Raw genomic sequence first — 112211 nt, forward strand, 5'->3', positions numbered from 1 at the left:
ACGCAACGCGGCCATCGATGTGTCTGCCCGATATTCTGTACTTCAACCTATTCCCGACGCAAAACCATGGCATGTCTGTGTCGGAATTGCTTGACGTGGTGGCTTCTTACGGGCCAATGACCCTCTGCCGCCCGCCAATCTCCATAAAATATCGTACAAACCAGCCCTTGGCGATACGATATAAAGGATTAGGGACCGGTTAAACACTCCCGTCCAAGAGATCAAAATGAAACGGAAATGTTAACGATGAATGACGCGCCGTTCTGGAAAACCAAATCACTCACGGAGATGACCGGCGAGGAATGGGAAAGCCTGTGCGACGGCTGCGGCCTCTGTTGTCTGAACAAGCTGGAGGACTGGGACACCGGCGAAGTGGTGTTCACCTCGGTCCGCTGCGTGCTGCTCGACGGCGAGAGCTGTCGATGCTCCGACTACGAAAACCGCCGCGCCACCGTGCCGGACTGTATCCAGCTCGACCTGAAGAAGGTGCATGAGATCGGCTGGCTGCCGCCCACCTGCGCCTATGCGCTGGTGCGCGACGGCAAGGATCTCTACTGGTGGCATTATCTCGTCTCCGGCGATACCGAGACGGTGCATCAGGCCGGCATTTCCGCACGCGGCCGCACCGTCAGCGAGGTCGATGTGGATGTTGACGACTTCGAGGATTATGTGGTCGACTGGCCGCTCACGGTGGGTGAGACGGTCGGCGCGAGGGCGGGCGAAAAGGAACGGACTTGATGGAGAGAGTCAATTTTCGGTTTGGTCCTATTCCTGCCCCATCGTTCCCTTAAGGCAGTGTCGCCCGAAAGCGTGTCACGGTTTCGGGGTACGACTTGTCTGAAATCAAAGACAGCTTCCGGCCATTCCGGCAAATGATCCGCAAAAGCGGACGAGGGACATCAAAACGCATGCGCTACCGGCTGCCCGCCATCGTTCTTTCATGCCTTGCCCTTCCGGGGCTCCTGCCGTTTTCCGCTGATGCCCAGCAACAGCCCCAGGCCTTTGAATGCACGCTGGTCACGTCCATCGAGACCGGCGCCATCATCAACCAGCAGGGCGCCTGCGACCAGCGCGTGGCGCCGGCCTCCACCTTCAAGGTGCCGCTGGCGCTGATCGGCTACGACGCCGGCATTCTTCAGGATGAAAAGACGCCCGCCTGGGACTGGAAACCCGGCACCGAGGCGCGCGCTTCCGACCGCAAGACGGTCGATCCGACGATCTGGGAGCAGGATTCGGTGCTGTGGTATTCGCGCGAAATCACCCGCCGCCTCGGCCCGGAAAAATTCGCCGCCTATGTGAAGCGCCTCGGTTACGGCAATGCCGATGTTTCCGGTGAGCCGGGCAAGAATAACGGGCTCACCCATTCCTGGCTCGGATCGTCGCTGACGGTCTCGCCGGTGGAACAGGTGGGCTTTCTCCGCCGCCTTCTGGCCGGCAATCTGCCGGTCTCGCGCGATGCGCAGGCCAAGACCAGGGCAATCGTGCCGGTCTTCGATGCGCCGGAAAGCTGGGCCGTGCACGGCAAGACCGGCACCGGCTACATGCGTGACGAAAAGGGCAATCCCGACCGCAACCGCCCCTTCGGCTGGTTCGTCGGCTGGGCGGAGCGTGAAGGCCAGCACATCGTCTTTGCGAGACTGCGCGTTTCCGACAAACCATCCAACGAGCCGCTCGGCCCCGCCGTGCGCGATGCCTTCCTGCGCGATATTCCCCGGCTGGCCGTGCACCGGTAGTTGCGCAGCCGGTATGACCTTTGCCCGAAAAGGAAAAGCATATGCCGGATGCCTCTCGTGACGTCATCACGATCTACAATGAACACGGGGCCGATTTCGACAGGCAGCGTGGCCGCTCCCTTGCCGAAAAACCCTGGCTCGACAGGTTCATCTCGCTCTTGCCGAAGGGTGCGTCCATTCTCGATATTGGCTGCGGTTCCGGTGAGCCGATCGCCGGCTACTTCATCGCCAGCGGTTATGACGTCACGGGCATCGATGCGTCCCTGCCGCTGGTCGAGCTTTGCCGGAGGAGATTTCCCGGAAACCTCTGGGCGGTTGCGGATATGCGAAAGCTGGCGCTCGGCCGCCGCTTCGACGGGTTGATCGCGTGGCACAGTTTTTTCCATCTGACGGTGGACGATCAGCGCCGCATGTTCGGCATTTTCCACCAGCATGCCAATGACGGCGCGGCGTTGATGTTCACGGCCGGACCGGATCACGGGGAAGCGATCGGCACCTTTCAGGGTAGGCCGCTTTATCATGCGAGCCTCGCACGCGATGAATATGAAAGCCTGCTCGCCGCGCATGGTTTCCGGCTTCTCGATCATGCCGTCAACGATCCCGAATGCGGCGGCGCCACGGTTTATCTGGCGAGACGCGTCGCCCTCTGAACGCGCTTGGGAGGCCTCACCCGGTAGCGGGTCAACGGGCCGCATGATCGCTGCGAACGCGATGTTTTGCGGCGGGGGCGGCACTCACGATTGTGTGTTCAACAAAAACTTTGCGCCTCCCTTGACCTTCCCATCATGGGAATCTCTACATAGGGTCTCGAAAGGGGATTTCCCATGAACGAGACAGTCAAACACGCCCATCGACATGAACCGGTTTCCATTCCCGTGGAAGGCATGACCTGCGCCTCCTGCGTGCGGCGGGTGGAAACGGCCGCGGCCAAGGTGCCCGGTGTCGTCTCGAGTTCCGTGAACTTCGCCACGAAGAAGCTCACGGTCGAGCCGGCCGAAGGTTTTTCGGCCAGAACGCTCGGCGCTGCCATCAAGAAGGTCGGTTACGATATCGCACCGGAACGGCAGGAATTTGCGGTGGAAGGCCTGCGGGGCGAGGCGGATGCCGAAAGGCTGAAGGCCGTTCTGGAAGCGGTCGCCACCATAATCGCCGTCAAGGTTGACGCGGCTTCCGGCAAGGCTTCCGTGGAGACGATTGGCGGCCGGCGTGAACGGGATGCGCTTGTGGAAACGGCAAAGCTCGCCGGTTTTCTGCTGAAGACGCCGGGGCCGCGCGACCATTCCGCCCATCAAGGTCACGGCCAGCACCACGGACATCATCAGGGCCACGGCCAGATGGCGGCGGCTGACGAAAGCGGCGGCCATGACCATATGCACCATGTGGGCGAGGAGGGTGCGCTGAAACGCGACCTGACGATCGCCGCGATCCTGACCGCACCGCTTTTCGTGCTGGAAATGGGCGGTCATCTCTATGAGCCGATGCATCACTGGCTGATGGGCATCATCGATACGCAGAACCTCTATTACATCTATTTCGTGCTGGCGACGGCGGTGATTTTCGGGCCGGGCCTGCGCTTCCTCAAGACCGGTTTTCCGGCGCTCTTGCGCGGCGCGCCGGAAATGAATTCGTTGGTGGCGCTGGGTGTCACGGCGGCCTATCTCTATTCCGTCGTGGCGACCTTCGCGCCCGATCTGCTGCCGGCGGAGGCGCAGTTCGTCTATTATGAAGCGGCAACCGTCATCGTCACGCTGATCCTGACCGGACGGCTTCTCGAAGCCCGCGCCAGCGGCCGCACGGGAGACGCCATCCGCAAGCTGATGAGCTTGCAAGCGAAGACCGCCCGCGTGGAGCGCGACGGTGCCACCATCGATATTTCCCCCGAGGACCTTGTGGCCGGCGATATCGTCGTCATCCGCCCCGGCGAGAGGCTGGCGGTGGATGGCGAAGTTGTCGAAGGCTCGTCCTATGTCGATGAATCCATGATATCGGGTGAACCCGTGCCGGTGGAAAAGGCGGTCGGCGCAACGGTTGTCGGCGGCACCATCAACAAGACAGGCGCCTTCAAGTTCAAGGCAACCAAGGTCGGCGCGGATACCATGCTGTCGCAGATCATCCGCATGGTGGAGGAGGCGCAAGGTTCCAAGCTGCCGATCCAGCTGCTGGTGGACCGCGTCACCGCGCTCTTCGTGCCGGTCGTCATCGCCATTGCGGTGCTGACCTTCATCGTCTGGGCGATTTTCGGTCCCGAGCCCGCCTATACTTTCGCGCTGGTCAATGCGGTGGCGGTGCTCATCATCGCCTGCCCCTGCGCCATGGGTCTCGCCACGCCGACATCCATCATGGTCGGCACCGGCCGGGCGGCGGAGTTGGGCGTATTGTTCCGCAAGGGACAGGCGCTGCAGGAACTGCGTTCGGCGCAGATCGTCGTGGTCGACAAGACCGGCACAGTGACCAAGGGCCGTCCGGAGCTGACCGATCTGGTGGTCGCGGAAGGATTTGCCGAAAACGAGGTTCTGGCGCTGGTCGCCGCCGTCGAGGGCCGCTCGGAACATCCGATTGCCGAAGCCATCGTCCGGGCTGCGGAAGAAAAGAAGGTGGCGACCCCTGCAGGACTCGAACCTGCAACCGTGGAAAACTTCGAAAGCGTGACCGGCTACGGCATTGCAGCCACCGTCAATGGCCGCAGGGTCGAAGTCGGCGCGGATCGTTACATGGCCAAACTCGGCCATTCCGTGGATATCTTTGCCGACGCCGCCGCAAGGCTGGGCGACGAGGGCAAGACGCCGCTTTATGCCGCCATCGACGGCAGGCTGGCGGCTGCGATTGCCGTCGCCGATCCGCTGAAACCTTCGAGCGTCACCGCCATCCGGGCGCTGCAGGCCATGGGCATCGAAGTGGCCATGGTGACGGGCGACAATGCCCGCACGGCGAATGCAATCGCCCGGCAGGTCGGCATTTCCCGTGTGGTGGCCGAAGTGCTGCCCGAGGGCAAGGTGAAAGCGGTCCACGAGATGCGAGAAGGCGGCAAGGTGCTGGCCTTCGTGGGCGACGGTATCAATGATGCGCCGGCGCTGGCCGAGGCCGATATCGGCATCGCCGTCGGCACCGGCACGGATGTCGCCATCGAAAGCGCCGATGTGGTGCTGGTCGGCGGCGATCTTCTGGGGGCGGTCAATGCGATCGAGATGAGCCGGGCGACCATGCGCAACATCAAGGAAAACCTGTTCTGGGCTTTCGGTTACAATGTGGCGCTGATACCGGTTGCGGCGGGTGTGCTTTATCCGGCCTTCGGCATCACGCTGTCGCCGATGATCGGCGCGGGCGCGATGGCGCTCTCCAGCGTCTTCGTTCTGGCCAATGCGCTGCGGTTGAAACGGGCAAAGGTGGCCCATCGGGAGGTGACGTCGTGAATATCGGCCAGGCATCGGAAGCATCGGGCGTTTCCGCCAAGATGATCCGTTATTACGAGCAGATCGGTCTCATCACCCCCGCCGCCCGCACCGGCAATAATTACCGGGTCTATGGCGAGCAGGACGTCCACAATCTGCGCTTCATCAAGCGGGCGCGCACGCTCGGTTTTTCGCTGGAAGAAACCGAGACGCTACTGAAACTCTGGCAGGACAAGAGCCGCGAGAGTTCGGCGGTGAAGGAAATCGCGCTCGTCCACATCGCCGATCTCGAGCAGAAGATCGCCGAGATGAAGAGCATGGTGAAGACGCTGTCCCATCTCGCCCATTGCTGCGGCGGCGACCACCGGCCCGACTGCCCCATCCTCGACGATCTCGCGGGCGCCGATAAGACAGACGGCAAGCCCACGAGAACCCACTGACCTTTAATGACAGCCGGCGCGGAAATAGTGGTGCCGGCCAGAAGGAGAAAACCATGAGCGCAACCACCTTCCTCATTCCTGATATGACCTGCGGCCATTGCGAAAAGACGCTGCGCGGCGCCCTCACGGAGGTGCTGCCCGGCGCGTCCGTCAGCATCGACCTCGATGCCCACAAGCTGACCGTGACGGGCGACGCCGCAACCGCAGAAGCGGCGATCCGCGAAGCCGGTTATTCGCCGGAACGGGCGGGTTGAGAGACGACTTCCGTTTGCGCAGGTCCAAAAATGTGCTACATATGTTGCACAAAATGGAGCCCAGACGGATGACCGTAACGACGAAAATAAGACGTCAGGGCGGTGCGGCGGTGATGACCATCCCGCCCGCTCTTTTGAAGATGCTGGGGCTGGAAATTGGTGAGCAACTGACGCTCGAGGTCGATAACGGCGCGCTGGTCGCCAGCCCGGTTCGGCAGGAAAAGAAGCGCTTCACGCTTGCCGAACTGCTGGAGGGTGCGGATGAAGTCGCCGCCCTCAACGCCAATGCGCGGGAGTGGGACGAAGCGCCGCCAGTCGGCAAAGAAGCCCTTTGATGGTCCGCAGCCAGATTCCGAAACGTGGCGACGTTTATCTGGTCGACCTGAACCCCGTCATCGGCAGCGAAATCAGGGACGAGCATCGTTGTATCGTCATCACGCCGAAAGAAATCAATGCCGTTGGACTGTGCCTTGTCGTTCCCGTGACCACGGGCGGAGTATTCACACGCAGGGCAGGGCTTGCCTTGAACATATCGGGCCACAGGACAACCGGTGTTGCATTATGCAATCAGGTGAGAAGCATGGACATTGTCGCCCGTGCCGCCCAGAAGAAAGCGAAATATATCGAAACCCTTGACGATGCGACGATCGACGAAATCGCCGCTCGTGTCATCAGCATGATCGATCCGGCCTGAGAACGCCAATTGGAATAATGAGCGATATATGCTACTGAGTAGCATGATCTTTCCTGTCGAGGGAGTGCCACAATGTCCGTCAAGGCGTCAGTTTCCATCTCCGACCAGCAGGACAGTTTTGCCCGCAGGTTAGTGGAAGAAGGGCGTTATGCCAGCCTCAGTGCCGTCGTCCAGCGTGGGCTGGAACTGCTCCGGCAGGAAACGGAATTGAAGGATGCCGAACTTGCCGCGCTTCGCGATTTGCTGGTCGAGCGCAGTCAGGGCGATTTCGTCTCGTTGGAAGACGGCAAAGACAGAACCGCAGCGATGATCGCAGCCAAGAAGGCCGGTTATGGCCTTTAGGGTCCTGCGCTCGACACAGACGGATCAGGACCTCGGCCTCATTCTCGACCATCTCATCCAGTCCTATCTCGACCTTGGTGACGCCTTGCCGGGGGCTTTCGTGCGCGCTGCACGACGGGTGGGGTCAATTGAAGCGGATATGGAGGCGCTTCACAAAGCGCCTTTTCAGGGAACATTATTGCCCGAAATATTGCCCGGCCTTCGCCGGGCAACGAAAAATCAGGCTGTCTTTTATTTCGATGTCGAGGAGGGTGAAAAGGCCGTGCGTATTCTCGCGGTGTTTTTCGGCGGGCAGGATCACCTGCGCCATATGCTCACGCGCCTTGTCTCCCGTCGCGCCCCGGACCTTCCCTAAACCTCGTCGAAAGCCCCGCCTTCCCGCGAAGGGTTGCGGTTGATCACCCGTTCCTCGGCATCGTCGGGCAGGGCCTCGTCGCTTTCCTGATAGGGATCGTCCTCGCTTTCGGCCTCTTCTTCCTCGATTTCCTGTTCGATGGATTGTGGAATTTCTCCCCTGGCGGGAAGGGCGTCGATGTCGAGATCGAGCAGGTCCTCGTCCATGGCGTCCTCGTTGCGGGGTATGATTTTCTCGCGGTCCATGACGGTATCCTTTCTGTCTGTTCATTCGACAAACGGCCCGAAGGGGCGGAGGGTTCCTGCCGCCGAAGAATTCCTTCAGGGCAAATGACGTGAAAAGCCGTCTTGACCTCAATGGCGCTTGAGGTTCTAGTTTGCCCGCCGTACCCGAAAAAATGGAAAGGATACGGCTTTGACGAGTATGGAAATGGCGGAAAAAAACGGCTGGGGCGAATTGCTGAGCGGGGCTAACCTCTCGCTTCTGACCGTCATCTCTGCCGGTATCGGCCTGCACGCCTTCAACCAGTTCGCGGTGGTGACGGCCTTGCCCGTCGCCGTCAACGACATCGGCGGCGCGGCCTTTTACAGCTGGGCCTATAGTCTTTATTTCGTCGGCTCCGTGGCGGGCGGCGTCACCGCCGTGCTGTTTCGCGAGCGTTTTGGCGCCCGCGCGGTGCTGCTTCTGTGCTGCCTGATCTTTTCCTTCGGTTCGGTCCTTTCGGCAATCGCCGGCGACTTTTTGTGGGTCGTCGTCGGCCGCGCGTTGCAGGGGCTGGCTGACGGGCTGATCGTCGCCGTATGCTACAGCCTCATTCCCGCCGGTTTCCGCTCCGGCCTGTTGCCGAAGGTCTTTGCCATCGAGGCGGCGATCTGGGCGGTCGCCTCCTTCATCGGTCCGCTGACCGGCGGTTTCGCCACCGAACATATCTCCTGGCGTGCCACCTTCCTGCTGTCGGCGCCGCTGATCCTGCTGCTGCTGGCCTATACTGTCGTTGCCGTTTCCGCCGAACGGCCGGTGGCGGCGACGCGCAAACCGCTGGTGCCGTTGGCTCTTTGCCTAGTCGGCGCATTGGCGTTTTCCGCGCCTTCCGCCTTCGAGGATGCAAGCCTGCGCGCCCTTTCCCTGCTCGTGGGGGCGGCGTTGCTGTGGGCCTCGCTGCGCGCGGGCATCCGGCCTTCCATCGGCCTGTTCCCGAAGGATTCCTTCCGGCTGAGGACGGTGCTTGGCAGCGGTTTCTGGGTGCTGTTCCTGATGTCCTATGCCCATGCGCTGGGCAGCGTCTATCTCGCTTATGTCGCCATCAATCTCTGGCGGCATGAACCGACCTTTGCCGGTTTCATCGTGGTGACGATGCCGCTTGCCTGGAGCTTCGTGGCGATGCTGATCGGCAGCCTGCGCTCGGCCCGTCTGCGGGAGATTTGCCTGCATTACGGTCCCTACCAGATGGTGCCCGGCTGCGCCCTGCTGGGGCTTGGGCTTGCGACCGGCAACTGGGGAGAGATGCTCGTCGGGCAAATCCTGATCGGATCGGCCTTCGGCATGTCCTGGGCCGGCATCAGCCAAGCGGCCATGGAGGCGGCGCCGGAAGAGGAACGCAAGATGACGGGTGCGCTGCTGCCGACCGTCGCGACGCTGGGCGCCGCCGCGGGTGCCGGCGCCAGCGGCACAGTCGCCACTGCCACCGATCTGGTGGCGCAGATCGAGCGGGCGGATGTGACGATGCCGATGGTTTATCTTTATGGGCTGGGCGTGGTCGTATCGCTGCTGGCGATCATGACCGCCAGCGGGCTGCGGGGCGAACGGCGCTAAGGTGCGCGCGCGCCGCGGTCAGGACTGGGTGGTGGCGATGGTGATCGCCGCCAGATAAACGACGAAGGACATGATCGCGATCGCGCCGATGATGATGACGATGCCCTTGCCGGCGCGTTTTTTCTCGGCCTTGTTTTCATTGGCTTCTGTCGGAAACAGGATCGGATCGCTGGTGTCGCGGATTTTCGTCATGCCGGTTCTCCTTTCGACGGATGTGTCGGGCGGTTTCGGTCTATCAACCGCCCAATCCGCCAAAAGGTTCCTCACGGTTTCAGCGCCCAGCTGGTGGCATGCACCACCGCGCCGGGTGCGGCCTTCAGAAGCGCCGAGCGCACGGGCTCGAAACCTTCAATACGCTTGGTGCCCACATATCGGCCGCGATTGGCGAAGACTTCGATGGAGCCATAATCGAGGAAGATGCGGATGCGGGATGCCTTCGCTCCCTTCGCGATATAATGCGGCGAGGGGCCGTCACGCCCGTCCTCGTGGCGGATCCACAGCCCCTCTTCATCGGAAACGACGCCCAGCCTGACCGCCGGATGATCGAGCGCCAGTTCGAAGGGCGCGCCGGGCGAGGCAAGCTCGAACAATATTTCCACCGCCCCGTTGATGAAGGTGACGCGTTCGCCGGCGGCAAGCCGCGTGCGGTCGAGAATATGGCTGCGCAGGCTTTCCGCCGCACCGATGGGCGGGGTCAGAAGTTCGCCATTCACATAATGCAGGCGGCGCGGCAGGGTCATCGAGGTCGGAAAATCGATCTCCGGATTGGCGTCCGCCCAATTGGCCAGCCAGCCCATGCCGATGATGCTGTCGCCATCCAGAAAGGCCTGGAAGGCATAATTATCGGTGCCGAAATCCAGCTCCTGCCCGGTCTCCTTGGTGAAGACCTTGCCGTCGAACCAGCCGACATCGGCCATGGTGAGGTTCTTGCGGCCGGTTTCCGGGTCTTCCGAATGCATCAGACCGTAGACCAGCACCCAGCGGGTGGAGCGGGCATTGGCCGGGCCATCGAGCGGCAGCAGGCAGGGGCATTCGATGGCCGTGGTTTTATAGCGCGTTTCCACCCACAGCTTGCCCACATAGGTCCAGCCGGATGCGGCGGTAGGGTCCGGCGTCTCGTAAAGCAGGATGACGCCGCCGCCATCGCTCTGGCTGCCGAGCACCATTTTCCACAGGCCATCGGGACCGCGAAACACGTAAGGATCGCGGAAATCCGGCGTCAGCCCCTGTCCGTCGGGCCGGTGGCCCAGAATGACCTCGGCCTGTCCGGCCATGATGAGATCGGAAGAGGTGGCGGTGAGCTGGATCTGCTGTTCGGGAATGCGGTCCTGCACCTGCTCGGTGAAGAAGACGCGGATGCCCGTGCCTTCCACCAGCGGAATGGTGGAGCCGGAATAGGCACCGCCGCGCTTGTCCGGCCGTGTCGTCAGATCCTCCGACGGGAAGAGGAAGATCGGCAGGTGCCGCCAGCGCAGATAATCCGACGAGACGGCATGGCCCCAATGCATGGTGTTCCAGCGCAGCCCGTGTGAATAATGCTGATAGAACAGATGCGGCCGCCCCTCGAAACGGCCGAAACCGTTGGGGTCGTTCATCCAGCCGAAGGGCGGGCGGAAGTGATAGCTGCCGGGAAGTTCGGGTGCGGCATTGTCCGGTTTGGTATGAACGACGGTGATGCCGGTTTCGAGCACATCCGACGCTGTGAACCAGTAGATGACGGAAACGGCTGTTGTGACCGTGTCGTAACTCAGCTCCACATGGCCGCCGCCGAAAACCTGATAGATTCGGAAACCGAACTCTTCCGTGTTGACGCTTGAAACTTCAGCGAATTTTCCGTTCTGATTGGAAAAGGACACAGCGCCGGGCTCGGCGTCTTTCTTCGCCTTCAGCCAGACATGGAAGGTGGCGTTGACCGGCAGGTCGGTGTGGAGGGTGCGGATGGCGCTTTCCGGCTCGGCGGTTACGGCTTCAACGACGGTCATTCCCGTTCCTTTCGTTGCGGCTATTTTCGTTCAGGAAACGCAACGAATGGGACGAAAGAAAGTTCAACCGCGGCCGCTTTCACTCAAGCCCGCCGTCCGGCCTATTCCTGTGCCGCGGTTTCGTATTTGCCGTCCAGTTCGAACACCAGCCCGTCCGGATGGTAGAAGGTGCGGCCCTCGCCGGAAAAATAGGCCGCGACGATCTGGTTGGTCAGGCGCGAGCCGAAGCCCGTGCGTTTCGGCGCGCTCACCCGCGGCCCGCCCGTTTCGCGCCAGCGCAGTTCGAAACGGTCGTCGCCGTCCAATGTCCAGCGAATGTCCACCCTGCCGCTTTCATTTGAAAGCGCACCGTATTTCAGGGCATTGGTGGCCAGTTCGTAAACCGCCAGCGACAGGCCGAGCGCCTGTTGCGGGGCAATCTCCACGTCCGGGCCGGAAATCGTCACCCGCGCCCTGTCATCGAGATGCGGATAGACGGAATCGCAGACGAGGGCGATGATGCCGGCGCCTTTGCCCGAAGCATGCATGAGGTTCTGGGCGTTGCCCAGCGCGGCGATGCGTTTCTTGATGGTGTCGCGTGCCTCTTCCAGCGTCTGCGAATGGCGCATGGTGGCGCTGACGACGGCCGTGGTGATCGCCATGGTATTCTTGACCCGGTGGACGAGTTCCCGCCGCAACAGCTCTTCCCGCTTGCGGCTTTCCACCGTCGCCGTCGTTTCGATCGTGATGTTGATCAACCCGGCGACCTTGCCGTTGTCGTCATAAAGCGGGCTGTAGGAAAAGGTCCAGTAGGTGTCTTCCGGATAGCCGTTGCGATCCATGATGAGATGCAGGTCTTCGGCAAATGTGCCCTTGCCGGACAAGGCGGTCTCCACAAAGTGCTTCACATCGTCCCAGACATCGGACCAGATGACATGAAAAGGCTTGCCGAGCGCCTCCCGTTCCTTGAGGCCCAGAAACGGCCGGTAGGCATCGTTATAGATGATGTTGAGGTCCGGCCCCCAGAACAGGCAGATCGCGTGGCCCTGCTTGAGCATGGTCCGCACCGTGGTCTTCAGCGCAACCGGCCATGTGTCCGTGGGTCCCGCCGCCGTCGATGCCCAGTCAAAAAGCCGGATGGCTTTGCCCATTTCACTATCGTCATCGGGGAAATGCGGCACGAACTCATCCTGTAGCACGGGGCTGATTACTGCATCTATGTAGGGACTGATACCCCCCGAGTTCAAATTGAATTTCTCTAAAGCTTGGCGCGGCCTGTCGAATTTGCCGCTGGCACCCTCGCAACCGGGCGCAAAAACCGCCATATCAGGCAAAAGCAGGGAGTTTAACCGTGATCAGATTCGACAATTCCTATGCCCGCCTGCCGGAACGGTTCAGCGCCGCCGTGCTGCCGACGCCGGTGAAGGCGCCGCGCCTCATCGCCTTCAACCGTGGGCTGGCCGATGAACTCCTTCTCGATGTGGCGGACCTTGACGATGAAAGGCTGGCGGCGATCTTTTCCGGCAATGTCGTGCCGCAGGGGGCAGAGCCGCTGGCCATGGCCTATGCCGGCCACCAGTTCGGCGGTTTCGTGCCGCAGCTCGGCGATGGCCGCGCCATTCTGCTCGGCGAGGTGATCGACAAAAACGGCAAACGCCGCGATATCCAGCTCAAGGGTTCCGGCCCGACGCCGTTTTCGCGCAGGGGCGACGGGCGTGCGGCGCTTGGCCCCGTGCTGCGCGAATATATCGTGTCGGAGGCGATGTTTGCGCTCGGCATTCCCGCCACGCGGGCCTTGGCGGCGGTTCTCTCCGGCGAAAGGGTACAGCGTGAAGTCGGCCTGCCGGGCGGCGTCTTCACCCGTGTTGCGGCAAGCCATATCCGTGTCGGCACCTTCCAGTTCTTCGCGGCGCGCGAGGATGACGAGGCGATCAGGAACCTCGCGGATTATGTGATCGACCGCCACTATCCCGAAGCGAAAGGCGCCGATAATCCCTACCTCGCCTTGCTGCGCGGCATCGCTGACAGGCAATGCGACCTCATTGCCCGCTGGATGATGGCGGGCTTCATCCATGGCGTGATGAATACCGACAATATGGCGGTCTCCGGCGAGACCATCGATTTCGGCCCCTGCGCCTTCCTCGATGAATACCACCCCAACAAGGTCTTCTCTTCCATCGATGCGCAGGGCCGTTACGCCTTCAACAATCAACCCGGCATCGCGCAATGGAACATCGCCAGGCTGGCGGAATGCCTGTTGCCGCTGCTCGATCCGCAAGTGGAAAAAGCCGCCGAACGCGCCAATGCCGTTCTGGCCGATTTCGCCGCCGCCTTCCCCAAACGCTGGCTCACCGGCATGCGCGAAAAGCTTGGCCTGACGACAGAGGAAGAGGGCGACATCGATCTGGTGCAGGCGCTGCTGGCGCTGATGCAGGCGTCGGAAGCGGATTATACGCTGACTTTCCGGCGCCTCTCCCATGCGGCAAATGGCGATGCCGAGCCGTTTCGCGGCATGTTCATCGATATTGCCGGAGCGGATGAATTTCTGGCGCGCTGGCGGGAGAGAGCCGGGCGTGAAGAACTCTCCGATGCCGACAGGTCAAAGGCAATGCTTGCCGTCAACCCGGCCATCATCCCGCGCAACCACCGCATCGAGGAACTGATCGAAGCGGCGGTGGAAGAGGATGATTTCGAGCCCTTCCACGCCATGCTGACGGCAATCGCCACACCATTCGCGGAGCGGCCGGACAATTTCGTCTATATGCAGCCGCCGATGAGCCATGAGCGGGTGTTCAGGACGTTTTGCGGGACATGAGTGCAAACTGGTCCGCTGCTTTCGAACGAGCGGGCGCCTCCTTCGCCTTCTCCCCGCCGGGGAGAAGGTCGCGGCAGCGGGATGAGGGGGTGAGGGTAGAGATATCAGGAGAGCTAGCCCCCTCATCCGACCCTTCGGGCCACCTTCTCCCCGGCGGGGAGAAGAAACCAGAGGCGATGCTGTGTCCTTAAATCACCCAACCTTGGCCAGCGGCTCATGCGAGCCATAATACCGGCCAAACCGGTTTTCGAGGAATTTCGGCAGGGCCACTTCCTCCTGCCGCACAAAACCCTTCTGCGGCAGGGTGCCTTCGGCCAGCAGATCGAGAACCGTGCAGATGCCGGCGGCGGTGGTGATCTGGATGGCGCTCATCATCCGGCCGGAAACCGGGCCGGCATAGACCTTGTTGGCGTAAGTTTCCTGCAGGAAGCGGCCGTTGCGGGTGCCGCAGACGGTGACGAAGACGATGACCACGTCCTGCATGGTGCCGGGCAGGGCGTTTTCGAACAGGTCCTTCAGCACGTCGCGACGGTTACGCAGGTTGAGGTCGTTCAGCAGTGCCTTCATGATCGCCACATGGCCGGGATAACGGATGGTGCGGTAATTCATCGTCCGCACCTTGCCCTCCAGCGTGGCGCAGAGCGTGCCGAGGCCGCCTGACGTGTTGAAGGCCTCATAGGTGACGCCGTCGAGCGAAAATTCCTCGCGCTCCTCCAGCGCCGGAACGGCGGTGAGGCGGCCTTCGACGATGGCTTCGCAGGGCTCGATATATTCGTTGATCAGCCCGTCCGTGCTCCAGGTGAGGTTGTAGTTGAGCGCGTTGGACGGATATTGCGGCAGAGCGCCGACGCGCATCCTGACGCTGTCCAGCTTGTCGAACTTGGCGGCGAGATCGGCGGCGACGATGGAGATGAAGCCGGGCGCGAGACCGCATTGCGGAATGAGCGCCGTCTGCGCCGTTTCCGAGAGCGCCTTGACCTTGCGGGTGGATTCCACGTCTTCGGTCAGATCGAGATAATGGGTGCCGACGGCGACGGCCGCCTCCGCAATGCCCGCCGTCAGGTGGAAGGGAGCGGCGGACAGCACGGCGAATTTGCCCTTCAACAGTGCTTCCAGCGCCGGACGGTCGGTGATGTCGACGATTTCGGTATCGACGCGTTCATGCGCCGGCACATTCGCCAGCTGGTCGGCCGAACGGTCGGCGACGGTGATGCGATAATCGCCCGATGCGGCCAGCATCCAGGCGATGGCCGAACCGATATTGCCCGCGCCGATGACGACAATGTTTTTCATGTTTTTGTTCCCCGCAGTAAATTCGCATGTCATTGCGCAACGAATGCGCTTCGAAGACAGAATGCCAGCTTTTATTGACGATTCGCAGCTTCACTATGTGCAGATGGTGGTCTATTATTGAACAGTTAGACGACAGGATTGGTCACTATGACGATCGCCGACAAGGACCGGGCGCTGCTCGCCCTGCTTTCCGAAAATGCCCGCATGCCGGTGGCGGAACTGGCGCGCAAACTTGGCCTTTCCCGCACCACCGTGCAGGCCCGCATCGAGCGGCTGGAGGCCGACGGGGTGATCGCCGGTTATGGTCTGAGGCTTTCGGAAAGCTATCTTTCCGGGCTGGTGCGCGCCCATGTGCTGATCACCATCGCACCCAAGGCGCTGCCCGGCGTGACGGCCGCACTTGCCGCCATCAAGGAGGTGACGACGCTGCATTCGGTGAGCGGCACGTTCGATCTGATCGCGATTTTGGCCGCCCCCTCGATCCTTGATCTTGACCGGTTGATCGACCGCATCGGTGCCTTGGACGGCGTGGAGCGCACGCTGTCGTCGATCATTCTGTCGACGCGGATTTCGCGGTAGGGGATTTTGGGTGTGCGGCAGGCGCAGCGCTGACTGTTATTCCGGGCGCTCTCTTCCTCCTCATCCCTGTTCCCCGGAACGAGCCCGAGGATGTCACAGGGATCCAGCCGACGCGCGTCTGCGCGACGGGGAAAGTCCTTTCAGCCCAAGGACTTGGGCTGGCTGGATTCCTGTGACAAGCACAGGAATGAGGGACGTATCGGTAGCCGCGCCTCCATTTAAGCCACCGCCCGCTCATCATACGCCTTCTGCGCCGCCAGCACCGCGTCCATATTGCCCTCCGCCCAATGGGCAATCGCCGCGACCGTGTCGGTCAGCGTCCGCCCCAGCGGCGTCAGCGAATATTCCACCGTCACCGGCACGGTCGGGAAAACCTGCCGGGAAATCAGGCCGTCGCGCTCCAGTTTCTTCAGCGTCTGCGACAGCACCTTCTGCGAAATGCCCTTGATCTCCCGCCGCAGCAGGTTGAAGCGCACGGCGTCCACCCGCAGACGGTCGAGGATCAGCAGCGCCCATTTGTCGGCGATCCTGTCCAGCACCATGCGCGTGGGGCAGCGGTCTTCATAGACGTCATAAATGCGTTCCATGGTCTCGTTCCGTTGTTTCAGGGCATCTTTCGGGGGAAAGCCGGTTTCCGCAAGGATACCAGATAACCGAAAAGTGCTCTCTTTTCATGATTTCTCCAGCGCAGTATCTGTGTTTTCGAAACATGGTTTCCATTAGATACTAAGGAGATTTGAGATGACAGGCAAGATACTCGTAATCGGTTCCACCGGCACCATCGGCACACCGCTGGTGAAAACGCTCCTTTCCAGGGGCGAAAGCGTGAAGGCGGCCTCGCGCAGCGGCAACGCCACGGGCGGCGCGGAAGGCGTGCGCTTCGATTATACCGACCGCGCCACCTACGCTGACGCCTTCGACGGCGTTGACCGTCTGTTTCTGATCCTGGCGGGCGGACGTCTGGATGCCATCGATGCGCTGACGCCGGTGGTCGAGGAGGCCGCGCGCCGCAAGGTGAAGATCGTCTTCCTCAGCGTCCTCGGCGTCGATGCCGACGATTCCATTCCCTATCGCCAGATCGAGCTGAAGATCATCGCTTCGGGCACGCCTTACGTCATCCTGCGCCCCAACTGGTTCGCCGATAATTTCCACAGCTACTGGAAGGCCGGCATCGACCACGGCCAGATCGCCGTTCCCGCCGGCGAGGGCAAATCAAGCTTTATCGATGTGCGCGATATCGCCGACAGCGCCGCCGCGGCGCTGACCTCTGACGCCTTTAATGGCAAGGCCTTCAACCTGACCGGTCCGAAAGCCTTCGGTTACGGCGAGGCAGCCGCGATCATTTCAACGGCGATCGGCAAGCCGGTGTCTTACGCCGCCGTTTCGGATGAGGTCTTTATCGGCATCCTCACCGGTGCGGGCGTGCCGAAGGATTATGCCTCTTTCCTCGCCTCGATCTTTTATCCCGTGCGCGAAGGCTGGACGGCGGTGGTGACCGGTGATGTCGAAACACTGACCGGCCATGCGCCGCGTTCGCTGGACACTTATATCGCCGATCATCTGGACCGGCTGAAGGGCTGAGGCTCCAGGCAGGCCCGTCGCGCTCACGCCGGATCGGTGGAGCCGCGGCGGGCCTTGAAGAACATCTTCAGCCGCTTGATCTCCCCGGGGCTCCAGCCGCCCGGCGCGGTCACTTCGGTCCATGCATCGATATAATGTTCCGGTGCATAGACATGGCCATAGCCTATCGGCGCCGTGGTGGCGGCGGCGACATCGAGGCCGAGCTGCAGCAGGGTGACGACCGGGAACCAGCGGAAGGATGTGGAAACGTCGGGCCCGTGATGCGCCATCCATTGCGGCCGCCGGTAAAGCGAGGCGGCCTCGAAGAAGGTGATCGGGTCGCTGGCATATTGCAGATAGACGATCCGCATCGGGCCCCACGCCGCATCGGGCATATGGGCGGTCGTATATTGGTTGGCGAAGCGGATGACGGAGGAATCGCGGAAACGTGGCAGCCATTCCGGCGTGCCCTTCACCCGGCCATTGGTGGCCATGCGCCATGTCGGGCTGGAAAAGGGCGGGCCGCTCCACAAAGCGCCCTGAAAGGGGTCGGAGAGCACATCGTAAAGATCGGAGGATTTCTGCGAATTGAGCGAGCCGAGGCTGAGGCCATGCAGGTAAAGCTTCGGCCGCGTTTCCTTCGGCAACGTGGTCCAGTAGCCGTAAACGGCCTCGAACAAAGCGCGCGCCGTCTCGACACCGTAGTCCGGCTCGGTCAGCAGGGCGATCCAGCTTGAAAGATAGGAATATTGCACGGCGACGCTGGCGATATCGCCGTCATGCAGATATTCGACCGTATCCAGCGCTTCCGGGTCGATCCAGCCGGTGCCGGTGGGAATGACTACCAGCAGCACCTTGCGCTCGAAACCGCCGACCCGCTTCAGTTCCTCCAGCGCCAGGGCCGCCCTTGCTTCCGGCGTCGAAGCCGAGTTGAGGCCGGCATAGACCCTGAGCGGTTCCTTTGCCGGACGATGGGTGAAGGCGGATATCTCTGTGCCATCAGGGCCTTCGGCGACGAATTCACGCCCGCGCCGACCGAGCGATTCCCATGTCATCAGTGAGGCGCTGCTGCCGGTTTTGAGCGCATCCGAGGGACGTGGCACGTCGGGCTCGATCAGCGCATCCACCTGTTTCAGCGAGGAATCGGCAAATCTGAGGCCGATATCGAAAATCAGCCCATTGAGCAGCATCCATGAGAGTATGATTGCCACCGCGATACCGAGCACATTGGCCAGGCGGCGCGGCAGGAAATGGCGGCTGCGCGCGGCAAAAAAGCGGCGGATAAGCTGGAACAGCCGGCCCGCACCGATAAGGATGGCGGCGACCAGCACCGCAAGGCCGCCGGTCTTGGTGGGATGGGCGCTGGGCAGCGGATCGAGTTCCATCAGCACGCGGATGGAATTCTGCCAGTCCTTCGCCTGCCACAAAAATGCAATCGCGGTGATGGCGGCGGCAAGCGCGATGAGAAAACGAATGCCGCGGACATTGTGGCGCGAGGGTTCGGGCAGTTCCAGATAGGTCCAGAGCGCGTGCAGGGCGACGCCGATCAGATAGCCGATGGCAAAGGAAAATCCGCACAACACGCCCTGCATCAGCCATGTGCGCGGCAGCAGCGAGGGGGTGAGCGAGGCGCAGAACAGAATAGTGCCGAAGACGATGCCGGTTGCCGAAAGACCCGCAAACAACCGCTCAACCCATTGTTTCACCAACTTGACTCGCCCCTTTTATCCACCGCTTGCGGCGTGAGTGTAATATGTGGCGGGGAAGGGTGCAAATGCTGTCGTCAGGATAAAAATCACAATCATAGGAAAATAATCCTTTACACCGTGACGGTGATTTGATAGTGTTTGGTTACGGTCGGAGATTTGCGGCTGAAGACGGCACGGTCCAAAGCGTTGCCGCTGGTTTGATGGCAAGCTTCCCTCGTAGTCGGTGCCATATCGTTGCCCATCCAGCCGCCGTCCAATTTTGTTCTCTGGGCCACAGCCCTTCTCCTCGTCATGCCGGGCTTGACCCGGCATCCAGCCGGCGCGCGTCTGCGCGGCGAAAAGACTTTTTTCAGCCCAATGACTTGGGCTGGCTGGATTCCGGCTCAGGGCCGGAATGACGGGAGGAAGATGTTCCGTCGCATAACCGCAATCGCCGCTCTTTCTCTCGCAGGCCAATCCCATGACAATGTCCAACAATTGCGATCCGGCGCTCTACGGCGTCTGGCCGGAAACGCCCGCCTATGCGGGTGAGGACATGCCGGAAGCCGCGCTTGAGACCAAATCGCGGGCCGACAGGCAGGCCGCCGAAGATGCGGCGCGCAACGGCAGCCTGCGACAGTTGCTGAACGAACTGACGGAGGAGATGCGCGATCAAGTCTGCATGTATCGCAATCTTCGGCAATCGGGCGAGGCGGGGCTTCTGTCTGATGCCGACGATACGGACGCAAAGCAGGCCCGTACCGATGTGAAAGTCGCGACGGATCAGCTGTCGCTCATCGTCCGCACGCTGGAACGGATCGACGCCCTGCAACGGGTGCTGGCGGAGGAGAGGCAGGCGCTTATGGGCGAGGATGAAACCGGGACGCAGGATTACGAGGCGGCGGTGGCGCATTTCCTCAACCGCATCGATGAACTGGCCGAGCAGAAATGCCGCGAGAGGCTGGAGGCGATGGCTGCGTCCGACACTGCGGCGGGGGTCTGACTGAAGCATGGCCGAAGTTTTGACCGAAGCGCGCCTTCAGGCGCAGGTCTTCAACCTCCTGCGCGATTGGCGTTTCATCGGCAACCTGCCGCAGCAGCCGCCGGAGGGCGACTGGCGGACGTGGCTGCTGATCGGCGGGCGCGGTTCCGGCAAGACCCGCGCCGGAGCGGAATGGGTGCATCATGTCGCTTCCACGGGCAAGCAGTCGGATCTGCGCATCGCGCTTGTCGCGGAAACGCTGGGCGATGCCCGCGAGGTGATGATCGACGGCATTTCCGGCATCTGTCGCATCGCCCGCCGCTGCCGTCCCGCCTTCGAGGTGTCGCGCCGGCGGCTCCTCTGGCCGAATGGTGCTGTGGCGCAGGTATTTTCCTCGGAAGACCCGGAAAGCCTGCGCGGCCCGCAGTTCCACATGGCCTGGGCGGATGAGCTGGGCAAATGGAAATATCCGCAGGAAACCTGGGACATGCTGCAATTCGGCCTGCGTCTGGGTGAGATGCCACGGCAACTGGTGACAACCACGCCACGGCCCATTCCGCTGCTGAAGGCGCTTCTCGCCGATCCCTCGACGCGCGTGGCACGGATGCCGACGGCTATCAATGCACGCAATCTCTCGCCCGGATTCCTCAAGGCCATGCAGGACCGTTACGGCGGCACGCGGCTGGGGCGTCAGGAAATCGGCGGTGAACTGATTGACGAGCGCGACGGCGCGCTGTGGAAGCGCGCCGATCTGGAAGCGATCATCGAGGCCGCACATGAACCGCTGGCGCGGATCGTGGTGGCGGTAGACCCGCCGGCAGGCGTCGGTGAACATTCCTGCTGCGGCATTGTCGTGGCGGGGCTTGGCATGTCCGGGCGGCTCACGGTGCTTGCGGATTGTTCGGTGGAAGGCGAAACGCCGGCCGGCTGGGCCCGGGCCGTGGTTGCCGCCTTTCGTCGCCACGAGGCGGACCGGGTGGTGGCTGAAGTCAATCAGGGCGGCGAGATGGTGCGTGCCATGCTGCAGAGCATCGACGCCAACCTGCCGCTGACCCTGGTGCGCGCCAGCCGCGGCAAATTCACCCGCGCCGAGCCGGTCGCCGCACTTTACGAACAGGGCAGGGTGCGCCACGCCGCACGGTTTGAAAAACTCGAACACCAGATGACGGATTTCGGGCCGGATGGTCTTTCGTCGGGGCGTTCGCCGGACCGGCTGGATGCGCTCGTCTGGGCGATAACGGCGCTGACGACGATGGTGGTCAGTGAACCGAAGGTGCGGGGGATGTGAGCTCGGTGATTATTGGCTCCCGCGAATGAGAGCCAATGACCGGTCGAGCGGATGCCCCCTGTTTCTTCTCCCCGTCGGGGAGAAGGTGGCGCGCAGCGCCGGATGAGGGGGCCACGGTCAATATATGCGGAGACAGTAGAGATATCTGGAGATGTTGCCCCCTCATCTGACCCTTCGGGCCATCTTCTCCCCGGCGGGGAGAAGAAAAGCGAGGCACCGTCATTGCCCGAATTCGGACGTCTGGCGGATATTATTTCTTCGGAGACTGCGCCGGCTTCGGCTGGGAGCCGGTCTCACGCATCTGGCGCCACTCGTTTTCGAGACGGTCATAAACGGTCTGGGGGATTGTCGCTGTCATGGTGGCATTCCTCCTTGAATGGTTAACGCTGCGGAATTGCGCGGTGAATGGAGTTAGCGCGCTAAGGTTCCGGAATTCAAGGAATTTTTTACCCCAAAACCCCGGCCTGCGGATTAAAATCGATTAAGGTTTTTTCAAATCGATTTAGTTCCGGCGGCCCGCATGTGGAAAAACCGGGCGTCATATCGCCCATCATTTTCAGGAGCTGTCATGGCCTATGACGAGGCGCGATTCTTCGCGTCGGCGCGGATTTCCATTTTCGGCGGTCGCCTGCGCGTGGCCCAGCTTGCCGACACGAAAACGATGCTGGCAGGATTCGAAAAGGCGATGCCGGGCGGCGATCCGCGCTGGCTCGCCTATATGCTGGCGACGGCCTTTCACGAGACGGCGGCGACCATGCAGCCGGTGCGCGAGACATTGGCGGCAAGCGATGCCGAGGCGATGGCAAGGCTCGACCGTGCCTTTGCGGCGGGCAGGCTGCCCATGGTGCGCAAGCCCTATTGGCGGCCGGATACGGAGGGGAAAAGCTGGCTGGGGCGCGGCTTCGTGCAGCTGACCCATCGGCGCAATTACGAGGCCATGTCGGCGCTGACAGGCGTTGACCTTCTGGAACGTCCCGAGCGGGCCATGGAGGCGGAGGTGGCCACCGCGATCCTGATCCACGGCATGGCGGGTGGCGGCTTCACCGGCCGCAGGCTCTCCGATTTCTTCGGTGACAGGCGCGAGGATTGGGACGGTGCACGCGCCATCATCAATGGCAGCGACCGGGCGCGGCTGGTGGGCGGTTACGGGCGCGCATTTCATCATGCGCTTGTCGCGGCGCGGATTGAACCCGGGCGGGCCAGATGATAACCCGTTACACGGTGCCGAAAGGCCGTCTTCGAAGTTTGCATGACAGGTGACACCGTGATCCGCCATATCGTCTTTTTCACCGTTCCCGAGGAAAACCGCGACGCCGTGCGCAGGGGGCTTTCCGGCCTGACCGCGATACCGCATTCGCTGAAACTTGAAATCGGCGAGAACGTGAAGAAGGACCAATGGGGCAACTCGGTCGATTTCATCGTCTATGGCGAGTTTGAAAACGAGGCGGCGCTGGCGGCCTATAAGGCCGACCCCGCCTATGATCTTTCGACCCGCACGGTAAAGCCCCTGCGCGAAACCCGCGTTGCCGCCGATTTCGACAGCGATACGGCGGTGAAAGCGCCGATCCGGTAAACGTCCGGTTTCCGCTGCGAAAGTGACGTGCATCCGCACGTAGTCTGCTGAGAACGGGAAAAAACGTTTCCTCCGTCGTAGGGCTGAGGCCCCCGGTACCCTCATTCCTGTTCCGGGGAACAGGGATGAGGGGGCATCGGGGCCTGAGCCGCCATCAAAACAAGGACAACCCAATGCGATTTCCCTTCTCCCTGCCGTGGCTGCGCCCGGCGGATGGCAGAGCCGTGCCTGAAGGCCGGAAAATGGCCGAAGGCTTCATGGCGGTTGCGGTGCAGGGCGGGCAGGCCTTCTGGTCCGGCCGGTCCTATGCCGCGCTTGCCCGCGAAGGCTTCATGAAAAACCCGGTCGCTCACCGCGCCGCCCGCATGGTGGCGGAGACCTCGGCTTCCGTCAGCTGGCTGCTTTATGATGGCGAAGAGGAACTGGCCGACCACCCGCTGCTGGCGCTGCTTTTAAAACCGAGCGCCCATATGGGCGGGCCGGATTTTTTCGAGGCGCTTTACGGCCACCTCATGCTGGCCGGAAATGCCTATATCGAGCCGTTGACGGTGGGCGGGCGGCTGCGCGAGCTGCATCTCCTGCGGCCCGACCGGGTGAGCATCGTCGAAGGATCGGATGGCTGGCCGGTGGCCTATGATTACCGCGCCGAGGGCCGCGCCTTGCGCCGCATCGCCGCCGAGCGCGACGGGCTGGGGCTGCTGCATCTGAAACTTTTCCATCCGCTGGATGACCGGGCGGGTTTTGCGCCGCTCGCCTCTGCCGGTGCCGCTCTCGATCTGCACAATGCCGCAAGCCAGTGGAACAAGCGCCTGCTCGACAATTCCGCCCGGCCCTCCGGCGCGCTTGTCTATCAGCCGAAGGAGGGCGGCAATCTGTCCACCGAACAATATGAGCGGCTGAAGCGCGAGCTGGAGGAGGGCTATCAGGGGGCGATGAATGCCGGCCGGCCGCTGCTTCTGGAAGGCGGGCTGGACTGGAAGGCCATGGGTCTTTCGCCGCGCGACATGGATTTTCTGGAGGCACGCAACGGGGCGGCGCGTGATATCGCGCTGGCGCTCGGCGTGCCGCCAATGCTGATCGGCATTCCCGGCGACAATACCTATGCCAACTACCAGGAGGCGAACCGCGCCTTTTATCGCCTCACCGTCCTGCCGCTCGTTTATCGCACGGCGGCGAGGCTGTGCGGCTGGCTTTCTCCGGTCTTCGGTTCTGGGCTGAGGCTCGAACCCGATCTCGACAGGATCGCCGGGCTTGCCGGTGAGCGGGATGCGCTCTGGGCACGCATCGGCACGGCCTCGTTCCTCAGCGACGAGGAAAAACGCGAGGCCGTCGGTTATTGAGCGGGCAAAACCGCGCCCTCAAAGCGGGTTGCGTCTGCTCAATCATTTTCTGAAGAAGCGGACTCTCCTTGTGAGCTCTTCCGCCCAAGCGATTCCGAAGATTCGCAAAAACACCCATCGCAGGCGCGCAAGAAGCGCCTGCGGGCGGCGCGGTGCGTGCGCCCGGTTTCAACATTCTAGAACGGAATGATTACCCATGTCTGAATTCGCCAATGAGGCCGGCATCTGGGCCGCCCGCATCACCGGCGCCGTGGCGGGTGCCGGCGTATCGCTCGTTTATCTCCTGCCGAAAAGCAAACGCGAGGCCGCGAGCCGTTTCATCACCGGGGTTTCCTGCGGCATGATCTTCGGCGGGCCGATCGGCCTGTGGATCGTGCAGCAGCTCGATATTGCCGGCGCGCTGTCGGGCCGGGAAATCATGGTGGCAGGCTCCGCCGCCGCCAGCATGGGCGCCTGGTGGGGGCTGGGCGTGCTGGTGCGCATCGCCGACCGCTACGGTGCGCGCCCGCGCGCCTGATACTTCCTTCACATCGCAGGAGTTTTCCATGCACGCTTATCGCGGGCCGCGTCCCGCCACGCGCAAATTCGCCAATCTGGAGCTGCGCGGCATCGCCAGCGATGGCACCTTTTCCGGTTATGCCAGCGTCTTCGGCGAGGTCGATCTCGGTCAGGATGTCATCGAGCGCGGCGCTTTCCGCCGCTCCATCGAGGAGCGCGGCGCGGCCGGTATCCGCATGCTTTACCAGCACGATCCCGCGGAGCCGATCGGCGCCTGGCGCACCATCCGCGAGGATGAGCGCGGCCTTTATGTGGAGGGTGTTCTGGCACCGGGCGTCGCCCGGTCGCGGGAAGTGCATTCGCTGATGAAGACCGGCGCACTGGACGGGCTGTCGATCGGCTTTCGCACGGTACGTTCCAGTAAAGAGGGCCGTGCCGGTAAGGAGGCGCGCTCCGGCAAGGCGGCCGGCTCAGGTGTCCGGCGCATCCTGGAAGCCGACCTCTGGGAAATCTCGGTCGTGACCTTTCCGATGCTGCCTTCGGCGCGGGTCTCCGATGTCAAACACGCCCGCTTCTTCCGCGACCGCGAGACCGAGCTGGTGCGCAGCATGCGCCGCGCCGCCCGCTCGCTGTTCGAAACGACATTCAAACGCTGACTTCCGGACAATCACCCACAAGGAAACGACATGACAGAGCAGATGACGAAACCCGCCCCGATGACCGTCGCGCCGCAGGTGAAGGCCGTGCCCGATACGGTGACGGCCGCCTTCGACGAATTCATGGAGGCCTTCGAGGCCTTCCGCGAAACCAATGACCAGCGGCTTGCCGATATCGAGCGCAAGATGGGGGCGGATGTCGTGACCCGCGACAAGCTCGACCGCATTGACAGGGCGCTCGACGATAACCGCAGGATCATGGACGATCTCGCGCTCAAAAAGGCGCGCCCCGCGCTCGGGAAAAAGGCGGCGCTCTCGCAGGATGCCGAGGAGCACAAGGCGGCTTTCGAGGCTTATATCCGCCGCGGCGAGGAGGGTGCGCTGCGTGATCTGGAGGCCAAGGCCTTCGCCGGTTCGACCGGAGCCGGGACCGATGGCGGCTTTCTGCTGCCGAACGAGACGGATGGCGAGATCGGCCGGCGCATGACGGCGATTTCGCCGATCCGGGCGCTCGCCACCGTGCGGCAGGTTTCCGCCGCCGTGCTGAAAAAACCCTTCGCCGCCGGCGGTCTCGCCACCGGCTGGGTCTCCGAAACGGCGGCGCGCCCCGAAACGGCGACGCCCAAGCTTTCCGAACTGACGTTCCCGACCATGGAACTCTACGCCATGCCCGCCGCCACCCAGGGCCTGCTGGACGATGCCGCAGTCGATATCGAGGCGTGGATCGCCTCCGAGGTGGATATCGCCTTTGCCGAACAGGAGGCGGCCGCCTTCATCGCCGGTGACGGCGTCAACAAGCCCAAGGGTTTCCTCTCCTATGCGGCTGTCGCCAATGATGGCTGGAACTGGGGCAATATCGGTTATGTCGCAACCGGCGTCTCGGCCGGTTTCGCCTCGGCCGGGCCGATGGACGTGCTGCTCGACGCCGTTTATGCGCTGAAGGCCGGCCATCGCCAGAACGGCACCTTCCTGATGAACCGCAAGACGCAAGGGGCGCTGCGCCGCTTCAAGGATACCAGCGGCGCCTATCTCTGGCACCCGCCGGCCGCCGCCGGCCAGCCCGCCTCGCTGATGGGCTTTCCGGTGACGGAGGCGGAAGACATGCCGAATGTGGCGGCCAACAGCTTCGCCATCGCCTTTGGCGATTTCCGCGCCGGCTACCTCGTCGTCGATCGCACCGGGGTGCGCATCCTGCGCGATCCCTATTCGGCCAAACCCTATGTGCTGTTCTACACCACCAAACGCGTGGGCGGCGGCGTGCAGAATTTCGAGGCGATCAAGCTGGTGAAATTCGGGGTGAATTGACCGCAGACCTTGCGGCCCTTTCTTCTCCCCGCCGGGGAGAAGGTGGCCCGAAGGGCCGGATGAGGGGGCAACCTCGCCGCATATCTCTACCGTCGCCCCCTCATCCCGCTGCCGCGGACTTCTCCCCCTCGGGGAGAAGAAACAAGCGGCATCCGCTCGCTCACCATTACCATCCTTCCGGAGACCCCATGACCTATGCCCTCATTCATCCGCCGCTGACGGAGCCGCCAACGGAGCCACTGACGCTCGCCGAGGTCAAGGCGCATCTGCGTCTCGATGATGGCGATGAGGACGCGCTTCTTGCCGCGCTCATCCGCACCGCCCGCGAGCATCTGGAACGCACGACCGGGCTCTGCCTCATCCGCCAGACCTGGCGGCTCTATCTCGACCGATGGCCTGAGAACGGCGTGATTCTGATTGGCAAGACGCCGGTGCAAGCCATCGAAACGATTCTGGTTTTTGACGGTGAGGGGCGCCCCTCAGATATCACCGCCGGGGAGAAATTGCTCGACGGGGCAGCGCGCCCGGCAAGGCTGTGGCTGCGCGATCCGCCGGCCCCCGGACGGGCGATGAACGGCATCGAGATCGATTTCATTGCCGGTTTTGGCGAAGCGGCAACGGATGTGCCGGACACGCTGAAACGCGCCATGCTGATCCATGTGGCGCAGATGTTCGCCTTTCGCGGCGCAGTTGCCCCGGAAAACCAGCCTGCCGCCATTCCCGCCGGTTACGAGCGGCTGGTGGCGCCCTTCTGCCGTCTGGGGCTCTGAGACATGAACCTGGTTTTTCTCGATCCCGGCAAGCTGACGGCACGGCTGGAACTGGAAGTACGGGCCGAAACCTCGGACGGGCAGGGCGGCGAGAAGGAAAGCTGGAATTTCCTGCGGTCGCTCTGGGCTGCGATCGAACCCGTTTCGGAGGCGTCGCATGAACGGGCCTCGGCCGAGGGCGTAACGATCACCCATCGCGTCTGGCTGGCTTATCGCGGTGACATCACCGCCGGCATGCGCTTTTGCAGGGGCCGCCGCATTCTGGCGATCCGGGCGGTGATGGACCCGGATGAGACCCGCCGCTTCATCGTCTGCCGCTGCGAGGAGGAAAGCCGATGAGCGCCGCAAACCCGCTTCTGCAGGCGATTTTCGCAAGGCTTGGCAGCGATGCGGCGCTGATGGCGCTCATCCCCGGCGGCATCGTCGACCGGCTCCTGCCACGCGCGGTGTTGCCCTGCATCGTCTTCGGCGACCTCGAAAGCCGTGACTATTCCACGGCGACGGAAAAGGCCGAGGAGCATTTTCTGTCGCTGCAGATATGGAGCGATACCAATGGCCGCAGGCGCGCAGGAGAAATCCTCGAACGGGTGAAGAAGCTGCTCGATGATGCGGCGCTGCCGCTTGCCGGCGTCTCTCTCGTCAATCTGCATTTTCTCTCCAGCCGCTCGCGGCGCGAGGCGAAGACCCGGAATTTTATCGCGGAAATGCGCTTCAGGGCGGTGACGGAGTAGCGCCGTTTCAGGAACCCTGCCTGCGCACGGTTCGCCACAGAACGATGAGCAGCAGAAACGAAATGCCGATCAGCACGGAGGCGATGGTGAGCATGGCGGATACGCCGCCGCGATCCAGCGCCAGCGTAAAAATAACCGGCGCAACGGCAATGGCGAGGTTTTGCGGCAGGGAGATGCGCGCGGCCTGAAGCCCATAGTCTTCCGGGGAAAATACCGCCAGCGGCAATACGGCCCGGCTGACGGTGAGCACACCCGCACCAAAACCGAAGAAAACGATGAAACCGATGAAGGCCGGCATGGCCGGGGCAAAAACGAGCAGCAGCAGCAGGGAGAACAGCAGCAGACAGAAACCGATCATGGCGGTGAGGAAGGGATTTCCGTGCTTCCCGAGCAGGAAATCCAGCCCGCGCGCCGTAATTGCAAGGACGCTGCGTGCCGATGCCAGCTGCACCGCAAGCGACTGCGTTGCGCCGGCCTGAACCAGAAGCAGCGGCAGGAGCGGTGAGAGGCCGAAGGTGGTAAAGGCGCTGATCGTCGTCATCGCGGCCAGCAGCACGAAGGCGCGCCGTGTATCGACCGGGGAGGGCGACATCGCCGCCGCTTCTTTCGGTTTCGCCGCTTTTCGGGCCGGACGGCCGGGAAGCACGAAGAGATAGAGCGGCAGCAGGATGAAGATTTGCAGACAGGCATAGGCGGCAAGCGTGCCGCGCCAGCCGAGATGCTGATCGGCAAGGGTGGTGACCGGCAGGAAAACCGCCGCCGAAAGCCCGGTGAACAGCATCAGCAGCGTCAGCAGCCGGCCGCTTTCCGCGCCCACACGTTCCACCACGGCCGCATGGGCCGCCGTCGTCAGGCCGCAGGTCGCGGCAAAACCCATCACGGCCCAGCCGAAGAGATAGCTCATTGCCCCGCCCGCAAAGGCGAGCACGGCAAACCCGGCCGCGAAGAACACCGAACCGGCCGCCAGCACCGGCGCCGCGCCGTGGCGCATCAACATTCTTCCAAGCAGCGGACCGCACAGGGCGCTGATGGTCATCATGATCGTGAGGCCGGCGAAAACCACGCCATTGGTGATGGCCAGTTCCTTGCCGATCCGTGGTCCGAGCACGGCCAGCATATCGAAACCGCTACCCCAGCTCACGATCTGCCCGACCGCAAGCACGCCGATAAGGCGCGCGCGGGACGTCAGGGCGGTGGCGTCGGACATGGTGAGATCGCGGGGTGCGAGGTGCAGGAATGCTTTTGGTAGCAGGCGCATCGTGGCCCCGCAACAGCAATCGAGACGAAAGGAAACATCATGGTGGCGCAGAAGGGCAAGGACCTGCTGCTGAAGATCGACAATGCCGGTTCCCCCGCGACCGTCGCGGGGCTGCGAACAAAGCGGTTGGCCTTTAATGCGCAGGCCGTCGATGTGACGGATGCCGAAAGCGCCGGGCGCTGGCGCGAGCTTCTCTCCGGCGCCGGCGTGCAGCGGGCATCGCTGACGGCCTCCGGCATCTTCAAGGATCAGGCGAGCGATGCGCTGGTGCGCGGCGCGTTCTTCGCCGGGACCATTCCCGGCTGGCAGATCGTCATTCCCGGTTTCGGCACGATTACCGGACCGTTCCAGATCGTGGCGCTCGAATATTCCGGCCGCCACGATGGCGAGGTGCAATTCGAGATCGCGCTGGAATCGGCCGGTCTCCTTAAATTCGGAGCGCTGTGATGGCTGAGCGTTTGCGTTACGGGCGGGCGAACCGCCATCGCGGCGAGATCGAGGCGCTGATCGACGGCGAAAGGCGCATTCTGTGCCTGACGCTCGGGGCTCTCGCCGAACTCGAAACCGCCTTTGCAGCCGATGATCTGACCGCGCTCGCCGAACGTTTCGCGAGCGGCCGCGTGAAGGCGGCCGATATGATCCGGGTGATCGGCGCGGGCCTGCGCGGCGCGGGTAACGTCTTTTCCGACGAGGATGTGGCCGCCGCCACGGTGGAGGGCGGCATTGCCGGCCACGCCGCCATCGTCGCCGATCTTCTGACCGCCACCTTCGGCGGGTTGAAAGGCGAGACGCCGCCGGACCCTTGAGCGCCGCAGCAGGCGAAGCGACGCCGCGCCCGTTCCCCTGGGCGGCGGTGATCCATGCCGGCTTCTGCCTGCTGCGGCTTTCTCCTGAAACCTTCTGGCTGATGACCCCGAGGGAATTCTTCGCGATGACGGGCGGCAACACCGTTCCCCGCGGCCCGGACCGTCAGGCGATGGAAGCGATGATGCGGCGGTTTCCGGATGGGTGAGGTGAACTCAAAAACAAACGGCATTTCAAAATTTTATGGCTCCGGTTTGAATCAGAAAGGCAAGCACGATGGCGGGCGAAAGATCGATGGCGGAGAACCGGGAAGAGGCGGAGGCGCTTTCCGAGGTCATGGGCGATCTGGAACGGCGTTCCGAGCGATTTGGTGCTGCCTTGACCTCGGCCCTGCAGACGGCCGCGACGGGCGGCAAGGGGCTGGACGATGTGTTGCGCGGGCTTGGGCAGCGATTGTCGGGCATCGCGCTTTCGGCCGGGTTGAAGCCGCTGGAGAGCATGATCGGCAACGCCGTCGGCGGGCTGCTGAATGGTGGCGGTTCACTGTTCGCCTTCGCCGATGGTGGGGTGCCGGGACGTGGCATCACGCCTTTTGCCGATGGCGGCGTGGTCTCCAGCCCCGCCTTTTTTCCGATGGGCGGCGGGCTTGGCCTGATGGGGGAGGCAGGGGCGGAAGCGATCCTGCCGCTGAAGCGCGGTTCTGATGGCGCTCTCGGCGTTGCCGCACCGTCCGGCGGCGGCGGGGCGCAGATCGTTTTTAACGTGACGGCGACCGATGCTGCGAGCTTTCGGAAAAGCGAAGGCCAGATCGCCGCCATGCTGGCGCGCAGCGTCGGGCGCGGCCAGCGCGGATTGTGACGCACGCGCTCCCTCCCGCTTTTCAGGACCATCGAAAAGAATCCAGGAACAACAACATGGCGGCATTTCATGAAGTGCGGTTTCCGCTGCGGCTCGCGCTTTGCATAAGCGGCGGGCCGGTGAGGCGGACGGATATCGTCAACCTCTCCAATGGCCGGGAGAGCCGCAACCAGCGCTGGCGGAACGCCAGACGCAGCTATGATGCCGGATCCGGTATCCGCTCCGTCGCCGATCTTTATGAGGTGCTCGCCTTTTTCGAGGCGCGGCGCGGCGAGCTTTACGGTTTTCGTTTTCGCGATCCGGTGGATTGCAAGTCCTGCCCGCCGGGAGAGACGCCCGCCGCGACCGATCAGAGGATCGGTACCGGTGACGGGGTGACGGTGGGTTTTCAGTTGCTGAAGACCTATGCCGATGCGGGCGGCGCGTTCTTGCGGCGGATTGAGAAGCCGGTCGAAGGCTCCGTCATGGTTTCGGTCGAGGGGGTGAAGGTCGAAGCGGCCGATGTGGCGGTCGATCCTGTCACCGGCATGGTCGCGTTCCGTGCGGGGCGGGCGCCGTCCGCCGGCGCCGCGATCCGCGCCGGTTTTGAATTCGACGTGCCTGTTCGTTTCGGGATCGACCGTATCGATGTGAACCTGACCGCTTTCGAGGCGGGCCGCATTCCCTCCATTCCACTGATGGAAATCCTGCCATGAAAACCATTCCTGCCGACCTTGCCGGGCATCTCAGGCAAGATGCGACGACCACATGCCATTGCTGGAAGGTGACACTGAAGGACGGCGTGGTGATCGGCTTTACCGATCATGACCAGGCGATATCCTTTGCCGGCACGTCCTACCTTGCCGCCAGCGGCTTTATGGCCAGCGATAGCGACGGCGAAACAGGGCTGGGCGCAGGCGCCGGGGAGGTGACCGGCGGTTTTTCGAACGAGGCGATTGCGGAGGGGGATCTCGCCGCCGGGCGTTTCGATGGCGCAAGGGTGGAGCTTTTCCTCGTCAACTGGCAGGCGCCTGAGCAGCATGTGCTGCTGAACGGGCGCGAGATTGGCGAGGTGACGCGGGCCGGCGGGTCGTTTCGCGCCGAGCTGCGCAGCCTTGCCCATCGCCTCGGCCAGCCGCAGGGCAGGGTCTATGGGCGGCGCTGCGACGCGGCACTGGGTGACCGGCGTTGCGGTGTCGATCTGGCGCGGTTTACCCACCATGGCAGCGTTACGGCGGTGGGTGCCCCGGGCGATCTGTTCGTCTCCGGGCTCGATGCTTTTGCCGATGGTTACTTCAGCCGCGGGAAGCTGCATTTTCTGACCGGCCTGCTTGCGGGCAAGGGGTTTGATCTCGACGGGCATGCCCGGCGTGACGGCGGTGTGCTTCTGTCCTTCTGGCTGATGCCGGAACAGATGCCTTTGCCGGAAGACAGGTTTTCCGTCACCGCCGGTTGCGACAAGAGTTTTGCCACTTGCCGGGAAAAATTCACCAATCATCCGAATTTTCGCGGCTTTCCGCATCTGCCCGGGGCGGATTTCGCCTATTCCTATGCGAGCGGCGGCCAGAGCCATGACGGTGGAGCGCTTTTCCATGATTGATACCGGAAAAAGGGTGCTGGCGCTGGCTGAAGGCTGGATCGGCACGCCCTATCGGCATCAGGCCTCGTTGAAGGGGGTCGGTTGCGATTGCCTTGGTCTCATCCGCGGCATCTGGCGCGACGTTTACGGTCACGAACCGGAATCGCCGCCGCCTTACGCGCCCGATTGGGCCGAACGGGGCGGGGAGGACCGGCTGATGGCTGCCGCCCAACGGCATTTTCTGATGGTTCCGGGCATGGAAGCGGCAAGGTCGGGAGACCTGCTTTTGTTTCGTTGGCGGGCCGATGCGGCCGCCAAACATCTCGGCATCCTGGCCGGCCCGCAGCATTTCATCCATGCCTATGAACAGGCGGCGGTGGTGCGTTCCGCGCTGGTGCCGGGCTGGCGGCGGCGCATTGCCGGGACTTTTCGTTTTCCCGATCCCTGATTTTTCGAGGCAGGCATGGCGACAATTGTTTTTCAGGCGGCGGGCGCAGCACTCGGCGGCATGTTCGGCCCTTTGGGCGCAATGATCGGCCGGGCGGCCGGGGCGCTGGCGGGTAACGCCATCGACCGCACGCTGCTTTCGAACGGACGAACGGTCGCGGGCGCGCGGCTTTCGACGGCGCGCATTCCGGGGGCGGAGGAGGGTGCGGCGATCAACCGGCTTTACGGCACCGCAAGGATCGGCGGCACGTTGATCTGGGCGACGCGTTTCGAAGAAAGCGTCGAGGTGGAACGGCGTGGCGGCAAGGGCAATCGCGGCCCGAAAGTGGAGAGTTTTCGATACTTTGCCAACCTCGCCATCGGCCTTTGCGAAGGTGAGGCGGCCATGGTACGGCGTGTCTGGGCCGATGGGCGGGAACTGGACCTGAGCGCCATCGAGATGCGCTTTTATCCCGGCAGCGAGACGCAATTGCCCGATCCGCTGATCGAGGCGAAGCAGGGGGCGGGCAAAGCGCCCGCCTTTCGCGGACTGGCCTATGTGGTCTTCGAACGCCTGCCGCTCGATGGCTATGGCAACCGCATCCCGCTCATGCAGTTTGAAGTGGTGCGGCCGGTCGGCCGGCTGGAAAAATCCATCCGCGCCATCACCGTCATTCCCGGCGCCACGGAACACGGTTACGCCACCGCGCAGGTTTCCGAGCGGATGGGGGTCGGCCAAAGCCGCATCATGAACCGCAACGGTCTGACCGCCGCAACCGACTGGCAGGCGTCAATCGACGAATTGCAGGCGCTGTGCCCCCATCTTGAGAGCGTGGCGCTGGTGGTAAGCTGGTTCGGCACCGACATGCGGGCGGGTGAATGCCGCATTCTGCCGGGCGTGGAAGTGGCCGGCCGGGATGGGGAAACCACGCCATGGTCCGTCGCCGGTGTTTCGCGCGGCGCGGCGCATCTCGTCAGCCATCATGGCGGTGGCCCGGCCTATGGCGGTACGCCGAACGACGAGAGCGTGCTGCAGGCCATAGCCGATCTCAAGAGCCGGGGTCTGCGGGTGTGCCTTTATCCCTTCGTGATGATGGATGTTCCGATCGGTAACGGCCTGCCGGACCCCTATGGCAAAAGCGAGCAGGACGCCTATGCCTGGCGCGGGCGCATCACCTGTTTTCCCGCACCCGGCAGGGCCGGCTCTCCGGATCGCAGCGCGGGCGCACGGGCACAGGTCGTCGCCTTCTGCAACCGCGATGAAGGTTATCGCCGCATGATGCTGCATTATGCGGCGCTGGCGGTCCGGGCGGGTGGGGTGGATACTTTCCTGATCGGCTCGGAACTGCGCGGGCTGACGTCGCTCAGGGACCAGCACGATGCCTTTCCCTTTGTTGAGGAGCTGGTGCGGCTGGCGGGCGATGTGCGCACTATCCTGGGGCCGGCGGTGAAACTGACCTATGCGGCGGACTGGAGCGAATATTTCGGCCACCAGCCGGCAGACGGTTCGGGCGATGTGTTCTTCCATCTCGATCCGCTCTGGGCGAGCCCCGATATCGACGCCATCGGCATCGACAATTACATGCCGCTGTCCGACTGGCGCGACGAGGATGCCGCAAAGGGCAATCCGGATGGCATGACCGGCCCGGACGATGTGAGCGCCTTCCGCCGCGCCATTACCGCAGGGGAAGGCTTTGACTGGTTTTATGCCAGCGATGCGGACCGCGCCGCGCGTAGGCGCACGCCGATTACCGACGGGCTGAAGGCCAAGCCGTGGGTGTTCCGCTACAAGGACTTGCGCAACTGGTGGGGAAACCTGCACTACGACCGGGTGCGGGGACACGAGAAAGCCACGCCGACGGCATGGGTGCCGCGCTCGAAGCCGGTCTGGTTCACCGAACTCGGCTGCCCGGCGGTGGACAAGAGTGCGACGCGCCCCAATGTCTTTCCCGATCCGAAATCGGCGGAAAACGCCTTTCCCTATTTTTCCCGCCGTAACCGCGCCGACAGCCAGCAGCGGCGGTTTCTGGAGGCGCATCTCGACCATTGGCGGGATGGCGATGCGGCGATGGTCGAGGCCGGCCGGGTGTATCTCTGGACCTGGGATGCACGGCCTTTTCCGGCCTTTCCGCAGAATGGCGCGGCATGGAGCGATGGCGGCAACTGGCGCACCGGCCACTGGCTGAACGGGAGGCTGGGTACGGCAACGCTCGCCGATGCCATCGCCGCCATCCTCACCGATCACGGCTTTTCCGACTTCGACGTTTCCGCTGTCAGCGGCGATCTGGGAGGTTATGTGCAGGGCGACGTGACCTCGGCCCGCAACCTGCTGGAACCGCTGATGGCGGCGTTTCAGGTGGATGTGGCGGAGGATGGCGGAACCCTGCGCTTCCGCTCCCGCAACACGGCGGTCCTGCCGGTCCGGGATATTGCCGTGCTGGCGGATCTGGAGGACCAGCCGCTCTGGTCGGAACATCGCGGCCATGACAGCGATTTCGCCGCTGAAGCCGTGCTGACGTCTTTCAACCCGGCGCTGGATTACGAGCAGGCAAGTGTACGGTCGCGCCGCATCGACAATGCCGGCAGCCGGGTGATGCGGCTCGATCTCAACGCCGCCCTGCCTGCGGAAACGGCGGAAGCCGCTGTCGAGGCGTTGTTGCGCGACAACCGGCAGGCGCGGCGCAGCCTGCGCTTTGCTCTGCCGCCTTCCGATATCGCGCTTGAGCCGGGTGATTGTATCCGCCTGGCGGAAAGCGCCTTTCCGCAGGCGCCGGCAGGGCGGTTTCTGGTCAGCCGGATCGAGGACGGCGCGGTGCGGCAGGTGGAGGCGCGGGCCTTTTTCGCCGCCTTTCCGGCTTTCGCGGGCGGTGCGGAGGCGCGGCGCAGCAACGGCGCAAGCGGTGCCGAAGGTTTCGCCCCGGAGGTGCTGTTTCTCGATCTGCCCTATCATGACGGCACCGCGCCGGAGGATTCGGCGCGGATTGCTGCCCTTGCAAAGCCCTGGCGGCCCATCGTCGTTTCTTCATCGCCCGGCACAGAAGGTTACCGGCAGCGCGTGCTGCTGGACCGGCCCGCAATGATCGGCATGCTGGCGATGCCCTTGACATCAGGCCCTTCCGGCCGTTTCGACCGGCAAAACACCATCCTCGTCGATCTGCCCTTCGGCGAAGTGTCATCGGCCGGGGAGCTTTCGGTGCTGAACGGCGAGAACCGTCTTGCCATCAAGGCGGCGAACGGGGTGTGGGAAATCGTTACCTTTGCCAGGGCCGAGGAAATCGCACCCTCGCGCTGGCGGCTTTCCGCTCTTTTGCGGGGACTGGCCGGCACGGAAGACGCGCTCGCCGCAGGCGCGCCGAAAGGCGCACCGGTGGTGGTTCTGGATGCGGCGGTGCAGCCGCTCGGTCTTGTCGCGAGCGAGCGCGGGCGACGCCTGAACTGGATTGTGGAAGCCGCGGGAATGGCGGGCGCGCCGAGCGGGCCCTTTGCCTTCGAGGGCGGCCTGCGGGCGCTGACACCGCTCGCGCCGGCGCATCTTGCCGCCGAGCGGCGCAGGGACGGCGTTTTCATCAGGTGGAAACGTCGGGGCCGGGTGGAGGCCGATGGCTGGGATGCGAGCGACATCCCGCTTGAGGAACCCTTCGAGCTTTATCGCGTCGAGGTGCTGGACGGCGAGGCCGTGCGGCGTATGGCGGAGGTTTCGCAACCCTTCTGGTTTTACCCCGCCGCGGATGAACTCACAGATTTCCCGGCATTGCGGGATCACATTTCCGTGCGTGTCCGCCAGCTCGGCCGCGCGGTGCCCTCGGGTGTGGTGGCGCAGGCCACCCTCCCGATCTGACATGTGCCTGAAAAACAACGCAAAGGATGAGATTATGGAGAGTACCAAAGCATGGTATCAATCGCGCACGATCTGGGGTGCCCTGGTCGCGGTTTTCGCACCGCTTTTCAGCATCGCCGGCCTTGAACTGCCCGCCGGTCTGCAAGGAGAACTTGCGGACGGGCTGGTGACGGTTGCGGGCGGAATCGGTGGCCTGGTCGCACTTTACGGCCGCCTTTCGGCGACCAGCGCCATTCGCTGACAGCGCCCGAGACGACGCCGTTCCCGCCTCGCGCCCATGCGGCGGGGGCGGCATTCATTTGCCATTCAGACGCTTTGCGCTACATATTCGGTCACAATACGGTTCGACACGCACCCGGTTTTTTGGAAGTTTGTGCAATGGCATCACCTCTCATCATCGCGACGCTTGCAGCCGGGCTTTCCGGTTTCACGGCGCCCGAGGCTGATCTGCAGGGCCATTACATTCTGGCGGCGAGCGATTGCGGCGCAGCCGTCGCCCGCGTGGTGCGCGAAACCGGCGGTCAGCTGCTTTCGGTCTATCCTTCCGGTGACGGTCAGTCCTGTGTCGTCACCGTTCTCGTCCAGGGCAATGGCGAGCGCCCGCGCAAGGTAACGATGCGCGTGCCGATGTAGCTTGCCCGCATCGCCGAAATATCGGAAAACAATCCGACACATGCAGCATGACCGGCCACGCGCGCGGGCCGGGGACACAGGAAAGGGCGGACAATGCGTATTCTCGTTGTTGAGGACGATGCCAATCTCAATCGTCAGCTGACCGATGCTCTCAAAGAGGCCGGTTATGTGGTCGATCAGGCATTCGACGGCGAGGAAGGCCATTATCTCGGCGATACCGAGCCCTATGACGCCATCGTTCTCGATATCGGCCTGCCGCAGCTCGACGGTATCACCGTCGTTGAAAAATGGCGTGCGGCCGGCAAGGCCATGCCCGTCCTCATCCTCACCGCCCGCGACCGCTGGAGCGACAAGGTGGCGGGCATCGACGCCGGCGCCGATGATTATGTGACGAAGCCTTTCCATGTGGAAGAAGTGCTTGCCCGCGTGCGCGCGCTCATCCGCCGCGCCGCCGGCCATGCGTCTTCCGAACTGGTGTGCGGCCCTGTCCGGCTCGACACCAAATCCTCCAAGGCGACGGTCAACGGCACGACGCTGAAACTCACCTCACACGAGTTCCGGCTCCTGTCCTATCTGATGCATCACATGGGCGAGGTGGTTTCGCGCACCGAGCTGGTCGAACATATGTACGATCAGGATTTCGACCGCGATTCCAACACGATCGAGGTGTTTGTCGGACGCCTGCGCAAGAAGCTCGGGGTTGATCTGATCGAGACGATCCGTGGTCTCGGTTACCGGATGCAAGCGCCGGCAGATGCGAAGTAATTCCCTCACCGCCCGCGTTCTGCTGCTCGCCTCGCTCTGGTCGGTGCTGGCGCTGGTGGTGATCGCCGTCGTCATTTCGACGCTTTACCGGCAGGGGGTGGAGCGCAGCTTCACCGATCTTCTCAGGGCGCAGCTCTATAACGTCATCAATTCCGTGACGATTTCCAACGAGAATACGCTGGCCGGCAGCCCGCAGCTCGGCGATCTCCGGTTCTCGCAGCCAGATACCGGCTGGTACTGGGTGGTGGAGCCGCTCGGCAATTTCCAGACCGCGCCGCTGGTTTCCTCCTCGCTCGGCGTCTCGACGCTGCCGGTGCCGAGCATTCTCGATGCCCCCTTCGACAACAGATACGAGCGTTTTTATGCCGTCACCGATGAGGCCGGCAACAAGGTGCGGGTGGCGGAAACCGAAGTCGTGCTTGACGGTGAGGGGCGCGCAGCGCGATTTCGTGTTTCCGGCAATCTGAACGTCGTGGAAGACGATGTTCGCGATTTCTCCAACAGCCTTTATCTGGCGCTGGCCGTCTTCGGTGTCGGCAGTCTGGTCGTCAACGGTCTTGCCATTCTCTACAGTCTGCGGCCGCTCGATCAGGCGCGTGTCGCGCTTGGCAAGATCAGGGGCGGGGAGGCGGAAAGCCTTGAAGGTGAATTCCCGCGTGAAATCCAGCCGCTCGCCAATGAGGTCAATGCGCTGATCGACAGCAATCGCCGCCTCGTGGAGCGCGCCCGCATGCAGGTGGGCAATCTTGCGCATTCGCTGAAGACGCCGATCGCCGTTCTTCTCAACGAAGCCCGCACGCTGGAGCCGCAGCATGGCGATCTGGTGCGCGCGCAGGCCGATGCCATGCAGGCGCAGGTGCAATCCTATCTCTCCCGCGCACGCATCGCCGCGCAGCGCGGCTCTATCCTTGCGCGCGTGGAAGCGGAACCGGCGCTGGAACGGCTGGTGCGGGTGATGCGCCGCCTGAACCCCGACAAGCAATTCGTGCTGAATTTCGAGCAACCCGGCGCCGTACTCGGCATGGAACAGCAGGATCTGGAGGAGGTCGTCGGCAATCTCCTCGAAAATGCGGCGCGTTTTGCCCAGACGCGCGTGGTCGTCACGCTTGCGACCGGCACCCACCCGTCTTCCGATGCGGAAATCGCCCGTCGTTCCTGGGTGGAGCTGACGGTGGAAGACGATGGGCCGGGGCTTGAGCCGGAACAGATCAGCGAAGCGATGAAGCGCGGGCGGCGGCTGGATGAGAGCCGGCCGGGTACGGGCCTCGGATTGTCGATCGTTTCCGAGGTGGTGTCAGAGTACCATGGCCGGTTTTCGCTGTCGCGCAGCACCATCGGCGGGCTGAAAGCCGATCTGATTTTGCCGGGCCTCTCGAAAGAGCTTGCGTGAGGCAAGAAAAAAGGCAAGAAATTCAACGGCGCCATATTAGAGCATTTCCAGGAAAAGTGGATTCCGGTTTTCCGTCCGGAAATGCGAAAACGCTCTAGGTGCAATGCGGTAGGAAAGAGGACAGGGTTTGGTTGACGTGTATGATGGCTGCCGCTCCGTGACAATGCGTTCGCTGGTGTCACGCCCGGCACTTCTCTCGATCCTGTGCGTTTCGATGCTGAGCGCCTGCACCACCACGGGCACCCGCCCGGCGGGTGGCGGCCTCTTCGGCCGTTCGTCACAGCCCTCGACGCCTTTCCTCGCCAATCTGGAAGGCGGCATTGTCGGGCGAAGCGGCATTGAGCTCGACAGGGGTGACCAGACCAAGGCGCTGGAAGCCGAATACAAGGCGCTGGAAACGGCCCCGGTTGGCACGCCTGTGTCCTGGACCGGCGATGACGCCAAGGGCCAGGTGGTCGCCAATGCGCCCTATCAGGTCGGCAACCAGAACTGCCGGCAATATTCCCATACCCTGACTGTCGACGGGCGCGAAACCAGGGTGCGTGGTGCGGCCTGCCGCAATGCCGATGGCAGCTGGTCGCCGCTGACATAAAAAGTTTGACGTAAATCAAGGTCGCGGATCTTCTGCAGTGACAGAAAGAGGCACGGCGGAACAGCCGAACAGGGCCTGGGGTGCGGCGCGATGTCTCAAATTCGCGTCATCCCCTTGCTTCATGTTTCCATGTGCCGCGCATTCGAGTAATTGAGCCTTATGTTCTGGATTGTCGTTGCGATATTGACGGCGGCTGTTGCCATCGTCCTGATGTACCCGCTGATGCGGAAGACCGAGGCGCCGCAGACGCGCCGCGACGGTGAGGTTGCCGTTTATCGCGACCAGCTGGCCGAACTGGACCGCGAGCGCGCCGCCGGCCTGATCGGCGAGACCGAGGCGGACTATGCCCGCGCCGAAATCGGCCGCCGGCTGCTGGCTGCCGCCGAGGCGGAAGAGGTGACGGCCAGGGAGGCCCGGCCGCGCCGGCACAATCTCGCCGCCAGCCTCATCACCATTCTCCTGCCCGCGCTTGGCCTCTGTCTTTACATCTGGAACGGCAGTCCGGACACGCCGGACATGCCGCTCGAGGCACGCCTTGAAAACCCCGGCAACGACATGAACCTGCTGGTCGCGCGGGCCGAAAGGCACCTGGCGCAGAATCCGGATGACGGCGGCGGCTGGGATGTTCTTGCCCCGATCTATTTCAAGACGCTGCGGCTCGGTGATGCCGAACTTGCCTATCGCAACGCGCTGCGTATTCTCGGACCAAGCGCCGAACGGCTGACGGGCCTTGGCGAAACGCTGGTGGCCGGCAATGATGGCATCGTCATCGAGGCCGCGCGGGATGCCTTTGCTGAGGCCGAAAAGCTGAAACCCGGCAATCCGCGCACCCGCTTTTATCTGGCGCTGGCGCTGGAGCAGGCGGGCAAGGCGGAGGAGGCTCGCGCAGCCTTTGTCGCGCTGGCGGCCGATGCGCCGGCCGGCGCGCCCTGGCTGCCGCTGGTTCAGGAGCATATTGCCCGCACCGGGGGTGCTGCGAGCCCTGCCGCGCCCGGCCCGACCGCCGAGGATATGGCGGCGGCGAATGACATGACGGCGACGGACCGGCAGGCTATGATCGAGGGCATGGTGGCGAGCCTCGACGCCAAGCTGAAGGAAAACCCTGCCGATTTCGAAGGGTGGATGCGGCTTGTCCGCGCCTATTCCGTGCTGAAGAACGAAGCAAAGGCCGGAGAGGCCCTGCGGGCGGGCCTGAAGGCTTTTCCGCCCGAGGGTGAGCAGGGCAGGCAGCTTCTGGCGCTGGCGAAGGAACTGGGCGTTTCCGCCGGGCCGATCCGCATGAACGGGCAACAGGATGCCGCGCCGCAGGGAGTGACGCAATGACCCGCAAACAGAAACGTCTGGCGATCATCGGCGGCGGCATGAGCTTCATCGTTGCAGCCGTGCTGCTCGTCATGTTCGCCTTCGGCCAGTCCATCGCCTATTTCTACATGCCGGCCGATCTGGAGAAAACGCCCGTCAATCCCGGCACCCGCATCCGCCTCGGCGGGCTGGTGGCGGAAGGCTCGATCAAGCGCGGCGAGGGCCGCACGGTGAGTTTCACGGTGACGGATGGCGAGGCCAATGTGCCGGTCAGCTATACCGGCATCCTGCCCGATCTTTTCCGCGAAGGGCAGGGCGTGGTGACCGAAGGCATGTTCGATGCCGCGACCCACGGCTTCGTGGCCGACAGCGTTCTGGCCAAGCACGACGAGAACTACATGCCGAAGGAAGTGGCCGACCGGCTGAAGGACAAGGGCCTGTGGCAGCACGGCGGAGAGGGTGAGGAACCCGCCGCCGCAACGCCATCGGCCGGCGCGGCGTCGGCCGACAAGACCGGAGCAACGAAATGATCAACGAGATCGGCCATTATGTTCTGGTTCTCGCGCTCGGCGTGGGGCTGATCGTCTCGACGCTGCCGGTCATCGGCGCGCGCCGCAACGACCGGGCGCTGATGGATGTCGCCTCGCTCGGCTCGGTCCTGATGTTCCTGCTGGTCGGCTTTTCCTTCGCGGCGCTGACGCGGGCCTATGCCGTCTCGGATTTTTCCGTGCGCAACGTCTGGGAAAACTCCCATTCGCTGATGCCGATGATCTACAAGCTGACCGGCGTGTGGGGCAATCACGAAGGCTCCATGCTGCTGTGGCTGCTCATTCTGGTGTTTTTCAGCGCGCTCGTCGCCGCCTTCGGCCGCAACCTGCCGGAAACGCTCAAAGCCAATGTTCTGGCCGTGCAGGCATGGATTTCCGTCGCCTTCCTGCTGTTCATCCTGCTCACCTCCAATCCGTTCCTGCGGCTGGAGCGGGTGCCGGCCGAAGGGCAGGACCTCAACCCGATCCTGCAGGATTTCGGTCTCGCCATCCATCCGCCGCTGCTCTATCTCGGTTATGTCGGCTTTTCCGTCTGCTTCTCCTTCGCCGTCGCAGCACTTCTGGAAGGACGCATCGACGCCGCCTGGGCCCGCTGGGTAAGGCCATGGACGCTCGCCGCCTGGACCTTCCTGACTGCCGGCATCTCCATGGGCTCCTACTGGGCCTATTATGAACTCGGCTGGGGCGGCTGGTGGTTCTGGGATCCGGTGGAAAACGCCTCCTTCATGCCCTGGCTTGCCGGAACCGCGCTGCTGCATTCGGCGCTCGTCATGGAAAAGCGCGAGGCGCTGAAGATCTGGACCGTGCTTCTGGCGATCATGACCTTTTCGCTGTCGCTGCTCGGCACCTTCCTCGTGCGCTCCGGCGTGCTGACCTCCGTGCATGCCTTCGCCACCGATCCGAGCCGTGGCATCTTCATTCTCGGCATTCTGACCGTCTTCATCGGCGGGGCCTTCGCGCTCTTCGCATGGCGGGCACCGGCGCTCAAGGCCGGCGGACTGTTTGCGCCGATATCGCGCGAGGGGGCACTTGTTCTCAACAACCTCATCCTGACGGTCTCGACCGCAACCGTGCTGATCGGCACGCTTTACCCGCTCATTCTCGAAACGCTGACGGGCGAAAAAATCTCGGTCGGCGCGCCTTTCTTCAACCTCACCTTCGGCCTGCTGATGATCCCGATCCTGATCGTCACGCCGTTTGGGCCAATGTTCGCCTGGAAACGCGGCGATCTTCTCGGCGCCTTCCAGCGGCTTTATGTGGCGGCAGCGCTTGCGGCCCTTGCCGGGCTGACGCTCTGGTACATTGAAAATGGCGGCCCGGTGCTGGCCGCACTCGGCATCGCCGCCGGTTTCTGGCTGATCTTCGGCGCTTTCGCCGATCTCTGGTATCGCGCCAATTTCGGCAAACTCGCCTTCGGTATCGCGTTCCGCCGCCTGAAAGGCCTGCCGCGTTCCGCCTTCGGCACGGCGTTGGCGCATATGGGTCTCGGCATCACGGTGCTCGGCATCGTCATCGTCACCACTTTCGAGACAGAGACGGTCTTGGAAATGAAAGAGGGCATGGTGGCGGAAGCGGGCGGTTACAGCCTGACCTTCGATGGCGTCCGCCACGCCGTCGGCCCGAATTTCACCGAGGATCGCGGCCATTTCACCGTTCGCAAGGCGGGTGTGGAGGTGGCCGATGTCTGGTCGTCCAAGCGGCTCTATACCGCGCGGCGCATGCCGACGACGGAAGCCGGCATCCTGACCTTCGGCCTCAGCCAGCTTTATGTCTCGCTGGGTGACCCGATGACCGATGGCGGCATGGTGGTGCGCATCTGGTGGAAACCCTTCATCCTGTGCATCTGGGGCGGCACGCTGTTCATGATGGCGGGCGGTTTCATCTCGCTCTCGGACAGGCGGTTGCGGGTGGGTGCGCCGACCCGCAAGGCGAAGCCGGTGCGGGCTGCAATGCCGGAGGCGGCGGAATGATATCTGCGTTCTCTTCCTCATTCCTGTGCCTGTCACAGGAATCCAGCCGACACGCGTCTGCGTGGCGAAAGAGTTTTTTCAGCCCAAGGACTTGGGCTGGCTGGATTCCTGTGACGAGCACAGGAATGAGGGAGGTTGTGGCGGGGCTCACGCTCCTTCTCGTCCTCATGTTTACGTCATGGCCGGCCTTCGCCTTCAACCCGGACGAAGTGCTGAAGGACCCCGTACTGGAACAGCGCGCCCGCAACCTGACGTCCCAGCTCCGCTGCATGGTCTGCCAGAACCAGTCCATCGACGACAGCAATGCCGAGCTGGCGCGTGACCTGCGCGTTCTCGTGCGCGAGCGGCTGGTTCAGGGTGACAGCGACAAGGCGGTCATCGATTATGTCGTGTCGCGTTACGGCGAGTTCGTGCTGCTGAAACCGCGTCTCAGCCTGCGCACCGTGCTTTTGTGGGGCGCGCCCATCGGTCTCACCCTTGCCGGGATTTTCGCCGTCTTCGTCTTTTCCCGCCGCCGCGCCACCCAGGAACGCCCACAAAAACTGAGTGCGGAAGAAGAAGAGAGAATTCGCAATCTCATTGAAAAATAACCGGTTTTCATTTCTGTCCCGGGTTCTTTCTCAACATTACGGATTTTTCATTCCGCAGACACTTCGCCGTAAGGTGTTGCCTCCTATATCTTCATCATCCACCGCTTCCCCGGTCATACGGGTTCCAGTCTGAATGAAGAAAGAAGGTACACCATGTCTCATTCGCAAAACGGCCATTCCTCGCTGAAGACGGCCTCGCTGAAGACGGCCCTGAAGGCCACGACCGTTGGCGGTCTCGCGGCCCTGATGCTTTCGACCGGCCTCGCCGCACCGATCCTCCACTCCTTTGCCGCCCCCGTCGAGGTCACCGCGCCGCAGGTTCCGAGCTTCGCCAATGTGGTCGATGCGGTGTCGCCCGCCGTCGTCTCCGTTCGCGTGCAGTCGAACGTGCAGCCCGCTTCCGACGATTCCAGCAATTTTTCCTTCAACTTCGGCGGCCGTGGCCTTGACCAGCTGCCGGATGACCATCCGCTGAAGCGCTTCTTCAAGGAATTCGGCGGCCCGAACCAGGATCGCTCCGACCGTGGCCCGAACCGCCACCGTGACGGCAAGGGTCCGCTGCGCCCCGTCGCTCAGGGCTCCGGCTTCTTCATTTCCGAAGACGGTTACATCGTCACCAACAATCACGTCGTCGATGACGGCTCCGCCTATACGATCGTGATGAATGACGGCACCGAACTCGACGCCAAGCTCGTCGGCCGCGATCCGCGCACCGATCTCGCGCTGCTGAAGGTCGATGTGAACCGCAAGTTCACCTATGTGAAATTTGCCGATGACAGCAAGATCCGCGTCGGTGACTGGGTCGTCGCCGTCGGTAACCCCTTCGGCCTTGGCGGCACGGTGACATCGGGCATCATTTCGGCCCGTGGCCGCGATATCGGCTCCGGCCCCTATGACGACTACCTGCAGATCGACGCTGCCGTAAACCGGGGTAACTCGGGCGGTCCCGCCTTCAACCTCAACGGTGAAGTCGTCGGTATCAACACCGCCATCTTCTCGCCGTCCGGCGGCAATGTCGGCATCGCCTTCGCCATTCCGGCCTCGGTCGCCAAGGACGTGATCGCCGACCTGCAGAAGGACGGCAAGGTGGAACGCGGCTGGCTTGGCGTGCAGATCCAGCCCGTCAGCAAGGATATCGCCGAATCGCTCGGCCTTTCCGAAGCCAGCGGTGCGCTGGTCGTCTCGCCGCAGTCCGGCTCGCCGGGTGACAAGGCTGGCATCAAGCAGGGCGACATCATCACCGCCGTCAACGGCGAGCCCGTCAAGGATGCCCGCGACCTGTCGCGCCGCATCGGCGGCATGGCCCCCAACAGCAAGGTTGAAATCTCGCTGTGGCGTGGCGGCAAGTCGCAGTCGGTCACCGTAACGCTCGGTGATCTCGCCAGCGACGATGCTTCCAAGGCGACGCCTGCCCAGAACGACGACAAGGGCGGCCAGTCCTCCAGCGAGAAGGTACTGTCCAGCCTCGGCCTGACGGTTTCGCCCGCCGATGACGGCAATGGCCTTGCCATCACCGATGTCGACCCCGACAGCGATGCCGCTGCCCGTGGCCTGAAGACGGGTGAGAAGATCACCTCGGTCAACAACCAGCAGGTCGCTTCCGCCGCCGATATCGAGAAGATCCTCGAACAGGCCAAGAAGGACGGACGCTCCAAGGCGCTGTTCCAGATCCAGACGGACGATGGCAGCCGCTTCATCGCTCTGGATATCGACCAGGGTTGATGGATTGACAGGCGATGCCGGTTCTTCCGGGAGCCGGCATCGTATTCCGCTCTTCAGATGGGGCGGTTCAGTATGGCAGGGCGTTTCAGCCCGTTTCTTCTCCCCGAGGGGGAGAAGGTGGCCCGAAGGGTCGGATGAGGGGGCTAGCCCTCGGTTTATCTTGACCCTTGCCCCCTCATCCCGCTGCCGCGACCTTCTCCCCGGCGGGGAGAAGAAACAAGCGGCACCCGCCTGATCCATAGGCGATTGTTCCGCTTTGAAGCGCGATGGTGCTTTAAGGCCATGTCTTCGGAGGAAACCTCATGGAAAACAAGGTTCAGGAAATGTCTGTCGCATCTGTTTCCGGTTGTGCGGAAAAGGGCGAGGGCGCTATTGTCCCGCACATGAAGATTCTTGTCATTGAAGACGACCTCGAGGCCGCGGCCTATATGACCAAGGCGTTCCGCGAAGCCGGGATCGTCGCCGATCATGCGAGCGACGGTGAGAGCGGCCTGTTCATGGGCTGCGAGAACGCTTACGACGTGATGGTGATCGACCGCATGCTGCCGCGCCGCGATGGGCTTTCCGTCATCAGCGAGCTGCGCCGCCGCGGCATCGAGACGCCCGTTCTGATCCTTTCCGCGCTGGGGCAGGTGGATGACCGCGTGACCGGCCTGCGCGCCGGCGGCGACGATTATCTGCCGAAGCCCTATGCCTTTTCCGAACTGCTCGCCCGTATCGAGGTGCTGGGCCGCCGCAAGGGCAAGCCCGAGCAGGACATGATCTACCGGGTCGGCGATCTCGAACTCGACCGGCTGTCCCACGATGTCCGCCGCAACGGCAAGGAAATCCTGCTGCAGCCGCGCGAATTCCGCCTGCTGGAATATCTGATGAAGAATGCCGGTCAGGTTGTGACCCGCACCATGCTTTTGGAAAACGTCTGGGATTATCATTTCGACCCGCAGACCAATGTCATCGATGTGCATGTGTCCCGCCTGCGCTCGAAGATCGAGAAGGACTTCGAGAAGCCGCTCTTGAAGACCATTCGCGGCGCCGGTTACATGATGAAGGACGAGGGCTGATTGGCGAAAATGGCCCGCCTCAGAATAGTGTTCAGATCGACGGCGGTGCGCCTCTCGGCGCTCTATATCCTGCTGTTCGCACTCTGCGCCGCCTTCCTCGTCTTTTACGTCACCGCCCTTTCCGAACGGCTGTTGAACCAGCAGACGCGCGATGCCGTCCTGCAGGAAGTCTCGGATGTGCAGCGCATCTATAATCGCGGCGGTATCAACCCGCTGCTGAGGATGATGGAGCGCCGCGCCCGCCAGCCGGGGGCGAGCCTTTACGTCATCGCCGGGCCGAATGGCGAAATCCTTGCCGGTAACGTCGCTTCGGTGCAGCCGGGCGTCTTCGACAAGGAGGGCTGGACCGGTTTCCCCTTCCGTTACGAGCGTTATTCCGAAAGCGGCGACAGCGTGCAGCATCTCGCCACCGCCAATGTTTTCATGCTGGATAACGGCCTGCGCATCCTGATCGGCCGCGACCTCGGCGAACCCACCAAGTTCCGGGCGCTGGTGCGCAATGCGCTGATGGTGGCGCTTGCCATCATGGGCGGCGGCGCGCTGCTCATCTGGTTCGGCATCGGCCGCAACGCGCTGAAACGCATCGACCGCATGTCGGCGGCGACCAAGAAGATCATGGCCGGCGACCTTTCGCAGCGCCTGCCGCAGGGCCGCTCCGGCGACGAATTCGACCGGCTTTCCGGCTCGCTCAACGCCATGCTCGGCCGCATCGAGAAGCTGAACGAGGGCCTGCGACAGGTCTCCGACAATATCGCCCACGATCTGAAGACGCCGCTGACGCGGCTGCGCAACAAGGCGGCCGCCGCGCTTGACGACAATGACGAGTTGAGGCGGCGTGCAGCGCTTGAAGGCATCATCGCCGAATCCGACCAGCTTATCCGCACCTTCAACGCGTTGCTGATGATTTCCCGCGTCGAGGCCGGCTCGATCGCCGCGGAAATGACCGATGTGGACGTCTCGGCGATTGCCGCCGACAGCGCCGAACTTTACGAACCGGTGGCCGAGGATGCCGGGTTGGCTCTGGAAGCCGAAATCGAGCAGGGCCTTGCCGTCAAGGGCAACCGCGAACTGATCGGCCAGGCGCTCTCCAACCTCATCGACAACGCCATGAAATATGCCTGCGAGGGCGAAGGCGACAAGAAACTCGTCGTGCGCCTGGCAAGGGAGCCGGAGGCCATCGTGCTCTCCGTCGCCGATCACGGCCCCGGCATTCCCGCCGACAAACGCGGCGAGGTGCTGAAACGCTTCGTCAGGCTGGATGAAAGCCGTTCCAAGCCCGGAACCGGGCTCGGCCTGTCGCTCGTGGAGGCCGTGATGGAGCTGCATGGCGGATCGCTGATGCTATCGGACACGGATGCCACCAATGCCGCCTGTCCGGGGCTGACCGTTTCGATGGTTTTCCCCGTCTCGAAGACGTAGGCACCGCTTCCTGACGCTGTCAGAGACATCCATACCGACGAGATTCGGCATATCGCCACTTCTGTCCGATTTAAATTTTCACGCGCCGCCGGGCGTTCTTTCGATGAAGGGCAAACCTCGCCAAACACTCTGACGTCATCCTCGGGCTTGTCCCGAGGATCTGCAACGTCTTGATTCTGTTGACGTGTTTAGATCCTTGGGACAAGCCCAAGGATGACGTTGAGAAAAATGCGCAACGTTCACCATCAATTTCCATGCCATATAAAGTACCTAGAAATTTAAACCGGACAGCAGTGGCATATCACCGGGATGTGCGCGGAAAGTCTTCTCCATCCGGAAAATGACTGTTTTTCACGATTGTATTGAAAGATGATCTGAAGAATAGTGGCGCCGATTTACTCAAATGGTTCTGTTCGGAAATCGCGCGCGATGGACGAAAGGATGGGTGACGGGTGGCAAATACGGTTCCCTTGACCGACGATGGGCGTGGTCCGATCATTCTGTTCGATGCGGAATGTGTGTTGTGTTCCGTCAATGCGCAATTCGTGCTGCGGCATGACAAGGCCGGATATTTCCGCCTGGCATCCATGCAGGGCGATATCGGCGCGGAGATTTACCGGCGTTACGGCATGGACCCGAATGATCCGGTCAGCATGCTGGTCGTGGAAGGCGGCCGGGTGCGGCAGGACAGCGATGCCGTGCTGAGCATATATGAGGCGCTGGGCATGCCTTGGCGGCTGGTGACCGTATTACGCATCATTCCCGCATTTTTGCGCGATCCCGTCTATCGCCTTGTCGCCCGCAATCGCTACCGCTGGTTCGGAAAACGTCAGGAATGCTGGGTGGCGCCACCGGAATACAGGGACAGGATTCTCTGAACATGGCGGCGATCATTCCCTCAAAACAGGCAGCAACCCTCTCATCAGGATAGATTTGATCGGCGCTTCGATGAAAATACTGATCCTTGGTGGTTATGGCGTGTTCGGCGGCCGGCTGGCGGAATTGCTCGCCGATATTTCCAGCATTGAAATCCTTGTCTGCGGCCGCAGCCTTGCGCGGGCGGAGGCCTTTTGCGCGAGCTGGCGCGGGCAGGCGCGCGTGCGCCCGCTGATGCTCGATCGCCGCGATATCGCCCACGCATTGCGCGTTCAAAAACCCGGCCTCGTTGTGGATGCCTCCGGCCCGTTTCAGACCTATGGCGGCGAACCCTACAGCGTGATTACGGCCTGTATCGAGGCCGGAATCGACTATCTCGATTTTGCCGATGCCGCCGATTTCGTTTTTGGTGTCAGTGAGTTCGATGAGCAGGCAAAAGCCGCCGGTGTTTTTGTCCTGTCCGGAGTCAGCAGTTTCCCCGTTCTGACGGCGGCTGTTCTGCGCGAAATGGCAAGGACCATGGAAATCGTCGCCGTCGAAGGCGGTATCGCGCCGTCCCCCTATGCCGGGATCGGTCTCAATGTCATGCGGGCGGTCGTGGGTTATGCCGGTGCGCCGGTCAAACTCTGGCGGAATGGCAGGGCGGCGGAAGGCGTCGGCCTCTCGGAGAGCAGGCGCTTTACCGTTGCCGTGCCCGGCGGGCTTCCGTTGCGGAACATTCATTTCTCGCTGGTTGATGTGCCAGACCTGCAGGTGATCCCGCCGGAACACCCGACCATGACGGATTTATGGATGGGGGCCGGCCCCGTACCGGAATTTCTCCACCGCATCCTCAATTGTCTGGCGAAAGCGCGCAAGAGGTTCGGGCTGCCGTCATTTGCGCCCCTGTCGCCGCTGTTTCATGCCGTGCTCAACCGGATGCGCTTTGGCGAACATCGCGGCGGCATGTTCGTGCGTGCGCAGGGTCGTGCAGCGGGCAGGCCGATGGAGATGAGCTGGCATTTGCTGGCCGAAGGCGATGACGGCCCTTATATTCCCTCCATGGCGATCGAGGCCCTCATCCGCAAGATATTGAAGGGTCAGTCGCCGCTGCCGGGCGCGCGTGCCGGAACCCGTGCGCTCGAACTGGCCGACTATGACGAACTTTTCCGCAGCAAGACGATTTTCACGGGGTTCCGTCGCGAAGAACCGGATGCGCCGCTGTTTCGCAGGCTTCTCGGGTCGGCTTTCGATGCGTTGCCGCCGCGCCTGCAGGAACTTCACGGCAGCGGGCATGCGCGGCAATGGCAAGGCGTTGCCGAGGTGCGGCGCGGGCAGGGCGTGCTGGCCCGCATGATCTCGGCGATGCTCCGTTTTCCCGCGGCGGGAAAGCAGGTGCCCGTCAGTGTCACCTTCACGCCGGAAAAGGGCGAGGAGCGCTGGACACGGAATTTCGCCGGCAGACATTTCTCGTCCACCCAGTCGGCCGGAACGGGTAGGGACCAATATCTTCTGGCGGAGCGCTTCGGCATGGTCACGGTGGCGCTGGCGCTCGTGCTCGATCGTGGCCGGTTGGCGCTTGTCCCGCGGCGATGGCATGTTCTGGGCATGCCCTTGCCCGGTTTCCTGCTGCCGAAGGGCGTCAGCTTCGAGACGCAGGAGGAGGGTCGTTTCCGTTTCGACGTGGAAATTTCCTTGCCCTTCGTCGGTCTCGTCGTCGCCTATAAGGGCACGCTGGAGCCGGCCAACGATTCTCCTGCATATAGCGATCCCAGTGAAACGCCTTGCGGCGCTTCACTGGGCGAGGAGGCGTGAGGGCAGGGTCGCCTTCCTCATGGGGACGTGCGGCGGTTCGCGGCCGCGCATTTCTCCGGCTTGCGGCTCAGAAGGTGTAGGCCACGCCGATCATCGCAAAGGGTTGAATATCCTTCTTCGAGAGCGGGCTGTCCTTGGCGTCGCCCAGCAGGAAGCCGACGCCGCCCGCGCCGGTGATCGACCAGTTCTCCGTCAGGAGGTAAGTGACGGAGGCGCTGGCGTCGACGCGCTTGAAGCCCGATTTCGCGTCGAAGCGGCGCAGGCCCGAGCGGGCGGACTGGGCCGAGGTCACGCCGAAATAGGATTTCATGTGCTTGTCGTCCGCCCAGGTGGCGGAGAGGTCGGCGCCCAGGATGAACTGGTCGATTTTGTGCGAGACGCTGGCGCCGACGGTCGCGGTCAGGCCTTCGCTGCCGTCAATGGTCTTGTCCACCTTGGCGTAGATTTCGAAGGGATCCACGCCATAGGCGATAACGCCGCCGATGACGCCGCCAGCCTTGATATCGCCCATTCCGCGCAGGTTCTTCTTGTCGTCCTTTTCCTTGCGCCCGGCTTCCCAGCCGCCCTTCACGCCCAGCCTGAAGCCATTCTGGTTCAAAAGGTTGACGGTGACACCGCTGAAATCGATGCTCAGCGTATCTCCATATTCGATGGAAACTAACGGAACGGCGCCTGCTTCCAGCTTGTCCGAACCCTCATATTTCGGAGCATAGGCGGCGCCTGCGCCAAGCGTGATCTTCCAGTCGCTGGAACTGCTGATCCGGGCATTGTCGAAATTGCCGGGATCAGCCACCCGGTCCGATTTGCCGATATCGGCGGCGAAGACAGGCGTGCAGACGGCCTGCGCAACAGGCAGCGTCGCCAGGCAAAGGGTCATCGCGCGCAGGTTCTTTTGCAATTTCATTGTAAAAATCTGTTTCATAATCCTATCCGTTGCAGCGTCGAGCCGTGGAAAACCGGGGAGTCGGGTTTCGTTGAGGATGACGCTACGCGGGCATAATTGCGGAGACATTACGTGGTGCGGCGCGTTGGAAAACATTGCCACGGGTGGTTTTCTGATCGCAAAGCGCCCCGCATTTGTTACAACGCCATATGCGGGCGCCGGGAGGCTTCGCACAGCTGCGGCGGCAGGAAGGTTTCGGGTGCGGCGCATCCGGTCCTGAAAGCCGGGCACGGTCGAAGAGCGGCGAGAGGATAGCCGAAAGAGGGAGAGAGACAGTGACGAAACGGGAAACCGCCGAGAGGCGGCTGAGCGAGGTGCTGCCGGGCGTGATCCGCCCCTATACGCAGACGGAGCTGAAATCCGTTCTTTCGACGTTGAAGGATATCGGCAAGGCAGAGCCGGCGGTGGCCGCGTTGATGTCAGGCGAAAGCCCGCTGAAGGATTTCATCGCCGCTGCTTTCACCCTGTCCCCCTATCTGCGCGACATGGCGTCGGCGGATGAGGGGCTGTTGTCTCTGGCGATTTCAAAGCCGCTTGAGCCGTTGCTGAGCGGTCTTGTCCATGAGGCGCGCGATTGCTGGAAGCCCGCTGAGGGCGCTATGCCCGTCGAAAACGAGGTGATGTCGCGGCTGAGAGTTGCCAAGCGGCGGCTTTCCTTCGTTGCGGCCCTTGCCGACCTCGCCCGCATCTTCACCGCCCGCGATACGACGCGCTGGCTGAGCGACATGGCGGATGCCTCGCTCTCCGCCGCCATCGACCACCTGCTGCTATCGGCCCATGAGAGCGGCAAGCTGAAGCTGAAGAACGTTGCCGCACCCAGCGAAGGGTCCGGCCTCATCGTGCTCGGCATGGGCAAGCTCGGCGCGCGCGAACTCAACTATTCCTCCGATATCGATGCCGTCGTCTTCTTCGAACCTTCGGCGGGCATCATGGACGATCCCTACGATGCCACGGAGAATTTCGGCCGCATGATGCGCCGTCTCGTGCGCATCATGCAGGAGCGCACCGCCGATGGCTATGTCTTCCGCACCGATCTGCGGCTGCGGCCAGACCCCGGCTCGACGCCGCTCGCCATTCCCGTGGAGGCGGCGCTGCTTTATTACGAGGGCAGGGGCCAGAACTGGGAACGCGCCGCCTATATCAAGGCGCGGCCGGTGGCGGGCGATATCAAGGCGGGCGAGAATTTCCTGCGCGAACTGACGCCCTTCATCTTCCGCAAATATCTCGATTATGCGGCGATTGCCGATATCCACTCCATCAAAAGGCAGATCCATGCGCATAAGGGCCATGGCGCCATTGCGGTGAAGGGCCACAATGTCAAACTCGGGCGCGGCGGCATCCGCGAGATCGAGTTCTTCGCCCAGACGCAGCAGCTGATCGCCGGCGGCCGCATGCCGCCGCTGCGCGTGCGGGCGACCGAGGAGGCGCTGGCGGCGTTGACCGAGGCGCAATGGATCGACGCCGAGACCCGCGACAGCCTGACGGAAGCCTACTGGTTCCTGCGTGAGGTGGAGCATCGCATCCAGATGGTGCGCGATGAGCAGACCCATCTGTTGCCGGATACCGAAGCCGAATTGAAGCGCATCGCCTTCATGCTCGGTTTCGAGGACACAAAGGCTTTTTCGGAAAAACTGGAAGAGGTGCTGCGGCTGGTGGAGCGCCGTTATTCGGCACTGTTCGAGCAGGAGGTGAAACTGTCCGGCGAGGCCGGCAATCTGGTCTTCACCGGCCAGAAGGACGATCCCGATACGTTAAAGACGCTCTCCACGCTAGGTTTTCAGCGGCCGGAGGATATTTCCCGCGTCATCCGCACCTGGCACAATGGCCGTTACCGGGCAACGCAGTCGGTCGAGGCGCGCGAGCGGCTGACGGAGCTGACGCCGGACCTGCTGCGGGCTTTCGGCGAAAGCAAGCGGGCGGACGAGGCGCTGCTGCGGTTCGATAATTTCCTCTCGGGCCTGCCGGCTGGCATCCAGCTCTTCTCGCTGCTCGGCAACAATCCTGCGCTGCTCGATCTGCTGGTGACGATCATGTCCTCGGCACCGCGTCTCGCGGAAATCATCGCCGCCCGCCCGCATGTCTTCGATGGCATGCTCGACCCGGCGCTGATGAGCGACGTTCCAACCCGCGATTATCTCGCCCACCGCATGGGCAATTTCCTCTCCAATGCCCGTCATTACGAGGATATTCTCGACCGCCTGCGCATTTTCGCCGCTGAACAGCGGTTTCTCATCGGTGTCAGGCTGCTGACCGGCGCGATCCGCGGCGAGGTCGCCGCCCGCGCCTTCACCCATCTTGCCGATCTGGTGATAGAGGCGGCGCTGAATGCCGTCGTTTCGGAGATGGAGGCGGCGCATGGGCCTTATCCCGGCGGTCGTGTGGCCGTCATGGGCATGGGCAAGCTCGGCTCCTTCGAACTGACCGCGGGTTCGGATGTCGATCTCATCCTGCTTTACGATTATGACGATAGCGCCCATGAATCCACCGGTGCGAAACCGCTCGATGTCGTGCGTTATTTCACCCGCGTCACCCAGAGGCTGATCGCGGCCCTTTCGGCCCCGACGGCGGAAGGCGTGCTCTACGAGGTCGACATGCGGCTGCGCCCTTCCGGCAACAAGGGGCCGGTGGCGACGCGTATTTCCGCCTTCGAGAAATACCAGCGCGAGGAAGCCTGGACCTGGGAGCACATGGCGCTGTCGCGCGCCCGGCTCATTTGCGGCGATGATTCGCTGATGGAAGATGCACGCCGCATCATCGCCTCCATCCTCTCGCAGAAACGCGAAGTGGCGAAGGTCTCCGCCGATGTGCTGGAAATGCGCAGCCTCATCGAGCAGGAAAAGCCGCCGGAAAACAACTGGGATTTCAAGCTTATCAATGGTGGGCTGATCGACCTCGAATTCATCGCCCAATATCTGGCGCTGGTCGGGCCGGTGAAGGGCCTTGCCGTGCACGAACCCGGCCGCAACACGGCGGAAGCACTGCAGGCGCTCGCCGCACCGGTGATGGAGCCGCAGGCCTTTGATGACTGCATGGCGGCGATGGGGCTCTATACGGAAATATCGCAGATCGTGCGGTTGTGCATCGATGGCGCCTTCAATCCGAAGGAAGCGCCGGCCGGATTGATCGATCTTGTGTGCCGCGCGGGGGATTGCCCCGACATTCCAACGCTTGAGGGCGAGGTGAAGCGGTTGTCGAAGGCGGTGCGGAAGGCGTTTGTGGCGGTGGTGAAGAATGGTGGGTGATCTAGGTGGGTGCGGCTTACCCCCCTCTGCCCTGCCGGGCATCTCCCCCTCAAGGGGGGAGATCGAGATGCGGCACCCTTCAGCCTATCTCTGACGTTGCGAGTGAGCGAGCGTTGGCTCCCTGCTGATCTCCCCCCTTGAGGGGGAGATGCCCGGCAGGGCAGAGGGGGGTACCCAGTGCGCCGTCGTTGCTTAATACAAGCCCCGAGCGCAAACCCGCATCCCCTCAATGCACCGTCCCACAAACCCCCGCCGCATGCGGAATGATAATCGTCACCACCGTCCCGCGGCCCTCACATGAGCGTATCTTCATCGTCCCGCCATGCAGCTTCACCAGCGAGCGGGAAATCGCCAGCCCGAGGCCGGAGCCGCCCTGGCTCTTGGCATATTGGCTCTGCACCTGCTCAAAGGGCTGGCCGATCTTTTCCAAAGCCTGGCTGGGAATGCCGATGCCCGTGTCTGCTATGGTGAGGATCATGGCGGCCTGATGCACATGGGTGCGCAGCGCGATGCGGCCGCCGTCGCCCGTGAATTTCACGGCGTTTGACAGAAGATTGAGCATGATCTGCTTCATGGCCCGGCGGTCGCCCTGCATGGTCAACCCGGCGCAGACCTTCTGCTGCACGGTGATGTTCTTCTGTTCCGCCTGAATGGCGGTCAGCCGCAGCGTTTCCTCGATCAGCGGCGCGAGATCGATGGTCTCGCGGTTGATGCGCATATGACCGGCTTCAATCTTCGACATGTCGAGAATGTCGTTGATGACGTTGAGCAGGTGTTTGCCGCTGTCATGGATATCACGGGCATATTCGGAATATTTCGGCGAACCGACCGGCCCGAACATCTCGTTTTGCAGGATGTCGGAAAAGCCGAGAATGGCGTTGAGTGGCGTGCGCAGCTCATGGCTCATATTGGCGAGGAATTCCGACTTCGCCCGGTTGGCGGCCTGGGCGCGTTCTTTTTCGGCAAGGTAATTGGCGTTGGCGTCGGAAAGCTCGGTCTTCTGGCGCTCCAGCTTGTGCTGCGACGCGGAGAGATCGCCGATGGTCGCCATCAGCCGGCGCTCGGAATCGCGCAGCCGTTCCTGATGGCGCTTCAGAAGCGTGATATCGGTGCCGACGGAAACGAGGCCGCCATCGCGGGTGCGGCGTTCGTTGATCTGCAGCCAGCGGTCATCGGCAAGCTGCACTTCCGTTGTGCGCGACAGGCCGGACTGGTCCGGATCGGCAACGCGCCGTTCCACGACCGGGCGGGCGGCTGCGGCATAAACCGTGCTTTTTTCCGTGCCGGCCACCAGCACGCTGTCGGGCAGGCCATAGGCCTTCTGGTAATGGGTGTTGCACATCACGAGGCGATCATTCTTGTCCCAGAGAACAAAGGCTTCCGAGGTGGATTCGATGGCGTCGGCAAGGCGCTGGTCGGCCTCGGCATAACGCTGGGCAAGACGATGTTGCTCGGTGACATCCATGGCGATGCCGATGACGCGTGGCCCGTTATTGGTGCGGATGACCTGGGCGCGGGCGCGAAGCCAGACATAATGACCCTTGGCATGGCGCATGCGAAAAATCTGGTCGATCTGGCGCAGGTTGCCGCAGCCGACGGCGCGGGCAAGCTCATAGAGATTGCCGTCTTCGGAATGCATCATGCGGGCCGCATCGGAAAAGGAAAGCGGTGCGGCCTTCGGCGGCAAGCCCAGAATTTCATAAAGCGAACCGGACCAGAACATGCGCCGGCTGGAAAGGTCGAAATCCCACAGGCCGCAGCGGCCGCGCGATAGCGCCGTCTCGACCCGCAGGTTGGATTCGGCGAAGATGTCATCGGCGTCGCGGGCGCGCTTCACCTGCATGTAATAGGCATAAAGCACGACGAGCAGGATGGAGGAGATGCCGGCAAACAGCGTCACGTTCATGGCGATTTCGCTGCGCCAGAAGGAACGGATCGGCTGCAGCGAACGCGCCGCGATCACCATTGCGCCGTCATCCCCGAAGGGGATCATCGTCGCATAATGCTGCTGGCCATCGATATTGGTCTCGATGGTGCCGGGCGCACCGGGGAAACGCTGCACGATGGCGATCTCGGGAAGCAAAGCGGGCAGCGAGGTGCCGATATAAAGCGTGGCTTCCTTGCCGGCGCCCGCGAAGATGCGGCCATTGCTGCCGGAGAGCAGCACCATGGTGCCATCGGCAAGGCTGCCCGACGGCAAAGCGGCAACAAGGTTCGCCTCGGCGCGGGTGCGATCCTGCGCGGTGAAAATCGTATCATTGTTGAGAAGTGCCGCCTTGGCTGTCAGCGCCGTCAGCGCGGTGGAGTGGCGGGCGGCCTCTTCCATGCGGCCATATTCTGCGGCGATGCCCAGCATGCGCGAGGCCGCAACAACGACGAGAAAGGCGAGGATGAGAATGGGGATCAGGCGCTTCAGCAGGGTCTCGACCTGCGGCATCGGGCGGTCGGAGCCATTCATCAAACCCATCAGGTCGCTGGAAAGCCTTTCGCCCCAGGCCGCAAGATCTGAAAATTTGGCATATGGCCGCTCATCGCCCGCAGTCGCCCGCCGCACGTTCGTCATTGTCCCGCCTTTTAGAAGTCCCCACTGATTCGAAGCGCCGCCGCTCGAATATGTCTAATGAATCAAATGCGATTCGCTGTGTCCAGAGGCAAAAGTTAAAAGAATTTTAACCCCTTGAACCGACTCCGTATTTTTTCGGGACGGTACAGGAGGCAAGGACTTCTGGTGTCGTTACACCCACATTTCCTCATTCCTGTGCTTGTCACAGGAATCCAGCCGACACGCTTCTGCGTGGCAAGAAGAGTCCTTTCAGCCCAAGGACTTGGGCTGGCTAGATTCCTGTGACAAGCACAGGAATGAGGGTTGTAGAGCACTCCGGCAGTCCGTTTCGAACTGCCGGAAAAGTGAGGGAAATCAGCCCTTCAGTATGCGTCCGACAATATCGCTCACATCCGTCGACAGGCCCTTCGCCTCGGCAATCGTCGAAAGCGCGGCTTTCGCGTGTTCGGCCCGGCCTGCCTCCAGCGACCGCCAGGAGCGCATGGAGGTGAGAATGCGGGCGGCAAGCTGCGGATTGCGCTTGTCGATGGCGACGATCTGCTCCGCCAGGAAACGATAGGCCGCGCCATCCGCACGGTGGAAACCGGTGGGGTTGGAGAAGGCGAGCGTGCCGACCAGCGAGCGCACCCGGTTCGGATTGGTGGCGATGAAATGTTTCGATTTCATCAGCGTCTTGATGCGGTCAAGCGCGCCTTCGCCAGGAATGGCGGCCTGCAGCGAGAACCACTTGTCGAGAACGAGCGCATTGTCGGCAAAGCGCGTTTCGAAGGCGGCAAGTGCTTCCTTCGTCTCGGCGCTATCTGGGAAACGCTGGGTCAGGACACTGAGCGCATGCGCAAGATCGGTCATGTTGGTGGCGTCGGCATAGGCCTTCGCCGCCCGCTCCGGTGTTCCCTCGGCAAAAGCGAGGAAGCTCAGGGCGCCGTTTCGCAGCGAACGGCGTCCTGCGCTGTCGGCGTCTGGGCTGTAGGCCTCGCCATTGGCAGCACCATCGGCAAGGCGCCGTAACGTTTCGAGGCCGTCCGTGGCAATCGCCGTGATGGTGGCGTTGCGCGCCTTGTGGATAGCGTCGGGATCGGTGTTGCCGCCGAGTTCGCGGGCGATATCCGTCTCGCTCGGCAGGGCCAGCGCCTGCGCCCGGAATGCCGGTTCCAGCGCGTCGTTACCGATGATCTCGATGAGCGTGGCGGAGAGGGCCGCATCCGTGCGGATTTCTTCGCCATTCTGCACCGCCCTGGTGGCGGCAATCAGCGCCGGCAGGGCAAGATCGGTCAGCGCCTGGAAACGGGCGAACATGTCGGTTTCATGCCGGGCGATCTGCACCAGATCGGCAGCATTCTGTTCGAAATCCAGATTGATCGGTGCCGAGAAGCTGCGATTGATCGACAGTACCGGCCGCGAGGAAATGCCGGAGAAGGAGAAGGTCTGGTTGCGTTCGGTCAGATGCAGCACGCCATCGCGATACTCGCCGCCTTCGACGGCCTGCGGCTCGGCGATCTGGCCGTTATCGAGGATCAGCGCCAGTGATAGCGGAATGTGGCGCGGCTGTTTTCCCGGCTGGCCGGGCGTCGGCGCCACGGTCTGTTCCAGCGTCAGCTTGAAGGCGGCATTACCGGCATCATAAGCGCAGGAGACGGAGACGAGCGGCGTGCCGGCTTCCGTGTACCACAGCGTAAACTGCGAAAGATCGCGGCCGCTGGCGTCAGCGAAGCTCTTGACGAAATCCTCGACGGTTGCCGCTTCGCCGTCATGACGTTCGAAATAAAGGTCCATGCCCTTCTTGAAGTCATCCTCGCCGAGAATGGTGGCGATCATGCGGGTGACTTCAGCGCCCTTTTCATAAACGGTCGTTGTGTAGAAATTGTTGATTTCGCGGTAACTATCCGGGCGCGGCGGATGCGCCAGCGGGCCGGAATCCTCCGGAAACTGTTCCGATTTCAGATGCCGCACATCGGCAATGCGCTTGACCGGGCGCGAGCGCATGTCCGAAGAAAATTCCTGATCGCGATAGACCGTCAGGCCTTCCTTCAGGCAGAGCTGGAACCAGTCGCGGCAGGTGATGCGGTTGCCCGTCCAGTTGTGGAAATATTCATGCGCGATGATGCGCTCGATATTGGCGTAGTCAGCGTCGGAGGCTGTTTCCGGGTCGGCCAGCACGAATTTGTCGTTGAAGACGTTGAGACCCTTGTTCTCCATCGCGCCCATGTTGAAATCGGACACGGCGACGATCATGAAGATATCGAGGTCGTATTCGCGACCGAAGCGCTCTTCGTCCCATGTCATCGAACGTTTCAGCGCATCCATGGCATAGGCCGCGCGCGGCTCCTTGCCGTGCTCGACGTAAATCTTCAGCGCCACTTCGCGGCCGGATAGGGTGGTGAACGTGTCTTCCACCACGCCGAGATCACCGGCGACGAGCGCGAAGAGATAGCTGGGTTTCGGGTGCGGATCGAACCAGGCCGCGAAATGGCGGCCTTCATCGTAATTGCCGCCGCCGAGGAAATTGCCGTTCGAGAGCAGCAGCGGGTTGCCTTCCTTCGCCGCGATGATCGTCACCGTATAGGGCGCCAGAACATCCGGGCGGTCGGGGAAATAGGTGATGCGGCGGAAACCTTCCGCCTCGCATTGGGTGCAATAAACGCCATTGGTGCGGTAAAGCCCCATCAGCTGGGTATTGACCTGCGGATTGATGTAATTGGTGACGCAGATCTCGAAGGGAGATTCGGCCGGCAGGTCGCGGATCGTCAGGCTGTCGGGCGTCGCTTCATATTGGCCAGCGGGAAGCTCCACCTGGTCGAGCAGCAGGCTGGAAAGCGTCAGCTCGTCGCCATCGAGAACCAGCGCGGCCTGACTGTCGGCGCCTTCGCGTCGGTGAAAGATCAGACGGGCTTCGACCTTGGTATTCTTGGGGTCGAGTTCGAAGGTGAGATCCACCCGCTCCAGAACGAAATCGGTGGGGCGGTAATCTGCCAGGTGAACGATCTGGCCCGTGTCTGTTCGCATGACTATCCCTGAATAACTTGGCGTGGTCTCCCGGCATCATGTCGTCATAAGGCCCGGATGTAAAATGGGTAGAATATTCGTCACGTTCATGTGCGCGTCGGAGGACGTTCTGTCCCGCCATGGAAGGCTTTGCCGGCCGTGCAGACGATCCTCCCGCCGCCGGACCCACGGACCATCGCAGCAAATGTTGAACGATTGCTGAAATTATATTTTATTTTCTTCAAATTTTAGCGCGCGTCGCTTTTGGTCTGGTTCTTTCGCCGCGACGGGGCTGGATCCGGCATCCAGCCGATGTGCGTTTGCGCGGCGGCGTGAGTGTCTTCAGCCAGGGATCCGGACTGGCCTGAGGCCGGAATGACGGAACGCAACGGCCTTGAACAATCTCTCACCAGATCAACCGAATTCATGGGTAAATAATATTTTTTGTTGTAAAGCCGCCGGGGAATGCTCTAGCCTTGCGTAAATCCAATTCCCCTGCGTCGTCCTCCCCGCATGAAAAATCCCCTGATGGCGTGTTTGCGCAGCCGATATGAGTAACTGCCGATGAACGCCGAACTGACGAATCCCTTTCGCGGGATCAGCATGAAGCTGGTTTCGGTCGGCTTTTTTCTGGTCATGCAGACCTGTATCAAGACCGCCGGCGATGTGCCGGCCGGCCAGATCACCTTCTTCCGCTCCGCCTTCGCCATTATCCCGATCGTCGTCTATCTCGCCTGGCTGCATGCGCTGGCAAGCGCGCTGCACACAAACAATCTCCTTGGCCATTTCAAGCGCGGTTTTCTCGGCATTCTCTCCATGGCCTGCGGTTTTTACGGGCTGACCATGCTGCCGCTGCCGGAATTCATCGCCATCGGTTATGCCTCGCCGCTGCTTGCCGTCGTTTTTGCCGCCTTCATCCTGCATGAAAAAGTGCGCATCTATCGCTGGAGCGCGGTCTTCGTCGGCATGATGGGCGTGCTGGTCATTCTGTGGCCAAAAATGACGCTTCTGAGGGAAGGCGGCTTTGCCGCGGGTGAGGGGCTGGGCGCCATTGCCGTTTTGTGCGGCGCGGCGCTGGGCGGCTTGGCGATGATCCAGGTGCGGCAACTGGTGGAAACAGAAAAGACGCCGACCATCGTGCTTTATTTTTCGCTGACCGCCACTTTGTTATCGCTCATCAGCGTGCCTTTCGGCTGGAGCGCGCTGACGATGACGCAGGCCATGCTCCTGATCACCAGTGGCATCTGCGGCGGCGTCGCACAGATTTTCCTGACGGAGAGCTATCGCCACGCCGAAGTCTCCGTCATCGCGCCCTTCGAATACAGTTCCATCATCTTCGGCATCGCGGTTTCCTACATCCTGTTCGGCGATATTCCCACGGTGACGATGCTGATCGGCACGGCGATCGTCATCCTCGCCGGCATCTTCATCATCTTTCGCGAGCATCAGCTGGGGCTGGCGAGACGCGCGGCGCGCAAGGCTTCGACGCCGCAGGGGTGACGTTGCTACTCCCCACGGTAGGGTTGCGTGCCGTTCTCTTGAAGTGACGACGACGGGTCTCTCTTCTCTCGGCGTCATCCTCGGGCCTGTCCCGAGGATCTGCCAACATTTTGATTTTGTTGAAGTGTTTAGATCCTCGGGTCAAGCCCGAGGATGACGTCGCGGAAAATGCCCCCTTACGCCCTCAATTTGATGTCACGTAGCGTGCAGGAGTCTGGATCGGACAGCGCCAGGAAAACTCGAGGATGACGTCAGAGCATTGGGGCGGCTCATCACGTCGCCGCGCGCTCTCTAAGACACTACAAAAGCAAAAGGCGCCTTCCCGAAGAAAGACGCCAGCGCGCAATCATATCTATGGACCAGCGTTACACTGGCCTGAGTGCTTCTCAGCGCTCGCGGAAATCCGCGAAGACTGCCGAAGGACGCGTCACGCGGACCTGCTGCATGGCAGCGCGTGCGGTCATCTGTTCGTTTGCGGCAGCGCCGAAACGATGGTAACCCTGACTGGAGCGGGCACCGAGGCCTGCCAGGCGGAGCGTTTCAAAGCCGGAATGAACCGGACGGAAGCGAGTGGTCATTGCCTTGGTTCCTTAAACCGAATTCCTCCCAAGACATGATCGCTATATCGCAGCGCAGCATGGATTCGGCAAGCCGGCCAAATGCGCCGCTGTTATGCGTAATGCGCATGGCTTTTTTCATAATTCATTTACATTGGTCAGGAATGAGGCAATCAGCCTTGTGTAATCTTTGCCTGAAAAGCCAATAAGTCCTGCCATGCCAAGGACTTGCTGGCTGGCGCGTTCAACAGTTCCTGCGGATGCAGGCTTGCGAGCGCCGGCAGAATCAGGTGTCCGGCTGCGACATCACGCCACTGTCCGCGCAGCGTATGGATGGTGCCGGTGCCGCCAAAGAAGAAACGTGCGGTGAAGTTGCCGAGAAGCAACAGGTGTTTCGGCTCCGCCAGCGCAATCTGGCGTTCGATGAACGGCCGGCAGATATCCATCTCGGCCTGAGTCGGCGGGCGGTTGCCCGGCGGCCGCCACGGCACGACATTGCCGAGCATGATGGCGTTGCGCTGAAGGCCGATGGCCGCCAGCATGCGCTCGAGCAGCAGCCCGGTCTTGCCGGCAAAGGGCAGACCCTCGCGGTCGTCATCGGCGTCAGGCATGGGGCCGATGACCATGATGGCGGAGGAGGGGTCGCCTTCGGTGAAGATCGTATTGCGCGCGCTGTTCTTGAGGTTGCAGCCGCTGAAACCTTCAAGCGCGGTTTTCAGCTCGGCAAGCGAGCGCGCGCTTTCCGCCGCAAAACGCGCTGCCGCCACGGCCTGCTCGTCCGGCATGGCGACATTTTGCTGGATGGCGGGGGCTGCCGGTGCGCCGCGCGCCGGAGCGCTCCGGCCTGGCGCCTGCCGTTGAGGCGCATCGGCACGGCGATCGGCCTGGCTCTCCGCCTGCCGCGCCGGCGCGGCCGCATCCTGTCCCGGCATCGGGCGGGCAGGGCGGGCGGCGGCGAATTCGGCGAAACGGTCGACCGGGCTCTCTTCTAGCATCCAGTCCACGCCCGCATCCGCATGGAAATGCAGGAGGGCGGCAAGTTCGGCCGGGGAAAGGTCGTGGGCGGCGATCATGGGCGGAAATTACCCCATGTTCCCCGCCCGGGGAACCCGTAAATCACGCTGTCCAGCGCTGAATATCGCCGCTTTCGCCGATCATGGCGAGACCATGGGCGATCGAGAGCAACTCGCCGCCGCTTTCGATCCGGTCGGCGTCGAAACGGCGGGTGAAAAGCTCCCGCACCGCCGGCACGAAGGAGGTGCCGCCGGTGAGGAACACCTTGTCGATCGCTTCTGGTGCAACTTTCGTCTTCTCCAGAACCTCGTCCAGCGCACCCTCGATCTTGGCCAGATCTTCGGCAATCCACCCGTTGAAATCGCTGCGCTTCACCAATTTCCGGCCGGCCTTGCCCAATGGTGCGAAGTTGAATTCCGCTTCTTCCGCCGAAGACAGCGCCATCTTGGTGGAGGAAATCGCCTGATAGAGCGGATAGCCCTCGTCATGTTCGACAAGATCGATGAAAAGTTCCAGTTTTTCCGGCTCCAGCGCCGAGCGCACCAGCGATTTGAGGTCGGTGAATTCCTTCGAGGTCTTGAAGATCGACAGCTGGTTCCAGCGGCCGAAATTCACGTAATAACCCGAAGGCACGTCCAGCACCTTGTCGAAGCTCTTGAATTTGCTGCCCTTGCCGATTTCCGGCGAGACGAGGTTATCGATCATGCGGAAGTCGAAATGGTCGCCCGCAACGCCGACGCCGGAATGGCCGATGGGGGTGGCGGAAAGCTTGCCGGCATGGGTTTCGAAACGGATCAACGAATAGTCCGTCGTGCCGCCGCCGAAATCCGCCACCAGCACATTGGCGTCCTTCTTCAGGCTCTGCGCGAAATAATAGGCGGCCGCCACGGGCTCATAGACATAGTGGATTTCCGGGAAGCCGGCGCGGCTCAGCGCTTCATTATAACGGGCAAGGGCGAGCGTCTCGTCGGGATTGCTGCCGGCGAAACGCACCGGCCGGCCGGCGATGACGGTCGACACATCGTCCGGCCATTCGGCGCCGGCATAGGTCTTCAGTTTGCGCAGGAACACATCCATCAGGTCCTCGAAGCTCTGGCGCTTGGCGAAGATCAGCGTGCCCTGAAACAGCGGCGAGGCCGCAAATGTCTTGATCGACTGCAGGAACCGACAGTCGCCGGCATTGTCGATGAATTGCCGGATGGCGGCGTGTCCCGCTTCCACATGCAGGGCGGCCGCACCGAGACCCGCATCCTTCATGAAGGAAAGCGCCGTGCGCATGCTGTCATCCGTGCCGGCGCTGCTGGTAAAGCGCATGGAACGGCTTTCGCCGCCCGTGTCGGAAAGAGCCATGACCGTGTTGGTCGTGCCGAAATCGAGGCCGAGAGCCCGCTTTTGCGTCATCGCCATATCCTTGTGCCGATAGAAGAACCCGCCCGGCCCTTGGGCGGCCCGGCGTGAAGATAAGGGATGCCTTTGGCACCCCGATGTCAGAGGAGGGCGGTTGATTGCACAGGGCAGGCGGAATGGCAAGCGCCGCCCATTGCTTTTTCAGCCATGCGCCGCATGCCTCAGGGGCCCTGGCGGGAGACCGCGGGGTGAATGGTAAACGATCTGATGATGCCCTCATGAAAGAGCGCGGCAGTTTTATGCAATATTCTTAGGGGTTTGCTGTTAGTGTCGAGCGCATATGAAGTAGTCATGATCGAAATCATGCCTGATCTCGGCTGCTTTAAATATTCTTGTAATCATAGGATGTATTGCTAGGTGAATTGATCGCCTGTTGTTTTCGTAGCCTGGGAAATTCAATGCCCCGCAAGACGGCCCGTCCCACCCTTAAAGAAGTGCCGCTGGACCATTCCGGCCTCGTTCGGGGCGATGTGGGTATGTTCAACCGCCAGCTCATGCACCTCCTGGAGGCCTCGCAGCAGGGTTATGCCCTGTTTGATGGCGAAGACATATTGCGCTTTGCGAATGCCGCCTTCCGCAAGGCGCTGGATGTGCCCGTGGACGAGTTTCCGAGCTGGCTGGAGCTGATGCGCAGCGGTTATCGCAACGCCACCGGCACCGCCATTGAAACCACCGATTTCGAATTGTGGCTGCGTTCCGCCAAAACGCGGCGCGGCAAGCTGCCCTTCCGCACCATAGAGACCAGCCTTAATGACGGGCGCTGGATATTGACGACCGAAACGACACTGCCGGGCGGCTGGATGCTGTGCGTCGTTACCGATGTTTCCGAACTCGGGGTCGAATTGCGCGATCTCAGGCAGGAGCGGGACAGGGCGCTGAAATCGGCCTTGAGCGACGAACTGACCGGCCTCGGCAACCGCCGCTACGTGATGGACAGTCTCAACCAGATGCTCGGCCCCAACAAGGCCCAGGCGCTTGCCGTCACCATCATCGACATAGATCATTTCAAGGCGGTGAACGACCGTTTCGGGCACGCTTGCGGTGATATGGTCCTCAAGGACTTTGCCGCCCGGCTTTCCGCCGCGGCATGTCGGGACGACCTTGTGGGCCGGATCGGTGGAGAAGAATTTCTGCTGGTGCTTGGCGGCTCGCGAATGCTGGGCGTCGAGGCCGTCATGCAGGGATTGCTGTCGTCGCTGACACGGGCGTCACCGCTCGGGGATATGCCGGATTTCCGCTACAGCTGCTCGGCCGGCATTGCCTTCGCAAATCCCGGGGAGAGCGCCAGCGACGTGCTGCGCCGCGCCGATGTGGCGCTTTACGAAGCCAAGAACACGGGGAGGAACCGCTTCGTGATCCATGAAGCGGTTTCCTGATAAGCCCTTTTCTGTCCGGCGTCAGTTCGACTTCGCCGCACCGCCATCCACGCGCAGCATCGTGCCGGTGATATAGCTCGCCGGCGCCGAGCAGAGGAAAGCGCCGGCGGCGGCGAATTCCTCCACCGTGCCGAGGCGGCCGGCGGGAATGCTCTTGACGGAGGCCTCACGGATTTCCTCGACGCTTTTGCCCAGACGCTTGGCGTTGGCGCCATCCAGTTCGTCGATGCGGTCGGTGTGAATGCGACCGGGCAGGAGCAGGTTGGAGGTGATGCCGAAGGAGGCCACTTCGGTGGACAGCGTCTTGCTCCAGCCCACCAGCGCGCCGCGCAAGGTGTTGGACAGCGCCAGATTGGCGATCGGTTCGAACACGCCCGAGGAAGCGACGGTCAGGATGCGGCCGAAACCCTGTTCCTTCATCTGCGGCAGCAACGCGTTGGTGAGCGTGATGACGCGCAGCACCATGGACTGGAAGAAAGTGTCGAGCTTGTCGGCCGTTATCTCCTGTGCGAGGCCGGGCGTCGGGCCACCGGTATTGTTGACGAGAATATCGATGCCGCCGAGCTTGTCCTTGACGGCCTGAACCATGGCTTCGACGAAATTGTCCTCGGCAAGATCGCCCCACACCCAGTCTGCCTTGCCCTTGCCGAGCGCATTGATCGCCTGGCAATTCGCCTCCAGCTTTTCGCCGCTTCTGCCGACGAGAAGGACATGCGCGCCTTCTTTCGCCAGCGCCGTGGCGATGCCCAGCCCAAGGCCGCGAGAGGAGGCGAGAACGAGGGCGCGTTTGCCGGAAATGCCGAGATCCATGGGTTTTGTCCTGTCTTGTGAGTGCGGTATGTGCTGTTTATAGGAAGGTGGCGTCCGCTTTTGAAGGTCAAATACACGTCATGACAGAACAATCTCTGCTCAAATTCTCCATTGCCGTCACGGTTCTCCTGGCGCTCTTCGGTATCGGCGCAGGCCTGTTCTCGGGCTCCTTCGCGGTGGTCTTCGATGGTGTTTATGCGCTGACGGACGCTTTCATGACGGTGCTGGCGCTGCTTGTCGCGCGGCTGATCGCCGCCTCCGCCGCGCCGAAGCCGGGCGGGCGGCTGGTGGAACGCTTCACCATGGGTTTCTGGCATCTGGAGCCGATGGTGCTTGGCCTCAACGGCACGCTGTTGATGGGGGCGGCGATCTATGCGCTCATCAATGCCATCGACAGCCTGATGGATGGCGGCAGATCGATCGAATTCGACTATGCCATCATCGTCACCTTCGTCAGCTTCGCCGTTTCGCTCGCCATGGCATGGTTCGTCAAAAGACAGAACCGCCGGCTGAAATCGGCCTTCGTGGCGCTGGACGCCAAAAGCTGGCTGATGAGTGCGCTCTTGAGCATGGCGCTCTTTCTCGCCTTCGCCGTGGGTTATGGGCTCACGGGAACGTCGCAGGCCTGGCTTTCGCCCTATATCGACCCGGCAGTTCTGGCGCTCGTCTGCCTTGTCATCATCCCCATGCCGCTCGGCAATGTGAAACAGGCGCTCGCGGACATACTTCTGGTGACCCCGCTGGAATTCAAGCAGCATGTGGACAGGGTGGCCGCCGAGACGGTGGAGAAATTCGGCTTCGCCTCACACTATTCCTATGTCGCCCGTGTCGGCCGCGGCCGTCAGATCGAACTCTTCTTCATCGTGCCGAAAAACTGGCCGCCCCGGCGCCTTGAGGAATGGGACGCGATCCGCGACGAAATCGGCGACGCACTGGGCGGCGAGGGGAGTGACCGCTGGCTGACGATCGTGTTTACGACGGATGAGGAATGGGCGGTTTGAGTGGAGTTTGGAGGCCAGTTGAAGCGGCGTCCGTTTTTTCGGCCCTAAGTGGACAAAAGGTTCAGATGTCATCTGGCATTCATCGGCATAGGCTAGGTAGCCATTCTCGACGGAGACACGACTGGAGTCTTAAATGGTCGAGCGAAGTGGGGCGTCTTTTGAAGACGTGTCGGTTGTCGAGAATTATATCTACAGGCCGCCCTATCCGGCTGGCGTATATAACAAACTCTTGTCTATCGCCCCTCAACACAATTGCTTGTTGGATTTGGGCTGTGGCCCCGGGAAAATAAGCCGCCCACTGTCTCTACATTTCAAAAACGTAATCGCGATAGACCCGTCGCAAGCTATGATCAATCTCGCTCATACGATGGAAGATGGGCGAGCCGCCAATATCGAATGGATCGTCGGCCTTGCTGAGGACTATGAGGACTCTGGCAATAGTTTCGATCTGATCGTCGCGGCTGCGAGTATCCATTGGATGGAACACCATCGCCTGTTTCCGCGACTGAAGTCCTTTGCGTCTGCCGCCCACAAAGTCGCAATCGTATCCGGGGATACACCGTTTAAGCCTGCTTGGATTGCCGACTGGAAGCTATTCCTCGCGAAATGGGTACCATTAGCCACAGGCCAGGAATTCGATCATGACCGCAAGCAAGAGATGCGGTCCGAGTACCAATCATACCTGCATGTCGAAGGAGCTGAGTTCTTTATCTCGGACCCGATTATGCAAAGTGTCAATGATTTTATCCGCTGCCAGCATTCTCGGGACACTTTCGCGCCATCGCGTCTAGGTGACCAGTTGCAACGGTTTGATGCCGAACTCAAAGAAATCTTGATGCCTTATGTCGACGGTCTGATGCTGCAATTTTCAGTGGGGTCAGAAGTGGTGTGGGGTACAATCAAATAGCATCCCCCCCTATTGCCACGCTCAGTTTTTCAGAGGGATATTCTTAATGAAGTGCCTGCGCATCTACGCCTCACCAGATGGTGAGTCTCATTTCGATGAAATCGAATTGCCGACAAAAAAGGTATCCGTCCATCCCGACGCCGTTCCATTTGATGTGACCGCCAGTTACCCCGCCTCTCGCGTCCGCATTACCCACATCCCAGCAGGGATGAGAGAAGTTTCCTGGCATGGAGTACCGGAGCCGGTCCTTACGGTTCGGCTTGACGGTTCCGTTGAGTACGAAACCAGCGACGGCGAGGTCCGCCATGTTTCGGCCGGTAGTTTCGTGCTCGTCGCGGATACGCATGGCAAAGGCCACCTTTCGCGACATTCTCCAGAAACTCAGACGGTCATTTGGATTTCACTGCCAAACGGTTTTGAACTTCTTCCGCATTAATGACCGCTGCTGGCCAAAACAGAAATCCAGATCTGCTATGGGGGGCGCTCTCATTCTGGTACTTCTTGACTGCTTGACTGTCTAACCGAGAACGGCCTCCAAATACCTGAAACCCTTGACGCTCTCCCTTCTCAGTTCTATTCTTAATTTACGTGAACGTAAAAGTAATAAAGCAATCATCAGGTTGTCTGACAATTGACTGGCGTGCGACATGTTTTGCCGCTATAGACGCTCGACAAAGGCGTCCTGCTTTGCGAAGACAGGCGCTGGTGAATGCGGTGTCGCGGCTGGTTTTTTGTCCGGCGCAGGCGATGCGCCGATAATGCCGGGAAGCGGATATAACAACAGCCGGATGGGACCGGCGATCTGAGAGGATGAGATGACGGAAGCGATGGAACTGCCCGAACGCGAAGCGATGGAATTTGACGTTGTGATCGTCGGTGCGGGTCCTGCGGGTCTTGCCGCGGCGATCCGTCTGAAGCAGGTGGAGCCGGAGCTTTCGGTCGTCGTTCTCGAAAAGGGTGCCGAAGTCGGCGCGCATATCCTCTCCGGCGCCGTGGTCGATCCGATCGGCATCGACCGGCTGCTGCCCGGCTGGCGCGAAGAAGAGGGGCATCCCTTCAAGACCGAGGTCAAGGACGACCAGTTCCTGTTTCTCGGCCCGGCCGGCGGGATCCGTCTGCCGAACTTCATGATGCCGCCCCTGATGAACAATCACGGCAATTACATCGTCTCGCTTGGCCTCGTCTGTCGATGGCTGGCGGAAAAGGCGGAAGCCCTCGGCGTCGAGATCTATCCGGGTTTTGCCGCAACGGAAGTGCTCTATAATGATGAAGGCGCGGTCATCGGTGTCGCCACCGGCGATATGGGTATCGAGAAGAACGGCGAGCCGGGTCCGAACTTCACCCGCGGCATGGAGCTGCACGGCAAATATGTGCTGATCGGTGAGGGCGTGCGCGGTTCGCTCGCCAAGCAGCTGATTTCCAAATTCGACCTGTCCAGGGATCGTGAGCCGCAGAAATTCGGCATCGGCATCAAGGAACTCTGGCAGGTCAAGCCGGAGAAGCACAAGCAGGGTCTGGTGCAGCACTCCTTCGGCTGGCCGCTCGGTTTCAAGACCGGCGGCGGCTCGTTCCTCTATCATCTCGAGGACAATCTCGTCGCCGTCGGCTTCGTGGTGCACCTCAATTACAAGAACCCCTATCTTTATCCTTTCGAGGAATTCCAGCGCTTCAAGACGCATCCATCGATCCGCGATACCTTCGAGGGCGGCAAGCGCATTTCCTATGGCGCGCGCGCCATCACCGAGGGCGGTTACCAGTCGGTGCCGAAGCTCACTTTCCCGGGCGGCGCGCTGATCGGCTGTTCCGCCGGTTTCGTCAACGTGCCGCGCATCAAGGGCAGCCATAATGCGGTGCTGTCGGGCATGCTGGCGGCGGAGAAGATCGCCGCGGCGATTTCCGCCGGCCGCGCCCATGACGAGGTGGCGGAGATCGAGGCCGAATGGCGCGACGGCGATATCGGCAAGGATTTGAAGCGGGTCAGAAACGTCAAGCCGCTGTGGTCGAAGTTCGGCACGCTTGTCGGCGTCGGTCTCGGCGGTCTCGACATGTGGACGAACCAGCTGTTCGGCTTTTCCTTCTTCGGCACGCTGAAGCACGGCAAGACGGATGCCGAGAGCCTTGAACCGGCTTCGAAGCACAAGCCGATCGCCTATCCGAAGCCGGATGGTGTGTTGACCTTCGACCGGCTGTCATCGGTATTCCTGTCCTCGACCAATCATGAGGAGGACCAGCCGGTGCATCTTCAGGTGAAGGACATGGAGTTGCAGAAGCGTTCCGAACATGACGTCTTTGCCGGTCCCTCGACGCGGTATTGTCCGGCCGGCGTTTACGAATGGGTGGAGAAGGACGGCGAGGAGGTCTACGTCATCAACGCCCAGAACTGCGTGCATTGCAAGACCTGCGACATCAAGGACCCCAACCAGAACATCAACTGGGTGCCGCCGCAGGGGGGCGAGGGGCCGGTTTACGCCAATATGTGATGGCGCAGCTTAAACTCTCTCTCGTCATGCTCGGGCTCGTCCCGAGCATCTGCAACGGATTGATTTTACGAGACGTGGATGGATCCTCGGGACAGGCCCGAGGATGACGTCGAGCGCGTTGGGACCGGTTGCGAGGCCGTGTCCCGTCCGGCATGATCGGCGTCTACGGCCCGCTCCCCCTTCAGTATTTGTGGATTGCCCTTCGATTTCTTACATATAGGATGTTGGGGTGTTGTAGCATCGCATCGCCCGTGGATTGCGGGCCGTGAATGCGGTAACGCCTTGAATGTGCATATGGTCCTTGGGCTGGCTCAGGAGCTGTTGCGTTTGCGCCGTCGCCCGACGACAGGGAGTGGAAGAATGTCCGGCTTTCAAAGGCTGAATATCGTGCGGAAGACAGGGTGCGTTGCCGGTGTGGCGGCGCTTGCGATGATTGCCGTTTCTTTCAGCGGCGGCCCGCTGGTGGCCGCAAGCTGCCGCACCGACGCCATGGCCGGCATCGACTGGCGCGAATGCAACAAGCGTCTGCTGATGCTGGGCGGCAGCAATCTCGATTCGGCGATGCTCTATGGCACGGATTTCACCTATACGGACCTGCGCGGCTCCTCGCTGAAGGGGGCGAATCTCGAAAAGGCCAAGCTCATCCGCACGGCGTTGGGTGAGGCGAACCTTCAGGGCGCCAATCTGACCAAGGTGGAAGCCTATCGCAGTGATTTTTCCGCCGCCGACGCCACCAATGCCAAATTCATCAATGCCGAAATGCAGCGAACCAAATTCGAGAAGACCAAGCTCGACGGCACGGATTTCACCAAGGCCGAACTCGGGCGCGCCGATTTCGAGGGCGCCTCGCTGAACGGCTCGAAATTCTCTTTGACCAACCTGTCGCGGGCCCGCTTTGGCGGCGCGAAACTTGGCGGCCCGGTGGATTTCACCAGCGCCTTCCTGCTCCTGACGCGGATCGAAGGGGTCGATCTTTCCATGGCCACCGGCCTTGATCAGAAGCAGATCGACATTGCCTGCGGTGACGCCAGGACCAAATTGCCGAATGGCCTCACCGCGCCGGCCTCCTGGCCGTGCCCGGAAGATCCGGACGACGATTGATGGAATGGCCGCGCGGTTTTCGCGCGCGGCACAGATATTCCCCATAGGGCAGAAGCGTCCGCGATGCGGACGCCGCACCTTCGATCAGAAGCCTGAAAGCACGATCTTGCCCTTGGCCTTGTTGCTCTCGATCAGCGCATGCGCCTTGATGAGATTTGCGGCATTGATGGTGCCGAAGACTTCCGTCAGCGTCGTCCTGATCTTGCCGCCATCGACCAGCTTCGCAACGTGGTTCAGCAGCTTGTGCTGTTCGATCATGTCAGGTGTCTCAAAGACCGCGCGGGCGAACATCATTTCCCAATGGATCGAGACGCATTTGCGCTTGAAGGCCATGACGTCGAAACCGCCAGCGGGATCGTCGATCAGCGCGAAACGGCCCTGCGGCGCGATGGTCGCCACGCTGTCGGCGGCATGGATGTCGCTATGGGTGGTGGAGAAGACAAAACCCGGCGCACCAAGCCCGAGCGCCTCCACCTGCGGCGCGATAGGCTTGCTGTGATCGATGACGTGATGCGCGCCGAGCTCCTTCACCCAGGCAATCGTTTCAGGCCGTGATGCGGTGGCGATGACGGTGAGGTCGGTCAGCGCCCGCAGAAGCTGGACGGCGATCGAACCGACGCCACCCGCACCGCCGATGACGAGAATGGCGTTGGCCGCGCCGGGAACCGGCTCCTTCACCCGCAGCCGGTCGAACAGCGTCTCGTAAGCGGTGATGGCGGTCAGCGGCAGGGCGGCGGCTTCCTCGAAATTCAGGGATTTCGGCTTTGCGCCGACGATGCGCTCATCGACCAGATGGAATTCGCTGTTGGAGCCCGGACGATTGATGACGCCGGCGTAAAACACTTCGTCACCCGGCTTGAACAGCGAGACCTTGTCGCCCACGGCCTTCACCACACCCGAAGCGTCGAAACCCAGCACGCGGGCGGCGCCATTTTCCGGCGACTGGTTGCGGCGCACCTTGGTGTCCACAGGGTTCACCGAAACCGCCTTCACCTCCACCAGAATATCGTGTCCTTTCGCTTCAGGCTGCGGCAGGTCGATGTCGACAAGGGCATCTTTCGCAGTGATGGGCTGGCTGGTCCTGTAACCGATGGCGCGCATGAACAGTCTCCTTTGCTTGTTTGCGTGCCTCTTATTTGATACATATGAACATCGATCGCAAGAATGCACATTTTGTGATGATACATACAAAAAGGATACTGTAATGTCGCGACCGCGCGCCAAGCTCACCGGCAACTTTCCCGGCTGCCCGGTGGAATCGGCCTTAAGTTTCCTCGATGGCAAATGGAAGGGCGTGATCCTCTATCATCTCATCAATGAGGGCACCCTGCGCTTCAACGAGCTGCGCCGCCACATTCCCAGCGTCACCCAGCGCATGCTCACCAAGCAACTGCGCGAGCTGGAAGAGGCCGGCCTGATTTCCCGCACCGTCTTTCCGGTGGTGCCGCCGCGCGTGGATTATGCGCTGACGCCGCTTGGCGAGACCATGAAGCCGGTGATCTCGGCGCTGAAAAGCTGGGGCGACGCCCATGTCGTGTGCAAGAACGGCGCGAAATATACCCGTCTTCCCGAGGCCAAGGAAAAGGCCGCCTGAAAAATCACGGGTAAAAGCGCACCCCGCCACGCGCCTTTTTCATGGTGCGATGCAACATGTATTTGCCCCGATTGATGCATAATGCTGCCATCTCGATTCGCAGCAGGGACATCAGGACACATGAGCATCGGTTGGTTGGAGGCCGCATTTCTCGGCCTTTTGCAAGGGCTTACGGAATTTCTTCCGATTTCTTCAAGCGCGCATCTGAGGATCGCCGGGGAGTTCCTGCCCTCCGGCGCGGATCCGGGTGCCGCCTTCACCGCGATTACGCAGATCGGCACCGAAGCGGCCGTGCTGGTTTATTTCTGGTCGGATATCATGCGCATTGCCATCGCCTGGCTCCGGCAGAACCTGCGCCTCGGCGAGTATAACAAGGCCGATGCCCGGCTCGGCTGGCTCATCATCATCGGTTCAGTGCCGATCGTATTTCTTGGCCTGTTCTTCAAGGATGCCATCGAGCACTCGTTGCGCAACCTTTACATCACCGCCGTGATGCTGATCGTCTTCGGCATCGTTCTCGGCATTGCCGATAAAATCGGTGAGAAGCGCTACAAGCTGAACCAGCTTATCTGGCGTGATGGCATCCTGTTCGGTTTCGCACAGGCCATGGCGCTCATCCCCGGCGTCTCGCGCTCGGGCGGCACCATCAGCGCCGGCCTGCTCTTAGGCTATACCCGCGAGGCGGCGGCGCGTTATTCCTTCCTGCTCGCCGTTCCCGCCGTCTTCGGCTCCGGTTTCTACCAGCTCTTCAAAAGCATCGGCGAGGACAATCCGGTCGGCTGGGGTCCGACGGGGCTCGCGACACTGATCGCCTTCGTGGTGGGTTATGCGGTGATCGTCGTCTTCCTGAAGCTGGTTTCCACCAAGAGCTACATGCCCTTCGTCTGGTACCGCGTGGTCATTGGCTTTATTTTGCTTGGACTGCTGGGAACGGGCGTCATCAGCGCCGGCGGGTGAGGGAAGCCTTACTCGCCGTCATCCTCGGGTCAAGCCCGAGGATGACGGCGAGATTTCGATTTGTAAAAGTAAGGCCCGCTCGTAAGAGCGGGCCTTTCGTCTTTCAAAGCAATGTGCCGCTCAAGATCACCAGCGCCACCGAGAAGTAGATGATGAGCCCGCTGACATCCACCAGCGTCGCGACGAAGGGGGCAGATGCGCTGGCGGGGTCGAGCCGCAGGCGCTGCAGCACGAAGGGCAGCATGGAGCCGGCCAGCGAACCGAAGGTGACGATGCCGACGAGGGCAGCAAAGACCGTTGCGCCGACCAGCAGCCAGTGTTCGCCGTAATCGTAGAAACCCGCCTGCTGCCAGAGGCTGAGCCGCAGGAAGCCGATGGCGCCCAGAATGCAGCCAAGCGTCAGGCCCGTCGGGATTTCCCGCAGCAGCACCCGCCACCAGTCGGAGAGCTTCAGTTCGCCGAGCGCCAGCGCCCGGATGATGAGCGAGGTGGCCTGCGAACCGGAGTTACCGCCGGACGACATGATCAGCGGAATGAACAGCGTCAGCACCACGGCCTTTTCCAGTTCGCCCTCGAAATGCTGCATGGCGCTGGCCGTCAGCATTTCACCGAGGAAGAGTGCTGCGAGCCAGCCGGCGCGCTTGCGGATCATGTCCGGAAAGCCGATCGTCATATAGGGCTTGCCCAGCGCTTCCATACCACCGAACTTGTGAGCATCTTCCGTTGTGTCGGCGATCATGGTGTCGATCACGTCATCAACGGTGACGATGCCGAGAATATGCGAGTGGTCATCGACGACGGGCAGCGCCAGAAGATCGTGCTTGCGGATCAGCCGGGCCACATCCTCCTGCGACATCAGCGGGCTTGCATAGGCAATGCCTTCCTTCGATGCGACGGAAAGGATGGAAGCGCTAGGCTCCCCGGTCAGCAGACGACGCAATGTCACGACGGTGGAAAGCGTTCCGTCCTCAGCCAGCACATAGATGGCATAGACCGTTTCACGCGACCGCTCGACAACGCGGATGTGCGAAAGGGTCTGTTCCACCGTCCAATTGTCCGGCACGCTGACGAATTCCGTGGTCATGATCGAGCCGGCGGTGCGCGGCGGATACCCCATCAGGTGCTGGATGGAGAGCGCCGTCGTGCGGTCCAGCCGGGAAAACAGCTTTGCGCGCGGCTCTTCGGCCATTTCCGCCAGGACGTCGGCGACGCGGTCGTCGGACATCAGGTTGACGAGGCGGGCGGCCTGTTCAACCGGAATATTGGCGATGATGGCGGCTGCGCCATGCAGTTCCGGCCGGTCGAGAATGGCGACGGCCTTTGCCTGCGGCATGGCGAGGAGGGCGGTTACGGCATCGCCGACATCGAGCGTGTTGAGGTGCTCGACACGTTCGGCAATGGTGGTGGAGCCGGCGTTTCCGCTACGAAGAAGACGTGCGGCCTTGCTGGCCCTCTGGGAGAGGTTGTGGAAGTTCATGATTGCTCACCTTTCCGTCGATTCGCCGATAACGGCGAACGCGGTGGTGAGCCGACAGCGGTCGGATCAGTTCACGTTCGCCGGTCTCGGCAAAGGCAATCGACTGCTACTGTCGCTAGACATCCAATGATGCTCCGTTGAAATCCGCGCCGTGCTGATTGGCCTGCGCGTAAGGCCGTGTTGCGCCTGAAACCGGAAAGAGTCAAGCGCCCGATTGTGAAATTTCCGCAAGGTTCTGCACCGCGGCGAGGGGCAGCGGTGCCGGCTGTAAAAAAGGCGACGTCAAGCCGCCTTTTCGCGCCGCTCGACGGAGACCGAAACAAGGAAAACGCCAAGCCCGAGCAGGGACAGAACCGCGCCGACATAGCCTGTCGAGGCGTAACCGAAACCCATGGCGATGACGAGGCCGCCGAGCCAGGCGCCGAGCGCATTGGCGATGTTGAAGGCGGAATGGTTGGAGGCGGCAGCCAGCGTCTGCGCATCCTGCGCCACATCCATCAGCCGCGTCTGCACGGCCGGACAGGCGGCGAAACCGCAGCCGATCAGGAAGACGCAGAGGCAGAGCATGAACGGATCGTCCGCCGTCATGCCGAATACGGTCATGACCAGCACGTTGAAGGCCAGCATGCCGCCAATCGTGCCGTTGAGCGAGATATCGGCGAGCCGCGAACCGACCACATTGCCGACATTCATGCCGATGCCGAACAGCGCCAGCACCATCGAAACGGTGGAGACCGGCATCATCGCCACATCGGTGGTGGTCTTGGCGATATAGCTGAACACCGAGAACATGCCGCCGAAACCGACGGCAGCGATGGCGAGCGTCAGCCACACCTGCACACGGCGGAAAGCGCCGAGTTCGCGCCACACGCTGGCACCTTCCTCCACCTTGTCCCGCGGCTGGAAGAACCAGAGCAGGGCGACCGTCAAAAGCGCGATGCCGCCGACCAGCATGAAGGCCGCGCGCCAGGAAAGCAGCTGGCCGAAGAAGGTGGCGAGCGGCGTGCCGAGCAGGGTGGCGATGGTGAGGCCGAGCATGACGCGGCCCACGGCGCGGGCGCGCTTGTGGATCGGCGCCATGGAGGCCGCCACCAGGGCCGCAACGCCGAAATAGGCGCCATGCGGCAGGCCGGTGATGAAGCGCAGCACGGTGAAACTCAGGAAATCCGGCGCGATGGCGCTCAGGATATTGCCGGCTGCAAAAAGCCCCATCAGGCCGAGAAGCAGGGTGCGCCGCGTCATGCGTGCGGCAAGAACCGCAATGATGGGGGCGCCGATGACGACACCGAGAGCATAGGCCGTGATCACATAACCCGCCTGCGGCACCGTCACGCCATAGGTCGTTGCAACGTCGGGCAAGAGGCCCATGATGGCGAATTCGCCGGTGCCGATGCCGAAGCCGCCGGCGGCCAGCGCCAGCTCGATGAGCGCAATGGCAAGCGGCGACAGGGCCACGGCAGGCGCTGCCGTGTAAACGGTTTCACTCGCCGCGTCAGGGCGGGCTTCGGAAATATTCGAGTGGCTCATCGTGACCTGAAAATCGGGAAGGGCCCACAGAAAAAAGGGCAAGACCGTATGGGAGCGGTCTGCCCTGACTGGAGATGTGCGGTCATGAAAATGACCTTAAGTGATCCCTAACATGAAATGATGCGTTGCGGTAGAGCGATTCTCGGCAAAAGAGTATCTTCACGCGATGGTGTTCGGAACTCTACTGGACGACAGGCATTTACGCGCGGCTGCCTTACTGGATCGGATTGGAAACATGAAGCTCATTGCAATTTTCAATCGTGACGGCGGCACGTTTCGCACCACCGACATGGAGGCCTATTGCGACCATGCCCGCGAGGTCTTCACCCGCGCCGGCCACGCGATCGATTGCCGTCTGGTCTCCGGAAAGGATATCGTCGAGGAAATGGAACGCGCCGCCGACGAGCCGGGCATTGAAGGCATCATTGCCGGCGGCGGTGACGGCACGATTTCCGCAGCGGCGGCCATTGCCTGGAAACATCGCATCGCGCTCGGCATCGTTCCGGCCGGCACCATGAACCTGTTCGCCCGCTCGCTGAAGCTGCCGCTCGATATTCGCCAGGTGCTGGAAACGCTGGCGCATGGTGAAATTGCCAGCGTCGATATCGCCAGCGCCAATGGCCGCCTTTTTGTGCACCAGTTTTCCGCCGGCCTGCATTCGCGCATGGTGCGTTATCGCAACAATCTCGCTTTTGCCTCCCGGCTCGGCAAGATCAAGGCGAGCATCCGCGCCGCCATCAACGTCATCCTCAATCCCCCGGTCTTCGAGGTGGAATATACCGTCAATGGCGTAACCCAGCACCGCAAGGTCTCGGCCATTTCCGTTTCCAACAACGAGTTTGGCCAAAGCTCGCTGCTGGTGGCGGATAATCTCTCGGGCGGCCATCTCGGCTTTTATCTCACCGATCCGCTGCGCCCCACGGGCGTCGCAAAACTCGCCTTTGACATTCTTCGCGGCAAGCTCAAGGAAAATGCCGCCGTGACGGCCATGACCGTGACGGATGTGGAACTGCATTTTCCGAAGAAACGCCACGACCTGCGCTGCGTCATCGATGGTGAACTGTTGCCGATGGAGCGGGACGTGGCGCTCGAAGTCCATGCCGGCGAATTGAAGGTGCTGGTGGGGCGGGCATTTTTCGCATAGCGCGTGACTGAGGAGCAGCGACACCCGCTTATGGACAGGGTGTTTGCCGCTTGTTTCTTCTCCCCGAGGGGGAGAAGTCCGCGGCAGCGGGATGAGGGGGCGAGCGTCGAGATATTCGGAGAGCTAGCCCCCTCATCCGACCCTTCGGGCCACCTTCTCCCCGGCGGGGAGAAGAAACCCAGCCGCACCCGCTCGTCCAAGCCGTCCCCTAAAAAACGCCAGCCTTGCCAAATCGAGGCCGCCCGGCCATGTTCGGCGGGCGCGGTGGCGTGAGCGCCGTTGCCTTTATGGGAGTGCGATCTGTCATGAATGAAGTCTCCAAGCCGATATCCAATCTCGCCGCCATCGATGCCGCCCATCACCTTCACCCCTTTTCCGATATGGGCAAGCTGAACGCCGCCGGCACCCGCATCATCGAACGCGCGGAAGGGGTGTTCATCTATGACAGCACCGGCAAGAAATATCTCGACGCCTTTGCCGGCCTCTGGTGCGTGAATATCGGTTACGGCCGCCGCGAGATCGCCGATGTCGTGCAGCGGCAGATGAATGAACTGCCCTATTACAATGCGTTTTTCGGCACCACCACGCCGCCCGCGACGCTTTTGGCGCAGAAGATCGCCTCGCGCGCCGGGCCGAAGATGAACCATGTGTTCTTCACCAATTCCGGTTCGGAAGCCACCGACACCTGGTTCCGCATGGCGCGCGTCTACTGGAAGGCGCTCGGCCATCCCACGAAGACCAGGGTGATCGCAAGGCGTAACGGCTATCACGGCTCGACGGTCGCCGGCGCTTCGCTCGGCGGCATGAAGTGGATGCACGAGCAGGGCAACCTGCCGATCGAGGGCGTCGCCCATATCGGCCAGCCCTATTGGTATGCCGAGGGTGGCGATCTCTTCCCGGCCGAATTCGGCCTGAAAGTGGCTCGCGAACTGGATGCGAAAATCGATGAACTCGGCGAGGAAAATGTCGCCGCTTTCGTGGCCGAACCCATTCAGGGTGCCGGCGGCGTCATCGTGCCGCCGGATACCTACTGGCCGGAAATCGCCCGCATCTGCAAGGCGCGCAACATTCTGCTCGTCTCCGATGAGGTGATCTGCGGTTTCGGCCGTCTCGGTTCCTGGTTCGGTTATCAGCATTTCGGCGTGGAACCGGATTTCGCACCCGTGGCCAAAGGACTGTCATCAGGTTATCTGCCGATCGGCGGTGTCATCGTCTCCGACCGGGTGGCGGAGGTGATGTTGTCGGAGGTCGGTGATTTCAATCACGGTTTCACCTATTCCGGCCATCCCGTCTGCGCCGCCGCCGCACTCGAAAACCTCCGCATCATCGAGGAGGAAGGGCTGGTGGAGCGGGTGCGCGACGATATCGGCCCCTATTTCTCCGAGGGCTGGAAAAGCCTTGTTGATCATGAACTGGTCGGCGAAGCTGTCAATGTCGGCCTGATGGGCGGCCTGCAGATAACGGCCGACAAGGCGACGCGCAGGCGTTTTGACAAGCCGGACGACATCGGAACTGCCGTGCGCAACCATTGCCTGGCAAACGGCCTCGTCATGCGCGCCACCGGCGACCGCATGCTGGCCTCGCCGGCTTTGACCATCAGCCGGTCGGAAGTGGACCAGATCATTGAGACGCTGCGCAAGGGGCTCGACCACCTGCGCGAGATGCGAGAGCATTTTTAGGAAAAGTGGACACCGGTTTTGCGTTAGAAAATGCGAAAAAAATCCAAGGGAGGAATAATCACATGGCAGGACAGGAACATCATTACGCCGTGCAGATAAAATGGACCGGCAATCGCGGCAAGGGCACCTCGGGTTACCGCGATTATGAACGCGACTACACGATTTCCACGGCGGGCAAGGCGGATATAGCCGGCTCCTCCGACCCCGCCTTCCGCGGCGATCCCGCCCGCTGGAACCCGGAAGACCTGCTCGTCGCCTCGCTCTCGGCCTGCCATAAGCTCTGGTACCTGCATTTCTGCTCCGTCAACGGCATCATCGTCGAAGACTATGTCGATAATGCCGAAGGCACGCTTGTTATGGAAAAGGATGGCGCGGGGCAATTCAGCGAAGTGGTGCTGAAACCGGTCATCACCATCTCGAAGGGTGATCCTGCCCGGGCGGATGAGTTACACCATGATGCGCACGACAAGTGCTTCATTGCGCGGTCGGTGAATTTCCCGGTGCGGGTGGAAGGGACGGTGAAGGTGGTTTGAGGTTCAGGCGAATTGCAGGCCGAGATGATCGGCCATCGGCTGAAAGTCCCGGTCATTGTGCAGCAATTTATGTCCGTGCTCGATACAGTAGGTGCCGATGATGAGGTCGTTGCTTTTCCGGATCGTATAGCCGCGACCGCGTAGAAAGCGATAATTTGCGGCAGCCTTGACGGCGAGTTGGGGAGACATCATCGCCAAGCAGGGAAATTCGCTCATCATCTGTTCAAGGTGGCGCGCATGATGACCATCGCGCGCACCTCTCAGCACCTCGAGAAGAATGATGTCGCCGATCAGAACTTCGCCCTGCGCCATAAGGGCGCGGAACTTGGCGGAAAGGGCAGGGGCGTCTTTTCGAATGAACGAAATCCAGGCAGAGGTATCTGCGACGATCATTTGGCGTTCTTCACGTCCCAATCCGTATCGGCATCCCAATCCGTCCGCATTTCATCCAGATCGCCTTCCCAGCCCATGCCTTCCAATGCATCGAGGGCGCGCATCTGGCGATGAATGCGCACGAGATCGCGCAACGCCTTTTCAACGGTCGCCTTCTTGGTGGACAGACCAGTGATTTCCATTGCTTCGGCGATCAAAGCGTCATCAAGTTCGATGTTCGTACGCATATAGAGATCCTTGGTGTATCGATTTTCGAAACAATACACCAAGGGCGCTTCGTAGGATACAGATTTTACTGGAACGCCGTCTCGTAGAAGCTTCTGAGCTTACGCGAATGCAGCGTTTCGGTCGGCATGGCGGCAAGTTTCTGCACGGCGCGGATGCCGATTTGCAGATGCTGGGCAACCTGCGTGCGGTAAAACTCCGTCGCCATGCCCGGCAGTTTCAATTCGCCATGCAGCGGCTTGTCGGAGACGCAGAGCAGGGTGCCGTAGGGCACGCGGAAGCGGAAGCCGTTGGCCGCGATGGTGGCCGATTCCATGTCGAGCGCGATAGCGCGCGACTGCGACAGGCGCTTGACCGGGCCAGCCTGATCGCGAAGTTCCCAGTTGCGGTTGTCGATGGTGGCGACGGTGCCGGTGCGCATGATGCGCTTCAGCTCGAAACCTTCGTAACCCGTAACTTCGGCGACAGCGCCTTCCAGTGCCAGCTGCACTTCGGCAAGGGCCGGGATCGGCACCCAGACCGGCAGGTCGTCGTCGAGAACGTGATCCTCGCGCACATAGGCATGCGCCAGAACATAGTCGCCCAGCCGCTGGCTGTTGCGCAGGCCGGCGCAATGGCCGACCATCAGCCAGGCATGCGGGCGCAGCACGGCGATGTGGTCGGTGATCGTCTTGGCGTTGGAGGGGCCGACGCCGATATTGACCAGCGTAATGCCGGCATGGCCCTTCTTTTTCAGGTGATAGGCCGGCATCTGCGGCAGACGGGCGAGCACGGCATCCGTCTCCGGCTTGTCGGAGCCCGCGTGGGTGACGATGTTGCCGGGTTCCACGAAGGCGGTATAGCCTTCGCCGCCATTCTTCATCAGCTGCCGCGCCCAGGCCGCGAATTCGTCGATATAGAACTGGTAGTTGGTGAACAACACGAAGTTCTGGAAATGGCTGGCGCTGGTCGCCGTATAATGGCTGAGGCGGGCAAGCGAATAATCGATGCGCTGCGCGGTAAAGGGCGCAAGCGGCGCGGGTTCGCCCGGCACCTGGTCATATTCGCCATTGGCGATGAGATCGTCGGTATTGTTGAGATCGGGCGTATCGAAAAGATCGCGCAGCGGCACGTCGGAGAGCGACGAAGCCGCCGCCGCCTCGACATAGGCGCCTTCGCCGAAAGCGAAATGCAGCGGAATGGGCGTGGCCGATTCCGCCACCGTGACCGGAACGCCGTGGTTCTTCATCAGAAGCCCCAGCTGCTCTTTCAGGTAATGGCGGAACAATTCCGGCCGGGTGATTGTCGTCGTATAGACGCCGGGTGCGGTGACATGGCCGTAGGAAAGGCGCGAGTCGACATGGCCGAAGGTCGCGGTCTCAAGGCTCACCTGCGGGTAGCAGGCGCGGTAACGGCCGGCAATCGGCGCGCCCTTGGCAAGGTCGGTGAAGGAATTGATCAGGAACGCCGTATTGCGTTCGTAGAGCGCGGTCAAAGCCGCCACAGCTTCTTTCGGGTCCGTGAATGTCTGCGGCGCGAAAGGCTCGGGGCTGATGAAGGTGAAGGGCGGAATCGTTGGTTTTGCTATTGTCATGGCCCATTATAAGAGGCCAATTTCGACAGGCAAGCGACAGAAATACGAAGAAACTGAAAAGAAACGGAAAAAGCTGCTGGATCGCTAAAAGGCGCGCGAAACCTCAGCCGAGCGCGCCGCGCTGCAGGCTCATCAGGAGCACGAAACCGGCGCCCTTCGAGGCCGGGCGGGGATCTGCCTTGTAAACCGCAAGTCCGGCGACCGGGCCGAGAAAGATCGAGGCCATCAGCACCAGCCGCAGGGCGGAGAACAGGCCGTTGGAAAAGCTTGTCGTCATCATCATCAGGTCCTCAGAGTACGACGGGGCAATTGGCGGCCGGCGAAGGGCTGTGCTGGCAGGCGATTGCCGCGCCCGCATTCACCCGCTGGAAACTGCGGTTCGGATTAACGACGAGCGAGGCGAAGGACATGGCGAAGATCGCCATGAGAAACGCGAAGATTGCCAGTCGGCTGATCAGCTTTGCCATGTCCATTCCCCTTTATTGGAGTTGATGGACAGAGTTTTGCCACATCAGGACTGAATGGACCCTGAGACCCCGGTTCATATGGTGTTCAGGGATGTTAACGGGCGGTGACATGGCGGATTGATGCCGCAGTGGCGCCGAGATCGCGTGCACCGACCGCTTTTCGATCAGGACAGGGAGGTTTCCGCGCGCGCTGCAAGATCGCTCGCAAGGCTCTCGAACGCATCTGCCTTGCTGACATCGACAATCGGAACGCGGTGTTCCCGCGCAGACGCCAGCATCTCGGTATTTTCCCGCAGCGAGCGTTCGATGAAAGCGTCCATGATCCGCCGCTGGCCGACCGTTGCATCTTCATATCGGGCGTGAGAGCGCATTCTCTCGAGAAGGAAATCATTGTCGGCATGAAGAAAAACGCCGGCAACCGTGCCGCCGAGCAGGGGCGATATGAATTCCGGCCGCAAGGCCGCGCCCTCGAAGATGGCGGGATTGCCGCTGCCCGAACTGCTGTCGATCATCGTGCGGATCAGCGGCCAGATGTTCTGGTGATGTATCTTCAGAAACCAGTGGATCGTTTCCGCCGAGAGCTGTGCGTAATATTCCTCCACCGGCGCCGGAATGGCCGGCCATGGCCTTCCCGGATGGCGGGCGAGACTGTCGGTCGATCTTGCCTCGCAGCGCAGCCTTTCGCTCAACAGGCCGGCAAGGGTGCTTTTGCCGACATGGGATGTGCCTGCAATCAGGATTGTCGAAAGGGTGGGGCGCATGCGTCGCTCTCGTGGTGTCCGGCTGGGTGCGACGATACAGCAACGGATATGTGGCTTCCATGCGGCGTGCGTCCGCGGTCTCGGACGCAATCATTGGGCTGGACATTGCGCCGTCGGGCGCTGGTCTGCGGGCGGGAGGATAAAACCCCGCCCGCCGCCTTTTCGATTAAAGCCGCGTCCAGGTCTGCGATTTGCACAGAACCTTCAGCACGCAGCCCTTCATGCTCAGCGAGTTGCCGGAAACGGTGCCGGAGCCGCTATAGGTCTTGTCATTGGCGGGATCGGTGATTTCGCCCGAATAGCTGTTGCCCTTGCCGGAAAGCTTGCCGATCTGTTTTCCGGCATGTTTGCCGGTCTTCAGCGTCACGCAGAAAGCGCCGCCGCATGGGCCGATCACGGCGGTTTCGCCACTGGCCGTCTTCCAGTTACCTTCGATTGCCTCGCCGGCAAAGGCGAGGTTGCCGCTCATCATGAGGGCGGCGGCAATCGTCATGATACGCTTCATAAAATTCCTCCCGAAATTCGCGCAGGCTTTCCTGAGCCGGATGGGCCCGAAGGCGCGATGCGCAGATCAAACCCTTTGAGCGTGCAATGCGCCGTTTCTGGCCCAAAGCCGCCCTGCGGTGCAACGATTGCTCTTTACTCCGCGATATCCTGTGCCCGTTTCATCCTCATGACGGGCAGGCGGATAGTATTTGACGTTCACGTAAAAGGAAACAGAAATTTGCGACTGCGGCGCGGCATTTGCTTCGTCGGGAAGAGAAAAGGAGAGCGATTTTGAAAATCGCTGTTTTGATCGTGGTGAAGGAAGGGTTTAAATCCAATTGTAAAGCTTTCGTAAAATTCGCCGCAAAGTCCTTAATTTCCGCGGCCCGTGATATTTAACAAAAACCCAATTTTACCAATCGTTTGCAGTTTGTTTGCGCCGCATTAATCATGCCTTTTAAGCGAGCGTTGAAAGCCCGGTGGCATAGTGAACTCATCAAAAGCGCAGGGAAAACCTGCCGGACGGAAGGACAAAAAAGCCGCAGAAGACGGCGGGTCCGGACGATAGCCTCGACAAGAAGGCACATGACGAAACAGGCGAGAAGACAGGGATAAAAAAATGGCACGCTTTGAAATCCGCGATATCGAAATGGCTGCCGGTGGCGAAACCCGCGCCGACACTCTTTGCAATCTCGGCCTGGTCTATGCGACCGGCCGGGGCTGCAAGGTGGACCTGATTGCGGCCCATAAATGGCTCAACATCGCCGCGATCCGCGGATCGGAAAGAGCCGCGTCACTGCGCGCCGATCTTGCCCGCAACATGACGAAGTCGGAACTGGCCGAAGCGCTGCGCGCCGCCCGCGACTGGATGACGATGCACTGATTTACCCTGGATATCATTGAGATTTCCGGTCCGGTTCCCTCCAGTCCCGATGACCGGTGCAAAGGAAAGTAAACCCGAAGGGGAACGCGGCGAGGGCCTTGAAAAGGGCTTTTGCGCTGACACATCAAACCGCGACCGGCAGGAACAAGGCCGGCGCGGTTTTCTTATGTCTGGTGATGCGGAAAATGATTCGCGAACAGGGGGTTGGGGGAGGGTGTTGAATCGATGCTCGCAATGCGCGGTCTCGGATCATATGCCGCCAGGCCCGACACCCTCATCCCTGTGCTTGTCACAGGGATCCAGCCAGCCCAAGTCCTTGGGCTGAGAGGATTCTTTCCGCCGCGTGAGAGCCGCATCGGTTGGATTCCTGTGACAGGCACAGGAATGAGGAGAGGTAGGAATTTACCCGATCGCCTTGAGAACCTTCGGCAACGCCTGCTCGAAAAGATCGAGCTTGTCGGCGGTGCCGGCGCTCACACGAATGCAGCGGTTGAGCGGGGCGACGCCCGGCATGCGGATGAAGACGCCATGGTCCATCAGCCCGTCAACGATGGCCCGGGCATAAGCGCCGTCGCGGTGGCAATCGATGGTGACGAAATTGGTGGCCGACGGCAGGGGCGAAAGGCCGTTATTGCGGGCGATAGCGGAGATGCGCTCGCGGGCATCGGAAATCCTGCCAACGACCTCATGCAGATAGGCCTGATCCTTCAGCGCTGCCAGAGCGCCGGCGACCGAAATGCGCGCCATGCCGAAATGATTGCGGATCTTGTCGAAGGCTTCGACATTGCCGAGCGTGCCGATGGCATAACCCACACGCGCGCCGGCCAGCCCATAGGCTTTCGAGAAGGTGCGCATGCGCAGGATATTCGGCTGGCCGATCAGCGCATTGATGGCCGGCACGGCGCTGGCGGGCGCGGTTTCGCAATAGGCCTCGTCCAGAATGAGCAGGCAGGTTTCCGGCAATGCGCGGGCAAAGGCGACGACTTCGCTCGCCTCCCACCAGCTTCCCATAGGATTATCGGGATTGGCGAAATAGACGAGCGGCGCATTTTCCCTGTGAACGAGATCGAGAAGGCCGTCGAGGTCTTCGTGATCGTCGACATAGGGCGTAGTGACGAGTTTGCCGCCGAAACCGTTCACATGGTAATTGAAGGTGGGGTAGCCGCCAAAAGAAGTGACCACGGGTGTGCCTGGCTCGACGATCAGCCTGGCGATCTCACCCAGCAAGCCATCAACCCCGCCGCCGATGGCAATGTTGCCGCGGGCAACGCCGTGGTGGATGGCAAGCGCTTCCTTCAGTTCGAAATTTTCCGGGTCGCTGTACATCCAGGTCTCCGCCGCCGCATCCCGCATGGCCAGAAGCACGGATGGGGCGGGGCCGAAGCCGCTTTCGTTGGCGCCGATTCGCGCCTCCACCTTCAGGCCGCGGTTCCGCTCGATGGCTTCCGGGCCAACGAAAGGAACGGTTGAAGGAAGCGAGACGGCGAGCGGCGTGAGGCGTGAAAAAGCGGACATTGGCTGAAAGTTCCGGTACCTGTGTGTGAAAACCCGGCTCACAATAGGTACAAAAAAACCGGACGCAAGGCGCGGCCGGTTACGGCATGACTGTTTTGGAACAGAATTTTACGTCCCAGGCGTGGGGATGGAAAAACCATCGGCCGATCGTGACAGATCAGGCGCTGGTCTCGAAACTCAGCCGCCGCACATGGTGCAGGAACTCCGCATCGATCAGCATGTTGAAGCCGATCGTGACCTTTTCTTCCTCCCGGCGGATCAGCGTGCAGCCGATCTCATCGCGAATGCCGAGAATCTCCAGATAGAAATTGGCCGGCATTTCCAGCTCGGGGCTCACATCCAGTTCCGCGCCGTAAAGCGATATGGTGCGCACCAGGCAGCGCATGGTGTCTTTGGCGCTGAGATGATGCCCGATAAAGGTGATCTTGCCGGGCCGGTCGATCTGAAATTTCTCGTACATCTCGTCCTGGGGGACGTTCTGACTGATATCCATATGTAGAGCCATGACAACCTCCCGGATTGCCTCTTCTGGTGCCGATTTTAACGCCGCTTCCTTGCCAGGGCATGAAGGAAATATGCGCAATTGTCTCTTCTCTGTCCCGATCTCGACCAGCCTTCCTTCCGGAAGCCGATGTTTCCGCTATGGAAATGCGCTGGCTCCCATCAGGTTGCAGCCGTGCCGCAGCCTGTGCTGATAATCTGTCACGCTTGCACCGGGCTGGCGCTGCCGGGCGGTTGACTGGAACCGTACTTGGCGTTACGCCTGATCCGGCAATATGGCTTCGCGACGGTCGGCAGGATCGGCGCTTCGTGATTCTTCTGGGAGTGGACTGTGACGGGAAGGCTGGTAATCGTCGGGGCGGGGCAGGCCGCTTTCGCGCTGGCGTCGAAGCTTCGGGCGCTGAAGGACGAGCGCCCCATCACCATCATCGGCTCCGAGGATGTCTATCCATACCAGCGGCCGCCGCTCTCCAAAAAATACCTTCTCGGCGAGATGAGCTTCGACCGGCTGATGTTCCGGCCGGAGGAATGGTACGCCGAAAACAATGTCGATATCCGGCTTTCCACCTGGGTGGAAGAGATAGACCGCGCAGCCAGAACCGTGCGCATGCAGGACGGCAGCACGCTTGTCTATGGCCGGCTGGTGCTGGCGACCGGGGCGGCGCCCCGTCTTCTGCCCGCCAGCATCGGCGGCGATCTGGAAGGGGTCCTGACCGTTCGCGACAAGCGCGATGCCGACCGGCTGATGGAGGAAATGAAGCCGGGCCGCAGGCTGCTGGTGATCGGTGGCGGTTATATCGGCCTCGAGGCGGCCGCTGTCGCCCGCAAGCTCGGCCTTGAGGTGACGCTGATCGAAATGGCCGACCGCATTCTCCAGCGTGTGGCGGCAAAGGAAACCGCCGATATCATGCGCGGCATCCACCAGGCCCACGGCGTTTCCATCCGCGAAAAGACCGGTCTCGTGCGCCTTGTCGGCATGGACGGCCGGGTGGCCGCCGCCGAACTCTCCGACGGCTCGACGCTGGACGTCGATTTTGTCATCGTCGGCATCGGCGTGACGCCGAATGACCGCCTTGCCCGCGAATCGGGCCTCGATGTCGGCAATGGCATCGTGGTGGACGACCATACCCGCACATCCGACGGCGCCATTCATGCGGTGGGCGATTGTGCGCTGCTGCCCTGGCGCGGCCAGCATGTACGTCTCGAATCGGTACAGAATGCGGTCGATCAGGCAGAGGCGGCTGCTGCCGTGCTCACCGGGACTGAAGCTCCCTATGATCCGAAGCCATGGTTCTGGTCGGATCAATATGACGCCAAGCTGCAGATCGCCGGCTTCAATCTGGGTTACGACGAGACGTTGCTCCGGCCCGGTGCGCGCGAGGGCAGCTGGTCCGTCTGGTATTTCCGCGAGGGACGATTCGTTGCGGTGGATGCCGTCAATGACGCCAAGGCCTATGTCGCGGGCAAAAAATTGCTCGATACCGGTGCCGAGCCCGATCGCGCCATCCTGGCGGACCCCTCCGCCGATCTGAAATTACTGCTTTCCTGAGGACATCATGCCAGCTCCCGAAAACCGTTTCAAAACCGCCATCCACGCGGGCAAGCCGCAGATCGGCCTGTGGCTCGATATGGGCGAGGCCATCACGGCGGAAATCGCCGGTACGGCGGGGTTCGACTGGCTGGTGATCGATGGTGAGCACGGGCCGAACGATCTGCGCAGCATCATCGACCAGCTGCGGGCGCTCGCCACATCGCCTGCCGAGCCGGTGGTGCGTGTGCCCGTCGGCGAAAGCTGGATGATCAAGCAGCTGCTGGATGCGGGTGCGCGCACGCTTCTCGTGCCGATGGTCGATTCGGCCGATCAGGCGGAAAATCTGGTCAGTGCCATGCATTACCCGCCGCGCGGCATTCGCGGCATGGGGGCTGCCGTGGCCCGTGCGTCGGCTTTTAATACGATCACCGATTACGCCGACAGCGCTTCCGATGGCGTCTGCCTGCTGGTGCAGGCCGAAACGCGGGCGGCGATCGACGATCTCGACAATATTCTCGCGGTGGAGGGCGTCGACGGCGTCTTCATCGGCCCGGCGGATCTGGCCGCCGATATGGGGTATCTCGGCAGGATAGACGAGCCGGACGTGCAGGCGGTGATCGAGGCGGCCATCGTCAAGATCGTCAAGGCGGGCAAGGCCGCCGGCATTCTCACCTTCAATGAAACCTATAATCGCCGTTATCTCGAACTCGGCGCATCCTTCGTCGCCGTCGGGGCGGATGTCACGGAATTTGCCAGCACGCTGCGTGCGCTCTCGGCCCGTTACAAGGGCGGGGCAGCGCCTGCGCCATCCCGGTCTGGCTATTGATTCAGTCGTCGTTGCTGGCGTTCAGCTTTTCCGGCGGAATGCCTTCTTCGCCGGAGGCGAGATAACCGGTATTGATAAGGGCGGCGCGAATGATGCGCTGGATAGCCTCATCCCTGTCGATACCGTGATCCCTCGCAAAATCCGACAAGGCCGCTTCAAGATCGTCGCTGAACCGCATATCCGCCCCCATTCATCCCATTTCAAACCAATACGGAAAGGCAAGGCAGGATTGACCCGCCTTGCCCGAATTTTAAGTCCATGCGGCGATCAGCGCCAGCGATAAAGGCTGCTGTTCGACGAGTTCTGCTGCGTGCTTGTGCCGACCGCATAACCGATGGCAAAACCGAGTGCGCCAACGATCGTCAGCAGGGAGGTTGCCGTGCCGGGATTTTCCTTGACCGCTTCCACGACATTCTGGCCCTGGGCGCGGACATTATGCGCAGCCTTGCGAACCCGGCCGCGCGCCTCATCCAGAAATTCGGAGGCATCCTCGCTCACGCCTTCCGCGCGGGCGGAGACGGATTTGGAGAGGGATGCGATTTGCGAGCGCAACTCCGCAATCTGGTTTTCGATCGTGTCTTCGACAACATTCAGTTTGGTCTGAGCCATTAGAACACCTCTTTTGTTACCGAAGGCAGAACGTGCCGGCCTGCAAGAAGTTCCCGAAAGGCCCGCAAAGTTTCGCCGCGCGATGTTCAGCCAACAGGTTTTTGTGCTTCTTGGCGAAAAAGCCTTGCAATCATTTTTTTTACGCAATAATCAGGCCGCACCGGAGAGGTGGCCGAGTGGTCGAAGGCGCTCCCCTGCTAAGGGAGTATACGTCAAAAGCGTATCGTGGGTTCGAATCCCATCCTCTCCGCCATCAAATTTACGCCCTCATTATCCCCATAGAATCAATCGCTTACAGGCACTCTATTTTTTATTGTGTCCCAGGCTTGTGACCCAAGATTTCTCTAGGGGAAGCACTCAACGTGCGTCGGCAAGCACTTTTCTGATTCGATCCGCAATGAGGTGGCCTCGACGTGTAAGCCGTGCGACTCGCTGTCTGGCGTCCTGAGGGTGCGGTTCAATGCTAATCCACCCACATCCCGGAACATTTCGGCGCTCCCACTCACTCAGATAGCGGACGTGTCTGCTCATGCTCTGAGGTGCCATGCCGAGTTGCTGTGAGAGTTTGAGGAGGCAAGGCGGGTCTTTGTCGTCGCCGTCTCCCCACAAGACAACGGCCAAGAACGTATTTGCTATCGTAAGCGGCATTTCAGGCCTGCCGGTCTGGATCAACTTGTTAGCCTCTATGTACGCTTCTAGGAAGCGCTCACCATTGGGACGCATGAAGGTTCTCCCTGAGTTGTGACATCGGGGACAAGCTATGTATCGTGGAGTCTGGGAGCAAGGTGGGCGAAGGCGAAGGGTAGGGGTGTGTCCCAAGATTGGGGATGCGTCTGCCTTTGCTTCCGGCTATCATCTTTAGGCAGCAACGCTCCGGGAAGACCAAGCATATGAATGATTCTCTGCTTAAGCTGAGCGAAGCGCTCACTAGGGCCGAAGCCAGCGTGACACGCATGGAGAGCCGCTTGACTGGCGTGATGTTTCTTTCCCCAGCATTCACGCGGCAGACGCTCCGGCTGGCACTGCTCATCTTCTTGTTCTCCCTATGCATCAATATGTCGGGCATCTGGTTTCACTGAGGAAAGCATTTGAACAACCGTGCAGAGGACATTCGAGCCCTTCAAGACGCAATCCGGGAGGGAGAGGATATTATGGAGGATCAGGGGCGGAGGCTTCTGGCCGCTGAGCATGGGAGATGGCTTTTGCTTACGGCAGTAGCATTGATATTCACTATGCTCGGCTGGGCTTGGCTCATGCGATATGACATTGAGACCGCCAATGGTGTTACGTATCTCATGCTGGATAGATGGACTGGCACAGTGCATCACTGTTCCCCAAACGGCTGCCGTCCCTAGGTTCCCAAGAATCGAATCGCACTCATGGCCTGCCTTGTGGTATATGGGAGGGAGCATGGGGCCAGTGCTACCGCCCGTTCCTTCTCATTGTAAATTCCCGCAATGGGCGGGCTCAGGGACTCAGGACCTTTGTGGCCTATCCCCAAAGAGCCAACGCCTTTTCGGTTCCCTCAGGATCATGCTTGATGCGGTAGACCGTCTGCCGGGAGAGGCCGGTAACCCGCGCCACCTCTGCAATCTGGGTCTCCTTTGAGAGCAAGTCCCGCACGGTCTCAACCTGCTGCCGCGTGAAGCTGGGCTTGCGGCCCCTGTAAGCATCCTCTTTGGCCTTGGCATGGGCGATGCCCGCACGCTGTGCCTCTTTGGTGGCCTCTGCCTGAGCCTGTGCGGTTGCCGCCATGAAGGCAATAAGGGCATCCCTTACGGCCATCTGCATGGGGTCCTTGGTGCTCCCGTCAAAGACCATGCCATTGATGACTGTGCGGACAATGACGCCCTTGGCAAGGAACGCCTTGATGGTCTCCGTCACGTCATCGTAGTTGCGGCCTAGACGATCAACCCAGCGGACTACCAGAGTGTCCCCGGCCCGAAGCATGTCAAAGAGGCGTTTGCCTTCAGGCCGGTTCCTCATGGGGACGCTCACGCCTGAGACACCCTTATCAGCAATGATGTGGTCAAAGGTATAGCCCGCCCGTTCCGCCTGAGCTTGCTGGTGCTCTAGGGTCTGCTCATTGGTCGATACGCGGGCATAAAGGAATGTCGCCATGAGGTGTGCCTCCAAGTGTCCGAATGGATTGTGTCCATATAGATATATGTCCGAATGAAGGAGGTCAACCCTAGCGGACGCACTTTTGTCCGAAAATTTCACGTCCATTGAGGTATACCTTAGCGGACACAGGGGCGGGTGAGACAAAGCGAGGAACGTCGGAGGCTTCGGGGGGTGGCCCCCTCCCGGTCCTCCAGCTTGCAGCGTTCCCGGCAAAGGTCGGACTTTTTGAAAATCTGGGGTGGGGTACAGGGGGGAAAGTCAGCGCCGCCGCTACGTATTCAACCCCTCGCGTGAGACACCCTAAAATTCCCTGCCGGGATTATTTAGAGTGTGTCAAATCTGTTCCCGTTTTGTTTTTGACGTGCTCCCGAATCGGTGTCATCTAGGGATGGTCAAACAGAGAGGAATCGTGATGGTTGATCTGACCTTGGTGTCTGGGATTGCAAGTACCTTGAAGACCGCCGTGGATATCGCAAAGACCACAAAAGAGATTAGCGACATGTCAATCGTTAAGGGTAAGGTCATTGAGATGCAGGACCTCATCCTTACTGCCCAGTCGTCAGCGATGGCGGCTCAGACACAGCTCTATGAAATCCTGCAAGAGAATGCTGAGTTGAAGCGCAAAGTGTCCGCTGTGGATGACTGGAAGTCTGCAGCTTCGAGATACTCCCTGAAGGATTACGGCGGGGGCACGTTTGCGTATGAGCTCAAGGCAGATGCAGCGCATGGGGAGCCCACGCACAGACTATGCCCGGCCTGCTTTGAGGCTGGCAGAAAGTCGATCTTACAGTTTCAAGGACGAACGTCTTCGCAGCAGGACTTCTTCAAGTGTTTGCCCTGTCAGCAGGACTACTTCATGGGTGTTCGACAGGCAGACTCTTCATATGGCGTCATTGGCCGCCGATCCCGCACGGATTGGAATGTCTGAAAGCGGTCCTGAAGTGCTCTCAATGGAAAAACATTGATGGCCGCGCTCCCCGCTTTGCCCACGAGGTTGAGACACCCGGATAGCTTGCGGGGGATTGGCTTTAGGAGGGGACTTAAAGGGCTGTGTGTAATCTGATTAGGTCGGGTTTTATCCCTCCCTCTTCTCCTAACTCTTTCCGGTATGGCTTCATGGTCACTTTGAGCATTAAGACAAGGAAACAAAAAGAAGAGGCCGATGAGGGGGATAAGGCCTCCTCAACTCGAAGAGTCAACCCGTAGAGAGGAACCCCTAGAGGTCATAGGGGGGAGTTATTTCAGATTGGCCGCAATATCGGCTTTTCGACCACACTCAGCGCCCGCCCTAGCTTAACCTCGCTGACTTGCTTCATGACCGCGATTGCAGCGGAGCGGTGTGTCTGCGCAACCATGAGGCCATCATGCATAGGAAGGGCCGTAACGCCCTGTGACGCTAATCCCAGGAGCACGGCCACCAACACCTCAGACTCGGCGTACATCAAGCGGAAGCCGATATCTGAGCCCAAGAGCGAGGCGATTGCCTTGTGCCGTACCGCGACCGCCGACACGAATTTCTGCATGGTCCACGGGGGCGGCAGCTTGTCTATATCGCGGGGAAATCTGGATGCCATCCCATCACGGAAAAACAATGACGAGACCAGCTTCTTGACCGTGCTGCGGTACGCCTCAAGTCCCGGTATCATGTAGGGGTCGCCTTTGGGCATTGGAGCCCCAAGATGAGCATAGGCCAGTTGGATGAACATGGCCGTGTAATCGAGGTCCACAAGTGGCTCACCATCAAGGCTGAGCTTGTACCGTAGTTCCTTGGGAACGGACTGCCATAAGCCCCCATAAAGCCGCCCGTGATGAGCGAACGTGGGGGTGCTTGCACTACGATCCTCCGTAAATTTCCGCACCATGGCGCTTGGCGGGAGCGGGACACCCTCATAACGGATACGAGAACCATTGATGACTGTGTTGATAGTCTCTAGGTCAGTCCGCATGGATACCGTCTCGGACGTATCGGCGTAGTCGATTAATTCCTTTCCGTACCTGCCTTGCCGTCTCGTCCAGAGTTCAATGGTCTCTTGGCCCTTGTCCCGGCCTATTGCCTCCAAGGTAATCCCCGCCACCACCATCATCCCCCTAAGGGCAATGCTTGGTGATACCGTTGTACGCTTCTGCTTGAACTCCCCGGAGGAGACATCGACAAGGCCAGCCCCCTCAAGATCACCAATAGAGCGGCGCAAGACATCCGCCGTGAAGCCTGAGCGATCATAGCGGGTTCTCTTGGAGTTCCTGAGCGGCATGGCAACGCCAGATCGAGGGGCCGGGAACAGATGAAGGGCCGCAAGGTTCGCAAGGATGGACTTGAGGGCAGCTTCACGGCGGGCCACGGCGTCCGCTCTAGGCTTGCGTCCGGGAGTTATCCGGGGCGGGGGAAGGGACTGAAAGATTTGCTGGGAGAGGGCTTCAAGCGGGCCTAGCGGAATGAGCCAAGGATCGTAGTGGAGGGGCTTCAATAACTCCCCCGGCGAACTCGAAGGACCGCCATCCCCCACTTGACCGCTCAAGGGAGGAAGGCCCTCAGGTATTTCCGGCTGAGATGGTGGATGCAATTTCCCTCACTGTCTCCCTGTCCGTCACGTCCACGCACCGTGCCGCAACGATTTCACCAAGCACCCGCATGAAGCCCCCCTCTGCCCGTGGGTATTTGGAGCGTCTCCATGCTCCGCCGTTGGCCCTACGGTACTCATTGTGTGTCCCGCTGGCTTTGCGGTGGATAAGCTTGGCAATCTGGGTGTTCATGAAATCGGCATCTCGGGGGGCACTAAGAACTTCTCCCGCTACCCTCACTGTGAGGACGGCTTCTAGCAAATAGCTACCGGACACCCCTGCATCGCAAACCCGCGCCAAGACCTCAAAGGCCCGCTCACGATTGTCCAATCCGGCCCCAGCCCATTGCATCGCTGTAACCTTGGAGGGGCCAACAGATCGAAGCCGATAGTCGAGGAGGTCAACGGTTCGCAGCACCCATTTGTCAGCTTTGTGGGCAGACATCCAGCGTCTGACGGCCTCCCGGATGGGTTTCAATTCGGATGCCGAAAAGCTCTTTCGCCAAGCAGAGCCGTGCCGCCGCTTGAACTCAATGTGACGCTTACAGTACATCTCGGAGAGGCCCTTGCCGGAGGCCCGCTGGGTCGGCCTCTTGCACCCCCACGCCACGCACTTTCCGTTTGGTTCCTCTGGAGCTTCCCCGGCGCGGCACTTGATGTCCAGCTTTCGGCGCATTCTGCGTTCGATGCTCATCGGACCTCCTTGAAGTCTACGATATGGTTCCTACTCATCACCACGGGCACGAAGTTGCGAGACTCTGGGTGCTCCTCTAGGTGTTTGAGGGCATCCCGTGCCGCATGTTTCGCCATGAGGTAGTCCGGCGAAAATCCGCTGGGGGGCTGCATGATGATGAGCCGTGAGCGGGCCTTGCCGATTTCGGCAAGATACTCGCTGCCCACATAGGGCTTCCCCTTGGCGGTCTTTCCGCCGCCTAGATGAAAATCCTGTAGACGTTTCTGGAAGCCCTCGGTGTAGAGCGTCAAGTTTCTGCCGGGAAACAGGTCAAGTAGCTGGTAGGTGGCGTAGGCTCGTGGAAATTCACCATCTGAGGCGTAGCCATGGCCCTTGAAGAGTCGCACACTGGGGCCGTCCATGACGTGAGCACCAATGCCCACGCCTTGCCGTGCGTCTCCCTGCCGGCCCCTTGCTGTGAAGAGGTAGATTAGGACTGCATCATCCATCTTTGCTGATCCTTAGAAACCGATACGCTTGAGAAGTTCCGCGCCAGTCATCCCGGAGCCATCCCGTTCGGCCTTGTTGTCTAGATAAGCGCCTGCGGCTTCCACTTTCCGCTGCATTACCCGCTTGCGAAGCTCTGGGAACTCTTGGAGTAACCGCTTGTAGGCCGCCTCCCGGTACTTGCTGACCGCACCGGAGATGGCCCAAAGTTTTGTACCCTGTGTACCTGCATCACCATCGGGGAGTAGCGCATAATCTGGGGCCTCCATGACCGCTTTGATGGCGTCCTTCATGGACTTCCCCGGAGCGGGCATGGCGGAATATTCCTGAAACAGGTCATAAGCATTCCTGCCATTGCTCAACGTGACATCCCGGAGGTCAACCCCGTTTCGGGAGGGGTCCGGGAGGTTAAGCCCCTTGCCGGTCTCCAAGATGATGCGGTTATGTTCGCCCTGTACGATGTCGGGGGAGGACACCGTGTTGAGGCCTACTTGCTTCCATACGGGTTCCCCAAAGACATCACGCTTTGGCGGCAGTGTCTCAGAGAAACCGGGAAGGCGGCGCTTGACGGTATCAATGAAGGTCCGCGCCTCCCTGAGATACGGATCATTGTTGCCGTAGGCATTAATCGCAGAGGAGGCGGGCACAAGGTTACCGGCGATGTTCCCCGCGAAACGGCCTAGGCTCTTGTCGGCACTCGTCGCCGCCTCAATGGCTTGCCGAATGTTTTGCAGGAAAGCCCGCTCTCCGAGGTTTTTTGAGATGGCTAAGGCCGATGCCGTCACGGCGTCCGTAAAGTCCGCCTCGCTGGGATTGACCTGAAATATCTCGGCTAGGTCTGCCCCTATGCTTAAAACAAAGCCGGTAGGGTCCAGTCTACCAAGGGGTATGTACGTGATTGAGCCGTCTTCATTCTCCATCTTCAGTGAATAGGGACGCCAACCCGTAGCTTCAAGCTCCTGCCGCGCTCTCGGCTCACTTGGTCCGGCCCCCGTAATCCTGCCAGACAACCCCAGCAGAGTAGAGTTAGCAAGGATGAGTCCCCCGAGGGCCATCTGTCCATAAGCACGGGCCTGTTCTTCTGCGCCCCGCTTGCCGTCCCACATCATCCTGTATTCCGCCTGTACCATGTTCAATCCGGGAGTGTACTTCACGGCCATCCTCAAGACATTTACAGGTGTCTTCACGAATGGCAGGACAAAACCTAGGACGGGATGATTGTTGCGGATCGACTGTAAGGTGCTGCCGTAAGTGTTCGGCAATAGGTCCTGTGAGAACGTGGTTGTCTGGGCCTCCTGAAGTGCCGCCTTATCGGTTGCCCTGCCGTCCGCATCGAAGGCCGATGACAAGCGCTGCTCCAAGTAGTCTCGGAGTTCCGGCCCTTTCAGCCCCTGAGCTTCGCCCTGCACCATTGCCTTGGCCTGTACAACTGCACGATATCGGACGGTCTTGAAGAACTCATCCTGTGCGCCAAGGGCCCGCGTCGGGAGGCCGGTTGCTGTGTGCCAGAGATTAGCCTTCCAGAGATTCTCAAATAGGTCCATCGGTGATCGGACATCTCGAAGGTTAAGCGGCTGGTGAGTTGCTTGGGTGCCTGTCTCAAGCCATTCTGTAGCGTGAGGGGCTAGGCCACTGTCACCATGGTCGAAGGCATCTAGAGCGGCTTTAAGTCCATCCGACAGGGAAGCCAGCGTGTAATAGTACTCTTTCGCGACCTGTTGCCGGATGGCGGAGCCTCCTTTGAGGAAATAGCTTCCAATCCCTTTTTCAAGGGGTCTGACACCCAGCATTAGTATGTTGCCCGTGATGTTGATGACGTGGGTTTTGTAATTCCACAGGAGCCCATTCCTCATCTGGAATAGGCCCTCATCCATGACCCCTTTCCAGAAGCTAGGCTTGGCGAACTCCCGGAGCTTCTTGGGGTCTCCCTCGGTGCCATACAGAAGGTCAACAAACTTGCCGTTGTCCATGGTGTTGATTCGGGAGAGGTCTTCGGGCGATATCTTGAAGCCTCCCTGTAGGCGGCGTAGCGTTCGGCCCGCGTTGGACCTGATGCTCTGCGATTCTCCGTATGCTTGAACGGCCAAGGAGAGGCGGCGCTTCGCTTCCGCAATCGCGGCGGCTGTATCCCCATCGAAGTCTACAAGGTTCCCCGCCCTGATCTTCCTCACGATATCGAAGGTATCAAGGAACATCTTGTTCGATACGAGATAGCCCGCCTCCATCTGTTTCACCATGTCCTTGGCAGCATCACCCGCCTTGGAGAGGTCCCCCATCAATGCGGCGGGGTCATCCTCAAAGTATCGGGCCATCTGCCGGATGGATCGATCCACGGAGGCATCCTTCAGGACATCGCCGCCCTTCATCGCATCCAGCTCCGGCTTGAAGACCGTCACGGCATTGTCGATGAGAACCTTCACGTCTTCCGGGGTGCTGAGCTTCTGCCACGGGATGCTCCCACCGTCAGAGAACTTATGTCCCTGAAGGAGGGCCTCATTGTATGATCCCGCTTGCTCGATGGCGGAGAGGTCGAAGTCCGTACCGCGAAGGACTTGCGCCATGTCCACCTCGGAAACTTCGGGAGTCTCGATAGGCTTCACGGCGTCGGCCTTGGGAAGGTCGGAGGCCTCGGACTTCACCGGGACCGTTACCGACTCATCGGCCAGAGCGATAGGCATATCGTCGGCAGCTTGAGGAGGTAGATCAACCCTCTCGGAACCGGCCTGTACGCGGACCCTCGGCTTGCCGTCAGGTGCCGGGAGTGCCTCTGGCGCTGACGAGGCCACGGGGTTACCGTCCACATCCACCCGTTCGCTACCAGCCTTAACCCTTACGCGGGGCTTCGGGATTTCAGCCTCGGTGAGTGCCACCAAGGAGTCGGGGGTGTCCACCTCCGCTAGGGCTACGCGGGCCGCCTCTTGATCTCCAAGCTTGGCGTAGCGATACGCCTTTAGGGCACCCGCAAAGATACCTGTGAGAACGAGGTCCATGCCCGCGCCCTCAAGAGCATTCTTCAGACGGCCCTCCATGTACCCATCGCTTGGGTCGGCGGAGAGGTATTCATTAATGGGATTGGAAAGGGCAGGATATTGCTGGATGAGGTTTGAAAGCCGCTCTTCATGGGGATCAAGCACGATGCCTCCCGCAAGAGCACCACGACCAATCTCGTAGCCAACCTTGGCGACCTTCCCAGCTTGTTCTGCCTTCTGGGCTATCTTGATCGGAGCCATCAACTTGCCCGCGCCGATCATCCCTGTGACAAACTGGGAGACATCAGACACCACAGCGGCGGGCTGGTAGCTCTTGCCATAGAACTTGTCTTGAGCTTCCACAGCCTTACGGAAATCCGTCTGATCTTCCGGCTTGACGGGAGAGCCCGCCAGTTCATGCAAGAAGTCGCTTGTCTCAAAGCCTGCCTTCAGGGCCCCTGTGGTCGCAGAGCCTAGGGTAGCGCGGGCTTGGTTGATCCCATTGCCAACAAATTCCCCGACAGGTCCCATGGATTTCAGGCTGGCTATGCCTTGGTCGATAAGATTTCCGCCTTGTGGTTCCGCTTCCGGGGAGGACTGCTGTTCGTACTTCGCACGGACGCGTTCCATGGCCCTTTGAAGAAGGTCATCCATATTATGTCTTCCTAAATTTGGTGGGAGGAGGTCAGGCCTTGATGGCGAAGTGCGGCTTGTCCTTGGTCTTCTTCCATTCGGCCCCGATGTCGAGGGTAACACCGAGTTCCTTGGCGGCCTGCTTCATAGCGGCAACAAGCGCCATCTGCTTGGCGTCGTCAAAGTCCACAGCGCCATCGTCATCAACCGGCCAGAGGTCTACAGCTCGGGAACCGGAGCCGTCCTTGTCGATGTGGTCAGAGTCCATCGTCTTCGACCAGCCCCACTTGACGGCCTTCTTCTGAAGCTCCTCGGTACGAGCACCTGCGCCAATCACAAACTTGACCCCAGAGAGTTCCTGAGCCCGCTTGACGACATCGCCCAGCTTCGGCTTGAGGGTCTTCAGGTTGGCCTCATGGTTCGCCACGGGATCGGGGTTCCATTCAAGGAACTGCGCGACTTCCTTCTGAGGGATTTTCTTGTAGACGGCGGGGTTCGGCTTCGTGGCCTGCGGCGTCAGGATTGCATCAAACGGAGACTCCTTGGGCGTCTTCATGGCGGCAAATGCCGTCAGAACGGAGTCCGTCCCTACACGGGCTTTCTGTCCGTCATAGTAACCCTTGCCTGCGGTCGTCGGCAGGGAGGCCCACTCCTCCGCGAGGTTGTTCATGAAGGTAGCGTCGCTGATCTTGCCAGCCATCCAGTCATCGTAGCCTCGGCCCTTGAGGAGCTGCATAGCCATGGCGTCCTGTGTCTTCTCATCAAAGAGTACGCTGTCGCTAAGCTTCATCTGCTGCTGGAGGGTACGAAGTGTCTTGCCGACGATCTGATAGCGGCCCAGCGCCGAGGAGTTCCACTTGTTGTTCGGGTGGGCCAACATCTGGGATTGCAGCTTCTTGATCTCGCCCAAGGTCATCTTGGTGAGTTCCTTGTCGCCGCCCGTGTAGGCTCCGTAGCCCAGCGTCTCATTGTATCCGCGCCGCTCGTCAGTGCCCTCGGTGTGACCGATGAGATTGAGGATCGGGAGGGTGGGACTGTCGGAAAGGTTCGTGGAGTATCCACCGTTGGCTACCACGTTGTCGATCATCTGGCCGATGGCGTCTGCGGTCTGCTTGGCGGTCTCGTTGTCGAAGGTGATGGAGTCGGTCTTCATGGGGTCAACTCCGGGGGAATTGTCGCCGCGCTCCTCTTTCCGAATTTGCCGGAGTTCGTTCCAGATATCGGCATTGAATTGCTCAATAGGGACGCCTTCTGGTAGGTTATCCTTGAGGCGCTTCAATTCGGCATCATCAAGTCTTTCGAGGAAGGGCGGCTGATCCCCGCTATAAAGTTGCTCCCATCGATCCGCATTACCGCTGTGCGGGGCTTTGGACGGAACTGGCGTAGGGGCACCTTCGGGATGGAGAACGGCGGTTCCTTCGTCACGCTCTATTTGCGCACGGCTCCGGTATTTGTCTGGGTTCTTAACGTCCGTAATAGCAGGGTCTATGCGCTGGATGATTAGCTGACCAATTTCATTGACGGCCTTTTCCCGATCCATCATGGAAGCTTCCGGGTTCTTCTCCTCCCATTCCATGAGCATGGCTTCAAAGTCCTGAGTTGCCTCAAGCCCTTCGTCAGTAAGCCCGCCAGTACCACCGCTGAGTAAACTACTGAGAAGGTTGGCACTGTCATCCATGGAAGCCGTTCTATCCCGAATGACGCCAAGGTATCGCTTCGCGGTTTGCCCTGTGAGGATGCCTGTGCCTTCTCTGCGGGCCTTTTCGTATCGGTCAGCACGGTCCAACATGTCCTTGAGTGTTGCTGGGTTACGGATGACACCATCTTGGGTGGCTTTGAGGACTCGTGCTGAGCCTTGGCCATTTCGGATGTCTATGAGGAGGTCGTTGATACGGCCCCTTTCTTCGGTGTTGTCCGCGTCGGCCAACGTCTTGCGGATTTCCACGAGCTTCTTGCGGGCTAGACCGTCATGGCGTTCCCACTCCCGCATGACATCCTCGGGTACTTCGGCCATAGGGTCGTCGGCCAGTACGCGGCTTACGGTTGCCACAATGGTCCGTTCGCGCTCTGTGTCCTTCTTCTTGCGTAGGGCATCCCCATCCACCATCCGTTGGCGGTTCAGGGTGTCGATCTTGGAGATGGTGTCGTGTTTGACATCCCTGTAATCCGGGTAGTCGGACATCTTGACCGTATCGCCCGGAAGCATCTTGTCCAGAAGGTCGAGCATGGCGGGATCACCATGTTCCAGAGCCTTGGCGGCGATGGTGCTCACGAGGGTCTTGTCATAGTCCTCCCGTCGAGTACCTGTACTGAGGGCCTCCTCACGCTGGGCGATAAGATCACCCCAAAGCCGCTCGTAGTCCGTCCCCTTGCCGCTGCCCAAGCCTTCATCATTGGCGGCATCAATGGACCGCCCGGAGATGGCCGCACGGGTATTGAGATTCCCATTGTAGACAGACTTGGCAGACTCGGAGGTGAACATCTGGTGTCCATCCGCCCAGAGCTGCCGAACGTGCTCATTGAGCGGGGCCAACATGTCAGGGTCATCCGTCTGAATGTTAGACCTGATGAAATCCCCGATGAAGGTTTGGAAGGCCTGTGGATCATTGCTGTTTCGGCCATCCCAATTCAGGTATGCCCCGTTGAATTTCTCACGGAGCTGAATACCTGCGAGATTGCCCTGAGCCGCCTTGTAGGCCTTCATGAAGACCGGGGAGGCATGGGCCGGGACCTTGCCCTGCTTTACGGCCTCTGCCCATCCTAGCGCATTGTTTAAATTGAAGAGGGCTTCGCCCTGCACCTTGTCGGCTTCGTCTTGCTTCTGTTTCCGCTTGGCGAGAAAGGCACCCATGCCGCTATCCAGTTCGGAAAGGCCCTGTGCCACCTCCCGGAGTGGTGATGGTGAGGGCTCGGCGGGGCGAACATAGGTGTCTGTGGGCTGGGCGGCTGGCTGGATGAGGCTGACGCCTTGAATGCGCCGCACTGGTTCTCTTGCCATATGTTTTGTGTCTCCTTGAGCCGACTCCCGGACATGGCGAAAGGCCCGCAACGTGGGTACATCCGGGAGGAAACGGCGTGGATTATGGTGGTGGGATTAGTTCTGGGTGCTCACTAAGCGGAATTGACTGCGGCGCTCTAGGGCCAACTGTTCGCGACCATCCCGCCTTATCCGCTCGAAGGTTTCAACAAGGTCTCGTGCGATGCCTATGTGTGCATCGGCCAATAGTCTCTCAACTTCCCCCAAGCGTTTGTACTTTCGCTCGGCTTCGGCTTGATCCTCTGGGGAAAGGTCCATGAGTTCTGGCAGTTGTGCCAATTCCTGGGATAACCTGTTGAGTTCTATTTCATACTCAATGGCTCTCCCAGCGGCTAGAAAGCGGGGATTGGTTGGTTCGAATGGCGACATGTGGTCCTCTTGAAGGCAACACAAAGCGTCCCGGAGGGCATTCCTCTCGGGTCGATGGCTTTGAAATGATAGGTTTTGGATGGTTGGAGACGAGCTATGCTTAGTTCGTCAAGACGCCAAAAATTCGGGACGTACTGTATCATAGAGTGAGGCCTATTTATAAGCCTTTGAAAATAATCAGAAATGCTTAGTCAATTTTGAAGGGAGGATGAACCGTGGAGCAAAGCGGTCCTTCTTTCTGCCGCGCTTGTTCAATTGCTCGATGCATTCCACATACGATGTCTTGATGGGCAAGGCTTCAAGCAGGGCATAGTCCTTGTCCGTCATCTTGCCCGGAAGCTGCCAGCCCGCAAACGGACGCCATTCTTTTCCCCTGCCTGCCTGATGGGGTTTAATCTTGAGGACGACCTCATGGTAGTGCATCCGGCAAAGCCCTTGCCTGAATACGTCGCGGTCGCAAACGTGATACTCGTTGTCTTGGGCTTGCCCCCGCTTCCGCTTCATACGGTCGATGTGTCCACACCTTCCCGATGCCCTGAGGGTCCCTGAAAGCTCTTTGGCCTCTTGGAGCGGACGCTGTGCTTCTTCATAGTATGCCCTGTCACGCTCAAGGAGCCACTTGAGGTCGGTCTTCGTGGCGAGTGGTGATGACATCCGGGAGCCTCCAAAAAGTGTAGCCGGAAGATTATCCCCCCGGCTACTCACATCGTTCAATACGCTGAGAACTGATTGCTCAGGGTTCGCGATGCCACGAAATCTCAAAGGGCCCAATGAATACACGGCGGGTGGCATCATGGCCTGTGTCCCTGCTGAGGTCCAACGTCCAGTAACGCCAATCCCATAGGTCAGCGTCGCGTTCGATCTGAAAGTGTCTGCGACCTAGACGTAAGAAGGTAAGCCGGTAGAGGCGTTGAAATTCAACCGAGCCGCCGAGTGTAAATGTAACCATTCCCATTGATCCTTTTCGCTAAGTGATGTTGCAACAGGATACATGGATATCTTCAGATGAGAATCATGTAACCGCATGAAATTATTTGATATATCTCACATTGTTACTAATTCGCGGGCTAATCTTTCTTCGGCGGGGGAGGGAGCTTTACGGACTCAACTAGCCTCCTTCTGGCTTCCTCTAAGTCCTGTCCCGCATAGTGCTGTTGGCTCATGTCTAGGGCCTTCGGGCGGTCAACTCCTTCGGTATGGCCGACGACTGCCGGGAAGGTCCAAGCGTCAAAGCCGGGGTTGCCATTATTAAGCATGGCTGTGCGGGCTGACCGGATGAACCATCTACGGAAGGAATGGAAGTCCACGTTGGACACCCTTTTACCGTTAGGCCTTTCGTCCACGCCTTGCTTCCTTCGGTATCTGCCGAAGCGCTTCACGGCTGCGTGAGAGCGGCTGTCATGTGACTTTGGCGTTTCATCCGGGAACTCATCTATAAGGAAGGCTGTATGGGGCTTCTTTTCGGTCCTGCGTTTGACGATCTCAAGGAGGAGCGGGTGGACAGGCACCTTGCGGCGAGCATTTTCCGTCTTGCCGCCCGTTACTCTGAAAAGGCTATCTTTGCAGTCCGCTACCCGGAGCCTAAATATCTCCTCAATGCGCATACCACTGAGAGCAGCGATCCGCATAATATCGGCAAGCATGGTGTTCGCTGGTCCATAGATGAGTGCAGCTACCTCGGCGTCTGTGAAGGGTCGCTTCCCATTGTCCTCATCAAGGGGGCCGGAGGGTCTGGGAGGATTTGGGAGCGTTTGACCAACCCAAGGGTTATCCGAGGCATATCCGCTTTCGCCCATCCACTTCCAGTATTCGCGGATGAAGCTGAGGGACTTCGAAGCGGTTTTCTTCGTTCGGCCTATCACAAGGTATTCTCGCAGAAATCTTGCGGCAGTGGTCCTATCCACGGCTTCCACGCTCTGCGGGAAATGATTCGCCAAGAGCCATGTCTCTATCCAGCCTAAGGCCCTATCGAGTTCACTGACAGAATCAATGGGATAGGATTTGAAGTCCGCAAAGGTGGTCTTGTGGTGCTTTATCGGGGTGGATTGTCCTGACGCCAAGGCAGCAAAGCTCTGGGCACGGGAGAGGCCTTGGGTCTTCGCTATCTGTTCGGCCCGGAGGACGATCCCATACATAGCGTCATCATGTTGATCGCTGGGAGGCCTCTTTGGGTACAGCTTTGCGTCCTCATCAATGAAGAGGCGATGCTTTAATGCTTCTGCTGTCAAAGGGTCTTCGGTCGCCAATATCTTCTCGGCAATACGGAGCTTCTCTTTAATACGACTTAGGGCCCCATGTTTCAGGACATCGGCTGTCTTTTTATCGCTGGTTCCGAGGGGCTCGATTAGAACCGTGGTGCCTATGATGTCTTGTAGCTTCTTCGGTACGCGAACCCGGACACGCCACTTGTTGCCGTGAAACTGTAGGTAATCGGACTGTTTCGCCATTGGTAAACCCTGTGTGGACCCAGACTTGTGACCCACGGATGACCTCTAAGGGTTTGAATGTCAATAAGAACAACAGGCTAGATGGTGCGGGGGAGAGTGTCCCATCCTCTCCGCCATCAATTTCTGCCAAAATCCAATATTGTGAAGCAAAACGAGCCGCTGGCTTTTTGTCGCATTTTATTCCCGCTTGCAGGCCGAATGGCTGTGAACTTTGGCGACAAGCACGGACTGTATCAGCCGAAGCCCGCTTTGATATTCCTGGCAAGGGTCCGCCCATTCGAAATCGGATCCGTCATTTATTAGCCAGCGTCGTCCCGCCTCTTGCATCGCTGCTCTATCCGCTCCTGTCGGGAATCGGAACCCGGCGGATGATATTGCAATTGCGTGCAGCAATATTCCCAAAGAATGGCGCAGGCGGGCCGCGCGGATCGATCACGCATATTTTAGAAATTCGATCAGGTCTTTTGCGCCGATGATCCTGGACGCATCTCGTTCTTTGAAAAAGAGCGCCTATCTAAATTCTGACGCAGACAAAGGAGTTTTGATGATCGACGAATATGGCCCGCACGCGCAGATGGGCACGCTTGCAGAGCAGATGGCCTCTCACTACCAGATGGACGCGAATCTCGATCTGGGTGCGCACCTGTCGCACTATATGGACGAGGTTGAGGTCAACATATCCGCCGACAGCTTTGATCATGTGGGATTCATGAACAGGATTGGCGCGCGACTGACGATGACGCTGGCAAAAACCACCGCGCCTCGGCGTCGGGAATTCCTGCAAGCCGTCGTGGTCGCGCTTCAGGAGCGCATCGATCGGTATTCACTCGACGTGGCCCTGGGCGGCACTTGAGTGCTGCTCCCCCGGCGAGCGCTGGGGGGCAAACAAACCTCATCGTTGGCGGCGGCGTTCGTGTCCCGCGGGATGATGGTTTGGTGCGTCAGCATCCATCTTCGTGATGATTTTGGAGCCCGGGCCAGTTCTCGAACGCGCCCGACGCACGCAAGCGGATGCGCCGCGTCAGAGCACGCAGCCCGGGCCGAAGGCAACCCGGCTAGCTTGACCGCATATGCTCAGCCCGTCGAATCGTTGTCCGATGAATCAGTCTTGGGCCGGGTGGTGTTCTCCCGCTTCCCCCATGCGCACCGGTGGCGGGCTCCGGAACGGGGCCGCTCGAAGCAAAAAATCCCAATATCCAGTACCGGCAAAGCAGGGAATAGCGGAAAAGGCTCGTAGTTTAGAAAGACCTTGTTAACTTCGCTAACTAACAGATTTTCAAGGAAATTCTTAACGTACTGTAAAAGCGATAAACGGCCCGCTACGCACTGTGTGTTGTTTCCGCAACAAACCGAAATGAAGCATATACGTAAATGCTATTTATCGGATGTTGGCGATTGCAAGCGGCGAAACCTTTTGTATTTTCACCACCAGAAGCGAGGCGGTGGATCGTTTGGCTTCTAAGAACACGGGAATGGGGCAGGGAATGCTGTCCTTCAGCGAAAGTACCCAGACCCACTTAAAAACTTTGACTGGAGGTCAACCATGAACATCAAGAGCCTTCTGATCGGCTCCGCTGCGGCTCTCGCAGCAGTATCCGGCGCCCAGGCTGCTGACGCTATCGTCGCTGCTGAGCCTGAGCCCCTCGAATACGTTCGCGTTTGCGACGCTTTCGGCACCGGCTTCTTCTACATCCCCGGCACCGAAACCTGCCTGAAGTTCGACGGCTACATCCGTTTCCAGACCGACTTCGGCCGTAACAAGTCCGGCACGTCTGACTGGAACTCCTTCACGCGCGCTCAGTTCAATATCGACACCCGTACCGACACCGAGCTCGGTGCTCTGCGTGGCTACATCGGTCTGCGTGGCGATGCCAGCAACGACTCCAGCCGTGGCGTCAACGTCGACCAGGCTTTCATCGAGCTCGGCGGCCTGAAGGTTGGTTACTACTACAACTGGTGGGATGACGGTCTGTCTGGTGAAGTTGACCAGCTTTCCTCGAACGCTACGCGTCTGAACGCCATCCGTTACACCTACGACGCTGGCTCCTTCTACGCTGGTGTTGCAGTTGAAGAACTCGAGCGCGTTGTTGCTGGTAACGGCACGACCGTTGACGGTGGTCTGAACCTCACCAACAACCTCGGCGTTTCGCAGCTGAACTGGACTGTTCTGAACGGTCAGCGCGACAACAACGTTGGTATCAGCGCCATCATCGGCGGTAACTTCGGCGCTGTTAAGGCTAACCTGCTTGGCGGTTACGACACCGACGCTGAAAACGGTGCAATCCGTGCAATCGTCACGGCTGACATCGGTCCCGGCACCCTCGGCCTCTCCGGCGTATGGGCTTCTGGCGCTAACGCTTACTACGAAGAATCCGAGTGGACGGTTGCTGCTGAGTACGCAATCAAGGCAACCGAAAAGCTGACCATCACCCCCGGCTTCCAGTACTTCCGTACGCTGGACATCGGTACCGATGGCGACTTCACCGGCGACCGCGATGCATGGCGCGCTGGCGTAGCTGTTGGCTACAAGATCACCTCTGGTCTCTCGACGCTCGTTTCGGTTAACTACCAGGACGTCGACGGCACCGAAGGTGTTAACGGCGGTGGCGACAGCTGGACCGGTTTCGTTCGCCTTCAGCGTTCGTTCTAATCTGATCTGACATTGTCAGTGATGGAAACCCCGGCAGAAATGCCGGGGTTTTTCGTTTGAACAGGTATTGGATGCGGGCTATGGGGCAAAAGCAGTATCGGCGCATGGATTGACGCTTTGGCCCGCTTGGGGGGAATGGCTGCCGCTCCCTCGGTGATTCGCGATCAAGGGAGGCTCGAACTGGAAGTCGCAGGAATCGCTCCTGGATTGCTTCTCACGCCGTGGGTGAAGAGCTGATTCTCTGGCACGACAATCGTCTTTTGAACAATTTCTCGTGGCCCGGTTGTGTCAAGATTCTGGAGGAGGGACGGGCCTCAGGCTGCCTGATCGACTTCTTTGCTCGCTAAGTGTTTGAAATGCATTATTTATTAATAGTTTTTTAAGGAATGGGGTCCCGTCGGTTAGAATTGTAGCTATTTCGCAACATCTAAAAACTAAGGACACCTTACTGTCTTCCTTCTGTCATGATTACGATTGCCTGTGCGGCCGGTTTTGGCTCTAATCATCTCCATAAGCGGCACGCATTTCTGATGTGCATTCCCACCCGCTGCTTAGAAGATTAAGCGTTTGACTGGAGGTCAACCATGAACATCAAGAGCCTTCTCATCGGCTCCGCTGCAGCTCTCGCAGCAGTATCCGGCGCACAGGCCGCTGACGCTATCGTCGCTGCCGAGCCCGAGCCCCTGGAATATGTTCGCGTTTGCGACGCTTTCGGCACCGGCTTCTTCTACATCCCCGGCACCGAGACCTGCCTGAAGTTCGACGGCTACATCCGTTTCCAGACCGACTTCGGCCGTAACAAGTCCGGCACGTCTGACTGGAACTCCTTCACGCGCGCCCAGTTCAACATCGACACCCGCACCGACACCGAGCTCGGCGCTCTGCGTGGCTACATCGGTCTGCGTGGCGAAGCCAACAACGACAGCGACCGTGGCGTCAACGTCGACCAGGCTTTCATCGAACTCGGCGGCCTGAAGGTCGGTTACATGTACACCTGGTGGGATGACGATCTCTCCGGCGAAACCGATATCCTGTCTTCGAACACGACCCGTGGCAACGCTCTGCGTTACACCTACGACGCCGGTTCGTTCTACGCAGGTATCAGCGTTGAAGAGCTTGACTCTACCCGCGACGCTACGTCGAACCTCGGCATTGCCAAGGGCGGCGTCTTTGAAGGCCCGAACAACGTTGGTGTAAGCGGTATCATCGGTGCCAAGTTCGGTGCGGTCTCCGCTAACCTGCTCGGCTCCTACGACACCGACCAGGAAAACGGTGCAATCCGTGCAATCGTGACGGCTGACATCGGTCCGGGTACTTTCGGTATCTCCGGCGTTTGGGCTTCCGGCGCAAACTACTACTACGAAGAATCCGAGTGGGCCGTTGCTGCTGAATACGCAATCAAGGCAACCGACAAGCTCACCATCACCCCCGGCGCTCAGTACCTCGGCACGATCGATATCGCTCCGGACGGTGACTTCACGGGCGACCGTGACGCATGGCGCGCTGGTCTGACGGTTGATTACAAGATCACCCAGGGTCTGGATGCCAAGGTTGCAGCCAACTATCAGGACATCGATGGTCCGAATGGTGATAGCTGGACCGGTTTCGTTCGCCTTCAGCGTTCGTTCTAATCTGATCTGACATTGTCAGTGATGGAAACCCCGGCAGAAATGCCGGGGTTTTTCGTTTTCATGGCTGGGTGAAAATAGGTGTCGTTCGGGCAAAGCGAGCATCGACCAGCCGGCGCCCGCTTTTGACGAATTTGCCCAAAGACACTCGACGCATCTTCGGATCTGTACCGAAGAACTAACCACATTGAATAAAATCAACAGGTTGTGGATCTTCGGGGCAGGCTGGGGATAATGCCGGCGAAACTGGATCGACCGGCAATCCGTGCTGTGGCGCCAGTGGAGTACCCGCCGCCCGTGCCGGAGCGCGCAGAGATGGAATAGCTGGCGGCTCCGCCTTACCCCGCCCGCCCATGGCGCAGGTCGTCAACAATATCGGCCTGTTGCCCGAGCCTTGTCTTGTAGACCTGATAATTCTCCATCACCCGCTGCACGTAATTGCGCGTTTCGGGGAAGGGGATGCGTTCGATCCAGTCGACCACCTCGTCGATCGGCTTGCCGCGCGGGTCGCCATAACGGGAAATCCATTCCGGCACGCGCTTCGGCCCGGCATTATAGGCGATAAAGGTGAGGATATAGGAGCCGCCGAA

General features: G+C 60.9%; 108 protein-coding genes and 1 tRNA gene (1 of these 109 only partly in view). 69 read left to right on the forward strand and 40 right to left on the reverse strand.

The features are described 5' to 3' along the window. Positions 1–246: 246 nt before the first annotated feature. The 10 genes from ACIQUH_RS00315 (at position 247) to ACIQUH_RS00360 (ending at position 7207) form a co-directional block, all read left to right on the forward strand. Positions 247–738: a YcgN family cysteine cluster protein gene (locus tag ACIQUH_RS00315; RefSeq protein WP_400811657.1), complete on the forward strand. Its 492-nt coding sequence runs from the start codon at positions 247–249 to the stop codon at positions 736–738. Positions 739–908: 170 nt separating this feature from the next. Beyond that, the gene (gene blaOXA / locus ACIQUH_RS00320) at positions 909–1733 is read left to right on the forward strand and encodes a class D beta-lactamase (RefSeq protein ID WP_400811659.1); all 825 of its coding nucleotides are present in this window, start codon (positions 909–911) and stop codon (positions 1731–1733) included. A 41-nt stretch (positions 1734–1774) separates the two neighbouring features. After that, complete coding sequence (locus ACIQUH_RS00325) at positions 1775–2383, forward strand: class I SAM-dependent DNA methyltransferase (protein ID WP_400811662.1); 609 nt, start codon at positions 1775–1777, stop codon at positions 2381–2383. Between the two features lie 174 nt (positions 2384–2557). Then, positions 2558–5143 (forward strand): heavy metal translocating P-type ATPase, encoded by a 2586-nt coding sequence (locus ACIQUH_RS00330; RefSeq protein WP_400811664.1) that lies wholly within the window; start codon positions 2558–2560, stop codon positions 5141–5143. Then, a complete protein-coding gene (gene cueR, locus ACIQUH_RS00335; protein ID WP_400811667.1) occupies positions 5140–5562 on the forward strand; it encodes a Cu(I)-responsive transcriptional regulator in 423 nt (140 codons plus the stop codon). Before ACIQUH_RS00330 ends, cueR begins: the two co-directional genes overlap by 4 nt. A gap of 53 nt (positions 5563–5615) precedes the next feature. Beyond that, a complete protein-coding gene (locus ACIQUH_RS00340) occupies positions 5616–5816 on the forward strand; it encodes a heavy-metal-associated domain-containing protein (RefSeq protein WP_269827965.1) in 201 nt (66 codons plus the stop codon). Between the two features lie 68 nt (positions 5817–5884). Further along, positions 5885–6151, forward strand: coding sequence for an AbrB/MazE/SpoVT family DNA-binding domain-containing protein (locus tag ACIQUH_RS00345; RefSeq protein ID WP_400811670.1), 267 nt, complete (start codon positions 5885–5887; stop codon positions 6149–6151). After that, the gene (locus ACIQUH_RS00350; RefSeq protein ID WP_400811673.1) at positions 6151–6510 is read left to right on the forward strand and encodes a type II toxin-antitoxin system PemK/MazF family toxin; all 360 of its coding nucleotides are present in this window, start codon (positions 6151–6153) and stop codon (positions 6508–6510) included. The genes ACIQUH_RS00345 and ACIQUH_RS00350 overlap by 1 nt, the downstream gene beginning before the upstream one ends. A gap of 72 nt (positions 6511–6582) precedes the next feature. Beyond that, a complete protein-coding gene (locus tag ACIQUH_RS00355) occupies positions 6583–6852 on the forward strand; it encodes a type II toxin-antitoxin system ParD family antitoxin (RefSeq protein ID WP_400811676.1) in 270 nt (89 codons plus the stop codon). Continuing rightward, positions 6842–7207, forward strand: a complete 366-nt coding sequence (locus ACIQUH_RS00360; protein ID WP_400811679.1) for a type II toxin-antitoxin system RelE/ParE family toxin — start codon at positions 6842–6844, stop codon at positions 7205–7207. The genes ACIQUH_RS00355 and ACIQUH_RS00360 overlap by 11 nt, the downstream gene beginning before the upstream one ends. Here the strand turns inward: ACIQUH_RS00360 and ACIQUH_RS00365 are convergent. Beyond that, positions 7204–7452, reverse strand: a complete 249-nt coding sequence (locus ACIQUH_RS00365; protein ID WP_400811682.1) for a hypothetical protein — start codon at positions 7450–7452, stop codon at positions 7204–7206. The two genes, ACIQUH_RS00360 and ACIQUH_RS00365, sit on opposite strands and share 4 nt — an antisense overlap. A gap of 178 nt (positions 7453–7630) precedes the next feature. On the opposite strand from ACIQUH_RS00365, the gene ACIQUH_RS00370 reads away from it, so the two are divergent. Then, on the forward strand, positions 7631–9019 hold the full coding sequence (locus ACIQUH_RS00370) for an MFS transporter (RefSeq protein ID WP_400812474.1): 1389 nt from the start codon (positions 7631–7633) through the stop codon (positions 9017–9019). An 18-nt stretch (positions 9020–9037) separates the two neighbouring features. Here ACIQUH_RS00370 and ACIQUH_RS00375 read toward each other — a convergent pair whose 3' ends face one another. From ACIQUH_RS00375 to ACIQUH_RS00385, 3 genes are all read right to left on the reverse strand, one after another. Then, the gene (locus ACIQUH_RS00375; protein ID WP_400811684.1) at positions 9038–9211 is read right to left on the reverse strand and encodes a hypothetical protein; all 174 of its coding nucleotides are present in this window, start codon (positions 9209–9211) and stop codon (positions 9038–9040) included. 71 nt (positions 9212–9282) lie between these two features. Continuing rightward, positions 9283–11001: a GH32 C-terminal domain-containing protein gene (locus tag ACIQUH_RS00380; RefSeq protein WP_400811686.1), complete on the reverse strand. Its 1719-nt coding sequence runs from the start codon at positions 10999–11001 to the stop codon at positions 9283–9285. A gap of 101 nt (positions 11002–11102) precedes the next feature. After that, positions 11103–12161: a sensor histidine kinase gene (locus ACIQUH_RS00385; RefSeq protein WP_400811688.1), complete on the reverse strand. Its 1059-nt coding sequence runs from the start codon at positions 12159–12161 to the stop codon at positions 11103–11105. A 173-nt stretch (positions 12162–12334) separates the two neighbouring features. On the opposite strand from ACIQUH_RS00385, the gene ACIQUH_RS00390 reads away from it, so the two are divergent. After that, a complete protein-coding gene (locus ACIQUH_RS00390; protein WP_400812476.1) occupies positions 12335–13795 on the forward strand; it encodes a YdiU family protein in 1461 nt (486 codons plus the stop codon). A gap of 192 nt (positions 13796–13987) precedes the next feature. On the opposite strand, the gene ACIQUH_RS00395 is transcribed toward ACIQUH_RS00390, so the two are convergent. Then, complete coding sequence (locus tag ACIQUH_RS00395) at positions 13988–15088, reverse strand: saccharopine dehydrogenase NADP-binding domain-containing protein (protein WP_400811690.1); 1101 nt, start codon at positions 15086–15088, stop codon at positions 13988–13990. A 147-nt stretch (positions 15089–15235) separates the two neighbouring features. Here ACIQUH_RS00395 and ACIQUH_RS00400 point away from each other — a divergent pair, with 147 nt between their 5' ends. Continuing rightward, complete coding sequence (locus ACIQUH_RS00400; protein WP_052817598.1) at positions 15236–15667, forward strand: Lrp/AsnC family transcriptional regulator; 432 nt, start codon at positions 15236–15238, stop codon at positions 15665–15667. A gap of 218 nt (positions 15668–15885) precedes the next feature. Here the strand turns inward: ACIQUH_RS00400 and ACIQUH_RS00405 are convergent, their stop codons facing one another. Further along, a complete protein-coding gene (locus ACIQUH_RS00405; RefSeq protein WP_400811694.1) occupies positions 15886–16254 on the reverse strand; it encodes a winged helix-turn-helix transcriptional regulator in 369 nt (122 codons plus the stop codon). A 154-nt stretch (positions 16255–16408) separates the two neighbouring features. On the opposite strand from ACIQUH_RS00405, the gene ACIQUH_RS00410 reads away from it, so the two are divergent. Next, positions 16409–17248 carry an SDR family oxidoreductase gene (locus ACIQUH_RS00410; protein WP_400811697.1) on the forward strand — a complete coding sequence of 280 codons (840 nt, stop codon included), beginning with the start codon at positions 16409–16411 and terminating at the stop codon, positions 17246–17248. Positions 17249–17271: 23 nt separating this feature from the next. Here ACIQUH_RS00410 and ACIQUH_RS00415 read toward each other — a convergent pair whose 3' ends face one another. Further along, positions 17272–18912 (reverse strand): alpha/beta hydrolase, encoded by a 1641-nt coding sequence (locus tag ACIQUH_RS00415; protein ID WP_400812478.1) that lies wholly within the window; start codon positions 18910–18912, stop codon positions 17272–17274. Between the two features lie 39 nt (positions 18913–18951). Continuing rightward, a complete protein-coding gene (locus tag ACIQUH_RS00420) occupies positions 18952–19410 on the reverse strand; it encodes a hypothetical protein (RefSeq protein ID WP_400811700.1) in 459 nt (152 codons plus the stop codon). Between ACIQUH_RS00420 and ACIQUH_RS00425 the strand changes: the two genes are divergently transcribed. The 11 genes from ACIQUH_RS00425 (at position 19397) to ACIQUH_RS00475 (ending at position 28058) form a co-directional block, all read left to right on the forward strand. Then, positions 19397–19918 (forward strand): hypothetical protein, encoded by a 522-nt coding sequence (locus tag ACIQUH_RS00425; protein ID WP_400811702.1) that lies wholly within the window; start codon positions 19397–19399, stop codon positions 19916–19918. The genes ACIQUH_RS00420 and ACIQUH_RS00425 overlap by 14 nt on opposite strands. 7 nt (positions 19919–19925) lie before the next feature. Continuing rightward, positions 19926–21185 carry a DNA-packaging protein gene (locus ACIQUH_RS00430; protein ID WP_400811704.1) on the forward strand — a complete coding sequence of 420 codons (1260 nt, stop codon included), beginning with the start codon at positions 19926–19928 and terminating at the stop codon, positions 21183–21185. Between the two features lie 568 nt (positions 21186–21753). Next, positions 21754–22392, forward strand: coding sequence for a hypothetical protein (locus ACIQUH_RS00435; protein ID WP_400811706.1), 639 nt, complete (start codon positions 21754–21756; stop codon positions 22390–22392). Positions 22393–22449: 57 nt separating this feature from the next. Next, complete coding sequence (locus ACIQUH_RS00440) at positions 22450–22758, forward strand: Dabb family protein (protein WP_003522330.1); 309 nt, start codon at positions 22450–22452, stop codon at positions 22756–22758. 173 nt (positions 22759–22931) lie between these two features. Next, complete coding sequence (locus tag ACIQUH_RS00445) at positions 22932–24098, forward strand: phage portal protein (RefSeq protein WP_400811709.1); 1167 nt, start codon at positions 22932–22934, stop codon at positions 24096–24098. 196 nt (positions 24099–24294) lie between these two features. Continuing rightward, a complete protein-coding gene (locus ACIQUH_RS00450; RefSeq protein WP_020808622.1) occupies positions 24295–24615 on the forward strand; it encodes a DUF6107 family protein in 321 nt (106 codons plus the stop codon). Between the two features lie 28 nt (positions 24616–24643). Further along, entirely contained in the window at positions 24644–25252 is a 609-nt protein-coding gene (locus ACIQUH_RS00455; protein ID WP_400811712.1) for an HK97 family phage prohead protease, read from the forward strand. A gap of 30 nt (positions 25253–25282) precedes the next feature. Next, on the forward strand, positions 25283–26557 hold the full coding sequence (locus ACIQUH_RS00460) for a phage major capsid protein (RefSeq protein WP_400811715.1): 1275 nt from the start codon (positions 25283–25285) through the stop codon (positions 26555–26557). A gap of 188 nt (positions 26558–26745) precedes the next feature. Then, positions 26746–27327 (forward strand): head-tail connector protein, encoded by a 582-nt coding sequence (locus tag ACIQUH_RS00465; protein ID WP_400811718.1) that lies wholly within the window; start codon positions 26746–26748, stop codon positions 27325–27327. Between the two features lie 3 nt (positions 27328–27330). Further along, on the forward strand, positions 27331–27666 hold the full coding sequence (locus ACIQUH_RS00470; protein WP_400811721.1) for a phage head closure protein: 336 nt from the start codon (positions 27331–27333) through the stop codon (positions 27664–27666). Further along, positions 27663–28058, forward strand: coding sequence for a DUF3168 domain-containing protein (locus ACIQUH_RS00475; RefSeq protein ID WP_400811724.1), 396 nt, complete (start codon positions 27663–27665; stop codon positions 28056–28058). The genes ACIQUH_RS00470 and ACIQUH_RS00475 overlap by 4 nt, the downstream gene beginning before the upstream one ends. Before the next feature lie 7 nt (positions 28059–28065). Here ACIQUH_RS00475 and ACIQUH_RS00480 read toward each other — a convergent pair whose 3' ends face one another. Then, positions 28066–29265: an MFS transporter gene (locus ACIQUH_RS00480; protein WP_400812481.1), complete on the reverse strand. Its 1200-nt coding sequence runs from the start codon at positions 29263–29265 to the stop codon at positions 28066–28068. Positions 29266–29355: 90 nt separating this feature from the next. On the opposite strand from ACIQUH_RS00480, the gene ACIQUH_RS00485 reads away from it, so the two are divergent. From ACIQUH_RS00485 to ACIQUH_RS00590, 22 genes are all read left to right on the forward strand, one after another. After that, complete coding sequence (locus tag ACIQUH_RS00485) at positions 29356–29763, forward strand: phage major tail protein, TP901-1 family (protein ID WP_400811726.1); 408 nt, start codon at positions 29356–29358, stop codon at positions 29761–29763. Next, positions 29763–30122, forward strand: a complete 360-nt coding sequence (locus tag ACIQUH_RS00490; protein ID WP_400811728.1) for a gene transfer agent family protein — start codon at positions 29763–29765, stop codon at positions 30120–30122. The genes ACIQUH_RS00485 and ACIQUH_RS00490 overlap by 1 nt, the downstream gene beginning before the upstream one ends. Continuing rightward, on the forward strand, positions 30119–30328 hold the full coding sequence (locus ACIQUH_RS00495; protein WP_400811731.1) for a rcc01693 family protein: 210 nt from the start codon (positions 30119–30121) through the stop codon (positions 30326–30328). The genes ACIQUH_RS00490 and ACIQUH_RS00495 overlap by 4 nt, the downstream gene beginning before the upstream one ends. 68 nt (positions 30329–30396) lie before the next feature. Further along, positions 30397–30978, forward strand: coding sequence for a phage tail tape measure protein (locus ACIQUH_RS00500; protein ID WP_400811733.1), 582 nt, complete (start codon positions 30397–30399; stop codon positions 30976–30978). A gap of 56 nt (positions 30979–31034) precedes the next feature. After that, positions 31035–31673, forward strand: a complete 639-nt coding sequence (locus ACIQUH_RS00505; RefSeq protein ID WP_400811735.1) for a TIGR02217 family protein — start codon at positions 31035–31037, stop codon at positions 31671–31673. Then, a complete protein-coding gene (locus ACIQUH_RS00510; protein WP_400811738.1) occupies positions 31670–32557 on the forward strand; it encodes a DUF2163 domain-containing protein in 888 nt (295 codons plus the stop codon). The genes ACIQUH_RS00505 and ACIQUH_RS00510 overlap by 4 nt, the downstream gene beginning before the upstream one ends. Continuing rightward, positions 32550–32984 carry an NlpC/P60 family protein gene (locus tag ACIQUH_RS00515; protein WP_400811740.1) on the forward strand — a complete coding sequence of 145 codons (435 nt, stop codon included), beginning with the start codon at positions 32550–32552 and terminating at the stop codon, positions 32982–32984. The genes ACIQUH_RS00510 and ACIQUH_RS00515 overlap by 8 nt, the downstream gene beginning before the upstream one ends. 15 nt (positions 32985–32999) lie before the next feature. Then, positions 33000–36800 (forward strand): glycoside hydrolase/phage tail family protein, encoded by a 3801-nt coding sequence (locus ACIQUH_RS00520; protein ID WP_400811742.1) that lies wholly within the window; start codon positions 33000–33002, stop codon positions 36798–36800. 34 nt (positions 36801–36834) lie between these two features. Beyond that, positions 36835–37041 (forward strand): hypothetical protein, encoded by a 207-nt coding sequence (locus tag ACIQUH_RS00525; protein ID WP_400811745.1) that lies wholly within the window; start codon positions 36835–36837, stop codon positions 37039–37041. A 137-nt stretch (positions 37042–37178) separates the two neighbouring features. Continuing rightward, entirely contained in the window at positions 37179–37433 is a 255-nt protein-coding gene (locus tag ACIQUH_RS00530) for a hypothetical protein (RefSeq protein WP_003497070.1), read from the forward strand. A gap of 93 nt (positions 37434–37526) precedes the next feature. Further along, positions 37527–38198: a response regulator transcription factor gene (locus tag ACIQUH_RS00535; RefSeq protein ID WP_003509815.1), complete on the forward strand. Its 672-nt coding sequence runs from the start codon at positions 37527–37529 to the stop codon at positions 38196–38198. After that, positions 38188–39588 (forward strand): ATP-binding protein, encoded by a 1401-nt coding sequence (locus ACIQUH_RS00540; protein WP_400811753.1) that lies wholly within the window; start codon positions 38188–38190, stop codon positions 39586–39588. The genes ACIQUH_RS00535 and ACIQUH_RS00540 overlap by 11 nt, the downstream gene beginning before the upstream one ends. A gap of 163 nt (positions 39589–39751) precedes the next feature. After that, entirely contained in the window at positions 39752–40180 is a 429-nt protein-coding gene (locus tag ACIQUH_RS00545) for a hypothetical protein (RefSeq protein ID WP_400812483.1), read from the forward strand. A gap of 159 nt (positions 40181–40339) precedes the next feature. Further along, complete coding sequence (gene ccmI, locus ACIQUH_RS00550) at positions 40340–41503, forward strand: c-type cytochrome biogenesis protein CcmI (RefSeq protein WP_400811756.1); 1164 nt, start codon at positions 40340–40342, stop codon at positions 41501–41503. Then, positions 41500–42012: a cytochrome c maturation protein CcmE gene (ccmE, locus tag ACIQUH_RS00555; RefSeq protein WP_400811759.1), complete on the forward strand. Its 513-nt coding sequence runs from the start codon at positions 41500–41502 to the stop codon at positions 42010–42012. The genes ccmI and ccmE overlap by 4 nt, the downstream gene beginning before the upstream one ends. Further along, a complete protein-coding gene (locus ACIQUH_RS00560; protein ID WP_400811762.1) occupies positions 42009–44000 on the forward strand; it encodes a heme lyase CcmF/NrfE family subunit in 1992 nt (663 codons plus the stop codon). Before ccmE ends, ACIQUH_RS00560 begins: the two co-directional genes overlap by 4 nt. A gap of 125 nt (positions 44001–44125) precedes the next feature. Next, on the forward strand, positions 44126–44590 hold the full coding sequence (locus ACIQUH_RS00565) for a cytochrome c-type biogenesis protein CcmH (protein ID WP_400811765.1): 465 nt from the start codon (positions 44126–44128) through the stop codon (positions 44588–44590). Between the two features lie 153 nt (positions 44591–44743). After that, on the forward strand, positions 44744–46312 hold the full coding sequence (locus ACIQUH_RS00570; RefSeq protein ID WP_400811768.1) for a Do family serine endopeptidase: 1569 nt from the start codon (positions 44744–44746) through the stop codon (positions 46310–46312). Positions 46313–46614: 302 nt separating this feature from the next. After that, a complete protein-coding gene (locus ACIQUH_RS00575) occupies positions 46615–47373 on the forward strand; it encodes a response regulator transcription factor (protein WP_031233368.1) in 759 nt (252 codons plus the stop codon). Between the two features lie 9 nt (positions 47374–47382). Beyond that, the gene (locus ACIQUH_RS00580) at positions 47383–48792 is read left to right on the forward strand and encodes a sensor histidine kinase (protein ID WP_400812484.1); all 1410 of its coding nucleotides are present in this window, start codon (positions 47383–47385) and stop codon (positions 48790–48792) included. 452 nt (positions 48793–49244) lie between these two features. Beyond that, complete coding sequence (locus ACIQUH_RS00585; RefSeq protein ID WP_400811772.1) at positions 49245–49670, forward strand: thiol-disulfide oxidoreductase DCC family protein; 426 nt, start codon at positions 49245–49247, stop codon at positions 49668–49670. 70 nt (positions 49671–49740) lie between these two features. Then, positions 49741–51462, forward strand: coding sequence for a DUF4166 domain-containing protein (locus tag ACIQUH_RS00590; RefSeq protein WP_400811775.1), 1722 nt, complete (start codon positions 49741–49743; stop codon positions 51460–51462). 67 nt (positions 51463–51529) lie between these two features. Here ACIQUH_RS00590 and ACIQUH_RS00595 read toward each other — a convergent pair whose 3' ends face one another. Further along, entirely contained in the window at positions 51530–52384 is an 855-nt protein-coding gene (locus tag ACIQUH_RS00595) for a MipA/OmpV family protein (RefSeq protein WP_400811778.1), read from the reverse strand. A gap of 296 nt (positions 52385–52680) precedes the next feature. Here ACIQUH_RS00595 and ACIQUH_RS00600 point away from each other — a divergent pair, with 296 nt between their 5' ends. Continuing rightward, on the forward strand, positions 52681–55647 hold the full coding sequence (locus tag ACIQUH_RS00600; RefSeq protein WP_400811780.1) for a bifunctional [glutamine synthetase] adenylyltransferase/[glutamine synthetase]-adenylyl-L-tyrosine phosphorylase: 2967 nt from the start codon (positions 52681–52683) through the stop codon (positions 55645–55647). A gap of 226 nt (positions 55648–55873) precedes the next feature. On the opposite strand, the gene ACIQUH_RS00605 is transcribed toward ACIQUH_RS00600, so the two are convergent. Continuing rightward, positions 55874–58210 carry a PAS domain-containing sensor histidine kinase gene (locus ACIQUH_RS00605; RefSeq protein ID WP_400811783.1) on the reverse strand — a complete coding sequence of 779 codons (2337 nt, stop codon included), beginning with the start codon at positions 58208–58210 and terminating at the stop codon, positions 55874–55876. Between the two features lie 354 nt (positions 58211–58564). Further along, complete coding sequence (pepN, locus tag ACIQUH_RS00610; RefSeq protein WP_400811786.1) at positions 58565–61213, reverse strand: aminopeptidase N; 2649 nt, start codon at positions 61211–61213, stop codon at positions 58565–58567. A gap of 543 nt (positions 61214–61756) precedes the next feature. Here pepN and ACIQUH_RS00615 point away from each other — a divergent pair. Continuing rightward, the gene (locus ACIQUH_RS00615; protein WP_400811789.1) at positions 61757–62692 is read left to right on the forward strand and encodes a DMT family transporter; all 936 of its coding nucleotides are present in this window, start codon (positions 61757–61759) and stop codon (positions 62690–62692) included. 386 nt (positions 62693–63078) lie between these two features. On the opposite strand, the gene ACIQUH_RS00620 is transcribed toward ACIQUH_RS00615, so the two are convergent. From ACIQUH_RS00620 to ACIQUH_RS00630, 3 genes are all read right to left on the reverse strand, one after another. Then, positions 63079–63270 carry a hypothetical protein gene (locus ACIQUH_RS00620; protein ID WP_063950983.1) on the reverse strand — a complete coding sequence of 64 codons (192 nt, stop codon included), beginning with the start codon at positions 63268–63270 and terminating at the stop codon, positions 63079–63081. A 152-nt stretch (positions 63271–63422) separates the two neighbouring features. Beyond that, positions 63423–64322 (reverse strand): uracil-DNA glycosylase, encoded by a 900-nt coding sequence (locus tag ACIQUH_RS00625; RefSeq protein ID WP_400811792.1) that lies wholly within the window; start codon positions 64320–64322, stop codon positions 63423–63425. A 43-nt stretch (positions 64323–64365) separates the two neighbouring features. Continuing rightward, positions 64366–65664: an Hsp70 family protein gene (locus ACIQUH_RS00630; RefSeq protein ID WP_400811793.1), complete on the reverse strand. Its 1299-nt coding sequence runs from the start codon at positions 65662–65664 to the stop codon at positions 64366–64368. A 404-nt stretch (positions 65665–66068) separates the two neighbouring features. On the opposite strand from ACIQUH_RS00630, the gene ACIQUH_RS00635 reads away from it, so the two are divergent. Next, positions 66069–67046, forward strand: coding sequence for a diguanylate cyclase domain-containing protein (locus ACIQUH_RS00635; RefSeq protein WP_400811797.1), 978 nt, complete (start codon positions 66069–66071; stop codon positions 67044–67046). A 21-nt stretch (positions 67047–67067) separates the two neighbouring features. On the opposite strand, the gene ACIQUH_RS00640 is transcribed toward ACIQUH_RS00635, so the two are convergent. Then, on the reverse strand, positions 67068–67856 hold the full coding sequence (locus ACIQUH_RS00640; protein ID WP_400811799.1) for an SDR family oxidoreductase: 789 nt from the start codon (positions 67854–67856) through the stop codon (positions 67068–67070). Positions 67857–67936: 80 nt separating this feature from the next. Here ACIQUH_RS00640 and ACIQUH_RS00645 point away from each other — a divergent pair, with 80 nt between their 5' ends. From ACIQUH_RS00645 to ACIQUH_RS00665, 5 genes are all read left to right on the forward strand, one after another. Then, positions 67937–68857 (forward strand): cation diffusion facilitator family transporter, encoded by a 921-nt coding sequence (locus ACIQUH_RS00645; RefSeq protein ID WP_400811802.1) that lies wholly within the window; start codon positions 67937–67939, stop codon positions 68855–68857. A 133-nt stretch (positions 68858–68990) separates the two neighbouring features. After that, positions 68991–69764, forward strand: a complete 774-nt coding sequence (locus ACIQUH_RS00650; RefSeq protein ID WP_400811804.1) for a class I SAM-dependent methyltransferase — start codon at positions 68991–68993, stop codon at positions 69762–69764. Positions 69765–69810: 46 nt separating this feature from the next. Beyond that, positions 69811–70200 carry a hypothetical protein gene (locus tag ACIQUH_RS00655; protein WP_400811807.1) on the forward strand — a complete coding sequence of 130 codons (390 nt, stop codon included), beginning with the start codon at positions 69811–69813 and terminating at the stop codon, positions 70198–70200. Between the two features lie 379 nt (positions 70201–70579). Next, positions 70580–72244 (forward strand): electron transfer flavoprotein-ubiquinone oxidoreductase, encoded by a 1665-nt coding sequence (locus ACIQUH_RS00660; protein ID WP_400811810.1) that lies wholly within the window; start codon positions 70580–70582, stop codon positions 72242–72244. A 360-nt stretch (positions 72245–72604) separates the two neighbouring features. Further along, positions 72605–73345, forward strand: coding sequence for a pentapeptide repeat-containing protein (locus ACIQUH_RS00665; protein WP_400811813.1), 741 nt, complete (start codon positions 72605–72607; stop codon positions 73343–73345). A gap of 84 nt (positions 73346–73429) precedes the next feature. Here ACIQUH_RS00665 and ACIQUH_RS00670 read toward each other — a convergent pair whose 3' ends face one another. After that, positions 73430–74446: a zinc-binding alcohol dehydrogenase family protein gene (locus ACIQUH_RS00670; protein WP_400811815.1), complete on the reverse strand. Its 1017-nt coding sequence runs from the start codon at positions 74444–74446 to the stop codon at positions 73430–73432. A gap of 103 nt (positions 74447–74549) precedes the next feature. Here ACIQUH_RS00670 and ACIQUH_RS00675 point away from each other — a divergent pair, with 103 nt between their 5' ends. Both ACIQUH_RS00675 and ACIQUH_RS00680 read left to right on the forward strand, forming a co-directional pair. Next, a complete protein-coding gene (locus tag ACIQUH_RS00675; RefSeq protein WP_400811817.1) occupies positions 74550–74939 on the forward strand; it encodes a winged helix-turn-helix transcriptional regulator in 390 nt (129 codons plus the stop codon). A gap of 120 nt (positions 74940–75059) precedes the next feature. Continuing rightward, positions 75060–75896, forward strand: a complete 837-nt coding sequence (locus ACIQUH_RS00680; RefSeq protein WP_400811819.1) for an undecaprenyl-diphosphate phosphatase — start codon at positions 75060–75062, stop codon at positions 75894–75896. A 103-nt stretch (positions 75897–75999) separates the two neighbouring features. Here ACIQUH_RS00680 and mgtE read toward each other — a convergent pair whose 3' ends face one another. Continuing rightward, positions 76000–77373, reverse strand: a complete 1374-nt coding sequence (gene mgtE / locus ACIQUH_RS00685) for a magnesium transporter (RefSeq protein ID WP_400811820.1) — start codon at positions 77371–77373, stop codon at positions 76000–76002. A gap of 282 nt (positions 77374–77655) precedes the next feature. Next, the gene (locus ACIQUH_RS00690) at positions 77656–78900 is read right to left on the reverse strand and encodes an MFS transporter (protein ID WP_400811822.1); all 1245 of its coding nucleotides are present in this window, start codon (positions 78898–78900) and stop codon (positions 77656–77658) included. 235 nt (positions 78901–79135) lie between these two features. Here ACIQUH_RS00690 and ACIQUH_RS00695 point away from each other — a divergent pair, with 235 nt between their 5' ends. The 3 genes from ACIQUH_RS00695 to ACIQUH_RS00705 all read left to right on the forward strand — a co-directional run bounded on the left by ACIQUH_RS00695 (position 79136) and on the right by ACIQUH_RS00705 (position 82256). Beyond that, a complete protein-coding gene (locus ACIQUH_RS00695; protein WP_400811824.1) occupies positions 79136–80044 on the forward strand; it encodes a diacylglycerol/lipid kinase family protein in 909 nt (302 codons plus the stop codon). 305 nt (positions 80045–80349) lie between these two features. Beyond that, positions 80350–81723 (forward strand): aspartate aminotransferase family protein, encoded by a 1374-nt coding sequence (locus tag ACIQUH_RS00700; RefSeq protein WP_400811825.1) that lies wholly within the window; start codon positions 80350–80352, stop codon positions 81721–81723. Between the two features lie 62 nt (positions 81724–81785). Continuing rightward, positions 81786–82256, forward strand: a complete 471-nt coding sequence (locus tag ACIQUH_RS00705) for an OsmC family protein (protein ID WP_400811826.1) — start codon at positions 81786–81788, stop codon at positions 82254–82256. 3 nt (positions 82257–82259) lie between these two features. Here the strand turns inward: ACIQUH_RS00705 and ACIQUH_RS00710 are convergent, their stop codons facing one another. The 7 genes from ACIQUH_RS00710 to ACIQUH_RS00740 all read right to left on the reverse strand — a co-directional run bounded on the left by ACIQUH_RS00710 (position 82260) and on the right by ACIQUH_RS00740 (position 86180). Then, entirely contained in the window at positions 82260–82649 is a 390-nt protein-coding gene (locus tag ACIQUH_RS00710; protein WP_400811827.1) for a PIN domain nuclease, read from the reverse strand. After that, positions 82646–82876 (reverse strand): type II toxin-antitoxin system VapB family antitoxin, encoded by a 231-nt coding sequence (locus ACIQUH_RS00715; RefSeq protein WP_400811829.1) that lies wholly within the window; start codon positions 82874–82876, stop codon positions 82646–82648. The genes ACIQUH_RS00710 and ACIQUH_RS00715 overlap by 4 nt, the downstream gene beginning before the upstream one ends. A gap of 65 nt (positions 82877–82941) precedes the next feature. Beyond that, positions 82942–84447 carry an AMP nucleosidase gene (amn, locus tag ACIQUH_RS00720; RefSeq protein ID WP_400811830.1) on the reverse strand — a complete coding sequence of 502 codons (1506 nt, stop codon included), beginning with the start codon at positions 84445–84447 and terminating at the stop codon, positions 82942–82944. A gap of 103 nt (positions 84448–84550) precedes the next feature. Next, complete coding sequence (locus tag ACIQUH_RS00725; protein WP_400812516.1) at positions 84551–84730, reverse strand: hypothetical protein; 180 nt, start codon at positions 84728–84730, stop codon at positions 84551–84553. Between the two features lie 7 nt (positions 84731–84737). Next, positions 84738–84920 (reverse strand): hypothetical protein, encoded by a 183-nt coding sequence (locus ACIQUH_RS00730; protein ID WP_020809511.1) that lies wholly within the window; start codon positions 84918–84920, stop codon positions 84738–84740. 158 nt (positions 84921–85078) lie between these two features. Continuing rightward, complete coding sequence (locus ACIQUH_RS00735) at positions 85079–85675, reverse strand: AAA family ATPase (RefSeq protein ID WP_400811832.1); 597 nt, start codon at positions 85673–85675, stop codon at positions 85079–85081. A gap of 166 nt (positions 85676–85841) precedes the next feature. Then, the gene (locus ACIQUH_RS00740; protein ID WP_400811833.1) at positions 85842–86180 is read right to left on the reverse strand and encodes a DUF2147 domain-containing protein; all 339 of its coding nucleotides are present in this window, start codon (positions 86178–86180) and stop codon (positions 85842–85844) included. Between the two features lie 600 nt (positions 86181–86780). Here ACIQUH_RS00740 and ACIQUH_RS00745 point away from each other — a divergent pair. Next, positions 86781–87044 (forward strand): sel1 repeat family protein, encoded by a 264-nt coding sequence (locus tag ACIQUH_RS00745; protein WP_003524109.1) that lies wholly within the window; start codon positions 86781–86783, stop codon positions 87042–87044. A 402-nt stretch (positions 87045–87446) separates the two neighbouring features. Here ACIQUH_RS00745 and ACIQUH_RS00750 read toward each other — a convergent pair whose 3' ends face one another. Beyond that, on the reverse strand, positions 87447–88559 hold the full coding sequence (locus ACIQUH_RS00750; protein ID WP_400811834.1) for a pyridoxal phosphate-dependent aminotransferase: 1113 nt from the start codon (positions 88557–88559) through the stop codon (positions 87447–87449). 157 nt (positions 88560–88716) lie between these two features. Beyond that, positions 88717–89064 carry a hypothetical protein gene (locus ACIQUH_RS00755; protein ID WP_400811836.1) on the reverse strand — a complete coding sequence of 116 codons (348 nt, stop codon included), beginning with the start codon at positions 89062–89064 and terminating at the stop codon, positions 88717–88719. Positions 89065–89391: 327 nt separating this feature from the next. On the opposite strand from ACIQUH_RS00755, the gene ACIQUH_RS00760 reads away from it, so the two are divergent. Both ACIQUH_RS00760 and ACIQUH_RS00765 read left to right on the forward strand, forming a co-directional pair. Then, positions 89392–90609, forward strand: coding sequence for an NAD(P)/FAD-dependent oxidoreductase (locus ACIQUH_RS00760; RefSeq protein ID WP_400811837.1), 1218 nt, complete (start codon positions 89392–89394; stop codon positions 90607–90609). A gap of 7 nt (positions 90610–90616) precedes the next feature. Next, entirely contained in the window at positions 90617–91417 is an 801-nt protein-coding gene (locus ACIQUH_RS00765) for an aldolase/citrate lyase family protein (RefSeq protein ID WP_400811838.1), read from the forward strand. Position 91418: 1 nt separating this feature from the next. Here the strand turns inward: ACIQUH_RS00765 and ACIQUH_RS00770 are convergent, their stop codons facing one another. After that, entirely contained in the window at positions 91419–91595 is a 177-nt protein-coding gene (locus ACIQUH_RS00770; protein WP_170985745.1) for a hypothetical protein, read from the reverse strand. A gap of 89 nt (positions 91596–91684) precedes the next feature. Beyond that, entirely contained in the window at positions 91685–92026 is a 342-nt protein-coding gene (locus tag ACIQUH_RS00775) for a hypothetical protein (protein WP_003509967.1), read from the reverse strand. Positions 92027–92188: 162 nt separating this feature from the next. Between ACIQUH_RS00775 and ACIQUH_RS00780 the strand changes: the two genes are divergently transcribed. Further along, positions 92189–92279, forward strand: a tRNA-Ser gene (locus ACIQUH_RS00780). Positions 92280–92916: 637 nt separating this feature from the next. Continuing rightward, the gene (locus ACIQUH_RS00785; protein ID WP_400811839.1) at positions 92917–93105 is read left to right on the forward strand and encodes a hypothetical protein; all 189 of its coding nucleotides are present in this window, start codon (positions 92917–92919) and stop codon (positions 93103–93105) included. A 412-nt stretch (positions 93106–93517) separates the two neighbouring features. Here the strand turns inward: ACIQUH_RS00785 and ACIQUH_RS00790 are convergent, their stop codons facing one another. Further along, entirely contained in the window at positions 93518–94147 is a 630-nt protein-coding gene (locus ACIQUH_RS00790; RefSeq protein ID WP_400811840.1) for a recombinase family protein, read from the reverse strand. A gap of 415 nt (positions 94148–94562) precedes the next feature. On the opposite strand from ACIQUH_RS00790, the gene ACIQUH_RS00795 reads away from it, so the two are divergent. After that, positions 94563–95078 (forward strand): hypothetical protein, encoded by a 516-nt coding sequence (locus tag ACIQUH_RS00795; RefSeq protein WP_400811842.1) that lies wholly within the window; start codon positions 94563–94565, stop codon positions 95076–95078. Positions 95079–95391: 313 nt separating this feature from the next. Here the strand turns inward: ACIQUH_RS00795 and ACIQUH_RS00800 are convergent, their stop codons facing one another. The 8 genes from ACIQUH_RS00800 to ACIQUH_RS00835 all read right to left on the reverse strand — a co-directional run bounded on the left by ACIQUH_RS00800 (position 95392) and on the right by ACIQUH_RS00835 (position 107343). Further along, entirely contained in the window at positions 95392–96615 is a 1224-nt protein-coding gene (locus ACIQUH_RS00800; protein ID WP_400811843.1) for a hypothetical protein, read from the reverse strand. Positions 96616–96679: 64 nt separating this feature from the next. Then, positions 96680–97402 (reverse strand): hypothetical protein, encoded by a 723-nt coding sequence (locus tag ACIQUH_RS00805; protein WP_400811845.1) that lies wholly within the window; start codon positions 97400–97402, stop codon positions 96680–96682. After that, complete coding sequence (locus ACIQUH_RS00810; protein ID WP_400811846.1) at positions 97399–97890, reverse strand: hypothetical protein; 492 nt, start codon at positions 97888–97890, stop codon at positions 97399–97401. The genes ACIQUH_RS00805 and ACIQUH_RS00810 overlap by 4 nt, the downstream gene beginning before the upstream one ends. A 12-nt stretch (positions 97891–97902) precedes the next feature. Then, complete coding sequence (locus tag ACIQUH_RS00815) at positions 97903–101511, reverse strand: hypothetical protein (protein ID WP_400811848.1); 3609 nt, start codon at positions 101509–101511, stop codon at positions 97903–97905. Between the two features lie 31 nt (positions 101512–101542). Continuing rightward, positions 101543–104488 carry a hypothetical protein gene (locus tag ACIQUH_RS00820; RefSeq protein WP_400811850.1) on the reverse strand — a complete coding sequence of 982 codons (2946 nt, stop codon included), beginning with the start codon at positions 104486–104488 and terminating at the stop codon, positions 101543–101545. A gap of 96 nt (positions 104489–104584) precedes the next feature. Further along, complete coding sequence (locus ACIQUH_RS00825; protein ID WP_400811851.1) at positions 104585–104896, reverse strand: hypothetical protein; 312 nt, start codon at positions 104894–104896, stop codon at positions 104585–104587. 177 nt (positions 104897–105073) lie between these two features. Then, positions 105074–105550 (reverse strand): hypothetical protein, encoded by a 477-nt coding sequence (locus ACIQUH_RS00830; protein WP_400811853.1) that lies wholly within the window; start codon positions 105548–105550, stop codon positions 105074–105076. A gap of 413 nt (positions 105551–105963) precedes the next feature. Beyond that, positions 105964–107343 (reverse strand): tyrosine-type recombinase/integrase, encoded by a 1380-nt coding sequence (locus ACIQUH_RS00835; RefSeq protein WP_400811855.1) that lies wholly within the window; start codon positions 107341–107343, stop codon positions 105964–105966. A 544-nt stretch (positions 107344–107887) separates the two neighbouring features. Here ACIQUH_RS00835 and ACIQUH_RS00840 point away from each other — a divergent pair. The 3 genes from ACIQUH_RS00840 to ACIQUH_RS00850 all read left to right on the forward strand — a co-directional run bounded on the left by ACIQUH_RS00840 (position 107888) and on the right by ACIQUH_RS00850 (position 111624). After that, positions 107888–108196 carry a hypothetical protein gene (locus ACIQUH_RS00840; RefSeq protein WP_400811856.1) on the forward strand — a complete coding sequence of 103 codons (309 nt, stop codon included), beginning with the start codon at positions 107888–107890 and terminating at the stop codon, positions 108194–108196. 690 nt (positions 108197–108886) lie between these two features. Further along, on the forward strand, positions 108887–109993 hold the full coding sequence (locus ACIQUH_RS00845; protein WP_400811857.1) for a porin: 1107 nt from the start codon (positions 108887–108889) through the stop codon (positions 109991–109993). Positions 109994–110577: 584 nt separating this feature from the next. Then, positions 110578–111624 (forward strand): porin, encoded by a 1047-nt coding sequence (locus ACIQUH_RS00850; RefSeq protein WP_400811859.1) that lies wholly within the window; start codon positions 110578–110580, stop codon positions 111622–111624. Positions 111625–111959: 335 nt separating this feature from the next. Here the strand turns inward: ACIQUH_RS00850 and ACIQUH_RS00855 are convergent, their stop codons facing one another. Beyond that, on the reverse strand, positions 111960–112211 hold the 3' end of the coding sequence (locus ACIQUH_RS00855; RefSeq protein WP_400811861.1) for a lytic transglycosylase domain-containing protein. Its footprint extends 1821 nt past the window's final position; only the last 252 of its 2073 coding nucleotides appear in the window; the start codon falls outside the window, past its right edge; its stop codon occupies positions 111960–111962.

The organism is Agrobacterium sp. NPDC090283 (assembly GCF_044769685.1).
Classification (GTDB): domain Bacteria; phylum Pseudomonadota; class Alphaproteobacteria; order Rhizobiales; family Rhizobiaceae; genus Agrobacterium.

Excerpts from the sequence above, each read along its gene's own strand:
- ACIQUH_RS00315 (WP_400811657.1), top strand. The coding sequence starts at position 247 with ATGAATGACGCGCCGTTCTGGAAAACCAAATCACTCACGGAGATGACC.
- blaOXA (WP_400811659.1), top strand. The coding sequence starts at position 909 with ATGCGCTACCGGCTGCCCGCCATCGTTCTTTCATGCCTTGCCCTTCCG.
- ACIQUH_RS00325 (WP_400811662.1), top strand. The coding sequence starts at position 1,775 with ATGCCGGATGCCTCTCGTGACGTCATCACGATCTACAATGAACACGGG.
- ACIQUH_RS00330 (WP_400811664.1), top strand. The coding sequence starts at position 2,558 with ATGAACGAGACAGTCAAACACGCCCATCGACATGAACCGGTTTCCATT.
- ACIQUH_RS00340 (WP_269827965.1), top strand. The coding sequence starts at position 5,616 with ATGAGCGCAACCACCTTCCTCATTCCTGATATGACCTGCGGCCATTGC.
- ACIQUH_RS00345 (WP_400811670.1), top strand. The coding sequence starts at position 5,885 with ATGACCGTAACGACGAAAATAAGACGTCAGGGCGGTGCGGCGGTGATG.
- ACIQUH_RS00350 (WP_400811673.1), top strand. The coding sequence starts at position 6,151 with ATGGTCCGCAGCCAGATTCCGAAACGTGGCGACGTTTATCTGGTCGAC.
- ACIQUH_RS00355 (WP_400811676.1), top strand. The coding sequence starts at position 6,583 with ATGTCCGTCAAGGCGTCAGTTTCCATCTCCGACCAGCAGGACAGTTTT.
- ACIQUH_RS00360 (WP_400811679.1), top strand. The coding sequence starts at position 6,842 with ATGGCCTTTAGGGTCCTGCGCTCGACACAGACGGATCAGGACCTCGGC.
- ACIQUH_RS00365 (WP_400811682.1), bottom strand. The coding sequence starts at position 7,452 with ATGGACCGCGAGAAAATCATACCCCGCAACGAGGACGCCATGGACGAG.
- ACIQUH_RS00370 (WP_400812474.1), top strand. The coding sequence starts at position 7,631 with ATGGAAATGGCGGAAAAAAACGGCTGGGGCGAATTGCTGAGCGGGGCT.
- ACIQUH_RS00375 (WP_400811684.1), bottom strand. The coding sequence starts at position 9,211 with ATGACGAAAATCCGCGACACCAGCGATCCGATCCTGTTTCCGACAGAA.
- ACIQUH_RS00380 (WP_400811686.1), bottom strand. The coding sequence starts at position 11,001 with ATGACCGTCGTTGAAGCCGTAACCGCCGAGCCGGAAAGCGCCATCCGC.
- ACIQUH_RS00395 (WP_400811690.1), bottom strand. The coding sequence starts at position 15,088 with ATGAAAAACATTGTCGTCATCGGCGCGGGCAATATCGGTTCGGCCATC.
- ACIQUH_RS00400 (WP_052817598.1), top strand. The coding sequence starts at position 15,236 with ATGACGATCGCCGACAAGGACCGGGCGCTGCTCGCCCTGCTTTCCGAA.
- ACIQUH_RS00405 (WP_400811694.1), bottom strand. The coding sequence starts at position 16,254 with ATGGAACGCATTTATGACGTCTATGAAGACCGCTGCCCCACGCGCATG.
- ACIQUH_RS00410 (WP_400811697.1), top strand. The coding sequence starts at position 16,409 with ATGACAGGCAAGATACTCGTAATCGGTTCCACCGGCACCATCGGCACA.
- ACIQUH_RS00425 (WP_400811702.1), top strand. The coding sequence starts at position 19,397 with ATGACAATGTCCAACAATTGCGATCCGGCGCTCTACGGCGTCTGGCCG.
- ACIQUH_RS00430 (WP_400811704.1), top strand. The coding sequence starts at position 19,926 with ATGGCCGAAGTTTTGACCGAAGCGCGCCTTCAGGCGCAGGTCTTCAAC.
- ACIQUH_RS00435 (WP_400811706.1), top strand. The coding sequence starts at position 21,754 with ATGGCCTATGACGAGGCGCGATTCTTCGCGTCGGCGCGGATTTCCATT.
- ACIQUH_RS00445 (WP_400811709.1), top strand. The coding sequence starts at position 22,932 with ATGCGATTTCCCTTCTCCCTGCCGTGGCTGCGCCCGGCGGATGGCAGA.
- ACIQUH_RS00450 (WP_020808622.1), top strand. The coding sequence starts at position 24,295 with ATGTCTGAATTCGCCAATGAGGCCGGCATCTGGGCCGCCCGCATCACC.
- ACIQUH_RS00455 (WP_400811712.1), top strand. The coding sequence starts at position 24,644 with ATGCACGCTTATCGCGGGCCGCGTCCCGCCACGCGCAAATTCGCCAAT.
- ACIQUH_RS00460 (WP_400811715.1), top strand. The coding sequence starts at position 25,283 with ATGACAGAGCAGATGACGAAACCCGCCCCGATGACCGTCGCGCCGCAG.
- ACIQUH_RS00465 (WP_400811718.1), top strand. The coding sequence starts at position 26,746 with ATGACCTATGCCCTCATTCATCCGCCGCTGACGGAGCCGCCAACGGAG.
- ACIQUH_RS00470 (WP_400811721.1), top strand. The coding sequence starts at position 27,331 with ATGAACCTGGTTTTTCTCGATCCCGGCAAGCTGACGGCACGGCTGGAA.
- ACIQUH_RS00475 (WP_400811724.1), top strand. The coding sequence starts at position 27,663 with ATGAGCGCCGCAAACCCGCTTCTGCAGGCGATTTTCGCAAGGCTTGGC.
- ACIQUH_RS00480 (WP_400812481.1), bottom strand. The coding sequence starts at position 29,265 with ATGTCCGACGCCACCGCCCTGACGTCCCGCGCGCGCCTTATCGGCGTG.
- ACIQUH_RS00485 (WP_400811726.1), top strand. The coding sequence starts at position 29,356 with ATGGTGGCGCAGAAGGGCAAGGACCTGCTGCTGAAGATCGACAATGCC.
- ACIQUH_RS00490 (WP_400811728.1), top strand. The coding sequence starts at position 29,763 with ATGGCTGAGCGTTTGCGTTACGGGCGGGCGAACCGCCATCGCGGCGAG.
- ACIQUH_RS00500 (WP_400811733.1), top strand. The coding sequence starts at position 30,397 with ATGGCGGGCGAAAGATCGATGGCGGAGAACCGGGAAGAGGCGGAGGCG.
- ACIQUH_RS00505 (WP_400811735.1), top strand. The coding sequence starts at position 31,035 with ATGGCGGCATTTCATGAAGTGCGGTTTCCGCTGCGGCTCGCGCTTTGC.
- ACIQUH_RS00510 (WP_400811738.1), top strand. The coding sequence starts at position 31,670 with ATGAAAACCATTCCTGCCGACCTTGCCGGGCATCTCAGGCAAGATGCG.
- ACIQUH_RS00515 (WP_400811740.1), top strand. The coding sequence starts at position 32,550 with ATGATTGATACCGGAAAAAGGGTGCTGGCGCTGGCTGAAGGCTGGATC.
- ACIQUH_RS00520 (WP_400811742.1), top strand. The coding sequence starts at position 33,000 with ATGGCGACAATTGTTTTTCAGGCGGCGGGCGCAGCACTCGGCGGCATG.
- ACIQUH_RS00525 (WP_400811745.1), top strand. The coding sequence starts at position 36,835 with ATGGAGAGTACCAAAGCATGGTATCAATCGCGCACGATCTGGGGTGCC.
- ACIQUH_RS00530 (WP_003497070.1), top strand. The coding sequence starts at position 37,179 with ATGGCATCACCTCTCATCATCGCGACGCTTGCAGCCGGGCTTTCCGGT.
- ACIQUH_RS00535 (WP_003509815.1), top strand. The coding sequence starts at position 37,527 with ATGCGTATTCTCGTTGTTGAGGACGATGCCAATCTCAATCGTCAGCTG.
- ACIQUH_RS00540 (WP_400811753.1), top strand. The coding sequence starts at position 38,188 with ATGCGAAGTAATTCCCTCACCGCCCGCGTTCTGCTGCTCGCCTCGCTC.
- ACIQUH_RS00545 (WP_400812483.1), top strand. The coding sequence starts at position 39,752 with ATGCGTTCGCTGGTGTCACGCCCGGCACTTCTCTCGATCCTGTGCGTT.
- ccmI (WP_400811756.1), top strand. The coding sequence starts at position 40,340 with ATGTTCTGGATTGTCGTTGCGATATTGACGGCGGCTGTTGCCATCGTC.
- ccmE (WP_400811759.1), top strand. The coding sequence starts at position 41,500 with ATGACCCGCAAACAGAAACGTCTGGCGATCATCGGCGGCGGCATGAGC.
- ACIQUH_RS00560 (WP_400811762.1), top strand. The coding sequence starts at position 42,009 with ATGATCAACGAGATCGGCCATTATGTTCTGGTTCTCGCGCTCGGCGTG.
- ACIQUH_RS00565 (WP_400811765.1), top strand. The coding sequence starts at position 44,126 with ATGAGGGAGGTTGTGGCGGGGCTCACGCTCCTTCTCGTCCTCATGTTT.
- ACIQUH_RS00570 (WP_400811768.1), top strand. The coding sequence starts at position 44,744 with ATGTCTCATTCGCAAAACGGCCATTCCTCGCTGAAGACGGCCTCGCTG.
- ACIQUH_RS00575 (WP_031233368.1), top strand. The coding sequence starts at position 46,615 with ATGGAAAACAAGGTTCAGGAAATGTCTGTCGCATCTGTTTCCGGTTGT.
- ACIQUH_RS00580 (WP_400812484.1), top strand. The coding sequence starts at position 47,383 with ATGGCCCGCCTCAGAATAGTGTTCAGATCGACGGCGGTGCGCCTCTCG.
- ACIQUH_RS00590 (WP_400811775.1), top strand. The coding sequence starts at position 49,741 with ATGAAAATACTGATCCTTGGTGGTTATGGCGTGTTCGGCGGCCGGCTG.
- ACIQUH_RS00595 (WP_400811778.1), bottom strand. The coding sequence starts at position 52,384 with ATGAAACAGATTTTTACAATGAAATTGCAAAAGAACCTGCGCGCGATG.
- ACIQUH_RS00605 (WP_400811783.1), bottom strand. The coding sequence starts at position 58,210 with ATGACGAACGTGCGGCGGGCGACTGCGGGCGATGAGCGGCCATATGCC.
- pepN (WP_400811786.1), bottom strand. The coding sequence starts at position 61,213 with ATGCGAACAGACACGGGCCAGATCGTTCACCTGGCAGATTACCGCCCC.
- ACIQUH_RS00615 (WP_400811789.1), top strand. The coding sequence starts at position 61,757 with ATGAACGCCGAACTGACGAATCCCTTTCGCGGGATCAGCATGAAGCTG.
- ACIQUH_RS00620 (WP_063950983.1), bottom strand. The coding sequence starts at position 63,270 with ATGACCACTCGCTTCCGTCCGGTTCATTCCGGCTTTGAAACGCTCCGC.
- ACIQUH_RS00625 (WP_400811792.1), bottom strand. The coding sequence starts at position 64,322 with ATGATCGCCGCCCACGACCTTTCCCCGGCCGAACTTGCCGCCCTCCTG.
- ACIQUH_RS00630 (WP_400811793.1), bottom strand. The coding sequence starts at position 65,664 with ATGACGCAAAAGCGGGCTCTCGGCCTCGATTTCGGCACGACCAACACG.
- ACIQUH_RS00635 (WP_400811797.1), top strand. The coding sequence starts at position 66,069 with ATGCCCCGCAAGACGGCCCGTCCCACCCTTAAAGAAGTGCCGCTGGAC.
- ACIQUH_RS00640 (WP_400811799.1), bottom strand. The coding sequence starts at position 67,856 with ATGGATCTCGGCATTTCCGGCAAACGCGCCCTCGTTCTCGCCTCCTCT.
- ACIQUH_RS00645 (WP_400811802.1), top strand. The coding sequence starts at position 67,937 with ATGACAGAACAATCTCTGCTCAAATTCTCCATTGCCGTCACGGTTCTC.
- ACIQUH_RS00650 (WP_400811804.1), top strand. The coding sequence starts at position 68,991 with ATGGTCGAGCGAAGTGGGGCGTCTTTTGAAGACGTGTCGGTTGTCGAG.
- ACIQUH_RS00655 (WP_400811807.1), top strand. The coding sequence starts at position 69,811 with ATGAAGTGCCTGCGCATCTACGCCTCACCAGATGGTGAGTCTCATTTC.
- ACIQUH_RS00660 (WP_400811810.1), top strand. The coding sequence starts at position 70,580 with ATGACGGAAGCGATGGAACTGCCCGAACGCGAAGCGATGGAATTTGAC.
- ACIQUH_RS00665 (WP_400811813.1), top strand. The coding sequence starts at position 72,605 with ATGTCCGGCTTTCAAAGGCTGAATATCGTGCGGAAGACAGGGTGCGTT.
- ACIQUH_RS00670 (WP_400811815.1), bottom strand. The coding sequence starts at position 74,446 with ATGCGCGCCATCGGTTACAGGACCAGCCAGCCCATCACTGCGAAAGAT.
- ACIQUH_RS00675 (WP_400811817.1), top strand. The coding sequence starts at position 74,550 with ATGTCGCGACCGCGCGCCAAGCTCACCGGCAACTTTCCCGGCTGCCCG.
- ACIQUH_RS00680 (WP_400811819.1), top strand. The coding sequence starts at position 75,060 with ATGAGCATCGGTTGGTTGGAGGCCGCATTTCTCGGCCTTTTGCAAGGG.
- mgtE (WP_400811820.1), bottom strand. The coding sequence starts at position 77,373 with ATGAACTTCCACAACCTCTCCCAGAGGGCCAGCAAGGCCGCACGTCTT.
- ACIQUH_RS00690 (WP_400811822.1), bottom strand. The coding sequence starts at position 78,900 with ATGAGCCACTCGAATATTTCCGAAGCCCGCCCTGACGCGGCGAGTGAA.
- ACIQUH_RS00695 (WP_400811824.1), top strand. The coding sequence starts at position 79,136 with ATGAAGCTCATTGCAATTTTCAATCGTGACGGCGGCACGTTTCGCACC.
- ACIQUH_RS00700 (WP_400811825.1), top strand. The coding sequence starts at position 80,350 with ATGAATGAAGTCTCCAAGCCGATATCCAATCTCGCCGCCATCGATGCC.
- ACIQUH_RS00705 (WP_400811826.1), top strand. The coding sequence starts at position 81,786 with ATGGCAGGACAGGAACATCATTACGCCGTGCAGATAAAATGGACCGGC.
- ACIQUH_RS00710 (WP_400811827.1), bottom strand. The coding sequence starts at position 82,649 with ATGATCGTCGCAGATACCTCTGCCTGGATTTCGTTCATTCGAAAAGAC.
- ACIQUH_RS00715 (WP_400811829.1), bottom strand. The coding sequence starts at position 82,876 with ATGCGTACGAACATCGAACTTGATGACGCTTTGATCGCCGAAGCAATG.
- amn (WP_400811830.1), bottom strand. The coding sequence starts at position 84,447 with ATGACAATAGCAAAACCAACGATTCCGCCCTTCACCTTCATCAGCCCC.
- ACIQUH_RS00725 (WP_400812516.1), bottom strand. The coding sequence starts at position 84,730 with ATGATGATGACGACAAGCTTTTCCAACGGCCTGTTCTCCGCCCTGCGG.
- ACIQUH_RS00730 (WP_020809511.1), bottom strand. The coding sequence starts at position 84,920 with ATGGACATGGCAAAGCTGATCAGCCGACTGGCAATCTTCGCGTTTCTC.
- ACIQUH_RS00735 (WP_400811832.1), bottom strand. The coding sequence starts at position 85,675 with ATGCGCCCCACCCTTTCGACAATCCTGATTGCAGGCACATCCCATGTC.
- ACIQUH_RS00740 (WP_400811833.1), bottom strand. The coding sequence starts at position 86,180 with ATGAAGCGTATCATGACGATTGCCGCCGCCCTCATGATGAGCGGCAAC.
- ACIQUH_RS00745 (WP_003524109.1), top strand. The coding sequence starts at position 86,781 with ATGGCACGCTTTGAAATCCGCGATATCGAAATGGCTGCCGGTGGCGAA.
- ACIQUH_RS00750 (WP_400811834.1), bottom strand. The coding sequence starts at position 88,559 with ATGTCCGCTTTTTCACGCCTCACGCCGCTCGCCGTCTCGCTTCCTTCA.
- ACIQUH_RS00755 (WP_400811836.1), bottom strand. The coding sequence starts at position 89,064 with ATGGCTCTACATATGGATATCAGTCAGAACGTCCCCCAGGACGAGATG.
- ACIQUH_RS00765 (WP_400811838.1), top strand. The coding sequence starts at position 90,617 with ATGCCAGCTCCCGAAAACCGTTTCAAAACCGCCATCCACGCGGGCAAG.
- ACIQUH_RS00770 (WP_170985745.1), bottom strand. The coding sequence starts at position 91,595 with ATGCGGTTCAGCGACGATCTTGAAGCGGCCTTGTCGGATTTTGCGAGG.
- ACIQUH_RS00775 (WP_003509967.1), bottom strand. The coding sequence starts at position 92,026 with ATGGCTCAGACCAAACTGAATGTTGTCGAAGACACGATCGAAAACCAG.
- ACIQUH_RS00785 (WP_400811839.1), top strand. The coding sequence starts at position 92,917 with ATGAATGATTCTCTGCTTAAGCTGAGCGAAGCGCTCACTAGGGCCGAA.
- ACIQUH_RS00790 (WP_400811840.1), bottom strand. The coding sequence starts at position 94,147 with ATGGCGACATTCCTTTATGCCCGCGTATCGACCAATGAGCAGACCCTA.
- ACIQUH_RS00795 (WP_400811842.1), top strand. The coding sequence starts at position 94,563 with ATGGTTGATCTGACCTTGGTGTCTGGGATTGCAAGTACCTTGAAGACC.
- ACIQUH_RS00805 (WP_400811845.1), bottom strand. The coding sequence starts at position 97,402 with ATGAGCATCGAACGCAGAATGCGCCGAAAGCTGGACATCAAGTGCCGC.
- ACIQUH_RS00810 (WP_400811846.1), bottom strand. The coding sequence starts at position 97,890 with ATGGATGATGCAGTCCTAATCTACCTCTTCACAGCAAGGGGCCGGCAG.
- ACIQUH_RS00815 (WP_400811848.1), bottom strand. The coding sequence starts at position 101,511 with ATGGATGACCTTCTTCAAAGGGCCATGGAACGCGTCCGTGCGAAGTAC.
- ACIQUH_RS00820 (WP_400811850.1), bottom strand. The coding sequence starts at position 104,488 with ATGGCAAGAGAACCAGTGCGGCGCATTCAAGGCGTCAGCCTCATCCAG.
- ACIQUH_RS00825 (WP_400811851.1), bottom strand. The coding sequence starts at position 104,896 with ATGTCGCCATTCGAACCAACCAATCCCCGCTTTCTAGCCGCTGGGAGA.
- ACIQUH_RS00830 (WP_400811853.1), bottom strand. The coding sequence starts at position 105,550 with ATGTCATCACCACTCGCCACGAAGACCGACCTCAAGTGGCTCCTTGAG.
- ACIQUH_RS00835 (WP_400811855.1), bottom strand. The coding sequence starts at position 107,343 with ATGGCGAAACAGTCCGATTACCTACAGTTTCACGGCAACAAGTGGCGT.
- ACIQUH_RS00840 (WP_400811856.1), top strand. The coding sequence starts at position 107,888 with ATGATCGACGAATATGGCCCGCACGCGCAGATGGGCACGCTTGCAGAG.
- ACIQUH_RS00845 (WP_400811857.1), top strand. The coding sequence starts at position 108,887 with ATGAACATCAAGAGCCTTCTGATCGGCTCCGCTGCGGCTCTCGCAGCA.
- ACIQUH_RS00850 (WP_400811859.1), top strand. The coding sequence starts at position 110,578 with ATGAACATCAAGAGCCTTCTCATCGGCTCCGCTGCAGCTCTCGCAGCA.